The 107,393-nt window shown below is 64.8% G+C and carries 99 protein-coding genes and 1 pseudogene (1 of these 100 only partly in view); 46 read left to right on the forward strand and 54 right to left on the reverse strand.

Annotated features, from left to right (window positions below):
- Positions 1–243, forward strand: the final stretch of a protein-coding gene (locus tag KSS95_RS03300; RefSeq protein ID WP_217851650.1) for a cation:proton antiporter. Its footprint begins 1,515 nt before the window's first position; the window shows 243 of its 1,758 coding nt (coding positions 1,516–1,758); its start codon lies beyond the left edge, outside the window; its stop codon occupies positions 241–243.
- A gap of 168 nt (positions 244–411) precedes the next feature.
- On the opposite strand, the gene KSS95_RS03305 is transcribed toward KSS95_RS03300, so the two are convergent.
- The 3 genes from KSS95_RS03305 to uvrD all read right to left on the reverse strand — a co-directional run bounded on the left by KSS95_RS03305 (position 412) and on the right by uvrD (position 4,278).
- Positions 412–819 (reverse strand): SMI1/KNR4 family protein, encoded by a 408-nt coding sequence (locus KSS95_RS03305; protein ID WP_217851652.1) that lies wholly within the window; start codon positions 817–819, stop codon positions 412–414.
- Between the two features lie 113 nt (positions 820–932).
- On the reverse strand, positions 933–1,781 hold the full coding sequence (locus KSS95_RS03310; protein WP_134689142.1) for a Tim44 domain-containing protein: 849 nt from the start codon (positions 1,779–1,781) through the stop codon (positions 933–935).
- A gap of 313 nt (positions 1,782–2,094) precedes the next feature.
- The gene (gene uvrD, locus KSS95_RS03315) at positions 2,095–4,278 is read right to left on the reverse strand and encodes a DNA helicase II (RefSeq protein ID WP_217851654.1); all 2,184 of its coding nucleotides are present in this window, start codon (positions 4,276–4,278) and stop codon (positions 2,095–2,097) included.
- Between the two features lie 254 nt (positions 4,279–4,532).
- On the opposite strand from uvrD, the gene KSS95_RS03320 reads away from it, so the two are divergent.
- Positions 4,533–7,394, forward strand: coding sequence for a GGDEF domain-containing phosphodiesterase (locus tag KSS95_RS03320; protein WP_225935558.1), 2,862 nt, complete (start codon positions 4,533–4,535; stop codon positions 7,392–7,394).
- Here the strand turns inward: KSS95_RS03320 and zwf are convergent.
- A complete protein-coding gene (zwf, locus tag KSS95_RS03325; protein WP_217851658.1) occupies positions 7,391–8,833 on the reverse strand; it encodes a glucose-6-phosphate dehydrogenase in 1,443 nt (480 codons plus the stop codon). The genes KSS95_RS03320 and zwf overlap by 4 nt on opposite strands.
- 103 nt (positions 8,834–8,936) lie before the next feature.
- Here zwf and hexR point away from each other — a divergent pair, with 103 nt between their 5' ends.
- The gene (gene hexR, locus KSS95_RS03330; RefSeq protein ID WP_023630201.1) at positions 8,937–9,803 is read left to right on the forward strand and encodes a transcriptional regulator HexR; all 867 of its coding nucleotides are present in this window, start codon (positions 8,937–8,939) and stop codon (positions 9,801–9,803) included.
- 188 nt (positions 9,804–9,991) lie between these two features.
- Positions 9,992–10,210 carry a PA3496 family putative envelope integrity protein gene (locus tag KSS95_RS03335; protein WP_125861177.1) on the forward strand — a complete coding sequence of 73 codons (219 nt, stop codon included), beginning with the start codon at positions 9,992–9,994 and terminating at the stop codon, positions 10,208–10,210.
- Here the strand turns inward: KSS95_RS03335 and KSS95_RS03340 are convergent.
- Entirely contained in the window at positions 10,152–11,099 is a 948-nt protein-coding gene (locus KSS95_RS03340) for a LysR family transcriptional regulator (RefSeq protein WP_217853923.1), read from the reverse strand. The two genes, KSS95_RS03335 and KSS95_RS03340, sit on opposite strands and share 59 nt — an antisense overlap.
- Positions 11,100–11,303: 204 nt before the next feature.
- On the opposite strand from KSS95_RS03340, the gene KSS95_RS03345 reads away from it, so the two are divergent.
- Together KSS95_RS03345 and oadA are read left to right on the forward strand one after the other, a co-directional pair.
- Entirely contained in the window at positions 11,304–12,719 is a 1,416-nt protein-coding gene (locus KSS95_RS03345; RefSeq protein WP_217851660.1) for an acetyl-CoA carboxylase biotin carboxylase subunit, read from the forward strand.
- Between the two features lie 11 nt (positions 12,720–12,730).
- Positions 12,731–14,539, forward strand: coding sequence for a sodium-extruding oxaloacetate decarboxylase subunit alpha (oadA, locus tag KSS95_RS03350; protein ID WP_217851662.1), 1,809 nt, complete (start codon positions 12,731–12,733; stop codon positions 14,537–14,539).
- A gap of 183 nt (positions 14,540–14,722) precedes the next feature.
- On the opposite strand, the gene KSS95_RS03355 is transcribed toward oadA, so the two are convergent.
- From KSS95_RS03355 to KSS95_RS03365, 3 genes are read right to left on the reverse strand one after another with little or no spacing between them, the layout of a single operon-like run.
- Entirely contained in the window at positions 14,723–15,394 is a 672-nt protein-coding gene (locus KSS95_RS03355) for a GNAT family N-acetyltransferase (protein ID WP_217851664.1), read from the reverse strand.
- 7 nt (positions 15,395–15,401) lie between these two features.
- A complete protein-coding gene (locus KSS95_RS03360; protein WP_217851666.1) occupies positions 15,402–15,848 on the reverse strand; it encodes a GNAT family N-acetyltransferase in 447 nt (148 codons plus the stop codon).
- 12 nt (positions 15,849–15,860) lie between these two features.
- Positions 15,861–16,490 carry an FMN-binding negative transcriptional regulator gene (locus KSS95_RS03365; protein WP_217851668.1) on the reverse strand — a complete coding sequence of 210 codons (630 nt, stop codon included), beginning with the start codon at positions 16,488–16,490 and terminating at the stop codon, positions 15,861–15,863.
- 90 nt (positions 16,491–16,580) lie between these two features.
- On the opposite strand from KSS95_RS03365, the gene pdxR reads away from it, so the two are divergent.
- The gene (gene pdxR, locus KSS95_RS03370) at positions 16,581–18,098 is read left to right on the forward strand and encodes a MocR-like pyridoxine biosynthesis transcription factor PdxR (RefSeq protein ID WP_217851670.1); all 1,518 of its coding nucleotides are present in this window, start codon (positions 16,581–16,583) and stop codon (positions 18,096–18,098) included.
- A 68-nt stretch (positions 18,099–18,166) separates the two neighbouring features.
- Here the strand turns inward: pdxR and KSS95_RS03375 are convergent, their stop codons facing one another.
- The 4 genes from KSS95_RS03375 to aspA all read right to left on the reverse strand — a co-directional run bounded on the left by KSS95_RS03375 (position 18,167) and on the right by aspA (position 23,189).
- Positions 18,167–19,270 carry a polyamine ABC transporter substrate-binding protein gene (locus tag KSS95_RS03375; protein ID WP_217851672.1) on the reverse strand — a complete coding sequence of 368 codons (1,104 nt, stop codon included), beginning with the start codon at positions 19,268–19,270 and terminating at the stop codon, positions 18,167–18,169.
- 2 nt (positions 19,271–19,272) lie between these two features.
- Positions 19,273–20,313, reverse strand: coding sequence for a histone deacetylase family protein (locus KSS95_RS03380; protein ID WP_217851674.1), 1,041 nt, complete (start codon positions 20,311–20,313; stop codon positions 19,273–19,275).
- A gap of 150 nt (positions 20,314–20,463) precedes the next feature.
- Positions 20,464–21,456 (reverse strand): AraC family transcriptional regulator, encoded by a 993-nt coding sequence (locus tag KSS95_RS03385; RefSeq protein ID WP_217851675.1) that lies wholly within the window; start codon positions 21,454–21,456, stop codon positions 20,464–20,466.
- A gap of 308 nt (positions 21,457–21,764) precedes the next feature.
- Positions 21,765–23,189: an aspartate ammonia-lyase gene (gene aspA, locus KSS95_RS03390; protein WP_134689158.1), complete on the reverse strand. Its 1,425-nt coding sequence runs from the start codon at positions 23,187–23,189 to the stop codon at positions 21,765–21,767.
- 181 nt (positions 23,190–23,370) lie between these two features.
- On the opposite strand from aspA, the gene KSS95_RS03395 reads away from it, so the two are divergent.
- The 5 genes from KSS95_RS03395 to KSS95_RS03415 all read left to right on the forward strand — a co-directional run bounded on the left by KSS95_RS03395 (position 23,371) and on the right by KSS95_RS03415 (position 26,975).
- Positions 23,371–24,300: a LysR substrate-binding domain-containing protein gene (locus KSS95_RS03395; RefSeq protein WP_217851677.1), complete on the forward strand. Its 930-nt coding sequence runs from the start codon at positions 23,371–23,373 to the stop codon at positions 24,298–24,300.
- A 171-nt stretch (positions 24,301–24,471) separates the two neighbouring features.
- A complete protein-coding gene (purE, locus tag KSS95_RS03400) occupies positions 24,472–24,963 on the forward strand; it encodes a 5-(carboxyamino)imidazole ribonucleotide mutase (RefSeq protein ID WP_134689160.1) in 492 nt (163 codons plus the stop codon).
- A gap of 10 nt (positions 24,964–24,973) precedes the next feature.
- Positions 24,974–26,056 carry a 5-(carboxyamino)imidazole ribonucleotide synthase gene (locus KSS95_RS03405; RefSeq protein WP_217851679.1) on the forward strand — a complete coding sequence of 361 codons (1,083 nt, stop codon included), beginning with the start codon at positions 24,974–24,976 and terminating at the stop codon, positions 26,054–26,056.
- A 96-nt stretch (positions 26,057–26,152) separates the two neighbouring features.
- Complete coding sequence (locus KSS95_RS03410; protein ID WP_023629866.1) at positions 26,153–26,398, forward strand: GlsB/YeaQ/YmgE family stress response membrane protein; 246 nt, start codon at positions 26,153–26,155, stop codon at positions 26,396–26,398.
- 43 nt (positions 26,399–26,441) lie between these two features.
- Positions 26,442–26,975 (forward strand): DUF3299 domain-containing protein, encoded by a 534-nt coding sequence (locus KSS95_RS03415; protein WP_217851681.1) that lies wholly within the window; start codon positions 26,442–26,444, stop codon positions 26,973–26,975.
- Between the two features lie 118 nt (positions 26,976–27,093).
- On the opposite strand, the gene KSS95_RS03420 is transcribed toward KSS95_RS03415, so the two are convergent.
- Both KSS95_RS03420 and KSS95_RS03425 read right to left on the reverse strand, forming a co-directional pair.
- Positions 27,094–27,990, reverse strand: a complete 897-nt coding sequence (locus KSS95_RS03420; protein ID WP_217851683.1) for a D-hexose-6-phosphate mutarotase — start codon at positions 27,988–27,990, stop codon at positions 27,094–27,096.
- 73 nt (positions 27,991–28,063) lie between these two features.
- A complete protein-coding gene (locus tag KSS95_RS03425; RefSeq protein WP_003253317.1) occupies positions 28,064–28,462 on the reverse strand; it encodes an acyl-CoA thioesterase in 399 nt (132 codons plus the stop codon).
- Between the two features lie 360 nt (positions 28,463–28,822).
- On the opposite strand from KSS95_RS03425, the gene KSS95_RS03430 reads away from it, so the two are divergent.
- From KSS95_RS03430 to KSS95_RS03465, 8 genes are all read left to right on the forward strand, one after another.
- Positions 28,823–30,112 (forward strand): MFS transporter, encoded by a 1,290-nt coding sequence (locus KSS95_RS03430; protein WP_217851684.1) that lies wholly within the window; start codon positions 28,823–28,825, stop codon positions 30,110–30,112.
- 227 nt (positions 30,113–30,339) lie between these two features.
- On the forward strand, positions 30,340–31,338 hold the full coding sequence (locus KSS95_RS03435; RefSeq protein ID WP_134689165.1) for a phosphate ABC transporter substrate-binding protein PstS: 999 nt from the start codon (positions 30,340–30,342) through the stop codon (positions 31,336–31,338).
- Positions 31,339–31,486: 148 nt separating this feature from the next.
- Positions 31,487–33,775, forward strand: coding sequence for an ABC transporter permease subunit (locus KSS95_RS03440; RefSeq protein WP_217851686.1), 2,289 nt, complete (start codon positions 31,487–31,489; stop codon positions 33,773–33,775).
- A gap of 17 nt (positions 33,776–33,792) precedes the next feature.
- A complete protein-coding gene (gene pstA / locus KSS95_RS03445) occupies positions 33,793–35,463 on the forward strand; it encodes a phosphate ABC transporter permease PstA (protein ID WP_217851688.1) in 1,671 nt (556 codons plus the stop codon).
- 72 nt (positions 35,464–35,535) lie between these two features.
- Positions 35,536–36,369, forward strand: coding sequence for a phosphate ABC transporter ATP-binding protein PstB (gene pstB / locus KSS95_RS03450; protein ID WP_011536433.1), 834 nt, complete (start codon positions 35,536–35,538; stop codon positions 36,367–36,369).
- 73 nt (positions 36,370–36,442) lie between these two features.
- The gene (gene phoU, locus KSS95_RS03455; protein ID WP_217851690.1) at positions 36,443–37,213 is read left to right on the forward strand and encodes a phosphate signaling complex protein PhoU; all 771 of its coding nucleotides are present in this window, start codon (positions 36,443–36,445) and stop codon (positions 37,211–37,213) included.
- A gap of 163 nt (positions 37,214–37,376) precedes the next feature.
- Entirely contained in the window at positions 37,377–38,285 is a 909-nt protein-coding gene (locus tag KSS95_RS03460) for a response regulator (RefSeq protein ID WP_134689169.1), read from the forward strand.
- A gap of 194 nt (positions 38,286–38,479) precedes the next feature.
- Positions 38,480–39,379, forward strand: a complete 900-nt coding sequence (locus KSS95_RS03465) for a peptidoglycan DD-metalloendopeptidase family protein (protein ID WP_217851692.1) — start codon at positions 38,480–38,482, stop codon at positions 39,377–39,379.
- 61 nt (positions 39,380–39,440) lie between these two features.
- Here KSS95_RS03465 and KSS95_RS03470 read toward each other — a convergent pair whose 3' ends face one another.
- The 3 genes from KSS95_RS03470 to phoB all read right to left on the reverse strand — a co-directional run bounded on the left by KSS95_RS03470 (position 39,441) and on the right by phoB (position 42,956).
- Positions 39,441–40,781, reverse strand: a complete 1,341-nt coding sequence (locus KSS95_RS03470) for a hemolysin family protein (protein WP_217851694.1) — start codon at positions 40,779–40,781, stop codon at positions 39,441–39,443.
- Between the two features lie 140 nt (positions 40,782–40,921).
- Positions 40,922–42,193 (reverse strand): phosphate regulon sensor histidine kinase PhoR, encoded by a 1,272-nt coding sequence (gene phoR, locus KSS95_RS03475; protein ID WP_263974809.1) that lies wholly within the window; start codon positions 42,191–42,193, stop codon positions 40,922–40,924.
- Positions 42,194–42,266: 73 nt separating this feature from the next.
- Positions 42,267–42,956 (reverse strand): phosphate regulon transcriptional regulator PhoB, encoded by a 690-nt coding sequence (gene phoB / locus KSS95_RS03480; RefSeq protein ID WP_003253341.1) that lies wholly within the window; start codon positions 42,954–42,956, stop codon positions 42,267–42,269.
- A 175-nt stretch (positions 42,957–43,131) separates the two neighbouring features.
- Here phoB and KSS95_RS03485 point away from each other — a divergent pair, with 175 nt between their 5' ends.
- On the forward strand, positions 43,132–43,503 hold the full coding sequence (locus KSS95_RS03485) for a COG4315 family predicted lipoprotein (RefSeq protein ID WP_217851698.1): 372 nt from the start codon (positions 43,132–43,134) through the stop codon (positions 43,501–43,503).
- Positions 43,504–43,589: 86 nt separating this feature from the next.
- On the opposite strand, the gene ubiA is transcribed toward KSS95_RS03485, so the two are convergent.
- The gene (gene ubiA, locus KSS95_RS03490; RefSeq protein ID WP_217851700.1) at positions 43,590–44,480 is read right to left on the reverse strand and encodes a 4-hydroxybenzoate octaprenyltransferase; all 891 of its coding nucleotides are present in this window, start codon (positions 44,478–44,480) and stop codon (positions 43,590–43,592) included.
- On the reverse strand, positions 44,480–45,037 hold the full coding sequence (locus KSS95_RS03495) for a chorismate--pyruvate lyase family protein (protein WP_217851702.1): 558 nt from the start codon (positions 45,035–45,037) through the stop codon (positions 44,480–44,482). Before KSS95_RS03495 ends, ubiA begins: the two co-directional genes overlap by 1 nt.
- A 185-nt stretch (positions 45,038–45,222) precedes the next feature.
- Between KSS95_RS03495 and KSS95_RS03500 the strand changes: the two genes are divergently transcribed.
- From KSS95_RS03500 to KSS95_RS03515, 4 genes are all read left to right on the forward strand, one after another.
- A complete protein-coding gene (locus KSS95_RS03500; RefSeq protein ID WP_028689962.1) occupies positions 45,223–45,390 on the forward strand; it encodes a rubredoxin in 168 nt (55 codons plus the stop codon).
- Between the two features lie 35 nt (positions 45,391–45,425).
- Positions 45,426–46,574, forward strand: a complete 1,149-nt coding sequence (locus tag KSS95_RS03505; protein ID WP_217851704.1) for an NAD(P)/FAD-dependent oxidoreductase — start codon at positions 45,426–45,428, stop codon at positions 46,572–46,574.
- Between the two features lie 188 nt (positions 46,575–46,762).
- Complete coding sequence (locus KSS95_RS03510) at positions 46,763–47,059, forward strand: HU family DNA-binding protein (RefSeq protein ID WP_134689177.1); 297 nt, start codon at positions 46,763–46,765, stop codon at positions 47,057–47,059.
- Positions 47,060–47,192: 133 nt separating this feature from the next.
- On the forward strand, positions 47,193–47,567 hold the full coding sequence (locus tag KSS95_RS03515) for a helicase (RefSeq protein WP_217851706.1): 375 nt from the start codon (positions 47,193–47,195) through the stop codon (positions 47,565–47,567).
- A 246-nt stretch (positions 47,568–47,813) separates the two neighbouring features.
- On the opposite strand, the gene KSS95_RS03520 is transcribed toward KSS95_RS03515, so the two are convergent.
- From KSS95_RS03520 to exbB, 6 genes are all read right to left on the reverse strand, one after another.
- Positions 47,814–49,223, reverse strand: a complete 1,410-nt coding sequence (locus KSS95_RS03520) for an aminoacyl-tRNA deacylase and HDOD domain-containing protein (RefSeq protein ID WP_217851708.1) — start codon at positions 49,221–49,223, stop codon at positions 47,814–47,816.
- 78 nt (positions 49,224–49,301) lie between these two features.
- Positions 49,302–51,380 carry an ATP-dependent DNA helicase RecG gene (gene recG, locus KSS95_RS03525; protein ID WP_217851715.1) on the reverse strand — a complete coding sequence of 693 codons (2,079 nt, stop codon included), beginning with the start codon at positions 51,378–51,380 and terminating at the stop codon, positions 49,302–49,304.
- Positions 51,381–51,384: 4 nt separating this feature from the next.
- Positions 51,385–52,311: a hydrogen peroxide-inducible genes activator gene (locus KSS95_RS03530; protein WP_134689181.1), complete on the reverse strand. Its 927-nt coding sequence runs from the start codon at positions 52,309–52,311 to the stop codon at positions 51,385–51,387.
- Between the two features lie 94 nt (positions 52,312–52,405).
- Positions 52,406–53,140, reverse strand: coding sequence for an energy transducer TonB (locus KSS95_RS03535; RefSeq protein ID WP_134689182.1), 735 nt, complete (start codon positions 53,138–53,140; stop codon positions 52,406–52,408).
- The gene (gene exbD, locus KSS95_RS03540) at positions 53,137–53,565 is read right to left on the reverse strand and encodes a TonB system transport protein ExbD (RefSeq protein ID WP_134689183.1); all 429 of its coding nucleotides are present in this window, start codon (positions 53,563–53,565) and stop codon (positions 53,137–53,139) included. Before exbD ends, KSS95_RS03535 begins: the two co-directional genes overlap by 4 nt.
- 3 nt (positions 53,566–53,568) lie before the next feature.
- Positions 53,569–54,549, reverse strand: a complete 981-nt coding sequence (gene exbB / locus KSS95_RS03545; protein ID WP_217851717.1) for a tonB-system energizer ExbB — start codon at positions 54,547–54,549, stop codon at positions 53,569–53,571.
- Between the two features lie 191 nt (positions 54,550–54,740).
- On the opposite strand from exbB, the gene KSS95_RS03550 reads away from it, so the two are divergent.
- Positions 54,741–55,598, forward strand: coding sequence for an SDR family oxidoreductase (locus tag KSS95_RS03550; protein ID WP_217853924.1), 858 nt, complete (start codon positions 54,741–54,743; stop codon positions 55,596–55,598).
- 155 nt (positions 55,599–55,753) lie between these two features.
- Here the strand turns inward: KSS95_RS03550 and KSS95_RS03555 are convergent, their stop codons facing one another.
- The 5 genes from KSS95_RS03555 to KSS95_RS03575 form a co-directional block, all read right to left on the reverse strand.
- Complete coding sequence (locus KSS95_RS03555; protein ID WP_217851719.1) at positions 55,754–56,479, reverse strand: hypothetical protein; 726 nt, start codon at positions 56,477–56,479, stop codon at positions 55,754–55,756.
- A 56-nt stretch (positions 56,480–56,535) separates the two neighbouring features.
- Entirely contained in the window at positions 56,536–56,916 is a 381-nt protein-coding gene (locus tag KSS95_RS03560; RefSeq protein WP_166889747.1) for a RidA family protein, read from the reverse strand.
- A gap of 23 nt (positions 56,917–56,939) precedes the next feature.
- Entirely contained in the window at positions 56,940–59,048 is a 2,109-nt protein-coding gene (gene spoT / locus KSS95_RS03565) for a bifunctional GTP diphosphokinase/guanosine-3',5'-bis pyrophosphate 3'-pyrophosphohydrolase (protein ID WP_217851727.1), read from the reverse strand.
- A gap of 59 nt (positions 59,049–59,107) precedes the next feature.
- Positions 59,108–59,371, reverse strand: a complete 264-nt coding sequence (rpoZ, locus tag KSS95_RS03570; protein ID WP_008091595.1) for a DNA-directed RNA polymerase subunit omega — start codon at positions 59,369–59,371, stop codon at positions 59,108–59,110.
- 211 nt (positions 59,372–59,582) lie between these two features.
- Positions 59,583–60,458 carry a LysR family transcriptional regulator gene (locus KSS95_RS03575; protein ID WP_134689188.1) on the reverse strand — a complete coding sequence of 292 codons (876 nt, stop codon included), beginning with the start codon at positions 60,456–60,458 and terminating at the stop codon, positions 59,583–59,585.
- A gap of 207 nt (positions 60,459–60,665) precedes the next feature.
- On the opposite strand from KSS95_RS03575, the gene KSS95_RS03580 reads away from it, so the two are divergent.
- From KSS95_RS03580 to KSS95_RS03590, 3 genes are all read left to right on the forward strand, one after another.
- Complete coding sequence (locus KSS95_RS03580) at positions 60,666–62,048, forward strand: glutamine synthetase family protein (RefSeq protein ID WP_217851729.1); 1,383 nt, start codon at positions 60,666–60,668, stop codon at positions 62,046–62,048.
- Between the two features lie 4 nt (positions 62,049–62,052).
- Positions 62,053–62,826 carry a gamma-glutamyl-gamma-aminobutyrate hydrolase family protein gene (locus tag KSS95_RS03585; RefSeq protein WP_217851731.1) on the forward strand — a complete coding sequence of 258 codons (774 nt, stop codon included), beginning with the start codon at positions 62,053–62,055 and terminating at the stop codon, positions 62,824–62,826.
- 113 nt (positions 62,827–62,939) lie between these two features.
- Complete coding sequence (locus KSS95_RS03590) at positions 62,940–64,481, forward strand: APC family permease (protein WP_217851733.1); 1,542 nt, start codon at positions 62,940–62,942, stop codon at positions 64,479–64,481.
- A 136-nt stretch (positions 64,482–64,617) separates the two neighbouring features.
- Here the strand turns inward: KSS95_RS03590 and gmk are convergent, their stop codons facing one another.
- A complete protein-coding gene (gene gmk / locus KSS95_RS03595; protein WP_217851735.1) occupies positions 64,618–65,238 on the reverse strand; it encodes a guanylate kinase in 621 nt (206 codons plus the stop codon).
- A gap of 13 nt (positions 65,239–65,251) precedes the next feature.
- A complete protein-coding gene (locus tag KSS95_RS03600; RefSeq protein WP_217851737.1) occupies positions 65,252–66,115 on the reverse strand; it encodes a YicC/YloC family endoribonuclease in 864 nt (287 codons plus the stop codon).
- Positions 66,116–66,345: 230 nt separating this feature from the next.
- Between KSS95_RS03600 and rph the strand changes: the two genes are divergently transcribed.
- Entirely contained in the window at positions 66,346–67,068 is a 723-nt protein-coding gene (rph, locus tag KSS95_RS03605) for a ribonuclease PH (protein ID WP_217851738.1), read from the forward strand.
- A gap of 127 nt (positions 67,069–67,195) precedes the next feature.
- Here the strand turns inward: rph and crc are convergent, their stop codons facing one another.
- Positions 67,196–67,975, reverse strand: a complete 780-nt coding sequence (gene crc / locus KSS95_RS03610) for a catabolite repression control protein Crc (RefSeq protein ID WP_134689195.1) — start codon at positions 67,973–67,975, stop codon at positions 67,196–67,198.
- 80 nt (positions 67,976–68,055) lie between these two features.
- On the opposite strand from crc, the gene pyrE reads away from it, so the two are divergent.
- The gene (pyrE, locus tag KSS95_RS03615; protein ID WP_217851740.1) at positions 68,056–68,697 is read left to right on the forward strand and encodes an orotate phosphoribosyltransferase; all 642 of its coding nucleotides are present in this window, start codon (positions 68,056–68,058) and stop codon (positions 68,695–68,697) included.
- A 56-nt stretch (positions 68,698–68,753) separates the two neighbouring features.
- Here pyrE and KSS95_RS03620 read toward each other — a convergent pair whose 3' ends face one another.
- The 8 genes and pseudogenes from KSS95_RS03620 to coaBC all read right to left on the reverse strand — a co-directional run bounded on the left by KSS95_RS03620 (position 68,754) and on the right by coaBC (position 75,299).
- Positions 68,754–68,960, reverse strand: a complete 207-nt coding sequence (locus KSS95_RS03620; protein ID WP_217851756.1) for a hypothetical protein — start codon at positions 68,958–68,960, stop codon at positions 68,754–68,756.
- Positions 68,961–69,163: 203 nt separating this feature from the next.
- Positions 69,164–69,823, reverse strand: a complete 660-nt coding sequence (locus KSS95_RS03625; RefSeq protein WP_217851758.1) for a DUF799 domain-containing protein — start codon at positions 69,821–69,823, stop codon at positions 69,164–69,166.
- Entirely contained in the window at positions 69,820–70,188 is a 369-nt protein-coding gene (locus KSS95_RS03630) for a DUF4810 domain-containing protein (RefSeq protein ID WP_217851760.1), read from the reverse strand. The genes KSS95_RS03625 and KSS95_RS03630 overlap by 4 nt, the downstream gene beginning before the upstream one ends.
- A 27-nt stretch (positions 70,189–70,215) precedes the next feature.
- On the reverse strand, positions 70,216–70,896 hold the full coding sequence (locus KSS95_RS03635; protein WP_217851761.1) for a CsgG/HfaB family protein: 681 nt from the start codon (positions 70,894–70,896) through the stop codon (positions 70,216–70,218).
- 286 nt (positions 70,897–71,182) lie between these two features.
- A complete protein-coding gene (argB, locus tag KSS95_RS03640; protein WP_134689199.1) occupies positions 71,183–72,088 on the reverse strand; it encodes an acetylglutamate kinase in 906 nt (301 codons plus the stop codon).
- Between the two features lie 30 nt (positions 72,089–72,118).
- Positions 72,119–73,492 (reverse strand): annotated as a pseudogene (locus tag KSS95_RS03645) (phosphomannomutase/phosphoglucomutase); the annotation flags it as partial.
- A 134-nt stretch (positions 73,493–73,626) separates the two neighbouring features.
- On the reverse strand, positions 73,627–74,082 hold the full coding sequence (dut, locus tag KSS95_RS03650; protein WP_134689201.1) for a dUTP diphosphatase: 456 nt from the start codon (positions 74,080–74,082) through the stop codon (positions 73,627–73,629).
- 5 nt (positions 74,083–74,087) lie between these two features.
- Positions 74,088–75,299: a bifunctional phosphopantothenoylcysteine decarboxylase/phosphopantothenate--cysteine ligase CoaBC gene (coaBC, locus tag KSS95_RS03655; protein ID WP_217851765.1), complete on the reverse strand. Its 1,212-nt coding sequence runs from the start codon at positions 75,297–75,299 to the stop codon at positions 74,088–74,090.
- Positions 75,300–75,426: 127 nt separating this feature from the next.
- On the opposite strand from coaBC, the gene radC reads away from it, so the two are divergent.
- Positions 75,427–76,107 (forward strand): RadC family protein, encoded by a 681-nt coding sequence (gene radC, locus KSS95_RS03660; RefSeq protein WP_217851767.1) that lies wholly within the window; start codon positions 75,427–75,429, stop codon positions 76,105–76,107.
- An 85-nt stretch (positions 76,108–76,192) separates the two neighbouring features.
- Here the strand turns inward: radC and KSS95_RS03665 are convergent, their stop codons facing one another.
- Positions 76,193–77,782 carry an ABC transporter substrate-binding protein gene (locus tag KSS95_RS03665; RefSeq protein ID WP_217851769.1) on the reverse strand — a complete coding sequence of 530 codons (1,590 nt, stop codon included), beginning with the start codon at positions 77,780–77,782 and terminating at the stop codon, positions 76,193–76,195.
- A 363-nt stretch (positions 77,783–78,145) separates the two neighbouring features.
- Here KSS95_RS03665 and rpmB point away from each other — a divergent pair, with 363 nt between their 5' ends.
- Complete coding sequence (gene rpmB / locus KSS95_RS03670) at positions 78,146–78,382, forward strand: 50S ribosomal protein L28 (RefSeq protein WP_003258972.1); 237 nt, start codon at positions 78,146–78,148, stop codon at positions 78,380–78,382.
- Between the two features lie 10 nt (positions 78,383–78,392).
- Positions 78,393–78,548, forward strand: coding sequence for a 50S ribosomal protein L33 (gene rpmG / locus KSS95_RS03675; RefSeq protein ID WP_003253507.1), 156 nt, complete (start codon positions 78,393–78,395; stop codon positions 78,546–78,548).
- A 95-nt stretch (positions 78,549–78,643) separates the two neighbouring features.
- Here rpmG and KSS95_RS03680 read toward each other — a convergent pair whose 3' ends face one another.
- Entirely contained in the window at positions 78,644–79,003 is a 360-nt protein-coding gene (locus tag KSS95_RS03680; RefSeq protein ID WP_217851771.1) for a cupin domain-containing protein, read from the reverse strand.
- Between the two features lie 196 nt (positions 79,004–79,199).
- Here KSS95_RS03680 and KSS95_RS03685 point away from each other — a divergent pair, with 196 nt between their 5' ends.
- Both KSS95_RS03685 and KSS95_RS03690 read left to right on the forward strand, forming a co-directional pair.
- Positions 79,200–80,693 (forward strand): aldehyde dehydrogenase, encoded by a 1,494-nt coding sequence (locus KSS95_RS03685; protein WP_134689206.1) that lies wholly within the window; start codon positions 79,200–79,202, stop codon positions 80,691–80,693.
- A gap of 104 nt (positions 80,694–80,797) precedes the next feature.
- Positions 80,798–81,937 (forward strand): MFS transporter, encoded by a 1,140-nt coding sequence (locus tag KSS95_RS03690; RefSeq protein WP_217851773.1) that lies wholly within the window; start codon positions 80,798–80,800, stop codon positions 81,935–81,937.
- Positions 81,938–81,958: 21 nt separating this feature from the next.
- Here the strand turns inward: KSS95_RS03690 and KSS95_RS03695 are convergent, their stop codons facing one another.
- Together KSS95_RS03695 and KSS95_RS03700 are read right to left on the reverse strand one after the other, a co-directional pair.
- Complete coding sequence (locus KSS95_RS03695; RefSeq protein ID WP_217851775.1) at positions 81,959–83,509, reverse strand: phospholipase D family protein; 1,551 nt, start codon at positions 83,507–83,509, stop codon at positions 81,959–81,961.
- Positions 83,510–83,569: 60 nt separating this feature from the next.
- Positions 83,570–85,000: an aminotransferase-like domain-containing protein gene (locus tag KSS95_RS03700; RefSeq protein WP_217851777.1), complete on the reverse strand. Its 1,431-nt coding sequence runs from the start codon at positions 84,998–85,000 to the stop codon at positions 83,570–83,572.
- Between the two features lie 179 nt (positions 85,001–85,179).
- Here KSS95_RS03700 and KSS95_RS03705 point away from each other — a divergent pair, with 179 nt between their 5' ends.
- Positions 85,180–85,395, forward strand: coding sequence for a DUF1127 domain-containing protein (locus KSS95_RS03705; protein WP_217851779.1), 216 nt, complete (start codon positions 85,180–85,182; stop codon positions 85,393–85,395).
- A 30-nt stretch (positions 85,396–85,425) separates the two neighbouring features.
- Here KSS95_RS03705 and KSS95_RS03710 read toward each other — a convergent pair whose 3' ends face one another.
- Positions 85,426–86,718 carry an NAD(P)/FAD-dependent oxidoreductase gene (locus KSS95_RS03710; protein ID WP_217851781.1) on the reverse strand — a complete coding sequence of 431 codons (1,293 nt, stop codon included), beginning with the start codon at positions 86,716–86,718 and terminating at the stop codon, positions 85,426–85,428.
- Between the two features lie 126 nt (positions 86,719–86,844).
- Between KSS95_RS03710 and KSS95_RS03715 the strand changes: the two genes are divergently transcribed.
- The gene (locus KSS95_RS03715) at positions 86,845–87,198 is read left to right on the forward strand and encodes a YkgJ family cysteine cluster protein (RefSeq protein ID WP_217851783.1); all 354 of its coding nucleotides are present in this window, start codon (positions 86,845–86,847) and stop codon (positions 87,196–87,198) included.
- A gap of 4 nt (positions 87,199–87,202) precedes the next feature.
- On the opposite strand, the gene dadR is transcribed toward KSS95_RS03715, so the two are convergent.
- Positions 87,203–87,691, reverse strand: coding sequence for a transcriptional regulator DadR (dadR, locus tag KSS95_RS03720; RefSeq protein WP_003258963.1), 489 nt, complete (start codon positions 87,689–87,691; stop codon positions 87,203–87,205).
- A 155-nt stretch (positions 87,692–87,846) separates the two neighbouring features.
- Here dadR and dadA point away from each other — a divergent pair, with 155 nt between their 5' ends.
- The 5 genes from dadA to KSS95_RS03745 all read left to right on the forward strand — a co-directional run bounded on the left by dadA (position 87,847) and on the right by KSS95_RS03745 (position 93,560).
- Positions 87,847–89,151, forward strand: coding sequence for a D-amino acid dehydrogenase (gene dadA, locus KSS95_RS03725; RefSeq protein ID WP_217851785.1), 1,305 nt, complete (start codon positions 87,847–87,849; stop codon positions 89,149–89,151).
- Between the two features lie 114 nt (positions 89,152–89,265).
- Positions 89,266–90,339: an alanine racemase gene (gene alr / locus KSS95_RS03730; protein WP_217851787.1), complete on the forward strand. Its 1,074-nt coding sequence runs from the start codon at positions 89,266–89,268 to the stop codon at positions 90,337–90,339.
- Between the two features lie 108 nt (positions 90,340–90,447).
- Positions 90,448–90,996 (forward strand): cupin domain-containing protein, encoded by a 549-nt coding sequence (locus KSS95_RS03735; RefSeq protein ID WP_134689215.1) that lies wholly within the window; start codon positions 90,448–90,450, stop codon positions 90,994–90,996.
- Between the two features lie 136 nt (positions 90,997–91,132).
- Positions 91,133–91,555: a c-type cytochrome gene (locus tag KSS95_RS03740; RefSeq protein ID WP_177414180.1), complete on the forward strand. Its 423-nt coding sequence runs from the start codon at positions 91,133–91,135 to the stop codon at positions 91,553–91,555.
- 145 nt (positions 91,556–91,700) lie between these two features.
- The gene (locus KSS95_RS03745) at positions 91,701–93,560 is read left to right on the forward strand and encodes an acetyl-CoA hydrolase/transferase C-terminal domain-containing protein (RefSeq protein WP_217853925.1); all 1,860 of its coding nucleotides are present in this window, start codon (positions 91,701–91,703) and stop codon (positions 93,558–93,560) included.
- 153 nt (positions 93,561–93,713) lie between these two features.
- Here the strand turns inward: KSS95_RS03745 and KSS95_RS03750 are convergent, their stop codons facing one another.
- A complete protein-coding gene (locus KSS95_RS03750; RefSeq protein WP_011536381.1) occupies positions 93,714–94,286 on the reverse strand; it encodes a xanthine phosphoribosyltransferase in 573 nt (190 codons plus the stop codon).
- 64 nt (positions 94,287–94,350) lie between these two features.
- Positions 94,351–96,360, reverse strand: coding sequence for a DNA helicase Rep (rep, locus tag KSS95_RS03755; RefSeq protein WP_217851789.1), 2,010 nt, complete (start codon positions 96,358–96,360; stop codon positions 94,351–94,353).
- A gap of 256 nt (positions 96,361–96,616) precedes the next feature.
- Here rep and KSS95_RS03760 point away from each other — a divergent pair, with 256 nt between their 5' ends.
- Positions 96,617–98,284: a putative bifunctional diguanylate cyclase/phosphodiesterase gene (locus tag KSS95_RS03760; protein WP_217851791.1), complete on the forward strand. Its 1,668-nt coding sequence runs from the start codon at positions 96,617–96,619 to the stop codon at positions 98,282–98,284.
- A gap of 152 nt (positions 98,285–98,436) precedes the next feature.
- Here the strand turns inward: KSS95_RS03760 and scpC are convergent, their stop codons facing one another.
- The 5 genes from scpC to KSS95_RS03785 form a co-directional block, all read right to left on the reverse strand.
- Entirely contained in the window at positions 98,437–99,930 is a 1,494-nt protein-coding gene (gene scpC / locus KSS95_RS03765; RefSeq protein WP_023631270.1) for a succinyl-CoA:acetate CoA-transferase ScpC, read from the reverse strand.
- A gap of 189 nt (positions 99,931–100,119) precedes the next feature.
- Positions 100,120–101,556, reverse strand: coding sequence for an NAD(P)(+) transhydrogenase (Re/Si-specific) subunit beta (locus KSS95_RS03770; RefSeq protein WP_217851793.1), 1,437 nt, complete (start codon positions 101,554–101,556; stop codon positions 100,120–100,122).
- Positions 101,557–101,558: 2 nt separating this feature from the next.
- The gene (locus KSS95_RS03775; protein WP_008097413.1) at positions 101,559–101,873 is read right to left on the reverse strand and encodes an NAD(P) transhydrogenase subunit alpha part 2; all 315 of its coding nucleotides are present in this window, start codon (positions 101,871–101,873) and stop codon (positions 101,559–101,561) included.
- Between the two features lie 11 nt (positions 101,874–101,884).
- Complete coding sequence (locus tag KSS95_RS03780; RefSeq protein ID WP_217851795.1) at positions 101,885–103,006, reverse strand: Re/Si-specific NAD(P)(+) transhydrogenase subunit alpha; 1,122 nt, start codon at positions 103,004–103,006, stop codon at positions 101,885–101,887.
- A 437-nt stretch (positions 103,007–103,443) separates the two neighbouring features.
- The gene (locus KSS95_RS03785) at positions 103,444–104,343 is read right to left on the reverse strand and encodes a LysR family transcriptional regulator (protein ID WP_217851797.1); all 900 of its coding nucleotides are present in this window, start codon (positions 104,341–104,343) and stop codon (positions 103,444–103,446) included.
- Between the two features lie 164 nt (positions 104,344–104,507).
- Between KSS95_RS03785 and KSS95_RS03790 the strand changes: the two genes are divergently transcribed.
- Together KSS95_RS03790 and KSS95_RS03795 are read left to right on the forward strand one after the other, a co-directional pair.
- Positions 104,508–105,689, forward strand: coding sequence for an acyl-CoA dehydrogenase (locus KSS95_RS03790; RefSeq protein WP_217851799.1), 1,182 nt, complete (start codon positions 104,508–104,510; stop codon positions 105,687–105,689).
- Between the two features lie 15 nt (positions 105,690–105,704).
- Positions 105,705–106,925: a CaiB/BaiF CoA transferase family protein gene (locus KSS95_RS03795; RefSeq protein WP_217851801.1), complete on the forward strand. Its 1,221-nt coding sequence runs from the start codon at positions 105,705–105,707 to the stop codon at positions 106,923–106,925.
- Positions 106,926–107,393: the final 468 nt, after the last annotated feature.

Consider the following 107,393-nt stretch of genomic DNA (forward strand, 5'->3'; position numbering starts at 1 on the left):
CGGCACACCCAACGGGTCCGGCGGGTGATTGCCGAGGTGATTCCGCTGTTGTCGCTGCTGGTGATCTTCCTGCTGCTGTCGGCCTTGTCGGCGAGCATTCTGCCCACCAGCGAGTTGCTGCTGATCATCGTGGTGGTGGCGGCGGTGGTGGTGGCGGTGCTGTGGCGCTGGCTGATCCGCGTGCATACGCGCATGCAGGTGGCCTTGCTGGAAACGCTGGAAAACAACCGCGAGCCGCACTGAGCGGTAATCGCTTTCTGCGCGAGTTTTCACCGTCGTCCGAGGGGATGGAGCGGTAGCGATGTCGCCAGGCGCAGAAAGCCCGGCGATAGTAGGCGCTTTAATGGCTATAAGCCATTATTTTTCCTGTGTTTATTCTGTCGATGACATTCCATTACACAGGGACAGCCATCAGCTCTCCAGCCAGACATCCCGCACCCAGTGCCATACCGACTCCCAGCTTTCCTCGGTGACGATCTCTTCCTCAGCGGACCACAGCACCACGGTGCCGTCTTCCTCGACGCAGTAGTAGTCGTCGCCGTCCTGGCAGATCGGGATCAGGTCGCGCGGCACGCCAGAGTCCCAGGCATTGGCTGCTACGTCCGGCAGGTAGGTGTGGGATTGCGGATCGGTGACGGTCACCGGTTCCAGGCTGCCATACACCACGTCACTGACGGTCAGCAGGTACTCCTTGAACACGAAGGGGATGTTGATGAACAGCTGTTCCTCGATCTCCACCAGTAGATCTTCGTCCGGCAGCTCCAGCGGCACCGGCACCGGCTCGTTGGCTTCACGGAGTTGTTCGATCACTTCTTCCACGGTTCACATCCTCTGACCTTATGACAACGCTGCGCGTTATACCCTAGTAGGCCGCTCTGGCAAAAGCAAAAACCCCGGGACAGGCCCGGGGTTTTTTGTGCAACGTGCGATGGTTAACCGTTTTGACGGATACCGGCCAGCAGCCAAGGCTGGTTTTCGCCATGGGCGCGAACCATGTGCCAGCTTTCGCTGAAGGCTTCGCCCTGGTCGAAGCGCGAGGTCTTCGATACGCCACGGAAGGTCAGGGTGGCGTCGGTTTGGTCGGTGCGCTCGTCGACGCCGTCCAGTTGCACATCGAGGTCGTCGATGTAGGTGGACTGGAAGCCTTCACCCTGCTCAGCGCGCTCGCGCTTGAGGAAATCGAGCATCTGCGGGGTGACGAACTCGGCGATCTTGTCCATTTCGTTGGCGTCCCAGTGCTGCTGCAGCGACTGGAAGTGCGAACGGGCGGCGGCCAGGAAGCTGGCTTCGTTGAACCAGGCCGGGGCGTTGATCGCCGGGGCGGCGGCCGGCGCGGCGGAACCACCGAAGATCGACTGCGGGGCGGCCTGCGGCTGGGCTTCGCGCTGGTACGGGGCGTGGCCGGCGGCAGCGTGTTGCGGCTGCTGTTGGCGACGGCGCGCGGCGATGAAGCGGAACACCAGGAAGGCGATCAGGCCCATGATCAGGAAGTCGAGGATCTGCATGCCCTGGAAGCCGTCGCCCATGAACATGGAGGCCAGCAGGCCGCCTGCGGCGAGGCCGGCCAGCGGGCCCAGCCAGCGCGAAGCGCCGCTGGCGGCAGCCGGTGCGCGGCCTGGGGCGGTAGGTGCGGCAGCAGGCGTGGTTGGGGTGGCCTGGCGAGTCTGGTGGATAGGCGCGGAGCCCGAGCTCTTGCCACCACCGAAGCGCTTGGCGTTGGCGTCGAGGCTCAGCGTCAGGCCGACGCAGAGCGCCAGAGCGATGCTAAGAAAACGTTGCATAAGATGGGGGTTCCCGTTTGTGTGGATTGCACGCGCGTCATGGTGCACATGAACTGGCAGACTTAGCCAGCGACAAGATGTTTCGAGCTTTTGCCTGATTGGCCGGATCTACGCGTTCACCTGTAGGAGATCGCCCCGACCTTTGAGCTAGGGAACTGCCCCCTGTGGGAGCGGCCTTGCCGAGGCGTCGGACCGGTCGGAAAGGGGCGCGCAGCGGCCCCAGATTCCGAGCCACCATTGGAATTGCTGGGGCTGCTGCGCAGCCCTTTCGCGACGCAAGGCCGCTCCTACAGAGGCGTGTCGTTCGATTCGCTCAGATCGCTTCCAGCTTGGCGTAACCGAGCATCAGCCACTTGCTGCCTTCGGAGAAATTCACCTGCACCCGGGCCTGGGCGCCGGACCCCTCGAAGTTGAGGATCACGCCCTCGCCGAATACCGCATGCTGCACCCGTTGGCCCAGGTTGAATGCGGTCTGCGGGATGTTGGCATTGGCGAACAGGCTGCTGGCGGGTGTCTTGGCGCCGCCGAACGGACGGCTGACAGTGTTCGACAGGCGTACTTCCTGCACCAGCCCGGCCGGGATCTCGCGGACGAAACGCGACACCTTGTTGTAGGTCTCGCTGCCATACAGGCGCCGGGTCTCGGCGTAGGTCATCACCAGCTGACGCATGGCCCGGGTGATGCCGACATAGGCCAGGCGGCGCTCCTCTTCGAGGCGCCCGGGCTCTTCCAGGCTCATCTTGTGCGGGAACAGGCCTTCTTCCATGCCCACCAGGAACACGTAGGGGAACTCCAGGCCCTTGGCGCTGTGCAGGGTCATCAGCTGGATGCTGTCCTCGTGCTCGTCGGCCTGGGTGTCGCCGGCCTCCAGCGAGGCGTGGCCGAGGAAGGCCGACAGCGGCGACAGGTCGGCGTCTTCGTCGCTGGTCTCGAAGTTGCGCGCGGCGCTGACCAGTTCCTCAAGGTTTTCCACCCGGGCCTGGCCTTTCTCGCCCTTTTCTTCCTGGTGGTAGATGATCAGCCCGGATTGCTCGATGACGGTCTGGGTCATCAGGTGCAGCGGCATGTCCAAGACCTTGGCGGCGAGGTTCTCGAGCAGCTCGATGAACGCGCCCAGGGCGCTGGCGGCACGGCCCTTGAGGGCCTTGGCGGCGAGCAGCTGGCACATGGCGTCCCACATCGACAGCTGGCTGTGGCGGGCGTGCTCGCGGATCGCCTCGACGGTTTTCTCGCCGATGCCGCGTGGCGGCACGTTGATCACCCGTTCCAGCGCGGCGTCGTTGCCGCGGCCTTCGAGCAGGCGCAGGTAGGCCATGGCGTTCTTGATCTCGGCGCGCTCGAAGAAGCGCTGGCCGCCATAGATGCGGTAGGGCACGCGCTCGCGCAGCAGGGCTTCTTCCAGCACCCGCGACTGGGCGTTGGAGCGGTACAGGATGGCGATCTCGTTGCGCGCGCTGCCCTGCTTGATGATGCTTTCGATGGTCTCGACCACGTAGCGCGCTTCGTCGTGCTCGTTGTACGCGGCATACAGCGTGAGCGGCTCGCCCTCGCCCATATCGGTCCACAGCTCCTTGCCCAGGCGCCCGCTGTTGTTGGCGATCAAGGCGTTGGCGGCCTTGAGGATGCCGCCGGTGGAGCGGTAGTTCTGCTCCAGGCGGATCAGCTCGGCGTCGGGGAAGTCGGCGGTGTACTGGTGGATGTTCTCGATCTTCGCCCCGCGCCAGCCGTAGATCGACTGGTCGTCGTCGCCCACCGCCATCAGGCTGTCGCCGCCGCTAGCGAGCAGGCGCAACCAGGCGTACTGCACGGCGTTGGTGTCCTGGAACTCGTCCACCAGGATGTGCCGGAAGCGGCGCTGGTAGTGGTGCAGCAGGTCTGGCTGGTCGCGCCACAGGTCGAGGGCGCGCAGCAGCAGTTCGGAGAAATCGATGACCCCGGCGCGATCACAGGCTTGTTCGTAGGCCACATAGATGTCGCGCATGGTGGCCAGGAACAGGTCGCCGCTGGCCTGGATGTGGCGCGGGCGCAGGCCCTCGTCCTTCTGCCCGTTGATGAACCACTGGACCTGGCGCGCCGGCCACTTTTGCTCGTCCAGGCCCATCTCGCGGATTACCCGCTTGATCAGGCGCTGCTGGTCGTCGCTGTCGAGGATCTGGAAGTTCTGCGCCAGGCCTGCTTCCTGCCAGTGGGCGCGCAGCAAGCGATGCGCCAGGCCGTGGAAGGTGCCCACCCACATGCCGGCTGGGTTGATACCCAGCAGTTGCTCGATACGCTGGCGCATTTCAGCCGCGGCCTTGTTGGTGAAGGTCACCGACAGGATCGAATGGGCCGAGGCCTGTTCGACCTGGATCAGCCAGGCGATACGGTGCACCAGTACCCGGGTCTTGCCCGAGCCGGCGCCGGCCAATACCAGTTGGCGCCCCTGCGAGGCGGCTACGGCCTGGCGTTGGGCGTCGTTGAGGGAGTTCAGCAGGAGGGAGAGGTCATCATTGTGCATCCGGGCATTCTATGGCCGCGCGCAGGCAGGGGCAAACGCCGGCGGCGCAAATCGCCACGCGCGCGTCCAACCGTTCATCGGAGGCGCTGGCCAGGGCCCGTGGTTGAGCGGTCGCAGTTAGACGGACGGGACATTTTCGAAATCATGACGCAGAGCAGTTTGGTCCGGGGCGACGCTTGTGTATGCTCGCTGCACATTTGCGGTCAGCCATAACAAGAACACCACAAGAATCCAGCCATATGACCCAGGATTGCATGGCGATCGGAGCATCGCCGCAGACGACACGGAGCGTTCGCAGGCAATTCGCCACGCAGCTGTCGATCGAGCGTACCCGCCTGCTTTATCAGGGCTCCCTGCTGCCCACGCTGTTCATGCTGCTCAACGGCCTGCTGTGCGCCTGGTTGCTATGGAGCCCTGCGCGCTATCTGCTGGTGGGCGTGTGGCTGGCCTGGCTGCTGGCGCTGGTGGCGCTGCGGGTGATCCAGGTGGCGGCCTTCGAAGGTGCCACCCCGGCGCGCCAGGCCAAGCCGGCCTGGCGGCGCATGTTTTTGCTCGGTTCGGCCTTCAGTGGCCTGACCTTGGCCTGCGCGGCCATCGCCCTGGCGCCAGTGGACAATTTCGTGCAACAGGCCTGGGTGTTCGGCCTGCTTGGCGCGGCGGCGCTGTCGGCCAGCGTCGCCTACGCCGTGAGCCTGCCGGCGTTTCTCAGCTTCGCCCTGCCTTGCCTGTTGCCGCCGATCGCCTTCCTGTTCGTCTACGACGCCGGCCACTTGCGTGGCTGGGGCTGGCTTGGCTTGATCCTGCTGGCGGCGTTCGTGGTGGTGGCCTGGCAGGTCAACCGGCTGATCGAGCGCGGCCTGCTGCGGCGCTTCCAGAACCAGGCGTTGATCGAGCACCTGCAAAGCGCCCAGCGCCACGCCGAGGACCTCAACCACCAGCTCAGCGGCGAAGTGCGCCAGCGCCGCCAGGCCGAGGATGAACTGCGCCAGGCCCAGGCTGGCCTGGAGCAGCGGGTGGCCCAGCGCAGCCACGAGCTGGACCTGGCCAACCAGGCCCTGAGCAAGAGCGAGCAACGCCTGGCCCTGGCACTGCAAGCCAGTGAGCTGGGCCTGTGGGACTGGAACCTGGAGACCGACGAGGTCCACCACACCCAGTTGCACGCGCTGTTCGGCCTGGACGCCGAGCAGGTGCGCACGGTGGCCGCCGACCTCAAGCCGCGCCTGCACCCCGATGACCTGCCGCTGTTGCGCCGGACCCTGGTCGAACACCTCAAGGGCCGCACCGAGGACTACCGCGTCGAGTACCGCGTGCGCCACGCCCAGGGCCACTGGTGCTGGATCGAGGACCGCGGCCGGGCGGTGGAGAGCGACGCCGCGGGCAAGGTCCTGCGCATGCTTGGCACGCGCCGCGACATCACCGTGCAAAAAGATCAGGAAGAGCAACAACGCCTGGCCGCCACGGTGTTCGAGGCGGCCAGCGAAGGCATCGCCATCCTCGATGCCGAGTTCCAGTTGTTGGCGGTCAACCAGGCGTTCTGCGACGTCACCGGCTATGGCCGCGCCGAGCTGATCGCCCGCAACGCCCTGGAGCTGCCTTGCAGCCGCGATGCGCGGCGCCACAGCCAGGCCATCGACCAGGCGCTGGAGCAGCAGGGGCGCTGGCAGGGCGAGCTGGTCGAGGCGCGCAAGAACGGCGAGCTGTACCCGCAATGGCTGCAGCTCAACAGCGTGCGTGACGGCCGGGGCAAGATCGTCAATATCGTCGGCTTCTTCACCGACCTGTCGGTGCGCCGCGAGTCGGAAGAGCGGCTGCGCTACCTGGCGCACTACGACGAGCTCACCGGCTTGGCCAACCGCGCGCTGTTCCGCCTGCGCCTGCATGAGGCGGCGCAGCGCATCCGCCTGAACGGCCGGAGCCTGGCGCTGCTGCACGTCGACCTGGACCGCTTCAAGCTGCTCAACGAAAGCCTGGGCCACGAGCTGGCCGACCAGTTGCTGAAGAAGATGGCCCAGCGCCTGGCCAACGCGGTACCCGAGGCCGACACCGTGGCGCGACTGTCCGGCGACGAGTTCGCGGTGCTGTTCGATGGCTACACCAACCTGTCCAGCCTGGTGCGCGTCACCACCCGCTTGCTGGACAAGCTGCGCGTGCCGCAACGGGTAGGCGGTCATGAGGTGGTGATCAGCGCCTCGGTGGGTATCAGCCTGCTGTCGGACGCCAACTTCGACCTCAATGCACTGCTCAGCCAGGCCGACATGGCCAAGCAGCACGCCAAGCACCTGGGGGGCGACAGTTTCCAGTTCTACACCGAGAGCCTGCGCGCCAGCACCCTGGAGCGCTTGCAGCTGGAGAACCAGTTGCGCAAGGCGATCGACGAGGGGCAGTTGCTGGTCTACTACCAGCCCAAGCTGTGCTTGCGTACCGGCCAGCTGCATGCGGCCGAGGCGTTGGTGCGCTGGCAGCACCCGCAGTGGGGCATGGTGCCGCCCGGCGAGTTCATTGGCCTGGCCGAGGAAACCGGGCTGATCGCGCCGATGGGCGAGTTCGTCCTGCGCCAGGCCTGCTGGCAGGCTTGCGAATGGCTACGCGAGGGCATGGAGGTGCGGGTCTCGGTCAACCTGTCGGTGTACCAGCTGCGCCAGGGCAAGCTGGTCAGCCTGGTGCGCCAGGTGCTGCAGGAGTCGGGGCTGGCGCCGCATCTGCTGGAGCTGGAGCTGACCGAGAGCCAGCTGATCGATAGCGTCGAGCACATCATCGTCACCTTCGAGCAGCTGCATGCCCTGGGGGTGAAGCTGGCCATCGACGACTTCGGTACCGGGTACTCGTCGTTGAGCTACCTCAAGCGCTTCCCGGTGGACTACGTGAAGATCGACCAGGCGTTCATCCGGGGGTTGCTCGAAGGCAGCCAGGACGCGGCCATTACCCGGGCGATCATTGCCATGGCCAAGAGCCTGCAACTGAAGGTGGTGGCCGAAGGCGTGGAGACCCGTGAGCAGCTGCAGTTCCTGCGTGAGCACGGTTGTGACGAGGTACAGGGCTACCTGATCAGCCGGCCAGTGGATGCGACCGCGTTCCGCGCGCTGCTTGATCGTCCGATCCCCGACCTGCTGCGCTAGAGGTGCCAGGCCTGGCCCTGGCGCGCCAGCAGGCTGTTGGCCTGTTCCGGGCCATTGCTGCCGGCGGGGTAGGGGCGCGGCGCCTGGAAGTGCTCTGCCCAGCCCTGCAGGATCGGGTCGATCCAGGCCCAGGCCGCCTCGACTTCATCACGGCGCATGAACAAGGTCGAATCGCCCTCCAGCACATCCAGCAGCAGGCGTTCGTAGGCCTCCCAGCGGCGGGTCTGGGCGAAGGCCTGGGCCAGGTTGAGGTCCAGCTCCACCGGCGCCAGGCGCATGCCCTTGCCTGGGCTCTTGGTCATCATGCGCAGGCTGATGTGCTCGTCCGGCTGCAACTGGATCAGCAACTGGTTGACCTGCCCGCCACTGAACAGCTCGTGGGGCACGGGCTTGAACTGGATGACGATCTGCGACGAACGCCGCGCCATGCGCTTGCCGGTGCGCAGGTAGAACGGCACCCCGGCCCAGCGCCAGTTCTCGACGTGCGCCTGCACCGCGACGAAGGTCTCGGTATCGCTGTCGTTGTCCACATCCTTCTCGAAGTAGTAGGCCGGGACTTCCTGGCCGCCGATCTTGCCGGCGGCGTACTGGCCGCGCACGGTCTTGTCCTGCACGTCCTGGCCGGTAATGGGCTTGAGCGCGCGGAGGATCTTCACCTTCTCGTCACGCACCGCCTCGGCCTCGAACTGCGCCGGCGGCTCCATGGCCACCAGGCACAGCAGCTGCAGCAGGTGGTTCTGCAGCATGTCGCGGGTGGCGCCGGCGCGGTCGTAGTAGGCGCCGCGGTTCTCCACGCCGAGGGTCTCGCACACGCTGATCTGCACATGATCGACCTGGCTGTTGCGCCACACCGGCTCCAACAGGGCGTTGGCGAAGCGCAGGGCCATGAGGTTCTGCACGGTCTCCTTGCCCAGGTAGTGGTCGATGCGGAACACCTGGGACTCGTCGAATACCGCGCCGATCGCTTCGTTGATGGCGGTGGCCGATTCCAGCGAATGGCCGATGGGCTTCTCCAGCACGATGCGCGCCTCGCTGTCGGCCAGGCCGGCGATGCGCAGGTGGGTGGCGATGGGCACGAACAGCTTGGGCGCGGTGGCCAGGTAGTAGATGCGGGTCAGCCCGCCGGGCTCGCCCAGGTAGCGGGCCAGGCGACCGAAGTCGGCGCTTTGCGCGGCATCCATGGGGAAGTAGTCCAGCCGCGCCGAGAAGCGCTGCCAGACATCCTCGTCGAAATCCTGGCGGGCGATCTGCGCCCGGCAATGGCGCTCGGCGAGCTTGACGTAGTCGTTGCGCGGCAGTGGCCGCCGGGCCAGGGCGATGATCCGCACGGCATTGTGTAGACGGGCCTCGCGATACAGGTGGTAGAGCGCTGGCAGGAGCTTGTGCAGGGCCAGGTCGCCCGTACCGCCGAAAACCAGGATGTCGCAAGGAATAGTCAAACCACCACTCTCCACGTTCGTTTAGCTGGGCGGGTTGGCAAGCATGTAGTATAACTACAAGAAAGCTACATCCCGGCACGCCGATCATAACCGAGTCCAGCCCGTGAATCTGTTGCAACATATCGACCAATCGCGGCACCTGCTGCGCAAATCGGAACTCAAAGTGGCCGACCACGTGCTGCTCGATCCGGCTGCCGTCATGCACAGCTCGATGGCCGACCTGGCGCACAGCGTGGGGATCAGCGAGCCGACCATCGTGCGTTTCTGCCGGGCGATCGGTTGCTCGGGCTTCCAGGACCTCAAGCTCAAGCTGGCGCAGAGCCTGGCCGCCGGAGCCAGTTTCGGCCAGTTCGCCATCCATGAAGACGACTCGGTCGCCGACTACAGCCTGAAGATCTTCGACACCACCCTGCACACGCTGATGGAAGTGCGCGAGCACCTCGATCCACAGGCCTTGCAGCAGGCGGTGACGGCCATGGCCCAGGCCCAGCGCGTGGAGTTCTACGGGTTCGGTGCGTCCGGGGCGGTGGCGGCCGATGCCCAGCACAAGTTCTTCCGCCTGTTGCTCAGCGCCGCGGCCTATTCCGACCCGCACATGCAGGCGATGTCGGCGGTGACCTTGAAACCGGGCGACGTGGCCGTGTGTATCTCGCAGTCGGGGCGTTCGAAGGATCTGCTGATCACCGCCAACCTGGTGCGCGAGAGCGGCGCCAACCTGATCACCCTGTGCCCGAGCCAGACGCCGCTGGCCGAACTGTCGACGGTCAACCTGGCCATCGACGTGCACGAAGACACCGAGATCTACACCCCGCTGACCTCGCGCATCGCCCACCTGGTGGTGATCGACGTGCTGGCCATGGGCGTGGCCATGGCCCGCGGGCCGAGCCTGGTCAACCACCTCAAGAGCGTGAAGCGCAGCTTGCGCAGCCTGCGCCTGTCGCCCAAGTCGATCAAGGCCACCGACGACTGACCTGCACGCTGTTCGTGCAGGCGACTGGCGTGGGAGCGGGCTTGCCCTGCGATAGCCTCATCGCGGGGCAAGCCCGCTCCCACGTTGCCTTCTCCTCAAGCTTCACGGTTTTGTCACCCTTTCACCACGAAACCGTAAACCCCAAGGCCCACCCTGAAACTCCCCGCATCCTATCTGGGAGACAGGCAATGGCACGTGAACACGATGGCTCGTACCAACCCAACGCCAAGGCTCGCAAGCAGCAGGAAAAGGACCAGCGCCGCATGGAGTTTCGCCGCGCGATCGAAAGCTACTGCGACCGTCGCGAACTGCTGCGCTCGCTGGCCGACTACCCCGAACTGCAGGACATCACGGTGTGGCAGGTATCGGCGGCAACTTCCCCGAAAAACGCTCAACAAGCCCGCTGATCTGCGCACGTTCGCTGCGGATGAACGCCTGGAAGGCCAAGGCCACCGGTGACTGGCGCTTGGCTTTGGCCTGCACGATGCACCAACTGCGGTACAGCGGCAGCTCCTCCACCGGCAGCTCCTTGAGCACCCCGGTGGCCAGTTCCAGGTTCACCGCATGGCGGGTCAGCAGGGCGATGCCCAGCCCGGCCACCACGCATTCGCGCTGCGAATCGGTGGAGGCCACCTCCAGGGTCTGGCTGAAGTGCACGCGCTTGTCCTTGAAGTATTCCTCGCAGGCCTTGCGGGTCCCCGAGCCTTGTTCGCGGACCAGCAAGGTATGAGGCTCGAGGTCTTGCAGGCGCAGGCTTGGCAGTTGGCACAGCGGATGCGCCGGCGGCGCCACCGCGATGATCGGGTTGTTGAGGAAGGGCAGGAACTCCAGGCCCATGTCCTGGGGCACCATCGACATGATGATCAGGTCGTCGCGGTTGTCCGACAGCCGCCGGATCGCCTGGGCCCGGTTGACCACGGTCAGGGTCAGGTTGACCTCCGGGTGGCGTTGCTTGAAGGCGGCGAACAGGTGTGGCACGAAGTACTTGGCGCTGGACTCGATCGCCAGTTTCAGCTGACCCTGCAGTGAGCCCTGCAGGTCCGACAGCTGCATGTCGAGGTTCTCCAGGCGCCCGAAGATATCGCGGCTGGCGCGTTGCAGCGCTTCGGCGGCCTCGGTCAGGTAGAGCTTCTTGCCGACGTACTCGAACAGCGGCTGGCCCACCAGTTCCTCGAGCTGGCGGATCTGTAGACTTACGGCGGGTTGCGTCAGCGCCATCTCTTCGGCGGCCCGGCTGTAGGAACGCAGATCACACACCTCGTTGAAGATCTGCAATTGACGCAAAGTCATACGCATCAAGGACTTACGCATTTTCCCCTGGGCTCCGGCAAAACCTTGTTACCTAACTATAAGCTTTTGCTAATACTGCCTCTAACAAATATTGATTTTTGTTTATCGACCTTCAGCGCTAGGGTGAATACGCGACTGGCCAGCGACGTCTGGTCACGCGCCGACCGGTAGAACCGGATCGTCTGTTCCTACGGCTTTGGGAAGACTCCAGTGATAAAAAAAATCCTGATCGCCAACCGGGGTGAAATCGCAGTTCGGATCGTGCGTGCCTGCGCCGAAATGGGCATTCGCTCTGTGGCGATCTATTCCGACGCCGACCGTCACGCCTTGCACGTCAAGCGCGCCGACGAGGCCTACAGCATCGGTGCCGAGCCGCTGGCCGGCTACCTGAACCCGCGCAAGCTGGTGAACCTTGCTGTCGAGACCGGCTGCGATGCCCTGCATCCAGGCTATGGTTTCCTGTCGGAAAACGCCGAACTGGCGGAGATCTGCGCCGAACGCGGAATCAAGTTCATCGGCCCGGCCGCCGACGTCATTCGCCGCATGGGCGACAAGACCGAGGCACGCCGCACCATGATCGCGGCCGGGGTGCCAGTTACCCCAGGCACCGAAGGCAACGTCGCCGATATCCATGAGGCCCTGCGCGAGGGCGAGCGCATCGGTTACCCGGTGATGCTCAAGGCCACCTCCGGTGGTGGCGGGCGTGGCATCCGCCGCTGCAACAGCCGTGAAGAGCTGGAACAGAACTTTCCCCGTGTCATTTCCGAGGCCACCAAGGCGTTCGGCTCGGCGGAAGTGTTCCTGGAAAAATGCATCGTCAATCCCAAGCACATCGAGGCGCAGATCCTCGGTGACAGCTTCGGCAACGTGGTGCACCTGTTCGAGCGCGACTGCTCGATCCAGCGGCGCAACCAGAAGCTCATCGAAATCGCCCCGAGCCCGCAGCTGACCCCAGAACAGCGCGCCTACATCGGCGACCTGGCGGTGCGCGCGGCCAAGGCGGTGGACTACGAGAACGCCGGTACCGTGGAGTTCCTGCTCGCCGATGGCGAGGTGTACTTCATGGAGATGAACACCCGGGTGCAGGTGGAACACACCATCACCGAGGAAATCACCGGTATCGATATCGTCCGTGAGCAGATTCGCATCGCTTCCGGCCTGCCGCTGTCGATCAAGCAGGAAGACATTCAGCACCGCGGCTACGCCCTGCAGTTTCGCATCAACGCCGAAGACCCGAAGAACAACTTCCTGCCCAGCTTCGGCAAGATCACCCGCTACTACGCCCCGGGCGGTCCGGGCGTGCGCACCGATACCGCGATCTACACCGGCTACACCATCCCGCCGTTCTACGACTCCATGTGCCTGAAGCTGGTGGTCTGGGCGTTGACCTGGGAAGAAGCCATGGACCGCGGCCTGCGAGCTCTGGACGACATGCGCGTGCAAGGGGTGAAGACCACCGCCGCGTACTACCAGGAAATCCTGCGCAATCCGGAATTCCGTAGTGGTCAGTTCAACACCAGCTTCGTCGAAAGCCACCCCGAACTGACCAACTACTCGATCAAGCGCAAACCCGAAGAGCTGGCCCTGGCCATCGCCGCCGCCATCGCCGCCCACGCAGGCCTGTGAGGAACCGAATAATGTCCAAGAAAATCTTTGTTACCGACACGATCCTGCGCGACGCCCACCAGTCCTTGCTGGCCACCCGCATGCGCACCGAAGACATGCTGCCGATCTGCGACAAGCTCGACAAGGTCGGCTACTGGTCGCTGGAAGTCTGGGGTGGCGCCACCTTCGACGCCTGCGTGCGTTTCCTCAAGGAAGACCCGTGGGAACGCCTGCGCAAGTTGCGCAACGCGCTGCCCAACACCCGCCTGCAGATGCTCCTGCGTGGGCAGAACCTGCTGGGCTACCGTCATTACAGCGACGACGTGGTCAAGGCCTTCGTCGCCAAGGCCGCGGTCAACGGCATCGATGTGTTCCGCATCTTCGACGCCATGAACGACGTGCGTAACCTGCGCGTGGCCATCGAGGCGGTCAAGGCTGCTGGCAAGCACGCCCAGGGCACCATCGCCTACACCACCAGCCCGGTGCACACCATCGACGCCTTCGTGAAGCAGGCCAAGCAGATGGAAGCCATGGGCTGCGACTCGGTGGCGATCAAGGACATGGCCGGCCTGCTGACCCCGTTCGCCACCGGCGAGCTGGTCAAGGCGCTGAAGGCCGAGCAGTCGCTGCCGGTGTTCATCCACTCCCATGACACCGCCGGCCTGGCCGCCATGTGCCAGCTCAAGGCGGTGGAAAACGGCGCCGACCATATCGACACGGCCATCTCCAGCTTCGCCTGGGGCACCAGCCATCCGGGCACCGAGTCGATGGTCGCCGCGCTCAAGGGCAGCGAGTTCGACACCGGCCTGGACCTGGAGCTGCTGCAGGAGATCGGCCTGTACTTCTACGCCGTGCGCAAGAAGTACCATCAGTTCGAGAGCGAATTCACCGCCGTGGACACCCGCGTGCAGGTCAACCAGGTGCCGGGCGGGATGATTTCCAACCTGGCCAACCAGCTCAAGGAGCAGGGCGCGCTCAACCGCATGAACGAAGTGCTGGCGGAGATCCCGCGGGTGCGCGAAGACCTCGGCTTCCCGCCGCTGGTGACCCCGACCTCGCAGATCGTCGGCACCCAGGCGTTCTTCAACGTGCTGGCCGGCGAGCGCTACAAGACCATCACCAACGAAGTGAAGCTGTACCTGCAGGGTGGCTATGGCAAGGCCCCGGGTGTGGTCAACGAGCAACTGCGGCGTCAGGCCATCGGCAGCGAGGAAGTGATCGATGTGCGCCCGGCCGACTTGCTCAAGCCGGAAATGGCCAAGCTGCGCGCCGATATCGGCGCCCTGGCCCACAACGAAGAAGACGTGCTGACCTTCGCCATGTTCCCCGACATCGGGCGCAAGTTCCTCGAAGAGCGCGAAGCCGGCACCCTGACCCCCGAAGCGCTGCTGCCGATCCCCGAAGCCGGTGCCGCCGCTGCGGTGGGTGGCGAGGGCGTGCCCACCGAGTTCGTCATCGACGTGCACGGTGAGACCTACCGCGTCGACATCACCGGCGTCGGCGTCAAGGCCGAAGGCAAGCGCCACTTCTACCTGTCCATCGACGGCATGCCCGAAGAAGTGGTGTTCGAGCCGCTCAACGAGTTCGTCGGCGGTGGCGGCAGCAAGCGCAAGCAAGCCAGCGCGCCGGGCCATGTCAGTACCAGCATGCCGGGCAACATCGTCGATGTGCTGGTCAAGGAAGGCGATGTGGTCAAGGCCGGCCAGGCGGTGCTGATCACCGAGGCGATGAAGATGGAGACCGAAGTGCAGGCGGCTATCGCCGGCAAGGTCGTGGCGATCCATGTGGCCAAGGGCGACCGGGTGACGCCGGGCGAGATCCTGATCGAGATCGAAGGCTGACAGACGCCTTCATCTGCAAGCGGTTAACCTCTGGGGAGCTAAGGCTCCCCTTTTTTTGCTCGAAGATATCGCCTCCGTTGGCAAACCGTAGGAGCCAGCCTTGCTGGCGAAACAGACACCGCGGTGCAGGTGTTCGCCGGCAAGGCCGGCTCCTACAGGGGACGCCGCATGCCTGGTGTGGCATTAGCCCAGGCGACACGACTCCAGCGTGCGCAGCTGCCCGCCCGGCTGCTGGTTCTCCTCGCTCAACCAGCACTCGAACCCCGCCGCCACCGCCGGCCATTGTGCATCGATGATCGAATACCACGCCGTGTCCCGATTGCGATCCTTGACCACCATGTGATTGCGAAATACCCCTTCGAAGACAAAGCCAAAGCGTTCGGCCGCGCGCTTGGACCGGGCGTTGGCGTCGTTGCACTTCCACTCCAGCCGGCGGTTGCCCAGCGCGAAGCCCAGCTTGCTCAGCAGGTAGACCGCTTCGGTGCCTTTGGGCGAGCGCTGCATGGCCGCGCCGAAGGCGATGTGGCCGATCTCGAAGCGGCCCTGCTCGGGCACGATCGACATGTAGCTGAGGATGCCCTGCACCTGGCCGCTGGCACGGTCGATCACGCTGTAGAACAGCGGATCGCGGCTGGCGGCGTTGTTGTCGAGCCAGCGCTGGAAGCTGGCGCGTTCGGCGAACGGGCCATAGGGCAGGTAGTCCCACAGCAGCGGGTCCGAGCCCGGCCCTTGCAGCACGTCCCAGAGGTCGTCGCCATGGCGCGCCGGGTCGAGCTTCTCCAGGCGGATGAAACGGCCTGCGAGGGGCTCGGCCTTGGGTGTACCGGCAGGTGTCCAGTTCAATGCATCGCTCATGGTCGGCCTACAGTGCCTTGCGAAATTGGATGAAGCCCGGGCGCTCGGCAACCTGCTCGTACAGGCTGATGGCGGTGGCGTTGGTTTCGTGGGTCAGCCAGTGCACTTTGCTGCAGCCGGCGGCCTTGGCCGTGGCGTACACCTGCTCGATCAGTTGGCGGCCGATGCCCAGGCCGCGCTGCGTACTGTCGACGTAGAGGTCCTGCAGGTAGCAGGAAGGCTCGATGCTCCAGTTGGAACGATGGTAGATGAAGTTGACCATGCCCACCGCCTTGCCATCGACCCAGGCGAGTGTCGAGTGGGTCGGCTCGTTGGGGTCGAGCAGGCGCTGCCAGGTACTGGCGCTGACGCTGTCGGCCAGTTCGGTCTGGTAGAAGCGCAGGTAGGCCTGCCACAGGGGCAGCCAGGCTGGGTGGTCGTCGGCGCCGACCGGGCGCAAGGTAACGCGGGTCATGGGGCTTTTCCTTCAGAGATCGCGCATCTGCGCGGCGAGTTGGTTGTCCAGGTAGTCGGTGCTGGCCGCCAGGCCCGCGCGCACGCCGGCGATATCCTCGGCCGAACGGTTCTGGCTGAGTTTGCGCGCGCCTTGCAGGCGGGTGATGGGCAGGCGGATGCCGACGATGGCGCGGAGCATGCCGTCGAGGTAGTCGGCAGGGGCGTCGGTGGTTTTCCAGGGGGTGTCGCGCCCCCGTTCGTGGCGATCGGTCAGGCGGCTGACGATCGCCAGCAACGCTGTGGCGTCGTGGATGACTTCGACCGGGCCATGGGCGTGAACCGCCGTGTAGTTCCAGGTAGGCACCGTTCTGGGGTTGTCGTGCTTGCTTGGGTAGTAGCCTGGGCTGACATAGGCATCGGCACCGGGAAACACCAGCAGCGCTTCACCGCCTTGCGCCAGGTCCTGCCACTGGCGATTGGCGCGGGCCAGATGGCCGTAGACGGTGCCGAACTCACCTTCGTCCGGGGCCAGCAGCACCGGCAAGTGGCTGGCCAGCAGGCCCTGTTCGCCGTGGCTGACCAGCATGGCCAGGCGGGTCTGCTGCATGTGCAGGTGCAGCCGGCAGAGGTCGTGTTCCTGGTGGGCTTTGCTGTTGTACATGGGATGGGTCCTTGTCGAATGACCTCATGCTAGGCAGGCTATTGGTTCTGTGTAAGAGCCATTTACGGTAGTTCTCATAGGTCCAATACCATGCGCGAAGCGTCCCATGCCTTGCCGTTCGATCCTGCCGGCATCATCCTCGACCGGCGCCGTGGCCTTAGCCAGCAGCTGTACCAGGCCTTGCGCGCGCGGGTGCTGGACGGTCGCCTCGGCAGTGGTACCCGCTTGCCCGCCACCCGTGACCTGGCGGCGATCCTGGGGTTGTCGCGCAATAGCGTGGTGCGGGCCTACGACCAGTTGTACGCCGAAGGTTTCATTGAAAGTCGGGTGGGCGACGGCACCTATGTCAGCCAGCTGGAAAAACTATCCACACAACTGTCCACAGGGTTATCCCTGGGTTTATCAACAGGTTTATCCACATTTTCGCCTTCTGATACTGAGGATTTATCCAGCTTGGCAGCTGTCAGCGTGCCCTTGCAGCGTCTGAAAGAACACCATTTGCCGCCGCCGAAAAGTGGGGCTCCACGTGCATTCCGGGTGGGCGTGCCGGCCTACGATCTGTTCCCGTTCGATGTGTGGGCCAAGCTGCATGCGGGTTTCTGGCGAAACCCCGATCCTTCGGCGCTCGGCTACGGCGACCCGGCGGGGGAGCTGGCGCTGCGTGAGCTGATTGCCACTTACTTGCGCCGTTCGCGGGGGCTCTCCTGCACGGCTGAACAAATTTTGATCACCCATGGCGCCCAGGAGGCCATCAGCCTTTGTGCACAGTTGCTGTTGCAGTCGGGCGACGCCGTGGCTGTGGAAAACCCTGGGTACCGCGCGGCGGGGCACGCGTTTGCCCTGGCCGGGGCACAGCTCAGGGGCATGCCGGTGGACGACGAGGGCATGGATTGCACGGGCCTGGCGGACTGCCGCTTGGCCTATGTGACGCCGGCCCACCAGTACCCGACGGGGGTCACCATGAGCCTGGCTAGGCGCCTGGCGCTGCTGGCCTGGGCCGAGCGGGAACAGGCCTGGATCATCGAGGACGACTATGACGGCGAGTACCGCTACAGCGGCGCGCCACTGGCACCGCTGGCGACCTTGGATCGGCAAGGCCGGGTGCTGTATGTCGGCACCTTCGGCAAGATTGCCTTCCCCGCGCTGCGCCTGGGCTACCTGGTACTGCCCAGGCACCTGGTGCAGGCATTCAGCCGTGGTCGGGCCTTGGCGGTGCGCCACTCGGAGGTGGGCACCCAGTGGGTGATGGCGCAGTTCATGGCCCTGGGGCATTTCCAGCGGCACATCCGGCGGATGCGGCGGGCGGCGTTGGCGCGGCGCGATGTGCTGATGGCCGGCTGGCCGCTGGATGTGCCGGGGTTGGGGGCGATGCCGGAGGTGGCGGCGGGGCTGCATGTGAAAGTGGATGTGGATAACTTTGCGCGGGAGCAGGCCCTGGTAGCCCAGGCGCAGGCGGTCGGGGTGGAGGTGAATCCGCTGAGCTCATTCTGGCTGGAGGACAGCCAGGTGCCTGTGGATAAACGCGCGGGGCTGGTGCTGGGGTTTGCCGCAGTGCCGCAAGCCCAGGTGGCGGACGCGTTGATGCGCCTGCGCAAGGCCTGGAGATAGCGATCGCGGGGGCAAGCCCGCTGCCACGCATGCCATGCACAGGAGCAGGCTTGCCCCCGCGATGCTTTTCAGGTCCCGGACTTGATCTTGGTCCAGGCCCTGGTCCGCGCCCGTTCGGCATCCCGCGGCAACGGCTTGAGGGTGTACAGCTTGGCCATCGCCTCTGCCGTCGGGTACAGGTTGGAGTTGTTGCGGATCGCCGGGCTGACCTTGTCGGTGGCGTCCTTGTTCGGGTTGGGGTAACCGACGAAATCGCTGATCGGGGCGATGACCTCGGGGCGTAGCAGGTAATTGATGAAGGCGTGGGCATCCTGCGGGTTGGCCGCGTTCTTCGGGATCGCCAGCATGTCGAACCAGATCGGCGCGCCTTCCCTGGGCAGGCGCATGTCCACCACCACGCCGTTGTTCGCCTCGCGCGCCCGGTTGGCGGCCTGGGAGAAACTGCCCGAATAACCCACCGCCACGCAGATGTCGCCATTGGCCATGTCGGCCATGTACTTGGAAGAGTGGAAGTAGGTGATGTACGGGCGAATCTTCAGCAGCAGATCCTGGGCCTTCTGGTAGTCCGCCGGCTTGCCGCTGTTGGGGTCCAGGCCCAGGTAGGCGAGGGCCAGCGGCAGGATCTCCGAAGGGGAGTCGAGCAGCGCCACGCCGCACTGCTTGAGCTTGGCGATGTTCTGTTCCTTGAAGATCAGCTCCCAGCTGTCCAGCGGCGCGTCATCGCCCAGCGCCGCCTTGACCTTGGCGGGGTTGAAGCCGATCAGCACGGTGCCGTACATGTAGGGCACCGCGTGCTGGTTGCCGGGGTCGTTGCTCTCGATCAGCTTCATCAGCGCCGGGTCCAAATGCTGCCAGTTGGGCAGCTTGGCGCGGTCCAGCGGCTGGAACACACCGGCTTCGATCTGTTTGGCAAGGAACACGTTGGAGGGCACCACCACGTCATAGCCGGAGTTGCCGGTGAGCAGCTTGGCCTCCAGTGCCTCGTTGGTGTCGAAGATGTCGTAGACCAGTTTCACGCCGCTGTCTTGCTGGAAACCGGTGAGGGTCTGCGGAGTGATGTAGTCAAACCAGTTGAAGACCCGCAAGGTGCGCTGGTCGGCATGGGCCTGGAGCGCGCCGGCGAGCAGGCCGGTGGCGATGAGCGGGGCGAGCAGACGCTTGAGTCGGACCATGTTCAGGCTCCTGGCTGGGCGTGCTGGAAGCCTTCCAGCACATTGACCGCGTTGATGCCGATTTGTGCCACGGCATAGCCACCTTCCATCACGAACAGGGTGGGCTTGCCGAGCCTGCCGATGCGCTCGCCCATGGCCAGGTAATCCGGGCTGTCCAGCTTGAACTGGGAGATCGGATCGTCCTTGAACGTATCCACGCCAAGGGAGATCACCAGCACCTCGGGGTCATAGCGCTCGATGCGCTGGCAGGCGTCTTCCAGGGCGGCGCTCCAGGCGCTCCAATCGCTACCGGTGGGCAACGGGTAGTTGATGTTGCAGCCTTCACCCGGGCCTTCGCCGGTTTCGTCGGCATAGCCGAGGAAAAACGGGAACTCGTCCTGCGGGTCGCCGTGGATCGAGGCGAAGAACACATCGTTGCGGGCGTAGAAGATGTCCTGGGTGCCGTTGCCGTGGTGGTAGTCGACATCGAGGATGGCCACCTTGCGCCGGCCCTGGTCGAGGAAGGCCTGGGCGGCGATGGCGGCGTTGTTCAGGTAGCAGTAGCCGCCCATCACCTCGGCGGCGGCGTGGTGCCCAGGCGGGCGACACAGGGCGAAGGCCGCGCGGGCGCCTTGCTGGATCGCGGCCTGCGCGGTCAGCGCCACTTGGGCGGCGCTGTAGGCGGCCTGCCAGGTACCGGCGGTGATCGGCGCGCCGGCGTCGAAGCTGTAGTAGCCGAGCTCGCCGTGCAGGCCGCTGGGCTTGACCTGGCGCAGGGTGCGTGCGGGCCAGGTGAATGGCAGCAGGTCGCCTTGCTGGCCGAGGGCCGCCCAGCGGGCCCAGGCGCCTTCGAAGAAGTCCAGGTAGCCGGCACTGTGAATGCGCTGCAGCGGGGTACGACCGAAATCGTTGGGCCCCTGCACAGGGCCGAGGTTGCGCTGCTTGACCTGCTCCAGGACGTGGTCGGCACGGGAGGGCATTTCGAAGCAGGGCATCAGCTTGCCGTCGATCAGCTCGCAGCGGCCATGGTGCAGACGGTGGTCATCGGAATAGATCGTCAGCATTTATTGTTCTCCGGTAGGGCTGGCGTGGAGCAATTGTGCTGGGCTGCCAGGTGAGGGAGAACGATGGGAACGGCCAAAAGGGGATCGATGTGGCCAAGCCATCCTGGCCGACCCAATCACGGGCTTGCCCCGCGATGAGGCCGGTACCGGTCAACCGCGAAAATGGCTGGGCGCCACGCCGCTCCAGCGCTGGAAGGCATGGCGAAAACTCGCGGTTTCGCTGAAGCCGAGGCTTTCGGCGATACGGTAGATCGGCATCTGGTCCTCGGCCAGCAATTGCTTGGCCCGTTCGAAGCGCAGCTCGTCGAGCAGCTGTTGATAACTGCTGCCCAACGCCTGCAAGTGCCGGCGCAAGGTGCGCGACGAGCAGTTCATCTGCCGCGCCAGGCCCTCCAGCCCGGGCGCCGCCTCCAGCTGCTGGAGCAGCAGCTGGCGAATCCGCCCCAACCAGGCCTGGCGCCCGGTGAACTCCAGGTTCAAACGCCGGCAGCGTTCACTCATCGCCTTGTGGGTGATCGGGTCGGCCAGCGGCAGCGGCATGTCCAGCCAGCGCCGTTCGAAGGCGAAGGCGTTGTCGCCCGCATCGAAACCCTGCGGGCAGGCGAATGCACCGGCGTAGAGCGCGTGGTAACCGGGGCGGGGGTGTTCGAAGCGCGCCGCCAGCAACGGCAGCGGGCGCCCCAGCAGGTCGTCGCAGATCACCTTGAGCGACCCCAGGCAGAACTCGGCATTGAACGCGGCCAGGCCCGGCGCGTCGTAGTGCTCGCTGGCGCTGAGCCAGATGCGCTGGCCATCGTCCACCAGGCGCAGCTGGAAGACTGTTCCCAGCAGTGCCGGAAAGCGCAGCGCCAGGCGCAGGGCGTCACCCAAAGTGGCACTGGAGAGCAGGGCGTAACCGAGCATGCCGTAGCACGACACATGCATGCGCCGGCCCAGCTCCAGGCCGATGTCCGCGCGGCGGGCCACGGCGTTGGCGCAGACCTGCAGTTCCTGCTGGGTGGTGATGCGGGCGTCGGCGTGGCCCAGGTCGGCCGGGCCAATGCCGCTGCCGGCGAGCATCTGCTGCGGGTCGACGCCGTCCTCCTGGAACACCTTGAGGATCAGCGAAACCGCGTTGAGGGTGGTGAGGTGGCTGTGCAGCATGCTCGGCATCCCGTTGGGCTGAGAAGCTTCAGAGAGCAAGTTATATGCCGCTCGAGACGCACAACCCCTGTAGGAGCGGCCTTGTGTCGCGAAAGGGCCGCAAAGCGGCCCCGACGATCGTTGCGTCAATGCTGAAATCCCGGGGCTGCTATGCAGCCCTTTCGCGACACAAGGCCGCTCCTACAAGGATCGCGCAGGAGTTGAAGTGCAGGCATAAAAAAAAGGGCCCGGAGCGTGCGCTCGGGCCCTTGAAAGGTTGAGAGGTGTCTAGTCCCTCGACCTGGTGAGACTGTTTGCAGCGGCCTGGGTTACGCCTTCAGCGGAACCAGACGGGGAGCGATCATGTTTTCCGGACGCAGGATGTCGTTGAGCATCGCTTCGTCCAGCAGCTTCTCTTCGCGCACCAGTTCCAGCACGCCGCGGCCGGTTTCCAGGGCGACGCGGGCGATACGGGTGGCGTTTTCGTAGCCGATGTACGGGTTCAGGGCGGTGACCAGGCCGATCGAGTGCTCGACCAGTTCACGGCAGCGCTGTTCGTTGGCGGTGATGCCGACGATGCAGTGTTCGCGCAGCATGTCCATGGCGCGTTGCAGCAGGCGGATCGAGTCGAAGATCTTGTAGGCGATCAGCGGTTCCATCACGTTCAGCTGCAGCTGGCCACCTTCGGCGGCGACGGTCAGGGCCAGGTCGTTGCCCATGATGGCGAAGGCCACCTGGTTGACGGCCTCGGGGATCACCGGGTTGACCTTGCCTGGCATGATCGAGCTGCCTGGCTGGCGCGCCGGCAGGTTGATCTCGTTGATGCCGGTGCGTGGGCCGCTGGACAGCAGGCGCAGGTCGTTGCAGATCTTCGACAGCTTGACCGCGGTGCGCTTGAGCATGCCGGAGAACAGCACGAAGGCGCCCATGTCGGAGGTGGCTTCGATCAGGTCGGCGGCCGGGACCAGCGGCTGGCCGCTGATGGTCGCCAGGCGCTGCACGGCCAGGGCCTGGTAGCCAGGGTCGGCGTTGATGCCGGTGCCGATGGCGGTGCCGCCCAGGTTGATTTCGGTCAGCAGTTCCGGGGCCAGCGAGCGCAGGCGCTGCAGGTCTTCGGTCATGGTGGTGGCGAAGGCGCGGAATTCCTGGCCCAGGGTCATCGGCACGGCGTCTTGCAGCTGGGTACGGCCCATCTTCAGGACGTGGTCGAACTCTTTACCCTTGGCAGCGAAGGCCTGGATCAGGCTGTCGAGGCTGGCCAGCAGGGCGTCGTGGCCCAGCAGCAGGCCCAGACGGATTGCGGTCGGGTAGGCGTCGTTGGTCGACTGCGCCATGTTCACGTCGTTGTTCGGGTGCAGGTACTGGTACTCACCTTTCTGGTGGCCCATGTGCTCCAGCGCGACGTTGGCGATGACTTCGTTGGCGTTCATGTTGGTGGAGGTGCCGGCACCGCCCTGGATCATGTCCACCACGAACTGTTCGTGGAAGTCACCCTTGATCAGGCGGGCACAGGCTGCGCTGATGGCAGCGTGCTTGGCATCGCTCAGGTGCCCCAGCTCACGGTTGGCGTCAGCAGCGGCCTGCTTGACCATCGCCAGGCCGACTACCAGTTTCGGGTAGTGCGACAGCGGAACGCCGGAGAGGTGGAAGTTGTTGGCAGCGCGCAGGGTCTGGATGCCGTAGTAGGCATCGGCAGGGACTTCAAGGGTACCAAGCAGATCTTTTTCGACGCGGAACGATGCAGCGGAAGACATGATAGATATCATCTCGATTTTGACCCGGCACCTGCCGGAATGGCGCCAATCCTAGGGCTGCGCAGATTTTGCGGCCAATGCTGTTGCACGCTAACCTATGCGCAAACGGCATACGGTTTGATGTGACGCCGATTGACAATCGAGCGTGTTCCATTTTGGTGCACGCGTTGCGGAGTAGTCGATGAACCTCGAAAGCAAGTGGCTGGAAGACTTCAGTGCCCTGGCCTCTACCCGTAGTTTTTCGCAGGCGGCCGAGCGCCGCTTCGTCACCCAGCCGGCCTTCAGCCGGCGCATTCGCAGCCTGGAGGCGGCGCTGGGGCTGACCTTGGTGAATCGTTCCCGCACCCCCATCGAATTGACCGAGGCCGGGCAGCTGTTTCTGGTTACCGCGCGCACCGTTGTCGACCAGTTGAGCGAAGTGCTTCGCCACTTGCACCACCTCGAAGGTGGCCAGGGCGAGGTGATCCAGGTGGCCGCTGCGCATTCGCTGGCATCGGGTTTTTTCCCCCGTTGGGTGGCGCAGCTGCGCAACGATGGGTTGAACATCGCCACCCGCCTGGTTGCGACTAACGTCGGAGATGCGGTGCATGCCCTGCGCGAGGGTGGCTGCGACCTGATGCTGGCGTTCTACGACCCGGACGCGGCGCTGCAGATGGACGCCGAGATCTTCCCTTCCTTGCATATGGGCAACACCGAAATGCTTCCGGTGTGCGCGGTGGGCGCCGACGGCAAGCCGTTGTTCGACCTGGAGGGTGACGGCAGCGTGCCGCTGCTGGCCTATAGTGCCGGCGCCTTCCTCGGCCGTTCGGTCAACCTGCTGCTGCGCCAGCGCAACCTGCGCTATACCACTGTCTATGAGACTGCCATGGCCGACAGCCTCAAGAGCATGGCCCTGGAAGGCATGGGCATCGCCTGGGTACCGAAGCTGTCGATGCGCGGCGAACTGGAGCGGGGCGAGCTGGCGATCTGTGGTGGCAGCCAGTGGCATGTGCCGCTGGAAATCCGCCTGTACCGCTGCGCCCTGGTGCGCAAGGCCAACGTGCGCTTGCTGTGGCGCAAGCTGGAGGGTGGTTCAGTTGACCCGAAAGTCAGCCAAACCCCCGAAAAATAAGGGCGACAGTTGGTCGCCGGGGGTGCCGTGATCGTCCATCGTTACGCTATACTGCGCGGCCCCTCGACCGGATAGATCCGGTCATGATCAGCAAACAAGCCACGCCGGTCGTCCCGCGTGGCTTGTTGTTTTTTGACGCGCCTGCGGGCGCACAAGCGAAGAGGCTCGACGATGAGTGCACTGGTTGGCGTGATCATGGGCTCCAAGTCCGATTGGTCCACCCTTAGCCACACCGCCGATATGCTGGAAAAACTCGGCATTCCCTACGAAGTGAAGGTGGTTTCCGCCCACCGCACGCCGGACCTGCTGTTCCAGTACGCCGAGGAGGCCGAGGGCCGCGGCATCGAGGTGATCATCGCCGGTGCCGGTGGCGCTGCCCACCTGCCAGGCATGTGCGCCGCCAAGACCCACTTGCCAGTGCTGGGCGTGCCGGTGCAGTCGTCGATGCTGTCGGGTGTCGACTCGCTGCTGTCGATCGTGCAGATGCCGGCCGGCGTACCGGTCGCCACCCTGGCCATCGGCAAGGCCGGCGCGATCAACGCGGCGTTGCTCTCGGCGAGCATCCTCGGCGCCAAGCACCCGCAGTTCCACGCGGCGCTCAAGCAGTTCCGCACCGAGCAGACCGACACCGTGCTGGACAATCCAGACCCGCGTCAGGCTTGAGGCTGAAGATATGAAGATCGGTGTAATCGGTGGTGGCCAGCTGGGCCGCATGCTGGCCCTGGCGGGCACCCCGCTGGGCATGAACTTCGCCTTCCTCGACCCGGCGCCGGACGCCTGCGCCGCACCGCTGGGCGAGCACCTGCGCGCCGACTACGGCGACCAGGACCACCTGCGCCAGCTGGCCGACGAAGTCGACCTGGTGACCTTCGAGTTCGAGAGCGTGCCGGCCGAAACCGTCGCCTTCCTCTCGCAGTTCGTGCCGGTGTACCCGAGCGCCGAAGCGCTGCGGATCGCCCGCGACCGCCTGTTCGAAAAGAGCCTGTTCCGCGACCTGGGCATCCCGACCCCGGCGTTCGCCGACATCCTTTCGCAAGCCGATCTCGACGCCGCCGTGGCCAGCATCGGCCTGCCGGCCGTGCTCAAGACCCGTACCCTGGGCTATGACGGCAAGGGCCAGAAAGTCCTGCGCAAGCCCGAGGACGTGATCGACACCTTCGCCGAGCTGGGCAGCGTGCCGTGCCTGCTGGAAGGCTTCGTGCCGTTCACCGGCGAGGTCTCGCTGGTGGCTGTGCGTGCCCGTGATGGCGAAACGCGGTTCTACCCGCTGGTGCACAACACCCACGACAGCGGCATCCTCAAACTGTCGGTGGCCAGTGAGGCGCACCCGCTGCAGGCCCTGGCCGAGGACTATGTCGGCCGTGTGCTGCAAAAGCTCGACTATGTCGGCGTGATGGCCTTCGAGTTCTTCGAGGTCGACGGCGGCCTGAAGGCCAACGAGATCGCCCCGCGCGTGCACAACTCCGGGCACTGGACCATCGAAGGCAGCGAGTGCAGCCAGTTCGAGAACCACCTGCGCGCCGTGGCCGGCCTGCCGCTGGGCTCGACCGCCAAGGTCGGCGAAAGCGCCATGCTCAACTTCATCGGCGCAGTACCGGCGGTGGACAAGGTCATCGCCATCGACGACTGCCACCTGCACCACTATGGCAAGGCGTTCAAGGTCGGTCGCAAGGTCGGCCATGCCACCCTGCGCTGCGCCGACATGGCCACGCTCAAGGCCAAGATTGCCGAAGTAGAGGCGTTGATCGCCGGCTGATCGAACTTCTGCCAGGCAATGCCGCTCTGAGATGGCAACAAGCCAAAGCGCTGACTAGGCTTTGGCTTGTTCCATCTTCACCACAGAGGGATTGCCATGGGCATCATTGGAACCATCTTCATCGGCCTGATCGTCGGCCTGCTGGCGCGCTTCCTGAAACCCGGGGACGACAGCATGGGCTGGATCATGACCATCCTCCTCGGCATTGCCGGCTCGCTGGCCGCCACCTATGGCGGGCAGGCACTGGGCATCTACCAGGCCGGGCAGGCCGCAGGCTTCTTCGGCGCCCTGGTCGGCGCGATCATCCTGCTGGTGATCTACGGCTTCATCAAGAAACGCTGAATTGCCGCTAGAATGCCCGGCAATTCATCCTGAGTTGCCGAGCATGCGTGCGCTTTTTCTCCTTCCCCTGCTGCTGGCCAGTACCCTGGCCCATGCCGAACTGCCCGAGACCGACTGGCTGGAGCTGATGCCCAAGTCGGACCAGAAGGCCCTCGAGCAGATGCCCGAGATCGACCACAACTCCCCCGAAGCCCTGGGTACCTTCACCGCCAAGGGCGGCTTGAAGCAGAGCAAGGGTTTGCCCGCGGTGATGTATTCGACCAAGACCGTGGCCGCGATGAACGACAGGCAGATTCGCCTGGGCGGCTATCCGGTGCCGTTGGAAAGCGATGCCAAGGGCAACAGCACGCTGTTCTTCCTGGTGCCCTACCCAGGGGCGTGCATCCACGTACCGCCGCCGCCGCCGAACCAGCTGGTGCTGGTGCGTTATCCGAAAGGGTTGAAGATCGACGATATCTACACGCCGTTGTGGGTGACCGGCCTGTTGAAGGTGGAGAAGGTCAGCAATGACCTGGCGGATGCGGCGTATGCGCTGGAGGCAGGGCAGGTGAGGGTGGTGGCGGATGCCGACCTGTAACGCATTCCGGGGCTGCTTTGCAGCCCATGGCGAAACAAGGCCGCTCCCACAGGGATCACGCGAATCCTGTGGGAGCGGCCTTGTGTCGCGAAAGGACCGCGTAGCGGTCCCGGAAACCTCAGAGCACTTCGCTACCGATCGCCACGCTCATCGCATGGCTCGCCCCCGGCTTGAGCACCACCACATCATCCAGCACATTCGCCGTCTCGATGCACAGCATGCGCTGCCAGCCGTCGTCGGCCATGTCCGGCAGGTCGCGGGCGCGGTCGGTCCAGGGGTTCCAGATCACCGCGGTGCGTGAACCGCCGGCCTGCAGGGTGATGCGTCGGTTCCAGTGCGGGTCGACGATGGCCAGGCGCTCGGGGGTATTGAGGTAGATGCGGTCGGTCTCGCCCGCGAAACCCAGGTTGCCCTGCTGCTTGCGCTGCTCCCAGTTGGCCAGGGTTTCGATATAGGCCAACCCGTCCACGCCTTCCACCTGCACCTGGCGTACATCGCTTACCGCGAAGTAGCTGTGCAGGGCTTGGCTCAGGGTGACATCGGTATTGCCAAGGTTATAGCTGGTGAGGGTCAGCTGCAGTTGCTGGCCCAGCTCCACCACCAGCTTGAGCTCGACTTCGTGGGGCCAACCCGGCAGATCGCCCAGGGCTTCGGGCAGCGCGAATTCGATGCGCAGGGTGGCGCCGCTTTCCTCGATGTTCAGTAATTTCCAGTCGCGCCCGCGCACCAGGCCGTGGGCCGGTGCTTGCCCGCCTTGGTACAGGGCTTTGACCGAGTCGGGGTTTCGCTCGAAGATGCCGAACCAGGGCCAGCACACCGGGGCGCCGGCGCGCACCGACTTGCCCTGGCGGAAGATGGCCTGGTCGCTCAGCCACAGCAGCGGCGGTTCGCCGATTTGCTGGTAGCTGAGGACTTGCGCGCCCTGCTGGGCGATCAGTAGTTCGGCGTGCTCGCTGGTGATGCGCCAGCAGTTGAGTTCGCCGTGTAGCTCGGTGTCGACCTGGAAGTTAGCCATTGCGCTCGTCTCATGGATTGCCTGTCGGGTCGTTGGACCCGGTGACGTGCAATGAGTTTACCGCTCGCTCGGCTTAGCGACGAGGCACCGAACGGGTACGGCCACTGCCGTCGATGGCGACGAACACGAACACCGCTTCGGTGACCTTGCGCCATTCGCTGGACAGTGGGTCGTCGCTCCACACCTCGACCATCATCTGGATCGAGCTGCGGCCGATTTCCAGGGTCTGGGTATAGAAGGAAAGCTGCGCGCCCACCGCCACCGGCACCAGGAAGGCCATGCGGTCGATGGCCACCGTGGCCACTCGGCCACCGGCGACGCGGCTGGCCATGGCGGTACCGGCCAGGTCCATCTGGGCGACCAGCCAGCCGCCGAAGATATCGCCGAAACCGTTGGTTTCGCGTGGCAGCGCGGTGATCTGCAAGGCCAGGTCGCCCTGCGGGATAGGATCTTCTTGTTCGAGCTCAATCATGCGGTGGGGCCTCTGACCCGTGACGCTTCGTTGGTGGCGCAGTAATGGACGCCGTAAAAACGATTCAGCAACACGCATACTACGCTGATTTCGCTTCGGGAGGCGGCCGAAGGGAGACTCTGCGAAACAGTCCGACGATACTGACCGACGTTTTCGCACAATATCCCTCAGTAGAAGCAACCTTTTCCTACGAGCGGGCAGTATATATACCCGCACAGCCAGCGACGACCGCGCATTCATGAATATCTGTAGGGATTTTGTACCGCTATGAGCGCGGCTCGGCAATTTGCTATCTTCGCTGCCTGACCTCCGAGAGCCGCATGCCAAGCGGTCCGCAGACCTATAAGAGAAACAACAGCGATGACCTCCGTGCAGACCCGTATCGAGCAGCCATCCCGGCCGCTGTCCCGCAGTGACTACAAGACCCTCTCGCTGTCCGCCCTGGGCGGTGCCCTGGAGTTCTACGACTTCATCATCTTCGTGTTCTTCGCCACGGTGGTGGGCAAGCTGTTCTTCCCGGCCGACATGCCCGAGTGGCTGCGCCTGATGCAGACCTTCGGCATCTTCGCCGCCGGCTACCTGGCGCGGCCGCTGGGCGGCATCGTCATGGCCCACTTCGGCGACCTGCTCGGGCGCAAGAAGATGTTCACCCTGAGCATTTTCCTGATGGCGGTGCCGACCCTGGTGATGGGCCTGCTGCCGACTTATGCACAGATCGGCCTGTGGGCGCCGATCCTGCTGCTGTTGATGCGGGTGATCCAGGGCGCGGCCATCGGCGGCGAGGTGCCGGGAGCCTGGGTGTTCGTGTCCGAGCACGTGCCGGCGCGCAACACCGGCTACGCCTGCGGCACCCTGACCGCCGGGCTGACCTCGGGCATCCTGCTCGGCTCGTTGGTGGCGACGCTGATCAACACCCTGTACAGCCCAGATGAAGTGGCGGACTACGCCTGGCGTATCCCCTTCCTGCTGGGTGGCGTGTTCGGCTTCTTCGCGGTCTACCTGCGCCGTTGGTTGCACGAAACCCCGGTGTTCGCCGAGATGCAGGCGCGCAAGGCGCTGGCCGAAGAGCTGCCGCTGCGCGCGGTGCTGCGCGACCATCGTGGCGCGATCATCCTGTCGATGTTGCTCACCTGGCTGCTGTCGGCCGGCATCGTGGTGGTGATCCTGATGACCCCGGCGCTGCTGCAGAGCCTGTACCACGTCAGCCCCACCGATTCGCTCAAGGCCAACAGCCTGGCCATCGTCCTGCTCAGCGTCGGCTGCATCGGCGCCGGCAGCCTGGCCGACCGCTTTGGCGCCGGGCGGGTGTTCATCGTCGGCAGCCTGGCGTTGCTGGCCTCGTCCTGGGCCTTCTACCACAGCCTGGCGACCCGTCCGGACCTGCTGTTCCCGCTGTATGCCCTGACCGGCCTGTGCGTGGGCATCGTCGGTGCGGTGCCCTATGTAATGGTCAAGGCGTTCCCACCGGTGGTGCGTTTCAGTGGGTTGTCGTTCTCCTACAACCTGGCCTACGCGATTTTTGGCGGGCTGACGCCGATGGTGGTGACCGCGCTGCTCAAGTTCAGCCCGATGGCGCCGGCCTACTACGTGGCGTGCCTGTGTGCCGTTGGTCTGCTGGTGGGCCTGTATCTGCTCGCCAACAAACGCTGAGCCGAGCGAATCACGCGGACCTGTAGGAGCGGTGTACTTCAGAGCCTGACTCTCCGCGTAAAAGCGCAGGTAATCCCTTCCGAAACATCCTGAAAAGGCCATCCCCGACTACCGGTGATGGCCTTTCATCCAATTGTCATATTCGAGTCATAGAGTGTTCATGCGGCCTGCAGATACTTGGGCCCGTTCCATCACAAACCCCACGATATTCCTGCTAGGAGCAAGGCATGAAACTGAAGCGTTTGATGGCGGCCCTGACCTTTGCCGCCGCTGGCGTCGCTGCCGCCAATGCGGTCGCCGCTGTCGACCCAGCCATCCCGACCTACACCAAGACTACCGGTGTGTCGGGCAACCTCTCCAGCGTCGGTTCCGACACCCTCGCGAACCTGATGACCCTGTGGGCCGAGGCCTACAAGAAGGAATATCCGAACGTAAACATCCAGATCCAGGCCGCCGGCTCCTCCACCGCGCCACCCGCGCTGACCGAAGGCACCGCCAACCTGGGCCCGATGAGCCGCAAGATGAAGGACGTCGAGCTGCAGGCCTTCGAGCAGAAGTACGGCTACAAGCCGACCGCCATTCCGGTTGCCGTCGACGCCCTGGCCGTGTTCGTGCACAAGGACAACCCGATCAAGGGCCTGACCATGGCTCAGGTCGACGCCATCTTCTCCTCCACCCGCCTGTGCGGTGGCAAGGCTGACGTGAAGACCTGGGGCGACGTGGGCGTGACCGGCGACCTGGCCAACAAGCCAGTGCAGCTGTTCGGCCGCAACTCGGTATCGGGCACCTACGGCTACTTCAAGGAAGAAGCCCTGTGCAAAGGCGACTTCAAGCCTAACGTCAACGAACAACCCGGCTCGGCTTCGGTCGTGCAGTCGATCAGCTCCTCGCTGAACGGCATCGGCTACTCGGGCATCGGCTACAAGACCGCCAGCGTCAAGACCGTGCCACTGGCCAAGAAAGAAGGCGGCGCCTTCGTCGAAGACAACGAAGCCAACGCCCTGAACGGCACCTACCCGCTGTCGCGCTTCCTGTACGTCTACGTCAACAAGGCGCCGAACAAGCCGCTGGCCCCGCTGGAAGCCGAGTTCGTCAAGCTGGTGCTGTCGCAAGCCGGCCAGCAGGTGGTGGTCAAGGACGGCTACATCCCGCTGCCTGCCAAGGTGGTCGACAAGACCCTGGCTGACCTGGGCCTGTCCCACGCTGGCAACGTTGCAAAGAAGTAATTAGGCAGTAACCGGAAGAGGTCGGCAGCGAATGCGCCGGCCTCTTTCCATGAATTCGTCAGTCCGAGGCCAGGGCTCCTGCGCGTCGGGCTTTGTTGCGTCACTGCACTGTCATGTTTTTGTCATACGGGACCGCTAGGGTGTGCGCATGAATGATCTGGCCAACTCCACCATGACCCAAAATTCTCCTCCCGTGCGGATTGACTTCAATACGCCCGAGTTGCAACGCAAGCGCCGCCTGCGCGCCCTCAAGGATCGCCTGACCCGCTGGTACGTCCTGGTGGGCGGGCTGGCCGTGCTGGCGGCGATCACGCTGATCTTCTTCTACCTGGCCTACGTGGTGCTGCCGCTGTTCCAGGGCGCCGAACTGACCAGCAAGAAAGCCCTGGAGCCGACCTGGCTGCAGCAGGATGCCGGCAAGCCACTGCTGATCGCCCTCGAGGAGCAGAACCTCGTGGGCATGCGCGTTTCCGACAAGGGCCAGGCGCTGTTCTTCGACACCAAGACCGGTGCCGAGGTGAAGCGCGTCGACCTGCCGCTGCCGGCCGGTGCCCAGGTCAGTTCGATCAGTACCGACCAACCGGGTAGCCCGCTGGTGGTGCTGGGCCTGTCCAACGGCCAGGCGATCGTGTTCCACCACACCTACAAGATCACCTACCCGGACAACAAGAAGACCATCGAGGCGGGCATCGACTTCCCCTATGGTCAGGACGCCTTCACCCTCGACGAGCAGGGCCGTGCGCTGGAGCACGTGAGCGTCAACGTCAATGGCGAGACCTTGCTGCTGGCCGGCTCCACCGGTTCGCACCTGCAGGTCATCGAGCTGGCGCGTACCGAGAACATGATGACCGGCGAGGTCACCACCGAGCAGAACCGCATCGAGCTGCCGCAGATGACCGAGACGGTGAAGAACATCTTCATCGACCCGCGCCAGCAGTGGCTGTACGTGGTCAACGGCCGGGCCACCGCCGATGTTTTCAACCTGCGCGACAAGAGCCTCAACGGGCGCTACAAGCTGTCCGAGAACGGCGACACCGAAATCACCGCGACCGCCCAGCTGGTCGGCGGCATCTCGCTGATCTTCGGCGATTCCAAGGGTGGCCTGAGCCAGTGGTTCATGGCCCGCGACCCGGACGGCGAGTCGCGCTTCAAGCTGATTCGCAGCTTCCAGCTGGGCAAGGCGCCGGTGGTGCAGATCGACGCCGAAGAGCGCCGCAAGGGCTTCATCGCCCTGGACAGCGACGGCAAGCTTGGCGTATTCCACAGCACCGCGCACCGTACCCTGCTGGTCGAGCCGGTGGCTGAGGGCGCGGGTGTCCTCGCCCTGTCGCCGCGCGCCAACCGCGTCATCATCGAAGCGGGTGGCAAGCTGCTGCCCCTGAGCCTGCGCAACCCGCACCCTGAGATCTCCTTCAGCGCGCTGTGGGGCAAGGTCTGGTACGAGAACTACGACGAGCCCAAGTATGTCTGGCAGTCGACCGCCTCGAACACCGACTTCGAACCCAAGCTGAGCCTGTCGCCACTGACCTTCGGTACGCTCAAGGCCGCGTTCTACGCGATGATCCTGGCCGCGCCGCTGGCCATCGCCGCGGCGATCTACACCGCCTACTTCATGGCCCCGGGCATGCGCCGCAAGGTCAAGCCGGTGATCGAGCTGATGGAAGCGATGCCGACGGTGATCCTCGGCTTCTTCGCCGGCCTGTTCCTGGCGCCGTACCTCGAAGGCCACCTGCCGGGGGTGTTCAGCCTGTTGCTGATCCTGCCGATCGGCATCCTGGTCGCCGGTTTCGCCTGGAGCCGCCTGCCGGAGTCGATCCGCCTGCGCATCCCGGATGGCTGGGAAGCGGCGATCCTGATCCCGGTCATTCTCGCGATCGGCTGGTTCGCCCTGTCCATGAGCCCGTTCCTCGAGAGCTGGTTCTTCGGCGGCGACATGCGCCTGTGGATCACCAACGACCTCGGCATCACCTACGACCAGCGCAACGCCCTGGTGGTCGGTATCGCCATGGGCTTCGCGGTCATCCCGAACATCTACTCCATCGCCGAAGACGCCGTGTTCAGCGTGCCGCGCAGCCTGACCCTGGGCTCCCTGGCCCTGGGCGCGACGCCGTGGCAGACCCTGACCCGCGTGGTCATCCTCACCGCCAGCCCGGGTATCTTCTCGGCGCTGATGATCGGCATGGGCCGCGCGGTGGGCGAGACCATGATCGTGCTCATGGCCACCGGCAACACCCCGGTGATGGAACTGAACCTGTTCGAGGGCATGCGCACCCTGGCCGCCAACGTGGCCGTGGAAATGCCTGAATCGGAAGTCGGCGGCAGCCACTATCGTGTGCTGTTCCTCGCCGCCCTCGTGCTGCTGATGTTCACCTTCGTGATGAACACCTTGGCCGAGCTGATTCGCCAGCGCCTGCGCAAGAAATACTCGTCGCTTTGATAGAAAGGTAGAGATCCGTGAAAAAGGATTCCCTCAAAGGCTGGTTCAAGAGCGGCGCCCCAGGCGTCTGGATCAGCGGTGGCGCGGTCGCCATGGCGGTGATCATGACCGTCGGCCTGCTGGCCGTGATCGCCGTGCGCGGCCTGGGCCACTTCTGGCCGGCCGACCTGATTCAGGCCACCTACAAGGTGCCGGGCCAGGCCGACCATGTGATCATCGGTGAAGTGGTCCAGAAAGAAGAAGTACCCCGTGAACGCCTCAAGGGCGCCGGTTTGCCGGTGCCCGACCAGGGCCCGGAGTTCATGACCCGTGAGCTGGTCAAGATCGGCAACCGCGACCTCAACGGCAGCGACTTCACCTGGCTGGTCGGCGATTGGCTGGTGGACCAGCAAAAGCCGGCCGACCTGATCGCCCTGGAACGCCGCGAGTGGGGCAACTTCTACGGCTACCTGGTCAGCGTCAAGGAAGAAGGCCGCGTGGTCGCCCAGGGCCCCGAGGCCTGGAACGAGCTGCAGGCCCGTCTCAAGCGCGCCAGCGAGCTCAACGACCAGCTGGTGAAACTGGAGAAGAAGGACATCGGCGCCATCAACCATGGCCTCGAACGCCTGCGCCTGCACAGCCGCAAGCTGGAGCTGGATGGCAAGCTGGATGCCGCCGCCCAGGCCGACATGGATGCCGAACGCGCCGAGCTGAACAACCGCTACAAGGCCATCGAAGAGCGCCTGACCGGCCTGCACCAGGCCTTCGCCCGCGACAGCCTGGTGGCCCGCGACGGCAATGGCCGCGAAGTGGAGATCAACCTGAGCAAGGTGGTCCACGCGATCCAGCCGAACGCCATGTCCGGCATGACCAAGATGGGCGCCTACTTCGCCAAGGTGTGGGAGTTCCTCAGCGACGACCCGCGTGAGGCCAACACCGAAGGCGGGATCTTCCCGGCCATCTTCGGCACCGTGATGATGACCCTGATCATGGCCGTGATCGTTACCCCGTTCGGCGTGCTGGCCGCGGTGTACCTGCGCGAATACGCCAAGCAGGGCCCGGTGACCCGGCTGATTCGCATCGCGGTGAACAACCTGGCCGGTGTACCGGCGATCGTCTACGGCGTGTTCGGCCTGGGCTTCTTCGTCTACGTGCTGGGCGGCTCGATCGACCGGCTGTTCTTCCCCGAGTCGCTGCCGGCGCCGACCCTGGGCACCCCCGGCCTGCTGTGGGCCTCGCTGACCCTGGCGCTGCTGGCGGTGCCGGTGGTGATCGTGGCCACCGAGGAAGGCCTGGCGCGCATCCCGCGTACCGTGCGCGAGGGCTCGCTGGCCCTGGGCGCGACCAAGGCCGAGACCCTGTGGAAGATCGTCCTGCCGATGGCCAGCCCGGCCATGATGACCGGCATGATCCTCGCCGTGGCCCGTGCTGCCGGCGAAGTGGCGCCGTTGATGCTGGTGGGCGTGGTCAAGCTGGCGCCGTCGTTGCCGCTGGATGGCAACTACCCGTACCTGCACCTGGACCAGAAGATCATGCACCTGGGCTTCCACATCTATGACGTCGGCTTCCAGAGCCCCAACGTCGAGGCCGCGCGGCCGCTGGTGTATGCCACCGCGCTGCTGCTGGTGCTGGTGATCGCCACCCTCAACCTCTCGGCGGTGTGGATCCGTAACCACCTGCGCGAGAAGTACAAGGCCCTGGACCACTGATCCTGATTGCAAGCGTGCCGCCCGAACAACGGGCGGCCCTTTGAAACGAATTGATAGCGTATGGAGTTGACCATGCAGCATGAATCCCACGCCCACGGCATCGACATGTCGGCCCTGGGCCGCGACAAGCAGAGCCTGCGCCTGGCCGAAGAGACCGTGGCCATCGAAGTTCCCGGCCTGTCCCTGTTCTACGGCGACAAGCAAGCGCTGTTCGACGTCAGCATGAACATTCCCAAGCAGCGCGTGACCGCCTTCATCGGCCCGTCCGGCTGCGGCAAGTCGACGCTGCTGCGCACCTTCAACCGCATGAACGACCTGGTCGACGGTTGCCGCGTCGAGGGCGCCATCAACCTGTACGGCAACAACATCTACCGCAAGGGCGAGGACGTGGCCGAGCTGCGCCGCCGCGTGGGCATGGTGTTCCAGAAGCCCAACCCGTTCCCCAAGACCATCTACGAGAACGTGGTCTACGGCCTGCGCATCCAGGGCATCAACAAGAAGCGCGTGCTCGACGAGGCCGTGGAATGGGCGCTCAAGGGCGCCGCGCTGTGGGATGAAGTGAAGGATCGCCTGCACGACTCGGCCCTGGGCCTGTCCGGCGGCCAGCAGCAGCGTCTGGTGATCGCCCGGACCATTGCCGTGGAGCCGGAAGTGCTGCTGCTCGACGAACCGTGCTCGGCGCTGGACCCGATCTCGACGCTGAAGGTCGAAGAACTGATCTACGAATTGAAATCCAAGTACACCATCGTCATCGTGACCCACAACATGCAACAGGCGGCCCGCGTTTCGGACTACACCGCGTTCATGTACATGGGCAAACTGGTCGAATTCGGTGATACCGACACCCTGTTCACCAACCCGGCGAAGAAGCAGACCGAAGACTACATCACCGGTCGCTACGGCTAAGACCGACAAGGTAGGAACGCCAGGGAACGACACGAACGACTTGAAGCCTGCAGCTGCTTCGCGGAGCGAAACGATGATCAACAAAGAAAGCCTTACCCACCACATCTCCCAGCAGTTCAACGCCGAGCTCGAAGAGGTGCGCAGCCACCTCCTGGCCATGGGCGGCCTGGTCGAGAAACAGGTGAACGACGCCGTCACCGCGCTGATCGAGGCCGACTCGGGCCTGGCCCAGCAGGTGCGCGAGGTCGACGAACAGATCAACCAGATGGAGCGCAATATCGACGAGGAGTGCGTGCGCATCCTCGCTCGTCGCCAGCCGGCGGCCTCCGACCTGCGCCTGATCATCAGCATCTCCAAGTCGGTGATCGACCTCGAGCGCATTGGCGACGAGTCGACCAAGATCGCCCGCCGCGCCATCCAGCTGTGCGAGGAAGGCGAGTCGCCACGCGGCTACGTCGAGGTGCGCCACATCGGCGACCAGGTACGCAACATGGTCCGCGACGCGCTGGACGCCTTCGCCCGCTTCGACGCCGACCTGGCGCTGTCGGTGGCCCAGTACGACAAGACCATCGACCGCGAGTACAAGACCGCGCTGCGCGAACTGGTCACCTACATGATGGAAGATCCGCGCTCGATCTCCCGCGTGCTCAGCGTGATCTGGGCCCTGCGTTCGCTGGAGCGCATCGGCGACCACGCGCGCAACATCTCGGAACTGGTGATCTACCTGGTGCGCGGCACCGACGTGCGCCACATGGGCCTCAAGCGCATGAAGGCCGAGGTGCAGGGCGAAGCGTTCGATGACGGCGAAATCGCTAATGTTCCGGCTGAACCGGACGATAAATAAGGTTGCTCCCGAGCATGAACGCCCGGCACTCGCCGGGCGTTTTCGTTTGCGGTCGAGCACCAGCAGGCACCCGCGAACCGTGTGAGAAGTCCCGGCGTGACCAGTGGTTTGGCAAATGGCCATCAGTCGGCGGTATGCTAGTCGGGATTCAAGAGGAGTATCGATGAGTAAAGTCAATGTACTGGTTGTGGATGACGCGCCGTTCATCCGCGATCTGGTGAGGAAGTGCCTGCGAAATGCCTTCCCGGGCATGGTGATCGAGGACGCGGTCAACGGCCGCAAGGCCATGGCCATGCTGAGCAAGGAACGTTTCGACCTGGTCCTGTGCGACTGGGAAATGCCGGAGATGTCCGGCCTCGAACTGCTGACCTGGTGCCGCCAGCAGGAAGAGATGAAGACCATGCAGTTCATCATGGTGACCAGCCGTGGTGACAAGGAAAACGTGATCCAGGCCATCCAGGCCGGTGTTTCCGATTTCGTCGGCAAGCCGTTCACCAACGAGCAGCTGTTGACCAAGGTGAAGAAGTCGCTGACCAAGATCGGCAAGCTCGACAGCCTGATGGCCAGCGCGCCGGCGCGGGTCAACTCGGCGTTCGCCAACGACTCGCTGAGCGCCCTGACCGGCGGTCGCCCGGAAGCGGCCAAGGTCGCCGCGCCGGCCGTGGCAGCAGCGCCGGCGGCCAAGCCGCTGATCAACGCGCCGACGCCCAAGAGCGCCGCCGCTTCGGCGCAGAGCGGCCGTGGCCAAGGCCAGTTGCGCCTGGCCAGCGGCACCCAGCCGTGCGTGATCAAGGCCCTGAGCCTCAAGGAGGCGCTGCTGGTGGTGCGCCGCAGCGCCAACCTGCCACAGGTGCTCGAAGGTGCGGTACTGGACCTGGAGCAGGGCGAGAACGCCGAGACCGCGCGGCTGAACGGCTACCTGCACGCCATCGCGGCGCTGGAGCCCAAGCCTGAGAGCGACTGGCTGCAACTGACCTTCAAGTTCGTCGACCAGGATGCGCAGAAGCTCGACTACCTATCGCGGCTGATCGCCCGGGGCACCGCGCAGAAGCACTTCACCCCAGGCGCCTGATCGCCTGGCTGCACACTCTGTAGGAGCGGCTTTAGCCGCGATCACCCGCGAAGCGGGTGCCAGACCGCGTTGTCTGCATCGCGGCTGAAGCCGCTCCTACAGCAGGCTCTAAAAACTTCCGACCAGCTGTCACAACTTGTCTTTATTCGGGCTGCTAGGCTTCGACAGACCATACCTGTCAAAAAGCCACCATCATGCCGCCCGTCCGCCTGCTGCTGTTCTGTGCCTTGCTCACGGCCTCGGCGTCGAGCCTGGGCATGACCATCTACAAGACCACCGATACCTTTGGCGTGGTCTCCTATTCCGACCGCCCCAGCCCGGGTGCCAGGGCCTTCGTGTTCCGCGAGCCGATGGTCGAGCGCCTTGACGGCCAGGTGCGCCTGAAGACCGAAGTCCTGGCCAGTGGCGTGCGCTTTGTCGCACGCAACGAGCTGTTCGTGGCAATGGAAGTGGAGCTGCGGGTCGAGCGCCTTGCCAACGCCCAGGGCGGTAATGCGCCACGCATCGTCCGGCGCCTGGTGCCGCCGCGCTCGACCCAGGTGCTCAGCGTGGTGCAGGCCCGCCAGGGCGGGCGGCTCAGGTACGCCACCAAGTTCCGCTACGCCATGGGCGATCCGGGCCAGCGCCCGCAGGGCTACCGCTACCCGTTTCCGTGGAAGGGCGGGCCGTTCCGCCTGAGCCAAGGGCCCAATGGCCGTTTCAGCCATTTCGGGCCCAAGGGCCGCTACGCCATGGACATCGCCATGCCCGAAGGCACGCCGATCATTGCCGCCCGCGGCGGGGTGGTGGTGAAGATCGAGAACAACCAGAGCGGGCGTGGCACCAACCCGTCGGGCAATTTCGTCAGGATCCTGCACCCAGACGGCACCATGGGCGTGTACCTGCACCTGATGCGCGGTTCGGTGGTGGTGGGCGAGGGGCAGCGCGTCGCCCAGGGGCAGGCGTTGGCCAAGTCGGGCAATACCGGCAACAGCAGTGGGCCGCACCTGCATTTCGTGGTGCAGCGCAACGTGGGCTTGGCGCTGGAGTCGATACCGTATCAGTTCGACCGACCGATTGGCGGGTTGCCGGACTTTACCGCAGGCAACCCCTAAGCACTCTGTCGCTGTGGGAGCGCTAGCCAGAGCAAGCGCTACGCCAGTCTGAAGAAGGGACTCAATCCAGCTTGAGCACCTTGGCCAGCACGATCTTCGGCCCTTTCATCTTCTTGATGATGATGCGCAGGCCTTCGACCTCCAGCACTTCCTCTTCCTCAGGCACCCGCTTGAGCGTCTCATAGACCAGCCCGGCCAGGGTTTCCGCCTCGATATGGTCCAGGTCCACGCCCAGCAGGCGCTCGACCTTGAACAGCGGCGTGTCGCCACGCACCAGCAGCTTGCCCGGCTGGTAGGCGAGGATGCCGCGCTCGGTCTTGCGGTGCTCGTCCTGGATATCGCCGACCAGCACTTCCAGCACGTCTTCCATGGTCAGGTAGCCGATCACCTTGCCGTCGGCTTCCTCGACCAGCACGAAGTGTGCGCCGCCCTTGCGGAACTGCTCCAGCAGCTGGGACAGCGGCATGTGCCGGGAAACGCGCTCAAGCGGGCGCGCGAGGTCTTCGAGGTCGATGGTCTCGGGCAGGTGATCCAGCTCGGCCAACTCCAGCAGCAGGTCCTTGATGTGCAGCAGGCCGGTGAACTCCTCGCGCTCGGCGTCGTACACCGGGTAGCGGCTGAACTTGTGCCGGCGCAGCAGCGCGAGGATCTCCTTGAGCGGCGCGCGGGCATCGATGCTGACCATGTCCTCGCGCGAGTTGGCCCAGTCGACCACCTCCAGCTCGCCCATCTCCACCGCCGAGGCCAGCACGCGCATGCCCTGGTCGCTCGGGTCCTGGCCGCGGCTGGAGTGCAGGATCAGCTTGAGCTCCTCGCGGCTGTAGTGGTGCTCGTGGTGCGGGCCCGGCTCGCCTTGCCCGGCGATGCGCAGGATGGTGTTGGCGCTGGCGTTGAGCAGGTAGATGGCCGGGTACATCGCCCAGTAGAACAGGTACAGCGGCACGGCGGTCCACAGCGACAGCAGCTCGGGCTTGCGGATTGCCCACGACTTGGGCGCCAGCTCGCCGACCACGATATGCAGGTAGGAGATCACGAAGAAGGCGACGAAGAACGAGATCGCCTTGATCAGCTCGGGGGTGTCGACGCCGACATAGGCCAGCAGCGGCTCGAGCAGGTGGGCGAACGCCGGTTCGCCGACCCAGCCCAGGCCCAGCGAGGCCAGGGTGATACCCAGCTGGCAGGCCGAGAGATAGGCATCGAGTTGGTTGTGCACCTTGCGCAGGATGCTGCCGCGCCAGCCATGCAGCTCGGCGATGGACTCGACGCGGGTGGCGCGCAGCTTGACCATGGCGAACTCGGCGGCAACGAAGAAGCCGTTGAGCAGCACCAGGAACAAGGCGAAGAGAATCATGCCGAAATCGGCGAACAACGAGGTGAGGCTGATACCAGGGGAAGGGTCCATGATGGGGTTTTTACGGGGGCCGTCTTTGAGAATGGGAGAAAAAAAGTGCCAGCGATGGCTGGCACGGGGGATCCAATGTAGCGGTTGGAGGCGCAAAAGCAAAGGGGAGGCGTCCTGTCGCGGGGCACGCCCGCCAACGTTCATCCCCGGTTCGTGACCAATTGCGCTGGCGCGAAGTGACAGGTGAAGGTGCTGCCATGCCCCGGCACGCTGCTGATTTCCAGGCGGCCGCGGTGGCGCATCAGCACGTGCTTGACGATCGCCAGGCCAAGCCCGGTGCCACCGGTGTTGGAGGCGCGGCTGGAGTCGACTCGGTAGAACCGCTCGGTCAGGCGTGGCAGGTGCTTGGCGTCGATGCCCACCCCCGAGTCCTGCACGCTCAGGTGCGCGCCCTGTTCGTCGGCCCACCAGCGGATGCGGATATTGCCTTGGTCCTGGGTGTACTTGACCGCGTTGAACACCAGGTTGGAGAAGGCGCTGCGCAGTTCCGACTCACTGCCTTTGAGACGAATGCCGGGGGTCGCTTCCAGGGTGATGCGCTGGTTGCGCGGGCCGGACAGCGCCTGGGCGTCGTTCTTGATGGCGCCGAGCAAGGTATCGACCAGCACCGGCTGGTTGTCCGACGGGTAGTCGGTGGCTTCGAGCTTGGCCAGCAGCAGCAGGTCGTTGAGCAGGGTCTGCATGCGCGCGCCTTGCTGGTTCATTTGCTGCAGGGCGCGGCTCCAGCGTGGGTTCACCTCCTCGACATTGTCCAGCAGGGTCTCCAGGTAACCGGTGATCACCGTCAGCGGCGTGCGCAGCTCGTGGGAGACGTTGGCGACGAAGTCCTTGCGCATCTGCTCGAGCTGGTGGATGCGGGTGACATCGCGCACCAGCATCAGGTGTTCGTTGTTGCCATAGCGGGTGAGGTGCAGTTGCACGCGCAGGCGATCGTTGATCGGCGAGGGGATTTCCAGCGGCTCGGCGTAGTTCTGCGACTCGAAGTACTCCTTGAACCGGGGGTGGCGGACCAGGTTGGTCACCGGTTGGCCACCGTCCTGCGGGGTCTTGAAGCCCAGTAGGGTCTCGGCGGCGCGGTTCCACCATTCAAGGTTGCCGTCGCTGTCGAGCATGATCACCGCGTCGCGCAGCGCGGCGGTGGACTCCTGGACCCGGTCGATCACCGCCTGCAGGCGGCCGCGCACGCGTTGGTCGCGGCGTTGCAGGTGGTAGATGCTGTCGAACACCTCGCCCCACAAGCCGTAGCCGTCGGGTGGTGCTTCGTCGGGTTGGTGGTTGCGCAGCCAATCGTGCAGGCGCAGCAGTTGCTTGAGCGTCCAGGCCAGGTAGAGCGCCAGGCCGATGGCCAGGCACCAGCCGTAATAGCCGCTGACCAGGCCGCCGATCAGGCAGGCGGTGATCAGCAGCAACATGTGGCGAATCAGGGTCGCGTGCCAGTTCTGGTTCAATTGACAGTCCTTGTACAGCGGGTGCCAGGGGCTTCGCTCAGCTTTTGGTCGAGAAGCGATAGCCGGTGCCGCGGACGGTTTGTACCAGATTTTCGTAGGCTTCACCCAGTGCCTTGCGCAGGCGCCGGATGTGCACGTCGACAGTGCGCTCCTCGACGTAGACGTTGCCGCCCCAGACCTGGTCGAGCAGCTGGCCGCGGGTGTAGGCACGCTCCTGGTGGGTCATGAAGAACTGCAACAGGCGGTATTCGGTGGGGCCCATCTCGGCGGGCTTGCCGTCGATGGTCACGCGATGGCTGATCGGGTCGAGCAGCAGGCCGCCCACCTCGATGGGTGCCTCGCTGTCGCTCGGGCCGGTGCGGCGCAGCACGGCCTTGAGGCGCGCGACCAGTTCGCGGGGCGAGAACGGCTTGGTGATGTAGTCGTCGGCGCCGACTTCCAGGCCCTGGATCTTGTTGTCCTCTTCGCCCTTGGCGGTGAGCATGATGATCGGGATGTCGCCGGTCAGCTCGTCGCGCTTGAGGCGCCGGGCCAGTTCGATGCCCGAGGTGCCCGGCAGCATCCAGTCGAGCAGGATCAGGTCCGGCTTGCGGTCGACGATGATGGCGTGGGCCTGCTGCGAGTTCTCCGCCTCGAGGCAGTCATAGCCGGCCATTTCCAATGCAACGGCGATCATCTCGCGGATAGGCGCTTCGTCGTCGACGATCAGAATGTTTCTGCCAACCATGCTCAATTACCTCTCCCAGGAACGATGTCTTGGCCCGCATTAGATAACGGAATTATTGCAGCTGTGTGACAGCTCATGGGCGGTTCTGGCGACATTGCGTGACTGGACTAGGCTTCTAGGGGCCGCCACGGCGGCGGGCAACACTTCTTCAACCCCCGAAACGATGGTGATTCCAATGACACGACATACGCTGAGCTGGATGGCCCTTTGCGCTGCGCTGGCAGTGCCGGGGGTGGCGTCGGCTCATCACGCCATGGAGAAGGACGGCATGTGGGTCGATCACGACGGCATGACCCTGTACACCTTCGACAAGGATGCTGGCGGCAAGTCCATGTGCAGCGGCGAATGTGCCAAGAATTGGCCGCCGCTGATGGTCAAGAAGGACGACGAGGCGCCGAAGGACAAGTGGAGCCACGTCACCCGCGACGACGGCTCGATGCAGTGGGCCTACGATGGCAAGCCGCTGTACACCTTCGTCAAGGACAAGAAGGCTGGGGATACCACCGGCGATGGCATGAAGGACGTCTGGCATATCGCCAAGCCCTGAGCCTGTGATGCCCTGTTCGCCGGCAAGCCGGCTCCTGCAACGTCACCCTGTAGGGGCCGGCTTGCCGGCGAACGAGGCCGGCGGCGTCAGCGCAAGGCGTAGTCCAATACCACCCCGATGAAGATCAGCATCCCCGCCCAATGGTTGTGCAGGAACGCCTTGAAGCACGAATCGCGGTCCAGGTTGCGCGTGGACCAGTACTCCCAGGCAAAGCATGCCGCCGCCGCCAGCAGCCCCAGGTGGAACCAGCCGCCCAGCTCGAAACGGTTGCCGGCCAGCAACAGGCAGCCCAGCGACAGCAGCTGCAGGGTCAGGATGATCACCCGGTCGGCCTCGCCGAACAGGATCGCGGTGGATTTCACCCCGATCTTCAGGTCGTCGTCACGGTCGACCATGGCGTAATAGGTGTCGTAGCCCACCGTCCACAGCAGGTTGGCCAGGTACAGCAGCCAGGCACTGGCCGGCAGCTCGCCGCCAGCAGCGGTGAAGGCCATGGGGATGCCCCAAGAGTAGGCTGCGCCCAGCACCACCTGTGGGTAGTAGGTGTAGCGCTTCATGAACGGGTAGCAGAACGCCAGGGCCACCGCGCCGAACGACAGCCAGACGGTGCTGGCGTTGGTGCACAGCACCAGCAGGAAGCTCACCGCCACCAGCACCGCGAACAATGCCAGGGCCTCACGCGGCTTGACCCGGCCGCTGGCCAGTGGCCGGTCGGCGGTGCGCTTGACGTGGCCATCGACCTTGCGGTCGGCGAAATCGTTGATGCAGCAGCCTGCGGCGCGCATCAGTACCACGCCGAGGGCGAAGATCAGCACGTTCTTCAGGCTCGGCCCGCCGTTGCCGGCGATCCACACCGCGACCAAGGTAGGCCACAGCAGCAGGTAGATACCGATGGGGCGGTCCATGCGGCTGAGCTGGATGAAGTCCCAGGCCCTGGGGTGCAGGCGATTGAGCGACTTGAGCAGGTTCAGGTACATCAGCGGTTCGCCTCCTGGGCCGCAGCCCACAGGGTCGGCAGGAAGATCTCGGCCACCAGCAGGTCGAGGCCGGCGCGCTCGAAGCGTGAGCGCCGGCCCCAGAGCCCGGCCTGGGCGGCCTCGGCGGGGAGCCAGGCCTGTGGATAACGGCAGGCTTCGATGGGATGGCGGACGAACGCCTGATCGCAGAACAGCAGCTCACCGAGCGAGCGACTGCCCAGGGTTTCCAGGTCGAGGCCACCGCGCTCCAGGACGCTGCGCCCGGCCACGCTGCGGGCGAACACCCACGGCTGGCCATGGCCACGCAGGTACACCTCGCGCACCCAGCCTTGTGCACCGGGCGCCAGGCCCAGGGCGGCGCATTCGTCGTCGCGCAGCGCCTGCCAGCCCTCGAACAGGGGCGTGACGCTGAAGTGGTCGTGGGAGAGGCGGGTCAGGCGGCGGGTCAGGGAGCCTTCGTCGAACAGCCAGTCCAAAGTCGGCTGGTCGAGCGCGCTCGCCAGCTGTGGATACGGCAGCCACGCGACAGCGGCTGCTTGCGGGGTTTCGTACGGCACGTCGGTATGCTTGATACAGGCCAGAGAGGCGGCGAGCTTAGCATGTTTGCCCTTGTGGCTTGCATCCTGCCAGCAGGGCCAGTAAAAAAGCCCACCAAAGATTGCGCGATGGTCTTGCAGCGGGTTGTCCCGCGCCCACCATCAGCGGCAACGCACCCCCGAGCCTGACCAAGGAACAGCATCGAATGAAGAAGTGGCAATGTATTGTCTGCGGCCTGATCTACGACGAAGCCCAAGGCTGGCCGGATGACGGCATCGCCCCCGGCACCCGCTGGGAAGATGTGCCGGAAGATTGGCTGTGCCCCGACTGCGGCGTGGGCAAGAGCGACTTCGAAATGATCGCCATCGGCTGATCGAACCCTCAAGTTCTGAATAAGGAATGCACGACATGACGTCCCCTGTGGTGATCATTGGCACCGGCCTGGCCGGCTACAACCTGGCGCGCGAGTTTCGCAAGCTCGACGGCGACACGCCGCTGCTGCTGATCACCGCCGACGACGGTCGTTCCTACTCCAAGCCCATGCTCTCCACCGGCTTCGCCAAGCACAAGGACGCCGACGGCCTGTGCATGGCCGAGCCAGGCGCCATGGCCGAGCAGCTCAAGGCCGAGATCCGCACCCACACCCGCATCAGCGGTATCGACCCCGGCCACAAGCGCCTGTGGATTGGCGAGGAAGCGGTCGACTACCGTGATCTGGTGCTGGCCTGGGGGGCGCAGACCGTGCAGGTGCCGGTCGAAGGCGATGCGGGCGAGCTGATCTTCCCGATCAATGATCTTGAAGATTACGCGCGCTTTCGCGCCGCGGCGGCAGGCAAGCAGCGGGTGCTGATCCTCGGCGCCGGCCTGATCGGCTGCGAGTTCGCCAATGACCTCAGCCAGGGCGGCCTGCACTGCGAGGTGGTGGCGCCGTGCGAGCAGGTCATGCCGACCCTGCTGCACCCGGCTGCCGCCGCCGCGGTACAGGCTGGCCTGGAAGGGCTGGGCGTGCGCTTTCACCTTGGTCCGGTGCTGACCCGCCTGCTACGTGCAGGGGAGGCGCTCGAGGCGCACCTGTCCGATGGCAGCGTGATCCCCTGCGACTTGGTGGTGTCGGCCATCGGCTTGCGTCCACGCACCGACCTGGCGGCGGCGGCGGGCTTGCAGGTCAACCGTGGCGTGATGGTCGACCGCCAGTTGCGCACTTCCCACGCCAATATCTTCGCCCTGGGCGACTGCGCCGAGGTCGACGGCATCAACCTGCTGTACGTGATGCCCTTGATGACCTGCGCCCGCGCCTTGGCCCAGACCCTGGCTGGCAATCCGACCACGGTCAGCTACGGGCCGATGCCGATCACGGTGAAGACCCCGGCTTGTCCCTTGGTAGTCTCGCCACCGCCTGTCGGCCATGAGGGTACCTGGGTGGTCGAAGGTAGCGGCGCCGACCTCAAAGTGCTCTGCCACGGCGCGGATGGGCAGTTGCTGGGCTATGCCCTGACCGGCGGCGCGGTCATGGAAAAACTGGCTTTGAATCGGCAGTTACCCGCCCTCATGGCGTAAATAGCGGGCGTTCTGTCGGAATTATCCTGTTCTTGCCGCGACAATGGCCGCCCAGATACTGGCGCGGCCCTGGCCGGCGTGCCATCCTCACTGACGTCTACCGCAGGCTAGAGCCTGCGGTGCCTTGAGCGCTGCTCGATTCGGCAGCACGGCATAACAACAAGAAATCCCGTCAAAGAGGCTTCACTATGCGTAAACCAGAACTCGCCGCTGTCATCGCCGAAAAGGCCGATCTGACCAAGGAAAAGGCCAATATTGTCCTCAACGCGATTCTCGACAGCATCACCGGCGCGCTCGACAAGGACACCGTCACCCTGGTTGGTTTCGGCACCTTCGAAAAACGCCACCGTGGCGCCCGCACCGGCAAGAACCCGCAGACCGGCGAGCCGGTGAAGATCAAGGCCAGCAACACCGTCGCCTTCAAGCCGGGCAAGAACCTGCGTGACAGTGTCAACGCACCGGCCAAGCCTGCCAAGAAAAAGTGATCGACAAGCCATCGAGACGGGCGCCTTAAGGCGCCCGTTGCGTTTCTGGTAAGCAAATGCGGCGAACTTGCATAAACAGGGCGAGAAACGGATAAACTGCGCGACTCAGTCACTTTTCATTCGAGGCGTGTTGATGAAGTTTCGCTTTCTTCTCTGGGCCATGGGCTTGCTGATGGCCAAGGCCAGCCGCAACAACCCGGCGTTCCAGCAGCAGTTGCAGGACAAGGACCTGGTGTTCCAGATGCAGACCCTCGACGGCAAGGTGGCCCGGCACTTCATCGTCAAGGACTTGCGCATCACCAGCCAGGGTGGCCTGCACCCGCAGCCGGCTTTCGCCATCGCCTTCAAGGACGCCGCTTACGGGTTCGCCACGCTGCAGGCCGGTAACAAGCAGTTGGCGTTCATGCAGGGGGTTCAGGACAAGAGCATCCAGATCAAAGGCAATCCGGCGCTGGTGATCTGGTTCCAGGGCTTGATGAAGTACCTGAAGCCGAAGAAGAAGACCTGAAATTTCAGGTGCAGGGCTTCTCTGTAGGCGCGGCCTTGTGCAGCGAATGGGCCGCTTCTACAGGGATATGACTGCTCCAATGCAAGATTGCCGGGGTCGCTTTGCGACCCTTTCGCGACACAAGGCCGCTCCTACAGGAGGGCACGGTCGCCTGTAGGCGCGGCCTTGTGTCGCGAAAGGGCTGCAAAGCAGCCCCGGCAAGTCCAAGTCGGACGCCAATTATCAATACCTTGTAAGGGCTGGGCCTTAATGCGAATGCGGCGCGTGGAACTGCGACGCCAGCTCGCGCAGCAGCGCCTCGGCCTCCAGCACCTTGTTCACCACCTCTTCGGCCTTGTCCCGGGTCAGCCCCAGGCGCTCGAGCAGGGCGTCCGGAATCTCGTCCTGCGGCCCGGAGCCGATCCCCCGGGCGCGCAGCAGGCGCGTCGCCAGGCACACCAGGTTGGGGAACGCCGCATAATCACCGTCGTACGCCGGGTCGTGCTGGAAGCGCAGGGCCGTGGACAGTTCGTCCGGCATGTCCCACAGCTTCATCAGCCAGGCGCCGATCTGTTCGCGGCTGATACCCAGCAGGTGCTGCTCCACATAGCTGTGGCACAGGTGCGGGTTGACCTCAAGGTGTCGGCAGATCAGCGAGAAGTGCGGTGGAAAGACGTGGGCCAGCAGCAGGTAGCCGAAGTTGTGCAGCAGGCCGGCCAGGTAGGTCAGGCCGGCCTCCGGGCGTTCGGCGCGCGGCATGGCGCGGGTCAGGCCCTCGATTATCGCGGCGGTGTAGATCGACTGCTGCCAGTACGGCGTGGCCTGCTGCGGGTGGTCCTTGGGCAGGCTCAGGGTCTTGCCCAGGGCCAGGCCCAGCGCCAGGTTGATCACCAGGTCAAAGCCCAGCACGCGCACGATGGCGTCTTCCACCGAGCGGATCTTGCCGGGCGAGGCGTAGTAGGGCGATGCCGCCCAGCTGACCACCTGCGCGGCCAGGGCCGGATCGGTTTCGACTACGCCGGTGATGTCGTCGATGCTGGCATTGGGGTCGACACGCAACTTGATGATCTTCTGCGCGGTGTCGGCCAGCGGCGGGATTTCGATGGTCTGCTCCAGGCGTTGCTGGATGCGCCGGGCGGTGAAGGCCTGGACCGCGCGAATGACTTCCTTGGGTGGGCCGTCCAACTGCTCGAAACTCAGGCGAATATCGCTGATCGGCTGGCCGAAGGTGCTGGCGCTGGCCTTGGCCAGCATCTTCTTGAAGGCGGTGCGGCCGATTTCCAGGAGCAGCCCAGCTTCACCGGACTGGATCAGCAGGGTTTCGTTGTCCAGCAGGCTCTTCTCGTACTGGCACGGCGAGCTGGTCAGCGCCGGGATGGCGGGCAGGGTCTTGAGGTGATGCTTGTCGAGCATCTGTTTGAGGCGCGCCAGTGGCACGGCGGTCAGTTTGCGGCCGGTCAGCTCTTCGAGGCGCTTGAGGTCCAGCAGCTGGCTGTGCGGGAACAGCACCATCAGTGCGCCGATCTCGTCGTCGAGCAGCACCGCCTGCACCCGCGAGGCGGCTTTCAGCCCAGGGTGCTCGGCGACCTCGCGGTAGGTCACGCCGAGTTTGTCGAGCAACAGCCGGATGACAGACGGTGCGTGTGGGGTTGCGGTATCCAGGGCAACTTCAGTCATGGTCTGTATCCATTGATTCTTTTAAACGCGAAGTATAACCAGCCTGACCGGCAAGCTGGATCCATAATGGGACGGGCGTCACACCTGGCCATATTGCTGGCCGTGGCGCAGCCAGCGGTCGAGCAGCGGGCTGACGTGCGCCGGCCAACGCGCCAGCAGGGCCTGGGCGGCGTCGCGCACGGCCGGCAGCAGGTCGGCGTCGCGCATCAGGTCGGCGACCTTGAACTGCAGCAGGCCGGTCTGGCGGGTCCCGAGCATCTCGCCGGGGCCGCGCAGCTCCAGGTCTTTTTCGGCGATGACGAAACCGTCGTTGGTTTCGCGCATGATGCCCAGGCGTTCCCGGCCGATCTGCGACAGCGGCGGGTGATAGAGCAGCACGCAGTGGCTCACCGCGCTACCCCGGCCCACGCGCCCGCGCAGCTGGTGCAATTGGGCCAGGCCCAGGCGCTCGGGGTTCTCGATGATCATCAGGCTGGCGTTGGGCACGTCCACGCCAACCTCGATCACCGTGGTGGCCACCAGCAGTTGCAGCGCGCCGGCCTTGAACTCGGCCATCACCGCGGCTTTTTCTGCCGGCTTCATGCGGCCGTGGATCAGGCCCACGCGCAGCTCGCCCAGGGCGCTGCCCAACTCTTCGAAGGTGCTTTCGGCGGCCTGGCAGGTGAGCTCTTCGGACTCTTCGATCAGGGTACACACCCAGTAGGCCTGGCGCCCTTCGGCGCAGGCAGCGCGGACCCGCTCGACCACTTCGAAGCGGCGGCTGTCGGCAACCAGCACGGTGTTCACCGGGGTGCGGCCAGGCGGCAGCTCGTCGAGAATCGAAGTGTCGAGGTCGGCATAGGCGCTCATGGCCAGGGTGCGCGGGATCGGCGTGGCGGTCATGATCAGCTGGTGCGGGCACAGCTGTCCCATCACGCCCTTCTTGCGCAGGGCCAGGCGCTGCTGCACGCCAAAGCGGTGCTGTTCGTCGATGATCGCCAGGGCCAGGTGCTTGAACTGCACTTCGTCCTGGAACAGTGCGTGGGTGCCGACCACCATCGGCGCCCCCCCGGCGATCTGTTCCAGGGCGCTGGCGCGGGCCTTGCCCTTGAGCTTGCCGGCCAGCCAGGCGACTTCGATGCCCAGCGGTTCGAGCCAGCGCTTGAAGGTGATGAAGTGCTGCTCGGCGAGAATCTCGGTGGGTGCCATCAGCGCCACCTGGTAGCCGGCCTCCAGGGCCTGCAGCGCGGCGAGCGCGGCGACCACGGTCTTGCCGGCGCCGACATCGCCCTGTACCAGGCGCATCATCGGCTCTGGCTGGCTGAGGTCGTAGGCGATCTCGTTGCCGACCCGTTGCTGTGCGCCGGTCGGCTTGAAACCGAGGTTGGCCAGGTATTGCGCGGGCAGGCGGCTGGCCTTGGGCAGCACGGGCGCGCGCAGGCTGCGCAGGCTTTCGCGCAGGCGCTGCTGGGACAGCTGATGGGTCAGCAGCTCTTCGAAGGCCAGCCGGTGCTGGGCCCAGTGATGCCCTTCGGCCAGTTCGTCGAGGTCGGCATCGGCCGGCGGGTTGTGCAGATAGCGAATGGCATCGCTCAAGGGTGCCAACTGGTAGTCACGGGCCAGCTCGTCGGGCAGCCAGTCGGGCAGGCTGCGCGGGCCGAGCAGGCCGAGGCTTTGCTGGCACAACAGGCGCAAGCGCTGTTGGGTCAGGCCCTCGGTGGTCGGGTAGATCGGCGTCAGGGTCTGTTCCACCGGCGGTGGCGCTTCGTCACCGTTTAGCGCGCGGTACTCCGGGTGGTAGATCTCCAGGCCCGAGGCGCCGGGACGGGCTTCGCCGTAGCAGCGCAGGTGGGTACCCCGCTTCAGGCCTTCCTTCTGCGCGTTGCTGAAGTGGTAGAAGCGCAGGCTCAGCGAGCCGCTGCCGTCGCCCAGGCGTACCACCAGGCTGCGGCGCTTGCCCATGGTCACGTCGGCGCCGCTGACCACGCCCTCGATCACGGCGTCCTGGCCTGGGCGCAACTGGCCGATGGGCACTACCCGGGTGCGGTCCTGGTAGCGCAACGGTAGATGGAACAGCAGGTCCTGCAGGTTCTCCAGGCCAACCTTGGCGAGTTTTTCCGCCATGGCATCGCCTACGCCCTTGAGCGTGGTGACCGGGACGTTCGACAGCTCGGTCATGGGCTCAGGCCGGTTGTTCCACGGGCGGCTTGGCCACTGAGCAGAGGCGGATCGAGTCGGCGAGGATCTCGATGGCCTTCGGCCGCGGGAAGCTGGCGCGCCAGGCGATGGCAACGGTACGGAATGGTGCGGGCGCAGTCAGCGGGCGCACTTCGATCACCCCCGGCGCGTAATGATGGCTGTGCACCGCCGACAGCGGCAGGATCGACACGCCCAGGCCCGAGGCGACCATGTGGCGGATGGTTTCCAGCGAGCTGGATTCGACCGTGGTGTGCTTGGCGCCTTCGCCACCCTTGTTCAGGGTCGGGCAGGCTTCGAGCACCTGGTCGCGGAAGCAGTGCCCCTCGCCGAGCAGCAGCAGGCTCTTGTCGTTGAGCAGCGCAGTGTCGATGGTGTCCTTGGCGGTCCATGGGTGGTCGGCCGGCATCAGCGCACAGAACGGCTCGTCGTACAGCGGCAGGGTCAGCACGTCGGCCTCGTTGAACGGCAGGGCGATGATCACCGCGTCCAGTTCGCCATTGCGCAGCTTTTCGCGCAGCACGTGGGTGAAGTTTTCCTCGATGTACAGCGGCATCTGCGGTGCGACCCGGTGCAGCTGCGGAATCAGGTGCGGGAACAGGTACGGGCCAACGGTATAGATGGCGCCGACCTTGAGCGGGGCGGTGAGCTGGTTCTTGCCGGCCTGGGCCAGTTCGCGGATGCCCTGGGCCTGCTCGAGGACCTTCTGCGCCTGGGCGACGATGCTCTCGCCGACCGGGGTCAGGCGTACCGCGCTCTTGCTGCGCTCGAAGATCAGCACGCCGAGTTCATCCTCGAGCTTCTTCACGCCGACCGACAGGGTCGGCTGGCTGACGTGGCAACGCTCGGCGGCATGGCCGAAGTGCTGCTCTTGCGCAAGGGTGACGATGTAGCGGAGTTCGGTGAGGGTCATAACGTGCGTCCATGAAGTTGCGGCCCCAGCATAGCGGCTGCAATCGATAGACGCACGTTATCAGACTTGCCGTTTTGTGACAGAAACAAAAACGTCAGCGTCGGTCCAGCGAGTAGACGAACGGCGCGACCACCTCGATCGTGCCATTGTTCAGCAGCTCTGCTGGCGGCTTGGGTACCGTGCCGGCGCGGCGGATCATCTCCAGCGTCGCCCGGTCCAGGGCTGCGCTGCCGGAACCACCGGCCAGCGAGTACGACACCACCTTGCCCTCGGCATCGACCACGAAGCGCAGGCGGTTGATGCCCTGCAGCCCGCGACGGCGAGCATCCTCGGGGTACTTCTTGTACTTGGCCAGGTGGCGCAGCAGGTCGCTTTGCCAGCTCGGCAGGGCGTTGCTGTTCGACGCGATGCTTGGCTGTGGCGCCGCCGACTTCTGCGGTGGCGAGTTGCTCGGTGGCGTGTCCGCGACATCGTCCTTGGCCGGTGGCTCGTCCTTCGGTGGCTCAGGCTTTTTCTCAGGCTTGGGCGGCTGTGGCTTGGCCTTGGGCTTGGGCGGCTTGGGGATGGCGATCTTCGGCTTGGGCGCCTCGGCCAGTTTCGGCAGCGGCGGTTCCTCGACCGGCGTCGGTGGTTTCGGGGCGGCCTTTGGTGGCGGCGGCGGCGCGGGCTCGGGCAGCGGTGCCAGCTCGACCATCATTGCTGCCGGTGGCAGCTCGATGGCCTGGGGCACCGACCAGTTGAGCGTCAGCAGCACGGCGACCGCGTGCACACCCAGCACGAGTGCCAGGCTGCCACCGTAGCGCGCCATGTTAGAGCGCGTTTTCGTCATTTCTTGGCTGCCGTCTCGAGTCCGACCAGGCCGACCTTCAGGTAACCGGCGGCACGCATGGTGTTCATCACTTCCATCAGGTCGCCGTAGTCGACGCCCTTGTCAGCCTGGAAGAAGATGGTGGTTTCCTTGTCGCCCTTGGTCTTGGCGTCGAGCATGCTGCCAAGCTGATCGGGCTGGGCCACCTGGTCATCGCCGACATACAGCTTCTTGTCGGCCTTGACGCTGACGAACACCGGCTTCTCGGGCCTCGGCGCCGGCTTGGCGGTCGAGGCGGGCAGGTCGACCTTGATGTCGACCGTGGCCAGAGGGGCGGCGACCATGAAGATGATCAGCAGCACCAGCATCACGTCGATGAACGGCGTGACGTTGATTTCGTGGTTTTCGGCGAGGTCGTCGCCACCTTCGTTGAGATGCAGGCCCATGGCTTACCCCACTTTCACCATGTGCGGGGCGGCGCGCTCGCTGCCCTGGTGGTCGAGGTCGCGGCTGACCAGCAGCAGGACTTGGGCCGACGCGTCGGACACCTGGGCCTTGTAGCCGGCGATGGAGCGCGCGAAGACGTTGTAGATGACCACGGCGGGAATCGCCGCGACCAGGCCCAGGGCGGTGGCCAACAGGGCTTCGGCGATACCCGGGGCGACCACGGCCAGGTTGGTGGTCTGGGTCTTGGCGATGCCGATGAAGCTGTTCATGATGCCCCACACGGTGCCGAACAGACCGACGAATGGCGCGGTGGAGCCGATGGTGGCCAGCACGCCGGTGCCGCTGCTCATGGTGCGACCGCTGGCGGCGACCAGGCGCTCGAGGCGGAAGCTGACGCGCTCCTTGATACCTTCTTTTTCGCGGGCATTGGCCGACAGGCGCATTTCTTCAAGGGCGTCATGCACCAGGGTGTGGGCCAGGGTGCCCGGCTTGTTGGAAAGGTCGCTGGCGTCCTTCAGGCTCACGGCCTTCTTCAGGGCGGCGATCTCGCCACGCAGGCGGCGCTTGGCGCCCATCAGCTCGAAGCCCTTGGCGATCCAGATGGTCCAGGTGATGATCGAGGCGATGGCCAGGCCGATCATCACGGCCTTCACCACCACGTCGGCGTTCTTGTACATGCCCCATGGGGACAGGTCGTGGGCCATGCCCAGCGAAGTGTCCTCGACCATGGCCTGGACGTTTTCGTCAGTGGCGGCCGGGGCCTGGCCCTCGGCGGCAGCGTTGGCATCGACCGGCGCGCCGATAGGCGCCTGGCCTTCGCTGGCCGGTGCCGCCGGGGCACTGGCGGCAATCGGTGCGGCGGCCGGGGCGGCCGGCTCGTCGGCCATGGCCAGCGGGGCCAGGACCAGGCTGAGCATCAGCGCGGCGACGGCGCCCCAGGCGCGCGACGGGGTAGGCGAAGCGGAAGGTTGATTACGTGTCATGCTGGCCGGACCTGATGAAGAGAAATGGGTTGAGTTCTTCAAGGCCTCGAAACAGGCCGAGAACAGACAAGGCGGCCATTATTGCAAGTAATTCTTGTTAACAAAAGAATAGAGATTGCTTTTTTTAACCTTTGTCTAGCCGCTGATCGGTTGATCCGGTTAGCGTGAACCTTTGGATTTGGAGTGGGATGATGTCGGACCTCAGTGCATTGATCGTAGGTTGTGGCGATGTAGGAGGCCGTCTGGCCCGCCAGTTGCTGGCTCGGGGATGGCAGGTCGCGGGCCTGCGCCGCGCGGTGGGGGAGCTGCCTGAAGGGGTGCGGCCGATCGCCGCCGACCTGTCTGATCGCCGTCAGCCGGCCACCTGGCCTGAGCACGGGCCGGACTATCTGGTGTATTGCGTGGCGGCCAGCCAGCACGACGAGGCGGGCTACCGCGCGGCGTATGTGGAGGGGTTGCGGCATGTGCTGGGCTGGCTGGCCGCCAATGGCCAGCGCCCACGACGATTGCTGTTCGTGTCCAGCAGCAGCGTGTATGCGCAGCAGGACGGCGAATGGATCGACGAGACGGCGGCCACTGCGCCCGAAGGCTATTCCGGCAAGGTGATGCTCGAGGCCGAACGCCTGGCGCTGGATAGCGGGATCCCTGCCAGCATCGTGCGCCTGACCGGTATCTATGGCCCGGGCCGCGAGTGGCTGTTGAGCCAGGTACGCCAGGGCTATCGGGTGGCCGAGGCGCCGCCGCTGTATGGCAACCGGATTCATGCCGAGGATGCAGCGAGCCTGCTGGCGCACCTGTTGCAGGCGGATGCCCGCGGGGTGGCGCTGGATGATTGCTATATCGGTGTCGATGACGACCCGGCGCCATTGGCCGAGGTGGTTGGCTGGCTGCGGGGGTACCTGGGGGTTACCCAGTGGTCAGAGGAGCAGCGGGTGCGGCGTACCGGCAGCAAGCGCTGCAGTAACGCGCGGGCGCGGGCGTTGGGCTGGGCGCCGGTGTATCCGAGCTATAAAGAGGGCTATGCCGCCATCCTGGAAGGTAAGGGCTGAAGTTACGGGCTTAGCGCGGCCCTTGTAGGAGCGGCCTTGTGTCGCGAAAGGGCCGCGAAGCGGCCCCTGCAATCTATGTGGCGAAGCTGAAGTTCTGGGGCCGCTTCGCAGCCCTTTCGCGACACAAGTCCGCTCCTGCAGAGGGTAGGCGTGCTTCAGTCTTTCTCTAGTACCCACTGCCGCGCACCAGCGGCCAGTTGTGGCTTTTCGTCGGGTTGAGCAAGATTCATGGCCTGGTAGATTTCCAGGGTATCGCCGTCACGCTTGAAAATCCAAGGTGCTCCGCGCTGATTGCGTTCCAGCCACAAACTGTCATTGCCGTTGCCCATATCCGCGCAGTCACCCGCCAGACACAGTGCGAAGCGGTCCGGCCCGGGCAGGCCGGTGACATTGCCGGTGTCGCTGAAACGCACCACGGCGCCTTTGCCCTGGCCTTCGACGATCTTCCATTCACCGCCCAGGTAGGCCTGGTACAGCGCCTTCTCGAAACTGCCGCCCAGGGGCGCGTTGCCCGCGGCTTTACTGCGCGCGAAGGTCTGCTGGTGGCCGGAAGGGTCACTGGCCTGCAGTTCGTCGCCATCGAGCTTCAATTGCTCGGTCTGGCCGCCCTCGAAGTTGACCTGCCAGTTCTTCTCATCAGCGCTCAGGCGCCCGTCGGCGGCCTCGAAGCCATTGCTGAAGCTGGCTTGCTGGTTGCTGACGTCGATCTTCCACTCGAACACCGGGCCATGCTCGCTCAGCGCCTGGCGCAGGCTGATGCCCTTGGCGGCGGCGTCGATGGCCGTCTGGTTGATCCAGGTGCCGTTGAAATCTTCGGGTTTGTGGCTGGCGCAGCCGCCCAGGAGCAGGGCTGCCAGCGCGAGAGGCAATGCGTGGCGCATGGTGTGGACCTTGGGGGAAGAAGGGGTGACGGGCGAACGCCCGTCACCGGGGAGCATCAGTCGATGACCAGGATGGCGTCCATCTCGACCTGGGCGCCCTTGGGCAGGGCGGCAACGCCGATGGCGGCGCGGGCCGGGTAAGGCTGCTCGAAGTAGCGGCCCATGATTTCGTTGACCTTGGCGAAGTGGCTGAGGTCGGTGAGGAAGATGTTCAGCTTGACGATGTCCTTGAACGAACCGCCTGCCGCCTCGGCAACCGACTTCAGGTTCTCGAACACCTGCACGGTCTGGGCTTCAAAGCCTTCGACCAGTTCCATGGTCTTTGGATCGAGCGGAATCTGGCCCGACATGTAGACGGTGTTGCCGGCCTTGATCGCCTGCGAGTAAGTGCCGATGGCGGCAGGGGCCTTGTCGCTGTTGATGACGGTCTTGCTCATGATGACTCCTTGCGGTTGGCGGACTACGCACGCGTCCGGGTGATGCGGACCACGCCGGTGAGGGTGCGCAGTTTCTTGATCACACGGGCCAGGTGCACGCGGTCGCGCACGCTGACCACCAGTTGGACCACGCTGATACGGCCGTCGCGTTCGTCCATGCTGATTTTCTCGATGTTGCCGTCGGCGGCGTTGACGCTGCTGGCCAGCAGGGCGATCAGGCCGCGCTGGTGCTCCAGCTCGACGCGCAGCTCGACATTGAACTCGCCGGTGATGTCCTTGGCCCAGGAGAGTTGCAGGCACTTCTCTGGGTTGTGGCGGATTTCACTGATGTTGCGGCAGTCTTCCAGGTGCACCACCATGCCCTTGCCCGCCGACAGGTGGCCGACGATGGCATCGCCCGGGATCGGCGTGCAGCACTTGGCGTAGCTGAGCACCAGGCCCTCGGTGCCGCGGATCGCCAGCGGGCCTTCCGGCGCCGGCAGTTGCTCGCCCTCGGCGGACAGCAGGCGGCGGGCCACCACATAGGCCATGCGGTTGCCCAGGCCGATGTCCTCGAGCAGGTCCTCGACCAGCTCCAGGCGGTACTCGCTGAGAATTGCCTGGATGCGCTCCTGGGGAATCAGCTCCAGGCTGCTGTCGAAGCCGGTCAGCACCTTGTTCAGCAGGCGCTCGCCGAGGCTGATGGACTCGGATCGGCGCTGCTGCTTGAGGGCGTGGCGAATATGCGTGCGCGCCTTGCCGGTGACCACGAAATTGAGCCAGGCCGGATTGGGCCGCGCCCCTGGGGCGCTGACGATTTCCACCGTGGAACCACTCTGCAGCGGCTCGGACAGCGGCGCCAGGCGGCGGTTGATGCGGCAGGCGATGCAGCTGTTACCAACGTCGGTGTGCACCGCGTAGGCGAAGTCGACGGCGGTGGAGCCTTTGGGCAGCTCCATGATCCGTCCCTTGGGGGTGAAGACGTAGACCTCGTCGGGGAACAGGTCGATCTTCACGCTCTCGATGAATTCCAGCGAGTTGCCGGCGCGCTGCTGCAGCTCGAGGATGCCCTTGACCCACTGACGGGCACGGGCGTGGCTACCCTTGGGCTGCTCCTGCTCGTTGGACTTGTACAGCCAGTGGGCGGCGATGCCGTTGTTGGCCATCTCTTCCATCTCGCGGGTGCGGATCTGGATTTCGATGGGCACGCCGTGCATGCCGAACAGCGTGGTGTGCAACGACTGGTAGCCGTTGGCCTTGGGAATCGCGATGTAGTCCTTGAAGCGCCCCGGCAGCGGCTTGTACAGGTTGTGCACGGCGCCGAGCACGCGGTAGCAGGTGTCGACCTTGTCGACGATGATGCGGAAGGCGTACACGTCCATGATCTCGGTGAAGGCGCGGCGCTTGCCACGCATCTTCTTGTAGATGCCATAGAGGTGTTTCTGCCGGCCGCTGACTTCGCCTGCGATGCCGTCGGCGGCCAGGCAGTTGGCCAGCGAGGTCTCGATCTTGGCGACGATCTCCTTGCGGTTGCCACGGGCGGCCTTGACCGCGCGGTGGATCAACGTCGAGCGCATCGGGTGCATGGCCTTGAAGCCGAGGTCCTCGAACTCCACGCGCACGGTGTGCATGCCCAGGCGGTTGGCGATGGGGGCGTAGATCTCGAGGGTTTCCTTGGCGATGCGCCGGCGCTTCTCGCCGGACAGCACTTCCAGGGTGCGCATGTTGTGCAGGCGGTCGGCCAGCTTGACCAGGATCACGCGGATATCGCGGGCCATGGCCATGGCCATCTTCTGGAAGTTCTCGGCCTGCGCCTCGGCCTTGGTCTCGAAGTTCATCTGGGTCAGCTTGCTGACCCCGTCGACCAGCTCGGCGACCGTCTCGCCGAATTGCTGGCTCAAGGCTTCCTTGGCGATGCCGGTGTCTTCGATCACGTCGTGCAGCATGGCCGCCATCAGGCTCTGATGGTCCATGTGCATGTCGGCGAGGATGCTGGCCACGGCCAGCGGGTGGGTCACGTAGGGCTCGCCGCTGCGGCGGCGCTGCCCATCGTGGGCCTGTTCGGCGTAGAAGTAGGCGCGCCGGACCAGGTTGACCTGCTCGGGGCCTAGATAAGTCGACAGCCGTTCGGCGAGGGCTTCTATACCCGGCATGGGTTCACCTCTTGCTGAAGAAGAGGGCCTTGCGCCGCACGGTGTCGACTGGGCATCAATCAGACCGCCTCGTTGTTCTCGTCCTCGAATGCGGCGAACACCGGATCTTCGGTGACGATCTCTTCGGCGGCGATGAATTCAGGGGTGACGATACCTTCGGCGATCTCACGCAGGGCGACGACGGTCGGCTTGTCGTTTTCCCATGCAACGCGTGGCTCTTTGCCGCCGGTCGCCAGCTGGCGGGCGCGCTTGGTCGAGAGCATGACCAGCTCGAAGCGGTTATCCACGTGTTCCAGGCAGTCTTCAACAGTTACGCGGGCCATGGTCTTCCTCAGTAGCAAATGCGGTAGGCGTGCGCCCAGAATGGGCAGGCGGACTCGATAGTTTAAAAAATCACCAGCCAATAGGGAAGGGCTGTTTTGTCGGGTGTGCCTGAGGCGCCTCTATCGCGGGGCCGGTCCAGACCACTGGAACCCACCGCCGATGCCCGACAATAGCCTGCCGTCCATCGCCGACACAACCGCCCTTGACGCGTTAACGCAACATTGCGTCGCGCAGGCGCGGGGTCAGTTCCTCGAACAAGGTCTGCACCGAGCGCAAGGCCCGGCAATCCGGGCGGGTCAGCAGCCACAGCTGGGTGTCGCAGCCCGGTAGCGGGCCGCTCAGCGCCTCGACCCCCGGCAGGGCGTGAACCATGTAGTCGGGCAGCGCCGCCACGCCCAGGCCGGTGGTCACCAGTTGGGCGATGGTCGACATGCCGCTGCACTGGTAGCGCGGGATCAGCCCGGGGTGGTACTGGTTGCGCCAGACCACGGTGGCGTGGTCCTGCATGGAGTCGTCAGGGGCGATCCACGGCACGCTGGCGGGGGAGGCATCGAGCCGCTCGCGCAGCTGCGCACGCCCGCAGATCACGTAGCTGGTCGAGCCCAGGCAGCGGCCCACCAGGTGCTCCGGCGGCGTATTGGTCAGGCGCAGGGCAATGTCGGCGTCGCGGCGGCTGAGGTTGGCGAACGTGTTGGAGGTGCCCATTTCCAGCGACAACGCCGGGTAGTTGGGCATGAACTCGGCCAGCGCCGGCAGCAGCAGGCTGTGCAGCACCGCCTCGGTACAGGTCAGGCGCACCGTGCCGCTGACCACCTGCTCGCCGCTGGTCAGGGCGATACGCGCGGCGTCCAGCGCCTGCTCGGCGCGTTCGGCCTGCTCGGCCAGGGCCTGGGCGGTGTCGGTGGGCAGGTAGCCCTTGCGGCTCTTGACGAACAGCGCGGTGCCCAGCGCCGACTCCAGCCGCCGGATCGAGCGGAACACCGTGGAAACGTCGACCTTGAGCAGCTCGGCGGCCTTGGCCAGGGAGCGCCCGCGTTCCAGCGCCAGGACCAGGGCGAGGTCCGCATGGTTGATCTGATATTGCATCGATGCACGCTCTGCTTGCCGAAATGCCAATGTCTGTTGCGTGGGGGCCATTTTATAGTGAAACGGCCCCCGGGAATCAATGCACCCGGTCGGCAACCAGCCCCCAACGATGGGCCAGTGAAAAGAACAACAGCAGCACCATCGTCGCCCTACCAGGCGTCATCCGCAGTTCCCACATCGCCGCTCCAAATCGAAGGATGTACAGCCATGACGTCGGTCTCCCCGTGCGCCAGTTCTTCCCGCGAGATGAATGAATTCCTGGATGCCCATCCGGATACCCAGTACGTCGACCTGCTGATCTCCGACATGAACGGGGTGGTGCGCGGCAAGCGCATCGAGCGCGCCAGCCTGCACAAGGTGTACGAAAAGGGCATCAACCTGCCGGCCTCGCTGTTCGCCCTCGACATCAACGGCTCGACCGTCGAAAGCACCGGCCTGGGCCTGGACATCGGCGACGCCGACCGTGTCTGCCACCCCATCCCCGGCACGTTGTCCGACGAGCCGTGGCAGAAACGCCCGACCGCCCAGTTGCTGATGACCATGCACGAGCTGGACGGCGCGCCGTTCTTCGCCGACCCGCGCGAGGTGTTGCGCCAGGTGGTGGCCAAGTTCGATGCCCTGGGCCTGGATATCTGCGCAGCCTTCGAGCTGGAGTTCTACCTGATCGACCAGGACAACCTCAACGGCCGGCCTCAACCGCCGCGCTCGCCGCTTTCGGGCAAGCGCCCGCAGTCGACCCAGGTGTACCTGATCGACGATCTCGACGAATATGCCGACTGCCTGCAGGACATGCTCGAGGCCGCCAAGGAACAAGGCCTGCCGGCCGACGCCATCGTCAAGGAAAGCGCCCCGGCGCAGTTCGAGGTCAACCTGCATCATGTCGCCGATCCGCTCAAGGCCTGCGACTACGCGATCTTGCTCAAGCGCCTGATCAAGAACGTCGCCTACGACCATGAAATGGACACCACCTTCATGGCCAAGCCCTATCCGGGCCAGGCGGGCAACGGCCTGCATGTGCACATCTCGCTGCTGGACAAGAAAACCGGCAAGAACATCTTCGCCAACGCCGACCCGCTGCAAAGCGACGCGCTGCGCCACGCCATCGGCGGCGTGCTGGAGACCATGCCGGCGTCGATGGCCTTCCTCTGCCCGAACATCAACTCCTACCGTCGCTTCGGCGCTCAGTTCTATGTGCCCAATGCACCGAGCTGGGGCCTGGACAACCGCACCGTGGCCGTACGCGTGCCCACCGACAGCAGCGACAACGTGCGCATCGAGCACCGCGTGGCCGGTGCCGATGCCAACCCGTATTTGATGCTCGCAGCGATCCTCGCCGGCATCCACCATGGCCTGACCCAGCAGGTCGAGCCGGGCGCGCCGATCGAGGGCAACTCGTACGAGCAACTGGAGCAGAGCCTGCCGAACAACCTGCGCGACGCCCTGCGCGCGCTGGACGACAGCGAAGTGCTCAACCAATACATCAGCCCGGACTACATCGATATCTTCGTGGCCTGCAAGGAGAGCGAGCTGGCCGAGTTCGAAGTGTCGATCTCCGACCTCGAGTACAACTGGTACCTGCACACGGTGTAAGCCCATGAGCGCAATTGCGGTCCCCTTGATCGGTGTCAGCGCCTGCCGCCAGCAGGTGGGGAAGAACTCGTCGCACACGGTGGGCGACAAGTATGTCGAGGCCGCAGGCTTCGCCGGGCTGCCGCTGATCCTGCCGGCGCGCGATGGCGGCAGCGACCCGCAGGCGCTGTTGGCACGCCTGGATGGCATTCTTTTTACCGGTTCGCCTTCAAATGTCGAGCCGCATCATTACAATGGCGCGCCCAGCGTGGAAGGCACTCGCCACGACCTGGCGCGCGACCGGCTGACATTGCCCCTGCTGCAGGCGGCAATCGTCGCCGGCGTGCCGGTGTTGTGCATCTGCCGTGGTTTCCAGGAGCTGAACGTGGCCCTTGGCGGCAGCCTGCACCAGCGGGTGCAGGAACTGCCCGGCTACCTGGACCACCGCGAACCTGAGGACGCACCCTTGCAGGTGCAGTACGGCCCTCGGCACCCGGTCAGCATTGCGCCTGGCGGCGTGTTCGAGCGCCTGGGCCTGGCTGCGCAGTTCGAGGTCAACTCGCTGCACAGCCAGGGCATCGACCGCCTGGCCCCAGGCCTGCGTGTCGAGGCACGGGCCCCGGATGGCCTGATCGAAGCGGTGTCGATGCCTGACGCGCCGGGCTTTGTACTCGGCGTGCAGTGGCACCCTGAATGGCGTTTCGCCGAAAACCCGGTTTCGCTGCGCCTGTTCGAGGCGTTCCGCGAGGCTTGCATTGCCCATGCTGCACGGGAGGGTGCGCGTCAGAAAACACCCTGACGTTAGCCGAAGGTCCTGGATGACCGTGCCCCCACCGCGAGCTTTCAATGAGTGAAAGCGGGCCCTCTACGGCGGGCCTGTGAAAACAATTCCAATAGTTACGGCACAGACTCATGAATGAATACACAGAAGCCGGCCGCCCACCCGACACGGCGTCCGACTCGGGCAACACCCAGCGCAGCAAGGGCTTGGCCAAGGGCCGGCTCGGCCTGCTGGCCAGCGTTGTATTGGGCATCTCCACCATCGCCCCGGTCTATACCCTGACCGGCGCGCTCGGCCCGACCGTGCGCGAAGTCGGCGCCCACCTGCCAGCGGTGTTCATCGTCGGCTTCCTGCCGATGCTGCTGGTGGCCCTGGGTTATCGCGAACTGAACTCGGCGGAGCCCGACAGCGGTACCTCCTTCACCTGGTCGGCCCGTGCGTTCGGCCCGATGATCGGCTGGATCGGCGGCTGGGGGCTGGTGGTGGCCACCACCATCGTGCTGTCCAACCTGGCCGGTGTGGCGGTGGACTTCTTCTACCTGTTCCTCGCGCAGATCACCGGCAACCAGGAGCTGGCGGCCTTGGCCGACAACCTGTTGGTCAACGTCAGTACCTGTTGCGTGTTCATCGCCCTGGCGGTGTGGATTTGTTGCCGCGGCATGGCCACCACCATGACGGTGCAGTACGGCTTGGTGGCGTTGCAACTGCTGGTGCTGATTGGCTTTGCCTTCGCCGCCTTCGGTGAAACCACCGCGCCGCCGCCGCTGGCGTTCGACCTGGCCTGGTTCAACCCGTTTGGCGTCGAGTCGTTCTCCGCCTTTGCCGCCGGCCTGTCGCTGTCGATCTTCATTTTCTGGGGCTGGGACGTGTGCCTGACCGTCAGCGAAGAGTCGGTGGGTAGCGAAGAGGTGCCGGGCAAGGCCGCCACCTGGACTGTGCTGCTGATTCTCGGCCTGTACCTGCTGACCGCCATCGCCACCCTGCAGTTCGCCGGGATCAGCGACCAAGGCCTGGGCCTGGGCAACCCGCGTATCCAGGAAAACGTCTTCGCCCACCTGGCCGGGCCGGTCATGGGGCCGCTGGCGATCCTGATGTCCATCGCCGTGCTGGCCAGTACCGCAGCCTCGCTGCAGTCGACCTTCGTGTCGCCGGCACGCACGCTGCTGGCCATGGGTTATTACGGTGCCGTGCCACAGCGCTTCGCCAAGGTCTGCCCGCGTTCGCAGACGCCGCGCTACGCGACCATCTGCGCCGGTATCGCCGCGGCTGTGTTCTACGTGACCATGCGCACCCTCAGCGAGAACGTGCTGGCCGACACCATCACCGCGCTGGGCATGATGATCTGCTTCTATTACTCGCTGACCGCGTTCGCCTGTGTCTGGTATTTCCGCCACAGCCTGTTCGACAGCGTGCGGCACTTCTTCATGCGTGGCGTGTGCCCGCTGGTGGGTGGGGTGATTCTGTCGGTGATCTTCGTGCGCACCGCCATCGACAGCGCTTCGCCGGACTTCGGCAGCGGCTCGCATGTGGCCGGGCTGGGGCTGGTGTTCGTGATCGCGGCGATCATCTCGGCACTGGGGATCGTGCTGATGATGCTGTCCCGCCTGCGGGCGCCGGCGTATTTCCTGGGGGCTACCCTGCGTCAGCAGGCGACCATTCCACTGCAGGAATAATGCTGGGGGCGCTTTGCGCGCCTTTCGCGACACAAGGCCGCTCCTACAGCAGATCGCATCAGTCCATATTGACGCGATCCCTTGTAGGAGCGGCCTTGTGTCGCGAAAGGGCTGCAAAGCAGCCCCGTGCGGTCTATCAGCAGAGCAGTTCTTTCAGCAGCCCACTGTTGCGCTGCTGTTGCTTCTTCAGCACCAGGCGATTCGAGCGGAACACCGCCTTCAAGTCTTCCAGTGCCACGGCGAAGTCGTCATTGATGATGACGTACTCGTATTCGTCGTAGTGCACCATCTCGCTGACCGCTTCCTTCATGCGCCCGGCGATGATTTCCTCGCTGTCTTGCCCGCGGCCATCCAGGCGCTGACGCAGGGCCTCCTGGCTGGGCGGCAGGATGAAGATCGAGCGCGCCTCGGGCATCAGCTTGCGCACCTGCTGGGCACCTTGCCAGTCGATTTCCAGGATCAGGTCGAAGCCTTGGTCCAGGGTTTCCTGCAGCGCGCTGCGCGAGGTGCCGTAGAAGTTGCCGAACACCTCGGCATGCTCGAGGAAATCACCCTTGGCGATCAGTGCCTTGAACGTTTCGTGGACCACGAAGTGGTAGTTCACCCCGTGGGTTTCACCTGGACGCATGGCGCGGGTGGTGTGGGAGACCGAGACGCGTACGCGCGGGTCTTCCTTGATCAGGGCCGTGACCAGGCTGGTCTTGCCGGCGCCGGACGGGGCCGAGACGATGTAGAGGGTGCCGCTGCTGTGGTTCATGGTAGGGGTGGCCTTACTCGATGTTCTGTACTTGTTCACGCATCTGTTCGATCAGCACCTTGAGGTTGACTGCCGCCTGGGTGCTGCGCGGGTCGAACGCCTTGGAGCCGAGGGTGTTGGCTTCGCGGTTGAGCTCCTGCATCAGGAAGTCCAGGCGCCGGCCGGCGGCGCCGCCGGACTTGAGCACCCGGCGGACTTCGGTGACGTGGGTGCTGAGGCGGTCGAGTTCCTCGGCGACGTCGCTCTTCTGCGCCAGCAGGACCATTTCCTGCTCCAGGCGCTGCGGGTCGAGTTCGGCCTGCATGTCGCTGAAGCGGTCGAGGACTTTCTGCCGTTGGGCGGCCAGCATCTGTGGCACCAGGGCGCGCAGGGTGGTGACTTCGCTGGCCATGCTGTCCAGGCGCTCGTTGATCAGCCGGGCCAGTTCGGCGCCTTCGCGCTGACGGCCGGCCTTGAGCTCGGCCAGGGCCTCGTCGAACAGGGCGATGGCTTCGGCGTTGAGGGCCTGGGGGTCAGTTGCATCGGCCACCAGCACGCCTGGCCAGGCCAGCACCTCCAGTGGATTGAGCGGGGCTGGCTGCTTGATCAGGCTGGCCACGGTCTCGGCGGCGGCGACCAGTTGCGCGGCGCGCTCGCGGTCGACCTGCAGCGGCTTGCCGGCGTTGTCTTCGCTCAGGCGCAGGGTGCATTCGACCTTGCCGCGCGACAGGCCCTGGCGCAGCCCTTCACGGACCGCGCCCTCGAGGTCGCGCAGGGCCTCGGGCAGGCGCAGGTGGGGTTCGAGATAACGGTGGTTGACCGAGCGCAGTTCCCAGGCCAGGGTGCCTTGGCTGCCCGCGCGCTCGACACGGGCAAATGCGGTCATGCTGTGCACCATGGGGCGTACCTCGCGAATTCAGGTGAACGGGGGAGAGCCTTCCGGCTGCAAGGCGCAGGATTGTAGCGCAGTGCGGCCCGGGCGCCCAATCCACCCCATGCTAGCGGCAGGCGTGCGCGGGCATGGGAAAAGCCGACAGGTAGCGCGGGCGCGACGATAGGCATGTCTTCACCGGGCGTCGGGCTCTATAATGCTCGGCAGATTCAAATGTCCCGGTACAGGTATCCCAGATGAAACGTCCAAGTGGTCGCGCCGCCGATCAGCTCCGCTCGATCCGCATTACCCGCAACTACACCAAGCACGCCGAGGGGTCGGTACTGGTCGAGTTCGGTGACACCAAGGTCATCTGCACGGTCAGCGTCGAAAATGGTGTTCCCCGCTTCCTCAAGGGCCAGGGCCAAGGTTGGCTGACCGCCGAATACGGCATGCTGCCGCGTTCCACTGGCGAGCGTAACCAGCGCGAGGCCAGCCGTGGCAAGCAGGGTGGCCGCACCCTCGAGATCCAGCGCCTGATCGGCCGCTCCCTGCGCGCCGCGCTGGACATGAGCAAGCTCGGCGACATCACCCTGTACGTCGACTGCGACGTGATCCAGGCCGATGGTGGTACCCGCACTGCCTCGATCACCGGTGCCATGGTCGCCCTGTGCGACGCCTTGGCGGTGATCAAGAAGCGCGGTGGCCTCAAGGGCGGCAACCCGCTCAAGCACATGATCGCCGCGGTGTCGGTGGGCATGTACCAGGGCGAGGCGGTACTGGACCTCGACTACCTCGAGGACTCCGCCGCCGAGACTGACCTGAACGTGGTCATGACCAGCGCCGGTGGCTTCATCGAGGTGCAGGGCACCGCCGAAGGCGCGCCGTTCCAGCCTGAAGACTTCAACGCCATGCTGGCGCTGGCGCAGAAGGGCATGACCGAGATCTTCGAGCTGCAGAACGCCGCCCTGGCCGACTGATTTCGATCTGATCTGAAAAAGCTGGGGCCGCTGCGCGGCCCTTTCGCGACACAAGGCCGCTCCTATCGCGAATCGTGTAGGAGCGGCCTTGTGTCGCGAAAGGGCTGCGCAGCGGCCCCAATGCTTTTTAGATGGTCAGCGTCCAGTCGTAGTCGACGATCAGCGGCGCATGCTGGGAGAAGCGCGGCTGGCGCGGCAGGCGGGCGTTGCGCACGAAGCGGCGCAGGCCTGGAGTGAGGATCTGGTAGTCGAACCGATAACCCAGGTTGAGCATCTCGGCCTGTTCGTTATCTGGCCACCAGCTGTACTGGTCGCCCTCGCGGCTGACTTCACGCAGCGCGTCGACATAGCCCATGTCGCCGGTGATCGCGTCCATCCAGGCGCGCTCTGGTGGCAGGAAGCCGACCGCCTGCTGGCTGTCGCGCCAGTTCTTGATGTCGAGCTTCTGCTGCGCCACGTAGAACGAGCCGCAGTAGATGTATTCGCGACGCTTGCGACGCTGCTTGTCCAGGTACTTGGCGAAGTCGTCCATCAACTTGAACTTCTGGTTCAGGTCGTCGTCGCCGTTCATGCCCGAAGGCAGCAGCAGGCTGGCAATACTTACCTTGTCGAAATCCGCTTGCAGGTAGCGCCCGTAACGGTCGGCCGTCTCGAAGCCCAGGCCGGTGATGACTGCCTTGGGCTGCATGCGCGAATACAGTGCCACGCCACCTTGGGTGGGCACCTCCGCGTCGCAGGCGTAAAGGAAATAGCCATCGAGCTGGAAAGCTGGGTCGTCGAGTTCAAAGGCCGAGGCGCGGGTATCCTGAAGGCAGATGACGTCGGCATTCTGGGCTTGCAGCCAGCTGAGCAATCCACGCTCGGCCGCAGCCTGAATGCCATTTACGTTCACACTGATGATCCGCATAAATGGCCCCAAAAATCTCGTGCGTGTATGATACCCGAGCTCAACACATTTAGCTAAATCCGTGGTGTCCGGGACCTTTCATGCAGCCGTATCAGCGCGACTTCATCCGTTTTGCCATCGATCGCGGCGTTCTGCGCTTCGGTGAATTCACCCTGAAATCGGGGCGTACCAGCCCGTATTTCTTCAATGCCGGCCTGTTCAACACAGGTTCCGCGCTGGCCCAGCTGGGGCGTTGCTACGCCGCGGCCATCGTCGACAGCAAGATCCCCTTCGACGTGCTGTTTGGCCCGGCCTACAAGGGTATTCCGTTGGCGGCGGCCACTGCGGTGGCCCTGGCCGAACAGCATCAGCTCGACGTGCCATGGTGCTTCAACCGCAAGGAAGCCAAGGACCACGGCGAGGGCGGCAGCCTGGTCGGCGCCCCGCTGGCCGGTGACGTGCTGATCATCGACGACGTGATCACCGCCGGTACCGCTATCCGCGAGGTCATGCAGATCATCAATGCCCAGCAGGCCAAGGCCGCCGGTGTGCTGATCGCGCTGAACCGCGAAGAGCGCGGCAATGGCGAGCTGTCGGCGATTCAGGAAGTCGAGCGCGACTTCGCTATCCCGGTGGTCAGCATCGTCTCGCTGACCCAGGTGCTGGAGTTCCTCGCCGACGACCCGCAACTCAAGCAGCACTTGCCAGCGGTCGAAGCCTACCGTGCCCAGTACGGTATCTGACGCAGCGGCGGCAACGAACAAGGCGACCTGAGGGTCGCCTTTTTCATGCCGGTGCTTCAACGGCCGTTGGGGTAGGGATCCTGCTCGGCATCGCCGGCGCCAGTGAGGATTTTCCACGCGCGCTTGGGGTGGGGGATGACCTTGAAGTCGGGGCAGGGCGGCAACGACCGCTTGCTCTGGTTGGCGTACTCGTAGCCGCAGTCCGCACACGCGTAGCTGCCTGCGGACACATCGCTGCCGTAGGGCACCTCGTCTTTTTTCATCGCTGGATCTCCTGTGTGTGAGAAGTGTCCATGCTAATCAGGCGATGAAAACAGGTGTTGTAGTACCTGTCCGGCATTGCTGTGGGATTGTTCTAAAGCGGACACGAGCCGCAGGAGCAGGCTTGCCGGCGAACACCGGCGTAGCCGGTGCCATTAACCGCGTCGCCTGGTTCGCCAGCAAGGCTGGCTCCTACCGTTATCGGTCAGTCGGTACCGTATTTCGGCGAACGTGGCCCGTACAAGATGCCACCGTTAGGGTACGGCGACAGCAGGCGTGCGCTGGTGATACCGGCGATCGGGTAGCCGGCATCGTCCTGCACGCTGCTGATGACCTGGTTGATCGCGGCGGCCACCAGCATGCCGATCAAGCCGCCCTGGTTCTGCCGGCCTTCCTCGCTCGAGGCGGTGGCGCTGCCAGTCCACAGGGTGGCGCCGGTCTTCAGGTCGACCAGCTTGGCGTTGGCGGTGACGATGGTCGCGCTGCTGAGGATCATGTAGCGGGTGCCGTAGTCGCTGACAGTGACGTACAGGCCGGCGTCGGCGCCGAAGATCTCCTGCAGCTTGGTCACTGGCAGCTGATGGATATCGGCCGGAGTGGTCATGCCGTTCTGGCGGAACGTCTCGTCCACCAGGGCGACCGGCATCACGTAGTAGCCAGCTTCGGCCAGTGGGTAGGTGGCCTGGGACAGCATGCTGTAGGTGGCTTTTACATCCGGCGACTCGTTCAGCGGCGGCAGTATCAGGATCGATTTCGGCCGGCTCTGCTTGTAGGCCGAGTAGTCGATGCTCTTGCGCTCGGCGCAGCCAGCGAACAGTGCCAGCACGCAGGCGCCGACGATCAGGCGGGACAGGTGCTTGATCATTGCTTGGCCCCTTTGCTGGCGTTGCTCATCAGGAAGTCCATGTACTTGGCCGATTCGGGGAACAGCGCCTTCTCGGTACGGAACTGCTGGATCATCTGGTCATCCTTGCCCAGGCTGGAGTAGAGCAGGCCGAGCTGGGCATGATAGCCCGGCGGCACGGCGCCGTTCTTGGCCTTGATCTTCTCCAGGTCGCGCTCCAGGGCGATGGCCTGTTCTTCCTTGGCGTCGCCCTTGAGGTAGCTGTAGACCTGCGGCTGGTAGCTTTCCCACTGGTACAGGGGTTTCGGGGTGTTGCAGCCGGACAGCATGATGCCGCCCAGCAACAGGCCCGCGACGGTGCGCAGGGCCGGGGAGGTGATGTTCATCGAACGGTCTTCCTTGGCTTGTTCGCGTTACTGGGCCTGGGGTTTCCACTGGCCGCTTTCGACGGCGCCGACCAGCTTGTTCACCGCTTCGCGCATGGCCAGGTCGAGGACCTTGCCGTTGAGGGTCGAGTCGTAGCTGGCGGTGCCGCCGAAGCCGATGACTTCGCGGTTGGACAAGGCGTATTCGCCCGCGCCCTGGCTGGAGTACACCACTTCGGAGGTGCTGATGTTGACGATGTTCAGCGCCACCTTGGCGTAGGCGATCTGGGTTTTGCCGCGGCCGAGAATGCCGAACAGCTGGTGATCGCCGACTTCCTTGCGGCCAAACTCGGTGACGTCGCCGGTGACCACGAAGTCGGCGCCCTTCAGACGTTGGACCTGGCCCTTGATGGCGGCTTCCTGCTGGATCTCGCCCATGTTGTCGCGGTCCAGCACGTTGAACCGGTTGGTCTGCTGCAGGTGGGTGATCAGGATGGTCTTGGCCTGGCCGCCGAGGCGGTCGACGCCGTCGGAGAAGATGCCGCGCATGTAGCTGGAGCGGTTGTCGAACTTGCCCACGGCGATGGGTGTGCGCACGCCGCTGTAGGGGCGGTTGACGCTTTCGACCTGTTGCACGGCAACAGCGGTGGAGGTTTCAGTGGCACAGCCGGCGATGGACCCGACAGCCAGGGCGGCTGCCAGCACGAGTCCTTGTGATGCGTATTTCACGCGTGTTCTCCAGGTAAATAGAAACTATTTGCAGCGAGCGTGCATTCTGCCACGTTGTTTCGGCACTTTACCGGGATTCTTGATGGTCAAAAATGAAGATTGATGGCCTTGAGCTATCTGCTTGCATGTGTCAACACAACCCGTAGGAGCCGGCTTGCCGGCGAACACCGGCGTAGCCGGTGCCATCCTCCGCGCCGCCTGCTTCGCCAGCAAGGCTGGCTCCTACGGGGCAGCGCTACAACGCAAAAGGCCGCCGTATCACCTGGATACGGCGGCCTTTCCTGGATCAGCGCGGCTTGCGGTTGGTGATCAGGGTGCCCACGCCGCTGTCGGTGAAGATCTCCAGCAGCACGGCATTGGGCACGCGGCCGTCGATGATGTGCGAGCTGTTGACCCCGCCCTGGACGGCGTCCAGCGCGCATTTGATCTTCGGCAGCATGCCACCGTAGATGGTGCCGTCGGCGATCAGCTCATTGACCTGCTCGGTGGTCAGGCCGGTCAGGACTTCACCTTGCTTGTCCATCAGGCCGGCGATGTTGGTCAGCAGCATCAGTTTCTCGGCTTTCAGCGCCTCGGCCACCTTGCCCGCCACCAGGTCGGCGTTGATGTTGTAGGACTCGCCGTTGGCGCCCACGCCGATCGGCGCGATCACCGGAATGAAGTCGCCCTTGACCAGCATGTTCAGCAGGTCGGTGTTGACGCTCTCGACTTCGCCGACATGGCCGATGTCGATGATTTCCGGGGTGGTCATCTCGGGCGTCTGGCGGGTGACGGTGAGCTTGCGGGCGCGGATCAGTTCCGCGTCCTTGCCGGTCAGGCCGATGGCGCTGCCGCCATGGCGGTTGATCAGGTTGACGATGTCCTTGTTGACCTGGCCGCCCAGGACCATCTCCACCACATCCATGGTCGCCGCGTCGGTGACGCGCATGCCATCGACGAAGCGGCTCTCGATCGACAGGCGCTTGAGCAGGTCGCCGATCTGCGGGCCGCCACCATGCACGACCACCGGGTTGATGCCCACGGCCTTCATCAGCACGATGTCACGGGCGAAGCCGGTCTTGAGCTCCTCGCTCTCCATCGCGTTGCCGCCGTACTTGATCACCAGGGTCTTGCCGACGAAACGGCGGATGTATGGCAGTGCTTCGGACAAAACCTCGGCTACATGGGAAGCGGCATCGCGATCGAGGGTCATGCAGGGCTCCAGGTAAGGAACGGAAAGTCGTCAGAACGGCAGTTGCAGGCCTGGTTCGACCCGCAGCAACTGCGTGCGGAATACAGCCTTGATACGGTCGAGCTCCGCCGCGCTGTCGGCCTCGAAGCGCAGCACCAGCACCGGCGTGGTGTTGGAGGCGCGGACCAGGCCCCAGCCGTGGGGGTAGTCGACCCGCACACCGTCGATGGTGGTCAGGTTGGCAGCGCCCCAGTCGGCGTCGCGTTGCAGAGCATCAATGATGCTGAATTTACCCTCGTCGGTCACATCAATGTTGATTTCCGGCGTGGAAATATCGTTCGGGAACGCGGCGAACAGGCTTTCGGCGTCCTGGTCGGCCTTGCTGAGGATCTCCAGCAGGCGCGCAGCGCTGTAGATGCCGTCGTCGAAGCCGTACCAGCGCTCCTTGATGAAGATGTGTCCGCTCATCTCGCCGGCCAGCAGCGAGCCGGTCTGCTTCATCTTCTTCTTGATCAACGAATGACCGGTTTTCCACATTAGCGCGCGGCCACCGTGCTGTTCGATCAGCGGGGTCAGGCGGCGGGTGCATTTGACGTCGAAGATGATCTCGGCGCCTGGGTTGCGCGACAGTACATCCTGGGCGAACAGCATCAGCAAGCGGTCGGGGTAGACGATGTTGCCAGTGTTGGTCACCACGCCGACGCGGTCGCCGTCACCGTCGAAGGCCAGGCCGATATCGGCACCGGTTTCTTTCACCTTGGCGATCAGGTCGACCAGGTTCTCGGGCTTGCCCGGATCCGGGTGGTGGTTGGGGAAGTTGCCGTCGACCTCGCAGAACAATGGGATCACGTCGCAGCCCAGGGCTTCGATCAGCTGTGGGGCGATCACCCCGGCAGCGCCGTTGCCGCAGTCGACCACCACTTTCAGGCGCTTGGCCAGCTTCACGTCGGCGGTGACCTGCTGGAAGTAGCGCTCGAGGATCTCGACCTTCTCGACACGGCCTTCGCCGCGGGACAGGTCGTTGGTCTTCAGGCGGGTCAGCAGGGCCTGGATCTGTTCGTTGGCCAGGGTGTCGCCGGCGATGACGATCTTGAAGCCGTTGTAGTCGGAGGGGTTGTGGCTGCCGGTGAGCATCACGCCCGACTTGCCGGCCAGCACATTGGCCGCGTAGTACAGCGCCGGGGTCGGCACCAGGCCGACATCGCTGACCTGGCAGCCGGCGTCGGCCAGGCCCTTGATCAGTTGCTCGACCAGCATGGGGCCGGACAGGCGACCGTCACGGCCAACCGAGATTTGCGGCTCGCCCTGGGCGAGGGTCTGGGCGCCGATGGCGCGGCCGATCCAGTAGGCGGTCTCGGCGTGCAGGGTCTTGCCGACCACGCCGCGAATGTCGTAGGCGCGGAAGATGCTGTCGGGCAGTGCGGGGACCAGCTGGGCCATGTCGTTCATCTCTGGGACTCCAAATTTTCAAAGGCTTCTGGGCAGGCACAAACTGAACGCTTGGACGGTGGTTTCGCCAGAGAGTTCGCCATCCGTGGCCTTGACGGTAGGCTTTCGGCTCAGCGGGTGCCCGAGTGGCCGAAGCCGCCGGCGCCGCGCTGGGTCTCGTCGAACTGCTCGACGATGTCGAAATGCGCCTGCACCACCGGCACAAGGATCAACTGGGCGATACGCTCGCCGACGGTGATGGTGAACGGGGTGTTGCCACGGTTCCAGCAGGAGACCATCAGCTCGCCCTGGTAGTCCGAGTCGATCAGGCCGACCAGGTTACCCAGCACGATGCCGTGCTTATGGCCCAGGCCCGAGCGCGGCAGGATCATGGCCGCCAGGCCCGGGTCGCCGATGTACACCGACAGGCCGGTGGGGATCAGCAGGGTTTGGCCCGGCTCGAGGACGGTGTCCTCCTTGAGCAGGGCGCGCAGGTCGAGGCCGGCCGAGCCGGGGGTGGCGTACTGCGGCAGGGGAAATTCGGAGCCCAGGCGTGGGTCGAGGATCTTGGCTTGAAGAGCGTGCATGTAACTTATTGAACCTGGTTGAGCCGTTCGGCGATGAAGGCGACCAGCTGACGGGCGATCTTGCCCTTGCTGGTCTGCGCGAAGAGGGTCTGGTGCTGCTGGCGGTCGATCACGGTCAGGGCGTTCTCCTCGCTGTTGAAGCCGATGCTGGGGTTGGCCACATCATTGGCGACGATCAGGTCGAGGTTCTTGTCCTTGAGCTTGCGCGTGGCGTAGTCGAGCAGGTGCTCGGTTTCGGCGGCGAAGCCAACGCTGAACGGGCGATCGGCACGACCGGCAATGGTCGCAAGGATATCGGGATTGCGCACCATCTGCAGCAGCATGCCGTCGCCGGTGGTGGGATCTTTCTTGAGCTTCTGTGGGGCGACTACCTCTGGGCGGTAGTCTGCGACCGCCGCCGAGGCAATGAACAGGTCGCAGGGCATGGCCGCCTCGCAGGCCGCGAGCACGTCTCGGGCGCTGACCACGTCGATGCGGCTGACCCGATCGGGCGTCGGCAGGTGCACCGGGCCGGTGACGAGGGTTACCCGGGCCCCGGCTTCGGCGGCCGCTTCGGCCAGGGCAAAGCCCATCTTCCCTGAACTATGGTTGGTGATGTAGCGCACCGGGTCGATGTTTTCCTGGGTCGGGCCGGCGGTGATCAGCACATGCTTGCCGGTCAGCGCCTGGCGCTTGAAGCTTTCGGCGGCGCACCAGGCCAGGTCCGTGGCTTCGAGCATGCGGCCCAGGCCGACGTCGCCGCAGGCCTGGCTGCCGGAGGCCGGGCCGAACACCTGGATGCCGCGGCGCTTGAGCAGCTCGAGGTTGTCCTGGGTGGCCGGGTCGCGCCACATGGCCTGGTTCATGGCCGGGGCCACGGCGACGGTGGCGTCGGTGGCCAGTACCAAGGTGGTCAGCAGGTCGTCGGCCATGCCCTGGGCCAGGCGCGCCATCAGGTCGGCGGTGGCCGGGGCGATCAGCACCAGGTCGGCCCATTTTGCCAGCTCGATATGGCCCATGGCCGCTTCGGCGGCGGGGTCGAGCAGGTCCATGTGCACAGGGTGGCCGGACAGCGCCTGCAGCGTGAGCGGGGTGATGAACTCGGCGCCCCCGCGAGTCATGACCACGCGCACTTGCGCGCCGTGTTCCAGGAGTCGGCGGATCAGCTCGGCGCTCTTGTAGGCGGCGATGCCGCCACCGACGCCGAGAACGATGCGCTTGCGATACAACCGCTGCATAGGCCTTGCCTTATTCCAGTGAAAGCGGGTGGCGACGCTGGCTGCCTGCGGCAGAACGTCGCATCTGCGAAGCGCACTAGATTACCACAGCGCCCGGAGGGGCCGCAGTAACGCAGGAGGAGGGGGCATGAACATCAGGGAGTGGCCGGCGCAGGAGCGGCCGCGGGAGAAACTGCTGCTGCGTGGGGCGGGTAGCTTGTCGGATGCCGAGCTGCTGGCGGTGTTTCTCGGGTCGGGGGTGCGCGGGCGCAATGTGTTGGAGCTGGCGCGCGGCCTGTTGCGCAGGTTTGGCGGTTTGCGCCAGGTGCTTGAGGCCGACCGCGAGGCGTTTGTCAGCGAGCTGGGGTTGGGCCCGGTCAGGTTCAGCCAGTTGCAGGCGTTGCTGGAAATCGGCCGCAGGCACCTGGCGTTGGCCATCGAGCGCGAGTCGGCCATGGACAGCCCGCAGGCGGTGCGGCGCTACTTGAAGGCCATGCTGCGGCATGAAGCCAGCGAGGTGTTCGGTTGCCTGTTCCTGGATACCAAGCATCGTCCGCTGGTGTTCGAGATCCTGTTTCGCGGCACGATCGACCGGGCGAGCATCTACCCGCGGGAGGTGGTGCGTCGGGCGCTGCTGCACAACGCGGCGGCGTTGATCCTGTGCCACAACCATCCGTCGGGGAGCTGCGAGCCGAGCCAGGACGACGTGCACTTGACGCAGGTCTTGAAGCGCTCACTGGCGTTGATCGATATCCGGGTGCTGGATCATGTCATCGTCGGTGAGGGCGAGCCGTTGTCGATGGTCGAGCATGGGTGGTTGGCGGGTTAGCTTGCGACAGGCCTTGCTGGCCCTTTCGCCGGCAAGCCGGCTCCTGCCGGTTTGACCCGTAGGAGCCGGTGCAGCCATGCAGGTCTCAGCGATTGACCGAAACCTTGCTGAAATCCTGCCGTCCGAACGGGTTCACCTGGTAGCCCTCCACGCCTTGGCGCAACAGCGCTGCGGCCGTCGGATGGGCCAGCGGCAGCCACAGCGCCTGCTGCTGGATCAGCGTCTGCGCCTGCTGGTACAGCCGGCTGCGCACGCTCTGGTCGTTGGTGGTGCGCCCGGCGTTGATCAGCTGGTCGAGGCGGCTGTCGCAGAACCGTGCGAAGTTGGTCCCCGACTTGACCGCTGCGCAGGAAAACTGCGGGCTGAGGAAGTTGTCCGGGTCGCCGTTGTCGCCGGCCCAGCCCATGAACAGCAAGTCATGCTCGCCGGCCTTGGCACGGCGGATCAACTCGCCCCACTCGATGGTGCGGATCTCGGCCTTGATGCCGACCTTGGCCAGGTCGGCCTGGAGCATCTGCGCGCCCAGGCTGGGGTTGGGATTGAGCAGGCTGCCCGACGGGCGGGTCCAGATCGTGGTCTCGAAGCCCTTGGCCAGGCCCGCCTTGGCCAGCAGCGCCTTGGCCTTCTTGGGGTCCATGGCGTAGCCGGGCAGGTCCTTGGCGTAGCTCCAGGTGTTAGGCGGGTAGGGGCCGTTGGCGGCGATGGCGGTGTCTTCGAACACGGCCTTTAGGTAGGCCTGCTTGTCGAAGGCGAGGTTGATCGCCTGGCGCACTTCGGGCTTGTCCAGCGGTGGATGCTGGCTGTTGATGGCGACGAAGGCGGTCATGAACGCCGGGGTGGTGGCGACCTTGAGGTTGCCGTCCTTGTCGGCCTCGGCGATGTCCAGCGGCTTGGGCGACAGGGCCATCTGGCACTCGCCGCGCTTGAGCTTTTGCAGGCGCACGTTGGCGTCCGGGGTGATGGCGAACACCAGCGGGTCCACGGCCGGTTTGCCGGCGAAGTACTCCGGGTTGGCGCGGTAGCGCACCACGGCGTCCTTCTGGAAGCGCTGGAACACGAACGGCCCGCTGCCGATCGGCTGGCTGTTGAGCTTTTCCGGGGTGCCGGCCTTGAGCAGCTTGTCGGCGTACTCGGCGGAGTAGATCGATGCGAAGCCCATGCTCAGGGTCGCCAGGAAGGTGGCGTCGGCATGGGTCAGGGTGAAGCGCACGGTGTGCGGGTCCGGCGCATCGATGGCCTTGATCAGGCTGCCCAGCTGCAGCGACTGGGCATGCGGGTAGCCGCCCGCGGCGGTCTTGTGCCAGGCATGGGCCGGGTAGAGCATGCGCTGGAAGCTGAACAGCACATCGTCGGCGTCCAGTTCGCGGCTCGGCTTGAAGTACGGCGTGGTGTGGAACTTCACGTCCGGGCGCAGGGTGAAATCGTAGATCAGGCCGTCGGGCGACACCGTCCAGCTTTGCGCCAGGCTCGGCACCACCTTGCCTGCGTCGGCGTCGAATTCGACCAGGCGGTTCATCAGCACGTCGGCCGAGGCGTTGGTGGTGGTCAGCGAGTTGTACTGCACCACGTCGAAGCCTTCGGGGCTAGCTTCGCTGCATACCGCCAGCGGCGCAGCCTGGGCCAGGCCGGCGGTGCACAGCGCGGTGAAGAAGAGTGAGAGGGCGGCGGCACGCATGGCGGCTCCTTGGCTGGTCAGATGGCCCATCTGCCGGTGCAGTCTGGAAATCGTCCTACCCTAGTGTGCGTTTTCGCAAATGACCACCTTCTTTTTCCACGGGCTGTCGACGAGTGGTCGACAGTGCGGCGGGCGAGTCGCTATGCTGCTCGCGCGCGATTTGCAGCACCGGGATGCTCATCTTCTGTTGTTGCGGCGTAGTCTTTCTGGTATAAAGCAGCGCTCTTTTCTAGGGGCTCGGCCTGTCGCATCAGCGGATCCGGTCGATAAGACCTCCAGAATCACGGCGCCTGGCGCCAAAGACTGAGAGATTAAGCGGCCAACCCATGCCGGGTTGGGCATGTGGTTTTAGAGGGCTGAGTCATGTCGAGAGTCTGTCAAGTTACTGGTAAGGGTCCAGTAACCGGGAACAACATTTCCCACGCAAACAACAAAACCCGTCGTCGTTTCCTGCCGAACCTGCAGCACCACCGTTTCTGGGTTGAGTCCGAGAAGCGTTTCGTGCGTCTGCGCGTATCCGCCAAAGGCATGCGCGTCATTGACAAGCGTGGTATCGACGTAGTGCTGGCCGAGCTGCGTGCTCGCGGCGAAAAGTTCTAAGGAGAACGTCATGCGTGAATTGATCCGTCTGGTTTCGAGTGCCGGTACCGGCCACTTCTACACCACCGACAAGAACAAGCGCACCACTCCGGACAAGATCGAGATCAAGAAGTACGATCCGGTCGTCCGCAAGCACGTGGTGTACAAGGAAGCCAAGATCAAGTAATTGATCGGCAACCTGAAAAAACCCGCAACCGCAAGGTGGCGGGTTTTTTTATGCCTGTCCGAACGCCATCGCGGGGCAAGCCTGCTCCCCTGTGCTTACTTCTGTTCGAACAGCACGTAGATCTTGCGGCACGGCTCCAGCACCTCCCAGGTACCCTTGAAGCCGGCCGGAATGACGAAGCGGTCACCGCTGCGCAGGGTCTTGGCGTTGCCTTCCTGGTCGCGCAGTACCGACACGCCCTGGACGATTTCGCAGTATTCGTGCTCGGTGTAGCTCACCGTCCACTGCCCCATCTCACCTTCCCAGACGCCGGCGGCGAACTGCCCGCAGGGGCTGGCGTAATGGTTGTAGACAGCCTGGTCAGGCTCGCCCTTGAGGATTTTCTCCGCCGCCGGGCGGTAGCGTTCGGCCTCGGTGAGTACCTGGGCAAAATCGACGATGCTGGCGATGCTCATGGTGGTTACCCTGTTGTTGTTTAATAAAATGCACATCAGTAGGCGTTTAGGCCATTCGTGTCAAATATATTGATAGTTTCCCCGCCCTGGTTTAGGGTGTCGGGTGCCGGTGTGCGTTCGTCGCCTGGCCAGAATTTCTGACAGCGCCCGTGAGTCCTCAGTGCGGCGTTGCACCTTAACAAGAGAGGAGTTTCCTATGACCACCCTGACTCGTGCGGACTGGGAACAGCGTGCCCAGCAACTGAAGATCGAAGGCCGCGCCTTCATCGACGGCGAATACACCGATGCCGCCTCCGGTGAAACCTTCGACTGCCTGAGCCCGGTGGACGGACGCTTCCTGGCCAAGGTCGCCAGCTGCGACCTGGCCGACGCCAACCGCGCCGTCGACAATGCCCGCGCCGTGTTCGAATCCGGGGCCTGGTCGCGCCTGGCCCCGGCCAAGCGCAAGGCCAAGCTGATCCGTTTCGCCGATCTGCTGCGCAAGCACGTCGAGGAACTGGCCCTGCTCGAAACCCTCGACATGGGCAAGCCGATCGGTGACTCCTCTTCCATCGACATTCCCGGCGCGGCCCAGGCCATCCACTGGACTGCCGAAGCCATCGACAAAGTCTACGACGAAGTCGCGCCGACCCCGCACGACCAGCTCGGTCTGGTTACCCGCGAGCCAGTGGGTGTGGTTGGCGCCATCGTCCCCTGGAACTTCCCGCTGCTGATGGCCTGCTGGAAACTTGGCCCGGCCCTGGCCACCGGTAACTCGGTCGTGCTCAAGCCGTCGGAGAAGTCGCCACTGACCGCCATCCGTATCGCCCAGCTGGCGATCGAGGCCGGTATCCCGAAAGGCGTGCTGAACGTGCTGCCAGGCTACGGCCACACCGTGGGCAAGGCCCTGGCCCTGCACATGGACGTCGACACCCTGGTGTTCACCGGCTCGACCAAGATCGCCAAGCAACTGATGGTGTATGCCGGCGAGTCGAACATGAAGCGTGTCTGGCTGGAAGCCGGTGGCAAGAGCCCGAACATCGTCTTTGCCGACGCCCCTGACCTGCAGGCCGCCGCCGAGGCCGCGGCCAGTGCCATCGCCTTCAACCAGGGCGAAGTCTGCACCGCAGGTTCGCGCCTGTTGGTCGAGCGCTCGATCAAGGACAAGTTCCTGCCCATGGTGGTCGAGGCCCTCAAGGCCTGGAAGCCGGGCAACCCGCTGGATCCGGCGACCACTGTCGGCGCACTGGTCGACACCCAGCAGATGAACACCGTGCTGTCGTACATCGACGCTGGCCACCAGGACGGCGCCAAGCTGCTGGCCGGTGGCAAGCGCATCCTCGAAGAAACCGGCGGCACCTACGTCGAGCCGACCATCTTCGACGGTGTGACCAACGCCATGAAGATCGCCAAGGAAGAGATCTTCGGCCCGGTACTGTCGGTGATCACCTTCGACACCGCCGAAGAAGCGGTGGCGATTGCCAACGACACCCCGTATGGCCTGGCCGCCGGGATCTGGACCGCGGATATCTCCAAGGCCCACAACACCGCCCGCGCCGTGCGCGCCGGCAGCGTCTGGGTCAACCAGTACGACGGCGGCGACATGACCGCGCCGTTCGGTGGCTTCAAGCAGTCGGGCAATGGCCGTGACAAGTCGCTGCACGCCCTGGACAAGTACACCGAGCTGAAGGCGACCTGGATCAAGCTGTAATCGACTAGCGCCTTTTCGCGGGGCAAGCCCGCTCCCACAATCGACGTGGGGGCGGGCTTGCCCCGCGATGCTTTCTGCCCTGTTTTTTCCACCCGGAGGCCATCATGCGTTGGGGAACCTACTTTGCCGTACTGGCCGCAGTGCTCAGTGTCGGGCTCGCGCTCGGCGTGAGCATGCCGCTGGTGTCCTTGCGCCTGGAGGGCTGGGGCTACGGCGGGTTTGCCATTGGCGTGATGGCGGCGATGCCGGCGCTCGGCGTGCTGGTCGGTGCCAGCTTGTCCAGCCGCCTGGCCAGTTGGGTCGGCGTGCCTGCGGCCATGCGCCTGTGCCTGTTGGGCGGGGCGTTGTCGATTGGCCTGCTGGCGCTGCTGCCCAGCTATACGCTGTGGCTGTTGCTGCGGCTGATGATCGGCATGTCGCTGACCGTGGTGTTCATCCTCGGCGAGAGCTGGATCAACCAACTGGTGGTCGAGCAATGGCGTGGTCGGCTGGTGGCGCTGTACGGCAGCAGCTATGCCCTGAGCCAACTGGCCGGGCCGTTGGTGCTGGGTTTGCTGGGCTCGGACGATGATTTCGGGTTCTGGGCGGCGACCGGCTTGCTGCTGGTCGCGCCGTTGATCCTGTTGGGGCGCGGTGGTGCGCCGACCACCGAGGCGTGCAGCGTTACCCTCGTCGACTTGTTCGGTTTCTGCCGGCGCCTGCCGGTGATCGCCTGGGCCATCGCCTTGTTCGCCGCGTTCGAGGCGATGATCCTCACCCTGTTGCCGGTGTACTGCCTGCAGCAGGGCTTCACCACGGAAGTGGCGTTGTTCATGGTCAGCACGGTGGTGGTGGGGGATGCGCTGTTGCAACTGCCGATTGGCGCGCTGGCCGACCGCATGTCGCGGCGCACGCTGTTCAGCGGTTGCGCCGTGACCTTGCTGCTGTCGAGCCTGGCGATTCCGTTGCTGTTGCACACGCTGGCGATCTGGCCGCTGTGGGTGCTGTTCGGCGCCAGTGCCGGTGGCTTGTTCACGTTGTCGCTGGTGCTGATTGGCGAGCGCTACCGCGACGACGCGCTGGTACGGGCCAATGCCCACGTGGCGCAGCTGTGGGGCATCGGTTGCCTGATCGGGCCGTTGCTGGCCGGAGCGGGTAGCCAATGGATCAGCGGGCATGCGTTGCCGTTGCTGATGGCGGTGGGCGCGGCGGGGTTGGTACTGCTGACCCGTCGACGGGATGCCTTCGAGCCGGCGTCGGCCTGATCGCCGGTCTGGTGATGCGTTCTACAACATCTTCTCCAGCCCGACCGCCTTGCTGATCCAGGCATTGAAGCGCCGCCACAGGCCGCCAGGCTCGGTCACCAGCACATGTCGCTGGCCATTGTCCTCGGTCGCCCAGGCCAGCTTGCCGTCCACCAGCTTGACCTGGTAGCTCAGTGCCGGGGCCATGCCCTGCACCGCCAGTTCGCGGGTGTATTCGGCCAGCTCCGGGCTGTCCACCAGCACGCCGACCTCGGTGTTCCACAGCACCGAGCGCGGGTCGAAGTTGAACGAGCCGATGAAGGTCTTGCGTCGGTCGAAGACCATCGCCTTGCTGTGCAGGCTCGAATCAGAGCTGCCGTGAAAGCCCAGCCGCAGCCGCGGCGAGCCGGGCTGGCGGCGCAGCTCGTACAGCTGCACGCCGTGCTCCAGCAGGGCGCGACGGTAGGGTGCGTAGCCACCGTGCACCGCTGGCACGTCGGTGGCCTCCAGCGCGTTGGTCAGCAGCTTGACCGAGGTGCCGGCGTCGGCCCGGCTGGTGAGGTACAGCAGGCCTGGTTCGCCCGGCACGAAATAGGCCGAGACCAGGATCAGCTCCTTGTGCACGGCGTTCAGGTCCGGGGCCAGTTGCTGGGTCAGCAGCAGTTGCGGGTCTGGCTCGTCATCGGCCAGCACCTTGCTCGGTGCGTCCCACAGCGCCTGGCCGTGGGCCCAGATCAGCTCGTTGCGCCAGATGTCCAGGCGTGGTTCGGTCTGGTAGGCCATGAGCCGGTCGTACAGGGCCTTGCGCCGGGTGCGCGCCTCGGCCAGGGACACTTCCAGGCGCTGTCGGCTGGCCCACAGGTCGCCTGCGTCGGGCGGCCACCAGAGAAAGTCGCCGATGGGCCGGCTCAGGGCGCTGTTCCAGTACTGGTCGAAACTGTGGCCGAGCTGTTCGGCCACAGGCCCGACGCCCAGCAGGTCGATGTCGGTGAAGTTGAGGTTGGGCTCGGCGTCGAAGTATTCGTCGCCCAGGTTGCGCCCGCCGACGATGGCCATGCTGTTGTCCACCAGGAACAGCTTGTTGTGCATGCGCCGGTGCTGGCGCGACAGGTTGAACAGCCGGCCGACGGCGCGGGTGGCACCGGTGCTGCGCCCCAGGTGCAGGGGGTTGAACACGCGGATATGGATGTTCGGGTGGGCGGCGAGGGTGCCCATCAGGTTGTCCAGGCCGTCGCTGGTGGTGTCGTCGAGCAGGATGCGCACGCGCACGCCGCGGTCGGCGGCGCGCAGCAGCTCGTGCACCAGGGCGCGGGTGCTGAGGCCGTCGTGGACGATGTAGTACTGCAGGTCGATGCTGGCCTGGGCGTTGCGGATCAGCTCGGCGCGGGCGCGGAACGCCTCGTTGCTGTTGGGCAGCAGGCGAAAGCCCGAGCGCCCTTCGTAGGGCGCGGCCTGGCGCTGCACCGAACGGCCGAACGCCGAATCGCCGGCCGGCAGGGCCTGGCTGACTTCGCGGGGCGTGCCGACGCTGGCGCAGCCCGACAGGCCGAGCAGCAGCACCAGCAGCAGAGGCAAGGCGCGCTGGAGTCTCAAGGGTGGATCGTCCTGTGCAGCAAGGGCTTATGGGGTTGGACCGTGGCAAGCGGCGCAAAGTTACCCGCCGGTGCGTTCGGCATCCAGTAGACGAAGGGCGGTTTCGCCGACCTTGCGCACGGCAGCCTCTACCTGCGCCGTAGGTCGGGCGGCGAAGTTCATGCGCAGGCAATTGCGGTACTTGCCCGAGGCCGAAAAGATGCTGCCGACGGCGATCTGCACACCTTGTTCCAGTAAAGCGCGGTTCAGGCGCAGCGTATCGAAACTTTCCGGCAACTCCACCCACAGCATGAAGCCACCCTGTGGCCGGCTGGCGCGGGTGCCGGGCGGGAAGTAGCGGGTCACCCAGTCGCACATCAGATCGCGGCCGCGCTGGTACTGGCTGCGCATGCGCCGCAAGTGCGGTTGGTAGTGGCCTTCGGCGATGAAGTCGGCGACCGCCAACTGCGGCTGGCAGGCGGTGCTGCCGGTACTGATGTACTTCATGTGCAGCACCCGTTCCAGGTAGCGCCCCGGCGCTACCCAGCCGACCCGCAGGCCGGGGGCGAGGGTCTTGGAGAACGAACTGCACAGCAGTACCCGGCCATCGTCGTCGAATGACTTGAGGGTTCGCGGGCGCGGGTAGGTGTAGGCCAGGTCGCCATACACATCGTCCTCGAGGATCGCCACGTCGTAGCGCTGGGCCAGCGTCAGCAAGGCCTTCTTGCGCGCCTCGGGCATGATGTAGCCCATTGGGTTGTTGCAGCTGGGGGTGATCTGGATGAGCTTGATCGGCCACTGCTCCAGGGCCAGTTCCAGGGCCTCCAGGCTGATGCCGGTGATCGGGTCGGTAGGGATTTCCAGGGCCTTCATGCCCAGGCCCTTGAGTGTCTGCATGGCGCCATGGAAGCTGGGCGAATCGACCGCGACGATGTCGCCCGGCTGGCACACGGCGCGGATGCTGCATGACAACGCCTCATGGCAACCGGTGGTCACCACCAGGTCTGACGGGCCCAGGCGGCAGCCGGAGTCGAGCATCAACCGGGCGATCTGCTCGCGCAGGTGGGCGTTGCCGTGGATGTTGTCGTAGTACAGGCCGGGCATGTCCATGCGCCGGCTGATCTGCGCCAGGCTGCGTAGCAGTGGCTTGAGCGTGGGGCTGTCGACATCGGGCATGCCGCGGCCGAGCTGGATCACGTCGGGGTGCGGGGTGGCGCGCACCAGCTCCAGCACCTGTTCCCACTGGGAGATATCCACCGGCCGTTGGGCTGGCCGGCTGATGTCGGGCAGGGCCGGGAGCAGACGGTCCTCGGCGACGAAGTAGCCGGACTTGGGCCGGGGCGATACCAGGCCGTTGTCCTCAAGCAGGCGGTAGGCCTGCTGCACGGTGCTCAGGCTGACGCCGTGCTCCACGCTCAGGGCGCGCACCGACGGCAGGCGCTGGCCCGGGCGATAGAGGCCTTGCTCGATGCGCGAGCCAAGCAGCTCGGCCAGGTTGAAGTAGAGCGTCACGGGATACTCCTGCGCAGGGTGCGGGTCAGGTACCGATACAGATAGGCAGAAAATACTGCATTCAGCCGAGTTTGTGCCAATTCTGTATGGGAATAATAAACCGGTGTTGGATCTGTATCCTCGCGCGTCTGGCGCGCATGCTCACTCCACGGTATCAGCTGAGTAGGGAGAGTACGGCGATGGGAAGCATGAGCGATGTGCGTGTGCAGTTGTTGGCCAAGGAGCTGGAGGCAGGGCAACGCACCCAGGTCTACGACACTCGTCTTGGCCAGATGCTGCACCGATGGCGCACCCGCAAGGCCCTGCTGGACCTGGATGCGCGCCAGTTGCAGGATATCGGGTTGAGCTGCGAAGAAGCGTGGAAAGAGGGCTGCAAGCCGTTCTGGAAGGCGTAGCGGCTATGACCTGCTTCGGCGGGCAGCTGTTCAGACCAGCTCCTTGAGCCGGTACCAGAGCATCCCCAGTGCCAGCAACGGCGAGCGCATCAGCTTGCCGCCGGGGAAGGTCGGGTGCGGCACCTTGGCGAACAAGTCGAAGCGCCCGCCCTGCTGGCCGCTGATGGCCTCGCCCAGCAGGCGTGCGGCCAGGTGGGTGGCGTTCAGGCCATGGCCGGAATAGGCCTGGGCGTAATAGACGTTGGGCTGGCTGGCCAGGCGGCCGATCTGCGGCAGGCGGTTGGCGCCGATGCCGATCATGCCACCCCATTGGTAGTCGATGCGCACATTGGCCAGTTGCGGGAACACCTTGAGCATCTTTGGCCGCATGTAGGCGGCGATATCCCGTGGATCGCGCCCGGAATAATGGCAGGCGCCGCCGAACAGCAGGCGGTGGTCGGCGGACAGGCGGTAGTAGTCCAGCGCCACACGCTGGTCGCATACCGCCATGTTCTGCGGCAGCAGTTGCCGCGCGCGCGCCTCGCCCAACGGCTCGGTGGCGATGATATAGCTGCCGGCGGGCAGCACCTTGCCGCCCAGTTCGCGGTTGAGGTCGTTGTGGTAGGCGTTGCAGCACAGTACCAGGGTCTTGGCCCGCACCCGACCCTGGGCGGTGTGTACCTTCACCTCGGGGCCATACTCGATGCGGGACACTTGCGATTGCTCGTACAGGCCGACGCCCAGGCTGCTGGCCACGGCGGCTTCGCCAAGTGCCAGGTTGAGCGGGTGCAGGTGGCCTGAGCCCATGTCGACCAGGCCACCGACATAGCGGTCCGAACCCACTACCGCGTGCACGTCGCCGGGCTGCACCAGGCGCAGTTCGTGGCGATAACCCAGGCCGCGCAGTTCCTCGGCGTCCTCGGCGAAGCCTTGCAGCTCGGCGGGCTTGTTGGCCAGGTCGCAGTAGCCCCAGGTCAGGTCGCAGTCGATGCCATGGCGCTCGACGCGCTCGCGGACCATTTCCACAGCTTCCAGGCCCATCAGCTTGAGGCTGCGTACGCCTTCTTCACCGATCACCGGGAGAAACTGCTCGAGGCCGTGGCCGACGCCGCGGATGAGCTGGCCACCGTTGCGGCCGCTGGCGCCCCAGCCGAGCTTGCGGGCTTCGAGGAGGATCACCGAGAAACCGCGCTCGGCCAGTTCGATGGCGGTGTTCAGGCCCGAGTAGCCGCCGCCGACGATGCATACGTCGGCGCTGTGCTCGCCTTGCAGGAACGGATGGTCTGGGTGTGGCGCGCTGCTGGCGGCGTAGTAGGAGGCGGCGTGCTGCGCGCTGTAGACCATGGGGCGATTCCTGGGTTGAGACTAAAGGGGGAGGATAGGCAGTTGGCCAATCGCGGGGCAAGTCGCATCGGCGCACCCTGCTATTGGGCTTATAATCCAGGCACATTCATCGTTCTGTCTTCGGTCATGTCCTGCAACCGCCACAAGATCCACTTCCTGCGCGAACTCATTCCCTCCTTCGAGTGCGAGCCCGGCTGCCATGATTGCTGTGGCCCGGTCACCACCTCGGCCGAGGAAATGGCCCGCCTGCCGCGCAAGGCCCAGGCCGAGCAGGACGCCGCGCTGGAGCGCCTGGACTGCGTGCACCTGGGGCCTGACGGCTGCACGGTGTACCAAGAGCGGCCAATGATCTGCCGCCTGTTCGGCACCACGCCGCGCCTGGCCTGCCCCCGTGGCCGTGGCCCGCAGCAGCCGATCGACCCGGCGGCCGAACAGCTGGTGCACAACTATATCGCCAGCACCCGTCAGGTGCTGGTCTGAGGCCTCAGTCCGGAATCGGCAGGCACAGGCTCTCTTTGACTTCCTCCATCACGATGTAGCTCTTCGACTCGCGCACATGGGGCAGCTTGAGCAGGATGTCGCCGAGCAGCTTGCGGTACGAGGCCATTTCCGAAATGCGAGCTTTCACCAGGTAGTCGAAGTCACCCGACACCAGGTGGCATTCCAGGACGTGGGGCAGCTTGAGCACTGCGCGGCGGAACTCCTCGAAGGTGTCGCCGGACTTGTAGTCCAGGCTGATCTCGACGAACACCAGCAGGCTGCCCTTCAAGTGCTGCGGGTTGAGGCGGGCGTTGTAGCCCATGATGATTCCCTCGCGCTCCAGGCGGCGTACGCGCTCGGTGCAAGGGGTGGTGGACAGCCCGACTTTCTCGCCCAGTTCGGTGAACGAGATACGCCCGTCATTCTGCAGGATTCGCAGAATGTTGCGGTCGATCTTGTCCAGTTCACGCTTGCTTTGGTGCTGGGTTCTCATAGGGGATGCCCCTCCGTGAAAGGCAATATTGCCGAGAATTCTCGCCAAATATAGGCGTTTATATAGTGAATTGCACTGGTCTGTAGTTCATACAATGCGCGCATCCATGCCATATCAACAAAAGACTGCGGCGAGCCGCGTGCGAGGGATGAACAATGCGAGTGCTGGTACTTGGTAGCGGTGTCATCGGAACCGCCAGTGCCTACTATCTGGCCCGACAAGGTTTCGAGGTGACGGTGGTCGATCGCCAACCGGCGGTGGCCATGGAAACCAGCTTTGCCAACGCCGGCCAGATCTCGCCCGGCTATGCCTCGCCCTGGGCCGCCCCAGGCGTGCCGCTCAAGGCCATCAAGTGGCTGCTCGAGCGCCACGCGCCCCTGGCCATCAAGTTGACCGGCGATGTCGACCAGTACCTGTGGATGGCGCAGATGCTGCGCAACTGCACCGCCAGCCGCTACGCGGTGAACAAGGAGCGCATGGTGCGCCTGTCCGAGTACAGCCGCGACTGCCTCGACGAGCTGCGCGCCGAAACCGGCATCGCCTACGAGAACCGCAGCCTGGGCACCACCCAGCTGTTCCGCACCCAGGCCCAGGTGGATGCCGCGGCCAAGGACATCGCCGTGCTCGAGCAGTCCGGCGTGCCTTACGAGCTGCTCGACCGCGATGGCATCGCCCGCGTCGAACCGGCCCTGGCCGGCGTCAAGGACATCCTGGCCGGCGCCCTGCGCCTGCCCAACGACCAGACCGGCGACTGCCAGCTGTTCACCACCAAGCTCGCCGACATGGCCATCAAGCTGGGCGTCGAATTCCGTTTTGGCCAGGCTATCCAGCGCCTGGACTTCGCCGGTGATCGGATCAACGGCGTGTGGATCGACGGCAAGCTGGAAACCGCCGACCGCTACGTGCTGGCGCTGGGCAGCTACTCGCCGCAGTTGCTCAAGCCGCTGGGCATCAAGGCGCCGGTATACCCGCTCAAGGGCTATTCGCTGACCGTGCCGATCACCGATGGCGACATGGCACCGACCTCGACCATCCTCGACGAGACCTACAAGGTCGCCATCACCCGCTTCGACAACCGCATCCGTGTCGGTGGCATGGCTGAAATCGCCGGTTTTGACCTGTCGCTGAACCCGCGTCGACGCGAAACGCTGGAGATGATCGTCAACGACCTTTATCCTCGCGGCGGCGACCTGAGCCAGGCCAGCTTCTGGACCGGCCTGCGTCCGGCGACCCCGGACGGCACCCCGATCGTGGGCGCCACCCGGTTCCGTAACCTGTTCCTCAATACCGGTCACGGCACCCTGGGATGGACCATGGCGTGTGGATCCGGCCGTTTGCTGGCCGATCTGATCGCCCGCAAGAAGCCGCAGATCAGCGCCGAAGGCCTGGATATCTCCCGCTACGGTAACAACCGGGAGCAGGCCAAGCACGGCCAGGCCGCGCCTGCCCACCAGCAGTAAGGTCGCCTGCAGCGGCCCTTTCGCGGGGCAAGTCGGATCGCCGCACCGTCGTCGCGACTTGCCCCGTTAAAGAACCAACACCGATTTCAACCTGAACACCATAAGGCTGCCGCCATGCGCCCCGCCCGTGCCCTGATCGATCTCCAAGCCCTCCGTCACAACTACCGCCTGGCCCGTGAGCTGACCGGTGCCAAGGCCCTGGCGGTGGTCAAGGCCGACGCCTATGGCCATGGCGCGGTGCGTTGCGCCCTGGCCCTGGAAACCGAGGCCGACGGCTTTGCCGTGGCCTGCATCGAGGAAGCCCTGGAATTGCGCGCGGCGGGCATCAAGGCCCCGGTGCTGCTGCTCGAGGGTTTCTTCGAGGCCGGCGAGCTGGCGCTGATCGCCGAGCATGACCTGTGGTGCGTGGTGCATTCGCTGTGGCAGCTCGAAGCGATCGAGAAAAGCCAGGTGCACAAGCCGCTGACCCTCTGGCTGAAGCTGGACACCGGCATGCATCGGGTCGGCATTCACCCCAAGGACTACCACGACGCCTACCAGCGCCTGCTGGCCAGCGGCAAGGTTTCGCGCATCGTGCTGATGAGCCACTTTGCCCGCGCCGATGAGCTGGACGCCGCCGCCACCGAGGCGCAGGTTGCGGTGTTCGAGGCCGCGCGTCAGGGCCTGGCCGCCGAGTGCAGCCTGCGCAACTCGCCGGCCGTGCTCGGCTGGCCGAACATCAAGAGCGACTGGGTGCGCCCGGGCATCATGCTCTACGGCGCCACCCCGTTCGAGGTCGCGCAGGCCGAGGCGGCCCGCCTGCAGCCGGTGATGACCCTGCAATCGCGGATCATCAGCCTGCGCGAGCTGCCCGCCGGTGAACCGGTGGGCTATGGCGCCAAGTTCATCAGCCCGCGCCCGACCCGGGTTGGCGTGGTCGCCATGGGCTACGCCGATGGCTACCCGCGCCAGGCGCCAACCGGCACCCCGGTGGTGGTGGCCGGCAAACGCACCCAGTTGATCGGGCGGGTGTCGATGGACATGCTCTGCGTCGACCTCACCGAGGTGCCCGAGGCCACGGTCGGCAGCCCGGTCGAGCTGTGGGGCAAGCAGGTGCTGGCCAGCGACGTGGCGCTGCAGGCCGGGACCATTCCGTACCAGATCTTCTGCAATCTCAAGCGCGTGCCACTGGACTATATCGGCGAATAAGGCGCTGAAGCGGACAGGCTGCGGGGCGGTGTGTTGTAAATACTGAACGGCATTGCCATCATATCGTTCACACTTCCCCCACCTCGACCGTTTCAGGAGGCTCCCGCTTTGGACGTCGGTGAACGACTGCAAGCCATCCGCAAGCTCAAGGGCCTGTCCCAGCGCGAACTCGCCAAGCGCGCGGGGGTGACCAACAGCACCATCTCGATGATCGAGAAGAACAGCGTGAGCCCGTCGATCAGCTCCCTGCGCAAGGTGCTCAGTGGCATCCCCATGTCCATGGTCGAGTTCTTCTCGGTGGAGCTGGCGCCGGAAAGCCCGACCCAGATCGTCTACAAGGCCCATGAGCTGATCGACATCTCCGACGGCGCGGTGACCATGAAGCTGGTCGGCAAGTCGCACCCCAACCGCGCCATCGCGTTTCTGACCGAGGTCTACCCGCCCGGCGCCGACACCGGCGCGGAAATGCTCACCCATGATGGTGAAGAAACGGGCATCCTCCTCGAAGGCCGCCTGGAGCTGGTGGTCGGCACCGAGATATTCATTCTCGAAGCCGGCGACAGCTACTACTTCGAAAGCACCCGCCCGCACCGTTTCCGCAATCCGTTCGCCGAGCCGGCCCGGCTGATCAGCGCCGCCACCCCGTCGAACTTTTGATCCAGCGCAGTGCATTGATTCGCCAATACCCTTTCCCTGAGTGTGGTCGTTTCACGCCTTCCGGGTTCCCGCTATACTTTTCAACGCTCGCAATTCCGTGGCCGCGGGCGTGATTAGCCACCATGAGGGTGTTCGCGTGAACCAAATCAAGAAGATGCTGGCCGTACCAGCAGCTGTATTCGCCCTTTGGGCAATGAGCGCAACCGCTGCAACCAACGACGACATCGCCAAGCGGCTCGAGCCGGTGGGCCAGGTGTGCGTGCAGGGCCAGGAATGCAAGGGCATGGAAGTGGCCGCCACTGCCGGCGGTGGCGCTGCCAAGACGCCGGACGAGATCATCGCCAAGCACTGCAACGCTTGCCATGGCACTGGCCTGCTGAATGCGCCCAAGATCGGCGACACCGCAGCCTGGAAAGAGCGCGCCGACCACCAGGGCGGCCTCGACGGCATCCTGGCCAAGGCCATTACCGGGATCAACGCCATGCCACCGAAAGGCACCTGCGCGGACTGCTCGGACGATGACCTCAAAGGTGCGATCAAGAAGATGTCGGGCCTGTGAACCCGGCCTGATTTCAAGCAAGCCCGCCGCTGATGGCGGGTTTTGTTTTTGCATGGCCAGTGCTGGCCTCATCGAGGGGCAGGCAACCAACCCGCTCAAGTCCCTGTCCAACGTCCTGACCCCACGGATGACCCAGGAGGCCCAGATGCAGCGCTGCCCCATCGACCAGGCCGTGGACGAAGTCCTGACGTGCCTGCCCACCCATATCCACATGGGCCTGCCCCTGGGCTTGGGCAAACCCAACGCTTTCGTCAACGCGCTCTATGCGCGGGTGCGCGACCTGCCCGAACGGCGCCTGACCATCTACACCGCCCTGTCTCTGGGCCGCCCACCCTTGGGCGACGGCTTGCAGCGCCGCTTCCTCGAGCCCTTCGTCGAGCGGGTGTTCGCCGACTACGAGGAGCTGACCTACCTGGCCGACCTGCGCGCCGACAGGCTGCCGCCAAACATCCGCGTGGAGCAGTTTTTCATGCAGCCCGGCAGCCTGCTGCACAGCGAACCGGCGCAGCAGGACTACGTCAGCAGCAACTACAGCCATGCCGCCCGCGACATCAACGCCAAGGGCCTGAACCTGGTCGCCCAGCTGGTGGCGGCCACGCCGGAGCGGCCCGATCACCTGAGCCTGGCCTGCAACCCTGATATCACCCTCGACCTGCTACCGATGATCGCCCGGCGCCGGGCGGCGGGCGAGACCATCCTGGTACTTGGCCAGGTGCACAGCGAGCTGCCCTATATGCCCGGGGCGTCGGAACTGGAGCTGGCGCAGTTCGACCTGCTGATCGAGCAACCCGAGCAGCGCCGCTTGTTCTCCACGCCGAACATGCCGGTGACTACCCAGGACCATTGCATCGGCCTGTATGCCAGCGCCCTGGTGCGAGATGGCGGCACCTTGCAGGTCGGCATCGGCGCCATGGGCGATGCCGTGACCGCGGCGCTGCTGGCGCGCCAGGGCGATAACGCAGGTTATCGCGCGTTGCTCGGCGAGCTGGGTGTGGCGCCGTGGCAGGCGTTGATCGACCGGGAAGGGGGCCTGGACACTTTTGCCCAGGGCCTCTACGGCTGCAGCGAGATGTTCGTCAACGGCCTGTTGGTGCTGGCCGAAGCCGGAGTGGTGCGGCGCCCGGCGGACGAGCGCGGGGTGTTGATCCACGGTGGCTTCTTCCTCGGGCCGCGGGCGTTCTATCAGCGCCTGCGGGAGATGCCGTTGGCTCAGCGTGCGCGTTATGCCATGAGCGCGATCAGCTTCATCAACGAGCTGTACGGCGAGGAAGACCTCAAGCGTCGCCAGCGGCGAGATGCCCGCTTCCTCAACACGGTGTTCGGCATGACCTTGCTCGGTGCCGGCGTTGCCGACCAGCTGGAGGATGGCCGGGTGCTCAGCGGCGTGGGCGGGCAGTACAACTTCGTCGCCCAGGGCCATGCGCTGGAAGGCGGGCGCTCGGTTCTGCTGTTGCGCAGCTGGCGCGAGGCTGGCGGCGAGGTCACCTCAAACCTGTACTGCAGCTACGGCCATTGCACCATTCCCCGCCACTTGCGCGATATCGTGATCACCGAGTACGGCATCGCCGACCTGCGTGGGCAGACCGACAGCGAAGTGATCGCGCGGCTGTTGGCGATTTGCGATTCGCGTTTCCAGGGCGAACTGATGGCCCAGGCCAAGGCGGCGGGCAAGCTGGCCAGGACGTTCGTGCTGGAGGCGCGCTACACCGACAACACGCCCGAGCGGCTGGCGACGATCCGGGCACGGCATGCGCGGTTGTTCCCGGAGTATCCGTTGGGCAGTGATTTCACAGCCGAAGAGCGCGACCTGCTAAGGGCGCTGAACTGGCTGAAGAGCAAATTCAAGCTGAGCGAGGCGCTGGAGCTGGGCAAGGCGGCGCTGGATGCGCCAGGGCCCGAGGGGTATGGGGCACAGTTGGCGCGGATGCGGCTGGATGACCCTCAGGGTTTGAAGGAGGAGCTATATCAGCGCTTGCTGCTGGCGGCGCTTCAGGCGACGCGATAATACCGGGCAGTCCTGGCCCCCTGTAGGAGCGGCCTCGTGTCGCGAAAGGGGCGCGTAGCGGCCCAGGATTTCAGCGTTCATGCAACGATCGCCGGGGCCGCTTTGCGGCCCTTTCGCGACACAAGGCCGCTCCTACAGGGTACGAGCAAGGCTTTACTCGATGAAAGTGACCACGCCGCCTTCCAGCGACTTGACCCGGGCCAGCGATTCGACGCGGTAACCCTGGCTGTCCAGCTCGGCACGGCCGCCCTGGAACGACTTCTCGATGACGATGCCCAGGCCCGCCACGGTGGCGCCGGCCTGCTTGATGATCGAGATCAGCGCCTGCGACGCCTTGCCGTTGGCCAGGAAGTCGTCGATCACCAGCACGCGGTCGCTGCTGTTGAGGTGGCGCGGCGAGATCGCCACGGTGTTCTCGGTCTGCTTGGTGAAGGAGTACACCGAGGCAGTCAGCAGGTTCTCGGTCAGGGTCAGCGACTGGTGCTTGCGGGCGAAGATCACCGGCACGCCCAACTTCAGGCCAGTCATCACCGCCGGGGCGATACCCGAGGCTTCGATGGTGACGATCTTGGTCACGCCCGAATCGGCGAACAGGCGAGCGAATTCGTCACCGATCAGCTGCATCAGGGCAGGGTCGATCTGGTGGTTTAGAAACGCATCGACTTTGAGTACCTGGTCGGAAAGCACGATGCCTTCTTCGCGAATCTTCTGCTGCAGTGCTTCCACTGTTTATTCCTCGATGTAGCAAAGGTGGCCGCTAGAAGCGGCAAAGTTAAAGAGTAATGGTTGATCAGCGTTTGAGCATTGCCCGGATATCGGCCAGCGCGTTGTTGCCGCGCGCGGCTTTGACTTCCACGGGCGCATCGTCCAGGCCTTCCCAGGCCAGGTCGTCCGGCGGCAGTTCGTCGAGGAACCGGCTCGGCGTGCAGTCGATGATTTCACCGTACTGCTTGCGCTTGGCGGCGAAGGTGAAGGCCAGGGTCTGGCGCGCGCGGGTGATGCCCACGTAGGCCAGGCGGCGTTCTTCCTCGATGGTGTCGGCCTCGATGCTCGAGCGGTGGGGGAGAATTTCCTCCTCCATGCCCATGATGAACACGTAGGGGAATTCCAGGCCCTTGGAGGCGTGCAGGGTCATCATCTGCACACCCTCGGCGTTCTCTTCCTCTTCCTGCTGGCGCTCGAGCATGTCGCGCAGCACCAGCTTGCCGATGGCGTCCTCGATGGTCATGTCACCCTCTTCGTCCTTCTCGAGGGTGTTCTTCAGCGCTTCGACCAGGAACCAGACGTTGCTGATGCGAAACTCCGCGGCCTTGTCGCTGGCGGTCTGCTGGCGGATCCAGTTTTCGTAGTCGATATCGCGGATCATCTCGTGCAGCGCGGCGATCGGGTCGTCCAGGGCAACCTTGTGGCGGACCCCGTCGAGCCAGTGCTTGAAACGCTGCAGGCGCTCGGTGTACCGCGCGTCCAGGTGCTCACCCAGGCCCAGCTCCTCGCTGGCGGCGTACATCGAGACACCGCGCTCGGTGGCGTAGTTGCCGAGCTTTTCCAGGGTGGTCGAGCCGATTTCGCGGCGCGGCACGTTGATGACGCGCAGGTAGGCGTTGTCGTCGTCCGGGTTCACCAGCAGGCGCAGGTAGGCCATCAGGTCCTTGACCTCCTGGCGGCCGAAGAAGCTGTTGCCGCCGGACAGGCGGTACGGTACCTGGTGGTGCTGCAGCTTCAGCTCGATCAGCTTGGCCTGGTAGTTGCCCCGGTAGAGGATGGCGAAGTCGCTGTACGGCCGGTTGGTGCGCAGGTGCAGGGTGAGGATTTCCATGGCCACGCGTTCGGCCTCGGCTTCCTCGTTCTTGCAGCGGATCACGCGGATCTCGTCGCCCACGCCCATTTCGCTCCACAACTGCTTCTCGAAGTCGTGCGGGTTGTTGGCGATCAGCACGTTGGCGCAGCGCAGGATGCGGCTGGTGGAGCGGTAGTTCTGCTCGAGCATCACCACTTTCAGGGAGGGGTAGTCCTCCTTGAGCAGCATCAGGTTTTCCGGACGCGCGCCACGCCAGGCGTAGATCGACTGGTCATCGTCGCCGACCACGGTGAACTGGTTGCGCATGCCGATCAGCATCTTCACCAGCAGGTACTGGCTGGCGTTGGTGTCCTGGTATTCGTCCACCAGCAGGTAGCGCACGCGGTTCTGCCAGCGCTCGAGCACCTCGGGGTGCTCCTGGAACAGCTTGACCGGTTGCAGGATCAGGTCGTCGAAGTCCACCGCGTTGAACGCCTTGAGCGTGCGCTGGTAGTGGGTGTAGACGATGGCCGCGGTTTGTTCGCGCGGGTTGCGCGCCTTTTCCAGGGCTTCAGGAGGCAGGATCAGGTCGTTCTTCCAGGCACCGATCATGTTCTTGATCTCGTCGATGCCGTCGTCGCCGGAGTATTCCTTCTGCATGATGTCCGACAGCAACGCCTTGATGTCGGACTCGTCGAAGATCGAGAACCCCGGCTTGTAGCCCAGGCGCTCGTGCTCCTTGCGGATGATGTTCAGGCCCAGGTTGTGGAAGGTGCACACGGTCAGGCCCCGGCCTTCCCCCGGGCGCAGCAGGGTGCCGACCCGCTCCTTCATCTCGCGCGCGGCCTTGTTGGTGAAGGTCATGGCGACGATGTACTGGGCGCGGATGCCGCAGTTTTGGATAAGGTGGGCAATCTTGCGCGTGATCACGCTGGTCTTGCCGGAGCCTGCACCGGCGAGCACCAAAAGAGGGCCGCCGACGTAGTCACGGGCTTCCTGTTGCCGGGGATTGAGTCGGGACATGCTAGAAACCGGGGGTCGCCAGAAAATAGCCGCGCATTCTAGCAGGCATGGGGCCTTTAATGCGCGACCGTCTGACAGTGTGATGCAGGGCGCGAATCGGATTTGCCGCTTCTGCTACTTTCGCGCAGGATGCACGTCAAATTGCGTCGGGATGGCGACCACGGACGGGCAATGATTAAAAGTGAAAATCATTTTCACTTATTCGGGTAGGATGGCCCGCGCTCGTCGTTTCACCGCCCTCGTCTAAGGAGCCCGCTTGTCCACGCCTGTCGAACCCCTGCGTTTGCTGCTGTTGGCCGATGAGCCGGAATGGGCCGGGCACCTGCGCGAGTGCCTGCAGCCGCTGGGCGGTAGCGTCGTGCTGCTGACCGCGCCGAACTGGGCGGCGGTGGACAGCCTGTTCGCCCATGACCGCCAGGCGGTGGTGCTGGCCACGCCGGCCCTGCAGCCGGCCCCGGGGCGCTGCGAGCTGCCGACCATCCTGCTGCTGGAGCAGGAGCCGGCCAGCGCACCGGTGGGCGTGAGCGACTGGCTGGTGCTGGCGCAACTGAGCACCGACACCCTGCGTCGTTCCTTGCGCCATGTCCGCGAACGGGGCGTGCTGGTCGCCACCTTGCAGCGCCTGGCCGAGCAGGACCCGTTGACCGGCATCGCCAACCGCCAGGGCTTCCAGGCACTGCTCACGGCGCGCCTGGCCGAGAACGATGGCCGTGGCCTGGCGCTGGGTCATCTGGACCTCGACAATTTCCGCCACGTCAACGACGCGCTCGGCCACCAGGGTGGCGACCGGCTGATCCTGCAGGTGGTTGCCCGCCTGAAGAAGCAGCTGGAGGCCGGCGACCAGCTGGCGCGCCTGGGCAGCGATGAATTCGCCCTGTTGATCGACACACGCCGCGACCCCAGTCGCGCCGAGTGGCTGGCCGAAGGCATCATCGAGGCACTGACCGAGCCCTACTGGATCGACGGCGAGAGCCTGTTGCTCGGCTGCAGCCTGGGCATCGCCCACGCCCGCGCCCAGGCCGGCGCCGACCCCTTGATGTGGCATGCGCACATTGCCATGCGCCAGGCCAAGGGCAGCCAGGGTTGTACCTTCCATGTGTTCAACGAGCGGATCAACCGCAACGCCCGCAGCCTCGCCGACCTGGAGAGCGAGCTGCGCCGCGCCCTGCGCCGTGACGAGCTGGAGCTGCACTACCAGCCACGGTTGAACCTGGTCGATGGGCGCATCGTCGGCCTCGAGGCGCTGGTGCGTTGGAACCATCCCGAGCGCGGCCTGCTGCCGCCTGCCGAGTTCGTGCCGCTGGCCGAGCAGAGCGGGTTGATCGTGCCGCTGGGCTACTGGGTCATCTCCCGCGCGCTGAGCGATATGCAGGCCCTGCGCGAGCATGGCCTGGCGCCATTGCACATGGCGGTGAACCTGAGTTTCCGCCAGTTTCAGGACAGCCAGCTGCTGGCCACCCTGAGCCGGCTGATCGTCGAGCATGGCGTGGATGCGCGTTGGCTGGAGTTCGAGTTGACCGAAACGGCGGTGATGCGCCGCAACGAACTGGTGCGCCAGACCATGGATGCCCTGGGCCGCCTGGGTGTGCGCTTTTCGCTGGACGATTTTGGCACCGGGTTCTCTTCGTTCGTGCACCTGAACAGCCTGCCGATCACCTTGCTCAAGGTCGATCGCAGCTTTGTCGGCGGCATGGAGCAGCGCGAGGAAAACGCCAAGCTGGTGCACGCGATGATCAACCTGGCGCACAACCTCAACCTGGAGGTGGTCGCCGAAGGGGTCGAGAGTGAAGCGCAGCTGGCGCTGCTGCGGGCGTTTGGCTGCGACCAGGTGCAGGGTTTCCTGGTGAGCCGGCCGTTGCCGGTGGCTGAGTTGATCGAGTACCTGTTGCAGGTACCGAGCCCGGCTCAGCTGCAGACCTTGTAGATTGCGCATTGGGGCTGCTTTGCAGCCTTTTCGCGACGCAAGGCCGCTGCTACAGGCGACCGCGGTCCTCTGTAGGAGCGGCCTTGCCGAGGCGTCGGACCGGTCGGAACGGGGCGCAAAGCGCCCCCGGCAATTTCAAGCCGTAAAGATGATCAACCGGCCAGCATGCGTCCGGTTTCTTCCAGGTTCTCGTGCCAGCTCAGCGCTTCGCGCAGGATATGCGGAGTATGCCCGCCACGCTGGCAGGCGCGCTCGAAGTAGTCGTTGAGCGCCGCGCGGTAGTCTGGGTGCACGCAGTTGTCGATGATCACCCGGGCGCGCTCGCGTGGTGCCAGGCCGCGCAGGTCGGCCAGGCCCACCTCGGTCACCAGGATGTCCACATCATGCTCGGTGTGGTCGACGTGGCTGACCATCGGCACCACGCTGGAGATCGCGCCGCCCTTGGCAATCGACTTGGTGACGAAGATCGCCAGGTGGGCGTTGCGGGCGAAGTCACCCGAGCCACCGATGCCGTTCATCATCTTGGTGCCGCAGACGTGGGTCGAGTTGACGTTGCCGTAGATGTCGAACTCCAGCGCCGTGTTGATGCCGATGATACCCAGGCGACGGACGACCTCGGGATGGTTGGAGATCTCCTGCGGACGCAGCACCAGCTTGTCCTTGTAGCGCTCCAGGTTGCCGAACACGTCGGCATTGCGGCGGCTCGACAGGGTGATCGAGCTGCCCGAGGCGAAGCTCAGCTTGCCGGCGTCGATCAGGTCGAAGGTCGAGTCCTGCAGCACTTCGGAGTACATGGTCAGGTTTTCGAACGGCGACTCGATCAGGCCGCACATCACGGCGTTGGCGATGCTGCCGATGCCAGCCTGCAGTGGGCCGAGGTTGTTGCTCATGCGCCCGGCGTCCACCTCGCCCTTGAGGAAGGCGATAAGGTGGTCGGCGATGCCTTGGGTCTCGTGGTCAGGCGGCAGCACGGTGGAGGGCGAATCCGGCTGGTCGCTGATGACGATGCCGACGATCTTGGCCGGGTCGATCGGGATCGCGGTGCTGCCGATGCGGTCGTCGACTTTCACCAGCGGGATCGGCGTGCGGGTCGGGCGGTAGGTCGGGATATAGATGTCGTGCAGGCCTTCGAGGTTGGCGTTGTGCGACAGGTTGATCTCGACGATGACCTGCTTGGCGAAGATCGCGAAGCTGGCCGAGTTGCCGACGGAGGTGGTCGGCACGATATGGCCCTGTTCGGTGATCGCCACCGCTTCGATGACCGCGATGTCCGGCAGGGTCAGCTGCTTGTTGCGCAGCTGCTCGACGGTTTCCGACAGGTGCTGGTCGATGAACATCACCTTGCCGTCGTTGATGGCCTTGCGCAGGGTGCTGTCGACCTGGAACGGCATGCGCCGGGCCAGCACGCCGGCCTCGGTCAGTTGCTTGTCGAGGTCGTTGCCCAGGCTTGCGCCGGTCATCAGGCTGATCTTCAGCGGCGACTGCTTGGCGCGTTCGGCCAGGGCGTGGGGCACGGCCTTGGCTTCGCCGGCGCGGGTGAAGCCGCTCATGCCGACGGTCATGCCGTCCTCGATCAGGCCAGCGGCATCGGCCGCACTCATTACCTTGCTGTGCAGGGAGGACAAGCGGATACGATCACGGTACATGGATTGTTATCTCGGGCTACTGAAACTACTGCAGCGCAGTCTAGAGATATTGCCCCTTGCCGTCCCACGACCATGGTCGTATGAGAAGCCTTGGGATAGAGCCGTTGATCTGGATCATCGAAACGCAAAGGCCCCGGGACGAATCTCGCCGGGGCCTTCTTTGTAACGCGCGGTTTGCAGCGAAAAGCCTTACTCCACCGCCTTGACCATATCCTCGATGACCTTCTTCGCGTCACCGAACACCATCATGGTCTTGTCCAGGTAGAACAGTTCGTTGTCCAGGCCTGCATAGCCGCTGGCCATGGAGCGCTTGTTGACGATGATGGTCTTGGCCTTGAACGCCTCGAGGATCGGCATGCCGGCGATCGGCGACTTCGGATCGTTCTTCGCCGCCGGGTTGACCACGTCGTTGGCGCCCAGCACCAGTACCACGTCGGCCTGGCCGAACTCGGCGTTGATGTCTTCCATCTCGAACACCTGGTCGTATGGCACCTCGGCCTCGGCCAGCAGCACGTTCATGTGCCCGGGCATGCGCCCGGCCACCGGGTGGATCGCGTACTTCACGGTCACGCCGTTGTGGGTGAGCTTCTCGGTCAGCTCCTTGAGCGCATGTTGGGCGCGGGCCACGGCCAGACCGTAGCCGGGCACGATGATCACGCTGTCGGCGTTGCTCAGCAGGAAGGTGGCGTCGTCGGCCGAGCCGGATTTCACCGGGCGCTGTTCCTTCGAGCCCTGGGCCGCGCCGGTGTCGGTGTCGCCACCGAAGCCGCCAAGGATCACGTTGAAGAACGAACGGTTCATCGCCTTGCACATGATGTACGAGAGGATCGCACCGCTGGAGCCCACCAGGGAGCCGGCGATGATCAGCATCGAGTTGTTCAGCGAGAAGCCGATACCGGCTGCCGCCCAGCCCGAATAGCTGTTGAGCATCGACACCACCACCGGCATGTCGGCGCCGCCGATCGGGATGATGATCAGCACGCCCATGATGAAGGCCAGGGCCAGCATCAGGGTGAAGGCGCTGTAGTGGCCGGTGAAGGTGAACAGCAGCCCCAGGGCGATGGTGGCCAGGCCCAGGATCAGGTTCAGCTTGTGCTGGCCGGCGAACTGTACCGGTGCGCCCTGGAACAGGCGGAACTTGTACTTGCCCGACAGCTTGCCGAAGGCGATCACCGAGCCCGAGAAGGTGATGGCACCGATCGCCGCGCCGAGGAACAGCTCCAGGCGGTTGCCGGTGGGGATCGGGTCGCTGATGGCGGCGACGATGCCCATCGACTGCGGTTCGAGCACCGCGGCAATGGCGATGAACACCGCCGCCAGGCCGATCATGCTGTGCATGAAGGCGACCAGCTCGGGCATCTTGGTCATCTCGACGCGCTTGGCCATGATCGAACCGGCCGTGCCGCCGACCAGCAGGCCGACGATGACGTAGCCGATGCCGGCCGTGGCCAGCTCAGCCCCAAGCTTGTAAATGAGGCCGACCGTGGTGAGGATCGCGATGCCCATGCCGATCATGCCGAACAGGTTGCCGCGCCTTGAGGTGGTCGGGTGCGAGAGGCCCTTGAGCGCCTGGATGAAGCAGACCGAGGCGACCAGGTACAGAAGCGTTACCAGATTCATGCTCATGCTTACTTCTGCGCCTCGTTCTTGGTTTTCTTCTTGAACATTTCCAGCATGCGACGGGTGACCAGGAAGCCACCGAACACGTTCACCGCCGCCAGTGCCACGGCCAGGGTGCCCATGACCTTGCCGGCCGGGGTGACGGTCAGCGCGGCGGCCAGCATGGCGCCGACGATGACGATCGCGGAAATGGCGTTGGTGACCGCCATCAACGGGGTGTGCAGGGCCGGGGTGACGTTCCATACCACGTGGTAGCCCACGTAGATGGCCAGCACGAAGATGATCAGGTTGTAGATGCCGTGGGAAATCAGCATGTCTTCCATTGTCGTGCTCCTCAGCCGTTCTTGCGCACGACCTGGCCGTCGCGGCACATCAGGCACGCGGCGACGATGTCGTCTTCGAGGTTGATGACCAGGTTGCCGTCCTTGTCGAACAGCAGCTTCATGAAGTCCAGCAGGTTGCGTGCATACAGCGCCGAGGCATCGGCACCGAGCTGGGCTGGCAGGTTGGTCGGGCCGACGATGGTCACGCCGTTCTCCATCACCACCTGGTCGGCCACCGTCAGCGGGCAGTTGCCGCCCTGGGCTGCGGCCAGGTCGATGACCACCGAACCGGGCTTCATCTGCGCCACGGTCTCGGCGCTGAGCAGGGTTGGCGCCTTGCGCCCGGGAATCAGCGCAGTGGTGATGACGATGTCGGCCTGCTTGGCGCGTTCGTGCACCGCCTGGGCCTGGCGCTGCATCCAGCTGGCCGGCATTGGCCGGGCATAGCCGCCCACGCCTTCGGCGCACTCGCGCTCCTCGTCGGTCTCGTAGGGCACGTCGATGAACTTGGCGCCGAGGGACTCGATCTGCTCCTTCACCGCCGGGCGCACGTCGGATGCCTCGATCACCGCGCCCAGGCGCTTGGCCGTGGCGATGGCCTGCAGGCCGGCCACGCCGGCACCGAGGATCAGCACGCGGGCGGCCTTAACGGTGCCGGCGGCGGTCATCAGCATGGGCATGAAGCGCGGGTAGTGGTGGGCGGCCAGCAGCACGGCCTTGTAGCCGGCGATGTTGGCCTGCGAAGACAGCACGTCGAGGCTCTGGGCGCGCGAGGTGCGCGGGGCCGCCTCCAGGGCGAAGGCGGTGATGCCGCGCTCGGCCATCTTGGCGATCAGTTCGTTGTTGAACGGGTTGAGCATGCCCGCCAGCAGGCTGGAGCTGTTGATCAGCGCCAGTTCCTGGTCGTTGGGCGCGACCACCTTGAGCACCAGCTGCGCGCCAAAGGCGTCGGCGGCTTCGCCCAGCGTGGCGCCCACGGCTTCATAGGCACTGTCCGGAATGCTGGCCTTGAGCCCTGCCCCCCGTTGCACGGTGACCTGATGGCCCTGGCCAACCAGTTTCTTGATGGTTTCCGGGGTCGCGGCGACCCTTGTCTCACCCGTCTGCGTCTCGAGAGGAACACCAATGTGCACGACTTTGTCTCCTGCGGTGACCTTTTGTCTTTGTAGAAACCAGCGCACTTCGGGTGGTGCGGCTGGGCGGTCGTAGAGCACGACCCCGCCGAATCCGGGGCGGGGAGGCATTTTGCAGACGAACCTTTGGGCCTTCAACCGGTTCTGAAGCGAAACGAAGTTAAAACTACAAGTCACCCTGTGACCGTATGTCGCAACGATTGGGTTCCGGCCCGTCAAGCACGCGCTATTCGGAGCTTAGGAGAAAAATTGAAAAATATTCCGCTGTTTTCGTTGTCGGCTTGCTGAATGTCGCAAAATAACCTGCAAACCCGCGCAGTGACTAGGGTTGCTGCGTTTTTACAGGCGAACGGAACAGATTACGGATTTGCGACAAATCCATATATCTGTAGGTGTCAAAAATAATTGACTACGAGGTCAGCTTATCCGCTTCCGCACTACTTCTCGGCGGTGTACTGCTGCGCCTGGGCCACCAGCCAGTCGCGGAAAGCCCGTAGCGAGGCGGACTCCACCTTTCGCTCGGGGATCATCAGATGGTAGGCCTTGTCGCTGGCCAGGGCATGCCTGTTAGCGACCACCAGTCGGCCTTCCTGCAGTTCGCGCTGGATCAGGAAGGGCGGGATCAGCGCTATCCCCATCTCATGCATGGCGCCCTGGGCCAGCATCGAGAACAGTTCGTAGCGTGGGCCGGTCATGTCCCGCTCCACGCTCATGCCCAGGCTGGCGAACCATTGTCGCCAGGCGTAGGGGCGGGTGGTCTGTTGCAGCAGCGGCAGTTCACCGATGCGCCGGGCATCGAGGCCATCCAGCCCGGCCAGCAACGCCGGGCTGCAGACCGGCATCGGGTTCTCGCCCATCAGCCGGTGCGCCTGGGTGCCCGACCAGTCGGCGTCGCCGAAGTAGATGGCGGCATCGAAGGCGGTGTCGGCGAACAGAAACGGGCGGGTGCGGTTGGTCAGGTTGACCGTAACCTCGGGGTGGCGATGCTGGAAATCCTTAAGACGTGGCAGCAACCACTGGGTGCCGAAGGTGGGTACCACCGCCAGCTCGATCACGTTGGCGCCTTGCTGACGCATCACCGACAGGGTGTCGCGCTCCACCGCATCCAGCTGCGCGGCGACCTGGCGGCTGTACGACAGCCCGGCTTCGGTCAGCTTCACGCCGCGGCGCGAACGCCGGAACAGTTCCACATTGAGGAAGGTTTCCAGCCCGCCGATCTGCCGACAGACGGCGCCTTGGGTCAGGGCCAGTTCGTGGGCGGCCTTGGTGAAGCTCTCGTGGCGCGCCGCGGCCTCGAAGCAGACCAGGGCGGTGGTGCTGGGAATCTTGCGGCGCATGTACGTCAACCTCACTTGTTCGCCGTTAACCAGGGCTTTTGGCTGTTCATGGAGTGAGAAAATATCACTAAATGGTGCGCAATCCTCGTTTGTTCCGCTGCCCGATCAAGCCTAGGATCAATGCAGCACAACAATTCGTTTCCCACTGTTTGAGGAATCCGCACATGGCCGGTAAAGCAAGCTTCAACTGGATCGACCCGCTGCTGCTCGACCAGCAGCTCACTGAAGAAGAGCGCATGGTCCGCGACAGCGCTTATCAGTTCGCCCAGGACAAGCTGGCGCCGCGCGTGTTGGAGGCGTTCCGCCATGAGCAGACCGACCCGGCGATCTTCCGCGAGATGGGTGAAGTCGGCCTGCTCGGCGCGACCATCCCCGAGCAATATGGCGGTAGCGGCCTGAACTATGTGTGCTACGGCCTGATCGCCCGCGAGGTGGAGCGCATCGACTCTGGCTACCGTTCGATGATGAGCGTGCAATCGTCGCTGGTGATGGTGCCGATCAACGAGTTTGGCACCGAGGCACAGAAGCAGAAGTACCTGCCGAAGCTGGCCAGCGGCGAGTGGATCGGCTGTTTCGGCCTGACCGAACCCAACCACGGTTCCGACCCAGGCTCGATGATCACCCGGGCACGCAAGGTCGATGGCGGCTACCGTCTGACGGGCGCGAAGATGTGGATCACCAACAGCCCGATCGCCGACGTGTTCGTGGTCTGGGCCAAGGATGATGCCGGTGATATCCGCGGCTTTGTCCTGGAAAAGGGCTGGCAAGGCCTCAGCGCGCCGGCGATTCATGGCAAGGTCGGCCTGCGCGCCTCGATCACCGGTGAAATCGTCATGGACAACGTGTTCGTGCCGGAAGAGAACATCTTCCCCGATGTGCGTGGCCTGAAAGGCCCGTTCACCTGCCTGAACTCGGCCCGCTACGGCATCTCCTGGGGCGCCCTGGGCGCTGCTGAGGCCTGCTGGCACACCGCCCGCCAGTACACCCTGGACCGCCAGCAGTTCGGCCGCCCGCTGGCTGCCAACCAACTGATCCAGAAGAAGCTGGCCGACATGCAGACCGAGATCACCCTGGCCCTGCAAGGTTGCCTGCGCCTGGGGCGCATGAAGGACGAAGGCACCGCGGCGGTGGAAATCACCTCGATCATGAAGCGCAACTCCTGCGGCAAGGCGCTGGACATTGCCCGCCTGGCGCGCGACATGCTGGGCGGCAACGGCATCTCCGACGAGTTCGGCGTGGCGCGCCACCTGGTCAACCTCGAGGTGGTCAACACCTACGAAGGTACCCATGACGTGCATGCGCTGATCCTGGGGCGTGCGCAAACTGGCATTCAGGCGTTCTATTAATAGAGGAGCCAGGCCATGGGCGCGCTTTCCCATCTGCGGGTGCTGGATCTTTCCCGGGTATTGGCTGGCCCTTGGTCAGGCCAGATTCTTGCCGACCTCGGGGCCGACGTGATCAAGGTCGAGCGCCCGGGGGCAGGAGATGATACGCGGTCCTGGGGGCCGCCATTTCTGCGCGATGCCCAGGGCGAGAACACCAGCGAGGCGGCCTATTACCTGTCGGCCAACCGCAACAAGCGGTCGGTGACCATCGACTTCACTCAGCCCGAAGGCCAGCGCCTGGTGCGTGAGTTGGCGGCGAAGTCGGATGTGGTCATCGAGAACTTCAAGGTGGGTGGCCTGGCGGCTTACGGGCTCGATTACGCCAGCCTCAAGGCCGTCAATCCGAAACTGGTCTATTGCTCGATCACCGGCTTTGGCCAGACCGGGCCCTATGCCAAGCGCGCCGGCTACGACTTCATGATCCAGGGGTTGGGCGGCTTGATGAGCCTGACGGGCCGCCCGGAGGGCGAGGAGGGGGCTGGGCCGATGAAGGTGGGCGTGGCGCTGACCGACATCCTTACTGGCTTGTATTCCACCGTGGCGATCCTGGCAGCGCTGGCCCACCGTGACCAGGCCGGGGTTGGCCAGCATATCGATATGGCGTTGCTGGATGTGCAGGTGGCCTGCCTGGCGAACCAGGCGATGAACTATCTCACCACCGGTACGCCGCCGCGCAGGCTGGGCAATGCGCATCCCAATATCGTGCCTTACCAGGATTTCCCGACGGCGGATGGCAACTTCATTCTTACCGTGGGCAATGACGGGCAGTTCCGCAAGTTTGCCGAGGTGGCGGGGCAGGCGCAGTGGGCGGACGACCCGCGGTTTGCTACTAATAAGCAGCGAGTGGCCAACCGTGCTGAGCTGATCCCGCTGATTCGCCAGGCGACGGTGTTCAAGACCACGGCGCAGTGGGTGGCGGCTTTGGAGCAAGCAGGCGTGCCTTGTGGGCCGATCAATGACCTGGGGCAGATGTTCCAGGACCCGCAGGTGTTGGCGCGGGGGCTGGCGGTGAATGTCCCGCATCCGCTGGCGGGCAGTGTGCCGCAGGTGGCCAGCCCGCTCCGGCTGTCGGAGACGCCGGTGGAGTATCGTCTGGCGCCACCGTTGTTGGGCGAGCATACCGAGGCGGTGTTGGGGGATGTGTTGGGGCTGGCTGCGGGGGATGTGCAGCGGTTGCGGGAGGCTGGGGTGGTTTGAGGCTTCTATATAGGTAGGAGATAGCGGGGAGGCTGGGAGGTCTCCCCGGTTTTGTTTTGGGGGGCTATTTAGATAGGTGTTGGGGGCGGCAGGGGCTGTCTTGAGATTGGGCTGGCTTTGCGAGGTGTTCGCCGATAGGTATTCAGCGCCTGGGCGATCGAGCGCCGCCCGCGCGGCGCTTCGCCGGCAAGCCGGCTCCTACATTTGTTTCGGGCCAATCTGTTCTGCGCCATCCCCTGGTCCGCCTTGTCGGTACGCCGCGGTTTCAGCGTGGGCGTTGCCGCCGCCCTGCCCGACTCACGCCATGCACCCGGGCAGGCGCCGGTACTTTTCCAGGATTCATTGGCCCGAAACAAACCTGTAGGAGCCGGCTTGCCGGCGAAGCGCCGCGCGGGCGGCGCTCGATCTGATAGGCGCTGCAAGGCTTATGGCGGGCCCCTGGCGCCCTGACGCGGTCCTTCCCCTAAT

Source organism: Pseudomonas muyukensis (assembly GCF_019139535.1).
Classification (GTDB): Bacteria; Pseudomonadota; Gammaproteobacteria; order Pseudomonadales; family Pseudomonadaceae; genus Aquipseudomonas; species Aquipseudomonas muyukensis.

Bases quoted from the DNA above. Each gene is read 5' to 3' on its own strand.
- KSS95_RS03785 (WP_217851797.1), bottom strand. From the start codon at position 104,343: ATGCGCCGCAAGATTCCCAGCACCACCGCCCTGGTCTGCTTCGAGGCC.
- rpmG (WP_003253507.1), top strand. From the start codon at position 78,393: ATGCGTGAATTGATCCGTCTGGTTTCGAGTGCCGGTACCGGCCACTTC.
- KSS95_RS03630 (WP_217851760.1), bottom strand. From the start codon at position 70,188: ATGAACATCACCTCCCCGGCCCTGCGCACCGTCGCGGGCCTGTTGCTG.
- phoR (WP_263974809.1), bottom strand. From the start codon at position 42,193: ATGTTGCTGCTGATCACCGCCTGCCTGATCGGCGGCCTGGTCAGCGGC.
- KSS95_RS03620 (WP_217851756.1), bottom strand. From the start codon at position 68,960: ATGAAAAAAGACGAGGTGCCCTACGGCAGCGATGTGTCCGCAGGCAGC.
- exbD (WP_134689183.1), bottom strand. From the start codon at position 53,565: ATGGGCCTGCATCTCAACGAAGGTGGCGACGACCTCGCCGAAAACCAC.
- KSS95_RS03680 (WP_217851771.1), bottom strand. From the start codon at position 79,003: ATGAGCATCGCCAGCATCGTCGATTTTGCCCAGGTACTCACCGAGGCC.
- KSS95_RS03365 (WP_217851668.1), bottom strand. From the start codon at position 16,490: ATGTACAACAGCAAAGCCCACCAGGAACACGACCTCTGCCGGCTGCAC.
- radC (WP_217851767.1), top strand. From the start codon at position 75,427: ATGAACATCAGGGAGTGGCCGGCGCAGGAGCGGCCGCGGGAGAAACTG.
- KSS95_RS03430 (WP_217851684.1), top strand. From the start codon at position 28,823: ATGACCTCCGTGCAGACCCGTATCGAGCAGCCATCCCGGCCGCTGTCC.
- coaBC (WP_217851765.1), bottom strand. From the start codon at position 75,299: ATGCAGCGGTTGTATCGCAAGCGCATCGTTCTCGGCGTCGGTGGCGGC.
- KSS95_RS03420 (WP_217851683.1), bottom strand. From the start codon at position 27,990: ATGGCTAACTTCCAGGTCGACACCGAGCTACACGGCGAACTCAACTGC.
- KSS95_RS03580 (WP_217851729.1), top strand. From the start codon at position 60,666: ATGACGTCGGTCTCCCCGTGCGCCAGTTCTTCCCGCGAGATGAATGAA.
- aspA (WP_134689158.1), bottom strand. From the start codon at position 23,189: ATGTCTTCCGCTGCATCGTTCCGCGTCGAAAAAGATCTGCTTGGTACC.
- KSS95_RS03415 (WP_217851681.1), top strand. From the start codon at position 26,442: ATGCGTGCGCTTTTTCTCCTTCCCCTGCTGCTGGCCAGTACCCTGGCC.
- KSS95_RS03575 (WP_134689188.1), bottom strand. From the start codon at position 60,458: ATGCAATATCAGATCAACCATGCGGACCTCGCCCTGGTCCTGGCGCTG.
- KSS95_RS03715 (WP_217851783.1), top strand. From the start codon at position 86,845: ATGTCCTGCAACCGCCACAAGATCCACTTCCTGCGCGAACTCATTCCC.
- KSS95_RS03550 (WP_217853924.1), top strand. From the start codon at position 54,741: ATGTCGGACCTCAGTGCATTGATCGTAGGTTGTGGCGATGTAGGAGGC.
- uvrD (WP_217851654.1), bottom strand. From the start codon at position 4,278: ATGCACAATGATGACCTCTCCCTCCTGCTGAACTCCCTCAACGACGCC.
- ubiA (WP_217851700.1), bottom strand. From the start codon at position 44,480: ATGTACCTGAACCTGCTCAAGTCGCTCAATCGCCTGCACCCCAGGGCC.
- exbB (WP_217851717.1), bottom strand. From the start codon at position 54,549: ATGACACGTAATCAACCTTCCGCTTCGCCTACCCCGTCGCGCGCCTGG.
- KSS95_RS03710 (WP_217851781.1), bottom strand. From the start codon at position 86,718: ATGGTCTACAGCGCGCAGCACGCCGCCTCCTACTACGCCGCCAGCAGC.
- recG (WP_217851715.1), bottom strand. From the start codon at position 51,380: ATGACCGAGCTGTCGAACGTCCCGGTCACCACGCTCAAGGGCGTAGGC.
- KSS95_RS03690 (WP_217851773.1), top strand. From the start codon at position 80,798: ATGCGTTGGGGAACCTACTTTGCCGTACTGGCCGCAGTGCTCAGTGTC.
- scpC (WP_023631270.1), bottom strand. From the start codon at position 99,930: ATGTACCGTGATCGTATCCGCTTGTCCTCCCTGCACAGCAAGGTAATG.
- KSS95_RS03535 (WP_134689182.1), bottom strand. From the start codon at position 53,140: ATGACGAAAACGCGCTCTAACATGGCGCGCTACGGTGGCAGCCTGGCA.
- KSS95_RS03410 (WP_023629866.1), top strand. From the start codon at position 26,153: ATGGGCATCATTGGAACCATCTTCATCGGCCTGATCGTCGGCCTGCTG.
- dadR (WP_003258963.1), bottom strand. From the start codon at position 87,691: ATGAGAACCCAGCACCAAAGCAAGCGTGAACTGGACAAGATCGACCGC.
- KSS95_RS03425 (WP_003253317.1), bottom strand. From the start codon at position 28,462: ATGATTGAGCTCGAACAAGAAGATCCTATCCCGCAGGGCGACCTGGCC.
- rpmB (WP_003258972.1), top strand. From the start codon at position 78,146: ATGTCGAGAGTCTGTCAAGTTACTGGTAAGGGTCCAGTAACCGGGAAC.
- pdxR (WP_217851670.1), top strand. From the start codon at position 16,581: ATGCGCGAAGCGTCCCATGCCTTGCCGTTCGATCCTGCCGGCATCATC.
- KSS95_RS03500 (WP_028689962.1), top strand. From the start codon at position 45,223: ATGAAGAAGTGGCAATGTATTGTCTGCGGCCTGATCTACGACGAAGCC.
- spoT (WP_217851727.1), bottom strand. From the start codon at position 59,048: ATGCCGGGTATAGAAGCCCTCGCCGAACGGCTGTCGACTTATCTAGGC.
- KSS95_RS03585 (WP_217851731.1), top strand. From the start codon at position 62,053: ATGAGCGCAATTGCGGTCCCCTTGATCGGTGTCAGCGCCTGCCGCCAG.
- KSS95_RS03705 (WP_217851779.1), top strand. From the start codon at position 85,180: ATGGGAAGCATGAGCGATGTGCGTGTGCAGTTGTTGGCCAAGGAGCTG.
- KSS95_RS03685 (WP_134689206.1), top strand. From the start codon at position 79,200: ATGACCACCCTGACTCGTGCGGACTGGGAACAGCGTGCCCAGCAACTG.
- KSS95_RS03340 (WP_217853923.1), bottom strand. From the start codon at position 11,099: ATGCGTATGACTTTGCGTCAATTGCAGATCTTCAACGAGGTGTGTGAT.
- alr (WP_217851787.1), top strand. From the start codon at position 89,266: ATGCGCCCCGCCCGTGCCCTGATCGATCTCCAAGCCCTCCGTCACAAC.
- KSS95_RS03745 (WP_217853925.1), top strand. From the start codon at position 91,701: ATGCAGCGCTGCCCCATCGACCAGGCCGTGGACGAAGTCCTGACGTGC.
- KSS95_RS03770 (WP_217851793.1), bottom strand. From the start codon at position 101,556: ATGAGCATGAATCTGGTAACGCTTCTGTACCTGGTCGCCTCGGTCTGC.
- KSS95_RS03360 (WP_217851666.1), bottom strand. From the start codon at position 15,848: ATGACCCGCGTTACCTTGCGCCCGGTCGGCGCCGACGACCACCCAGCC.
- KSS95_RS03460 (WP_134689169.1), top strand. From the start codon at position 37,377: ATGAGTAAAGTCAATGTACTGGTTGTGGATGACGCGCCGTTCATCCGC.
- KSS95_RS03440 (WP_217851686.1), top strand. From the start codon at position 31,487: ATGAATGATCTGGCCAACTCCACCATGACCCAAAATTCTCCTCCCGTG.
- KSS95_RS03505 (WP_217851704.1), top strand. From the start codon at position 45,426: ATGACGTCCCCTGTGGTGATCATTGGCACCGGCCTGGCCGGCTACAAC.
- KSS95_RS03790 (WP_217851799.1), top strand. From the start codon at position 104,508: ATGGCCGGTAAAGCAAGCTTCAACTGGATCGACCCGCTGCTGCTCGAC.
- KSS95_RS03375 (WP_217851672.1), bottom strand. From the start codon at position 19,270: ATGGTCCGACTCAAGCGTCTGCTCGCCCCGCTCATCGCCACCGGCCTG.
- KSS95_RS03510 (WP_134689177.1), top strand. From the start codon at position 46,763: ATGCGTAAACCAGAACTCGCCGCTGTCATCGCCGAAAAGGCCGATCTG.
- purE (WP_134689160.1), top strand. From the start codon at position 24,472: ATGAGTGCACTGGTTGGCGTGATCATGGGCTCCAAGTCCGATTGGTCC.
- KSS95_RS03320 (WP_225935558.1), top strand. From the start codon at position 4,533: ATGGCGATCGGAGCATCGCCGCAGACGACACGGAGCGTTCGCAGGCAA.
- pstB (WP_011536433.1), top strand. From the start codon at position 35,536: ATGCAGCATGAATCCCACGCCCACGGCATCGACATGTCGGCCCTGGGC.
- KSS95_RS03625 (WP_217851758.1), bottom strand. From the start codon at position 69,823: ATGATCAAGCACCTGTCCCGCCTGATCGTCGGCGCCTGCGTGCTGGCA.
- rpoZ (WP_008091595.1), bottom strand. From the start codon at position 59,371: ATGGCCCGCGTAACTGTTGAAGACTGCCTGGAACACGTGGATAACCGC.
- KSS95_RS03310 (WP_134689142.1), bottom strand. From the start codon at position 1,781: ATGCAACGTTTTCTTAGCATCGCTCTGGCGCTCTGCGTCGGCCTGACG.
- KSS95_RS03560 (WP_166889747.1), bottom strand. From the start codon at position 56,916: ATGAGCAAGACCGTCATCAACAGCGACAAGGCCCCTGCCGCCATCGGC.
- KSS95_RS03385 (WP_217851675.1), bottom strand. From the start codon at position 21,456: ATGCTGCACAGCCACCTCACCACCCTCAACGCGGTTTCGCTGATCCTC.
- KSS95_RS03485 (WP_217851698.1), top strand. From the start codon at position 43,132: ATGACACGACATACGCTGAGCTGGATGGCCCTTTGCGCTGCGCTGGCA.
- pyrE (WP_217851740.1), top strand. From the start codon at position 68,056: ATGCAGCCGTATCAGCGCGACTTCATCCGTTTTGCCATCGATCGCGGC.
- rep (WP_217851789.1), bottom strand. From the start codon at position 96,360: ATGTCCCGACTCAATCCCCGGCAACAGGAAGCCCGTGACTACGTCGGC.
- KSS95_RS03795 (WP_217851801.1), top strand. From the start codon at position 105,705: ATGGGCGCGCTTTCCCATCTGCGGGTGCTGGATCTTTCCCGGGTATTG.
- KSS95_RS03555 (WP_217851719.1), bottom strand. From the start codon at position 56,479: ATGCGCCACGCATTGCCTCTCGCGCTGGCAGCCCTGCTCCTGGGCGGC.
- KSS95_RS03335 (WP_125861177.1), top strand. From the start codon at position 9,992: ATGGCACGTGAACACGATGGCTCGTACCAACCCAACGCCAAGGCTCGC.
- argB (WP_134689199.1), bottom strand. From the start codon at position 72,088: ATGACCCTCGATCGCGATGCCGCTTCCCATGTAGCCGAGGTTTTGTCC.
- KSS95_RS03355 (WP_217851664.1), bottom strand. From the start codon at position 15,394: ATGAGCGATGCATTGAACTGGACACCTGCCGGTACACCCAAGGCCGAG.
- KSS95_RS03775 (WP_008097413.1), bottom strand. From the start codon at position 101,873: ATGGAAGACATGCTGATTTCCCACGGCATCTACAACCTGATCATCTTC.
- KSS95_RS03515 (WP_217851706.1), top strand. From the start codon at position 47,193: ATGAAGTTTCGCTTTCTTCTCTGGGCCATGGGCTTGCTGATGGCCAAG.
- crc (WP_134689195.1), bottom strand. From the start codon at position 67,975: ATGCGGATCATCAGTGTGAACGTAAATGGCATTCAGGCTGCGGCCGAG.
- dadA (WP_217851785.1), top strand. From the start codon at position 87,847: ATGCGAGTGCTGGTACTTGGTAGCGGTGTCATCGGAACCGCCAGTGCC.
- KSS95_RS03600 (WP_217851737.1), bottom strand. From the start codon at position 66,115: ATGGTGCACAGCATGACCGCATTTGCCCGTGTCGAGCGCGCGGGCAGC.
- KSS95_RS03395 (WP_217851677.1), top strand. From the start codon at position 23,371: ATGAACCTCGAAAGCAAGTGGCTGGAAGACTTCAGTGCCCTGGCCTCT.
- KSS95_RS03530 (WP_134689181.1), bottom strand. From the start codon at position 52,311: ATGACCCTCACCGAACTCCGCTACATCGTCACCCTTGCGCAAGAGCAG.
- KSS95_RS03465 (WP_217851692.1), top strand. From the start codon at position 38,480: ATGCCGCCCGTCCGCCTGCTGCTGTTCTGTGCCTTGCTCACGGCCTCG.
- KSS95_RS03435 (WP_134689165.1), top strand. From the start codon at position 30,340: ATGAAACTGAAGCGTTTGATGGCGGCCCTGACCTTTGCCGCCGCTGGC.
- rph (WP_217851738.1), top strand. From the start codon at position 66,346: ATGAAACGTCCAAGTGGTCGCGCCGCCGATCAGCTCCGCTCGATCCGC.
- phoB (WP_003253341.1), bottom strand. From the start codon at position 42,956: ATGGTTGGCAGAAACATTCTGATCGTCGACGACGAAGCGCCTATCCGC.
- KSS95_RS03405 (WP_217851679.1), top strand. From the start codon at position 24,974: ATGAAGATCGGTGTAATCGGTGGTGGCCAGCTGGGCCGCATGCTGGCC.
- KSS95_RS03665 (WP_217851769.1), bottom strand. From the start codon at position 77,782: ATGCGTGCCGCCGCCCTCTCACTCTTCTTCACCGCGCTGTGCACCGCC.
- KSS95_RS03520 (WP_217851708.1), bottom strand. From the start codon at position 49,223: ATGACTGAAGTTGCCCTGGATACCGCAACCCCACACGCACCGTCTGTC.
- phoU (WP_217851690.1), top strand. From the start codon at position 36,443: ATGATCAACAAAGAAAGCCTTACCCACCACATCTCCCAGCAGTTCAAC.
- KSS95_RS03470 (WP_217851694.1), bottom strand. From the start codon at position 40,781: ATGGACCCTTCCCCTGGTATCAGCCTCACCTCGTTGTTCGCCGATTTC.
- KSS95_RS03380 (WP_217851674.1), bottom strand. From the start codon at position 20,313: ATGCTGACGATCTATTCCGATGACCACCGTCTGCACCATGGCCGCTGC.
- KSS95_RS03590 (WP_217851733.1), top strand. From the start codon at position 62,940: ATGAATGAATACACAGAAGCCGGCCGCCCACCCGACACGGCGTCCGAC.
- dut (WP_134689201.1), bottom strand. From the start codon at position 74,082: ATGCACGCTCTTCAAGCCAAGATCCTCGACCCACGCCTGGGCTCCGAA.
- gmk (WP_217851735.1), bottom strand. From the start codon at position 65,238: ATGAACCACAGCAGCGGCACCCTCTACATCGTCTCGGCCCCGTCCGGC.
- oadA (WP_217851662.1), top strand. From the start codon at position 12,731: ATGTCCAAGAAAATCTTTGTTACCGACACGATCCTGCGCGACGCCCAC.